At 36.8% G+C, this 81,368-nt stretch carries 81 protein-coding genes, 1 pseudogene and 1 riboswitch (1 of these 83 cut by a window edge); of the genes and pseudogenes, 14 read left to right on the top strand and 68 right to left on the bottom strand.

What is annotated here, in order from left to right; genetic code table 11:
• Positions 1 to 521 precede the first annotated feature (521 nt).
• A complete protein-coding gene (locus ACFSTA_RS04900; RefSeq protein ID WP_377555443.1) occupies positions 522 to 860 on the bottom strand; it encodes a DUF3889 domain-containing protein in 339 nt (112 codons plus the stop codon).
• Positions 861 to 1,130: 270 nt separating this feature from the next.
• Here ACFSTA_RS04900 and ACFSTA_RS04895 point away from each other — a divergent pair, with 270 nt between their 5' ends.
• Complete coding sequence (locus ACFSTA_RS04895; protein WP_377555442.1) at positions 1,131 to 1,433, top strand: hypothetical protein; 303 nt, start codon at positions 1,131 to 1,133, stop codon at positions 1,431 to 1,433.
• Positions 1,434 to 1,637 (top strand): helix-turn-helix transcriptional regulator, encoded by a 204-nt coding sequence (locus ACFSTA_RS04890; protein WP_377555441.1) that lies wholly within the window; start codon positions 1,434 to 1,436, stop codon positions 1,635 to 1,637.
• 27 nt (positions 1,638 to 1,664) lie between these two features.
• Here the strand turns inward: ACFSTA_RS04890 and ACFSTA_RS04885 are convergent.
• From ACFSTA_RS04885 to ACFSTA_RS04830, 12 genes and pseudogenes are all read right to left on the bottom strand, one after another.
• A pseudogene (locus ACFSTA_RS04885) lies at positions 1,665 to 1,820 on the bottom strand (IS1595 family transposase); the annotation flags it as partial.
• 70 nt (positions 1,821 to 1,890) lie between these two features.
• Positions 1,891 to 2,688 (bottom strand): RDD family protein, encoded by a 798-nt coding sequence (locus ACFSTA_RS04880; RefSeq protein WP_377555440.1) that lies wholly within the window; start codon positions 2,686 to 2,688, stop codon positions 1,891 to 1,893.
• 26 nt (positions 2,689 to 2,714) lie between these two features.
• On the bottom strand, positions 2,715 to 3,680 hold the full coding sequence (locus ACFSTA_RS04875; RefSeq protein WP_377555448.1) for a stage II sporulation protein M: 966 nt from the start codon (positions 3,678 to 3,680) through the stop codon (positions 2,715 to 2,717).
• A gap of 68 nt (positions 3,681 to 3,748) precedes the next feature.
• Positions 3,749 to 5,107, bottom strand: coding sequence for a DUF58 domain-containing protein (locus ACFSTA_RS04870; protein WP_377555439.1), 1,359 nt, complete (start codon positions 5,105 to 5,107; stop codon positions 3,749 to 3,751).
• On the bottom strand, positions 5,058 to 5,987 hold the full coding sequence (locus ACFSTA_RS04865) for an AAA family ATPase (protein ID WP_377555438.1): 930 nt from the start codon (positions 5,985 to 5,987) through the stop codon (positions 5,058 to 5,060). The genes ACFSTA_RS04870 and ACFSTA_RS04865 overlap by 50 nt, the downstream gene beginning before the upstream one ends.
• Positions 5,984 to 7,120 carry a DUF4350 domain-containing protein gene (locus ACFSTA_RS04860; RefSeq protein ID WP_377555437.1) on the bottom strand — a complete coding sequence of 379 codons (1,137 nt, stop codon included), beginning with the start codon at positions 7,118 to 7,120 and terminating at the stop codon, positions 5,984 to 5,986. Before ACFSTA_RS04860 ends, ACFSTA_RS04865 begins: the two co-directional genes overlap by 4 nt.
• Before the next feature lie 6 nt (positions 7,121 to 7,126).
• Complete coding sequence (locus tag ACFSTA_RS04855) at positions 7,127 to 7,789, bottom strand: DUF4129 domain-containing protein (protein WP_377555436.1); 663 nt, start codon at positions 7,787 to 7,789, stop codon at positions 7,127 to 7,129.
• A gap of 23 nt (positions 7,790 to 7,812) precedes the next feature.
• Positions 7,813 to 8,718: a hypothetical protein gene (locus tag ACFSTA_RS04850; RefSeq protein WP_377555435.1), complete on the bottom strand. Its 906-nt coding sequence runs from the start codon at positions 8,716 to 8,718 to the stop codon at positions 7,813 to 7,815.
• 185 nt (positions 8,719 to 8,903) lie between these two features.
• Positions 8,904 to 9,248 carry a hypothetical protein gene (locus ACFSTA_RS04845; RefSeq protein ID WP_377555434.1) on the bottom strand — a complete coding sequence of 115 codons (345 nt, stop codon included), beginning with the start codon at positions 9,246 to 9,248 and terminating at the stop codon, positions 8,904 to 8,906.
• A 48-nt stretch (positions 9,249 to 9,296) separates the two neighbouring features.
• Entirely contained in the window at positions 9,297 to 10,385 is a 1,089-nt protein-coding gene (gene eutH, locus ACFSTA_RS04840; protein WP_377555433.1) for an ethanolamine utilization protein EutH, read from the bottom strand.
• A 172-nt stretch (positions 10,386 to 10,557) separates the two neighbouring features.
• Complete coding sequence (locus tag ACFSTA_RS04835; RefSeq protein WP_377555432.1) at positions 10,558 to 11,115, bottom strand: DUF402 domain-containing protein; 558 nt, start codon at positions 11,113 to 11,115, stop codon at positions 10,558 to 10,560.
• Positions 11,116 to 11,138: 23 nt separating this feature from the next.
• On the bottom strand, positions 11,139 to 11,915 hold the full coding sequence (locus ACFSTA_RS04830) for a 3-hydroxybutyrate dehydrogenase (protein ID WP_377555430.1): 777 nt from the start codon (positions 11,913 to 11,915) through the stop codon (positions 11,139 to 11,141).
• Positions 11,916 to 12,094: 179 nt separating this feature from the next.
• Here ACFSTA_RS04830 and ACFSTA_RS04825 point away from each other — a divergent pair, with 179 nt between their 5' ends.
• Entirely contained in the window at positions 12,095 to 12,943 is an 849-nt protein-coding gene (locus tag ACFSTA_RS04825) for an N-acetylmuramoyl-L-alanine amidase (RefSeq protein WP_377555429.1), read from the top strand.
• 31 nt (positions 12,944 to 12,974) lie between these two features.
• Here ACFSTA_RS04825 and ACFSTA_RS04820 read toward each other — a convergent pair whose 3' ends face one another.
• Both ACFSTA_RS04820 and ACFSTA_RS04815 read right to left on the bottom strand, forming a co-directional pair.
• Positions 12,975 to 13,565 (bottom strand): GNAT family N-acetyltransferase, encoded by a 591-nt coding sequence (locus ACFSTA_RS04820; RefSeq protein WP_377555428.1) that lies wholly within the window; start codon positions 13,563 to 13,565, stop codon positions 12,975 to 12,977.
• Between the two features lie 200 nt (positions 13,566 to 13,765).
• On the bottom strand, positions 13,766 to 14,635 hold the full coding sequence (locus tag ACFSTA_RS04815; RefSeq protein ID WP_377555427.1) for a helix-turn-helix transcriptional regulator: 870 nt from the start codon (positions 14,633 to 14,635) through the stop codon (positions 13,766 to 13,768).
• 84 nt (positions 14,636 to 14,719) lie between these two features.
• Between ACFSTA_RS04815 and ACFSTA_RS04810 the strand changes: the two genes are divergently transcribed.
• The gene (locus ACFSTA_RS04810) at positions 14,720 to 15,418 is read left to right on the top strand and encodes a DUF4386 domain-containing protein (RefSeq protein WP_377555426.1); all 699 of its coding nucleotides are present in this window, start codon (positions 14,720 to 14,722) and stop codon (positions 15,416 to 15,418) included.
• Positions 15,419 to 15,783: 365 nt separating this feature from the next.
• On the opposite strand, the gene ACFSTA_RS04805 is transcribed toward ACFSTA_RS04810, so the two are convergent.
• The 4 genes from ACFSTA_RS04805 to ACFSTA_RS04790 all read right to left on the bottom strand — a co-directional run bounded on the left by ACFSTA_RS04805 (position 15,784) and on the right by ACFSTA_RS04790 (position 20,916).
• Positions 15,784 to 16,827 carry a ribonucleotide-diphosphate reductase subunit beta gene (locus ACFSTA_RS04805; RefSeq protein ID WP_377555425.1) on the bottom strand — a complete coding sequence of 348 codons (1,044 nt, stop codon included), beginning with the start codon at positions 16,825 to 16,827 and terminating at the stop codon, positions 15,784 to 15,786.
• Entirely contained in the window at positions 16,808 to 17,242 is a 435-nt protein-coding gene (locus tag ACFSTA_RS04800) for a flavodoxin (RefSeq protein ID WP_377555424.1), read from the bottom strand. The genes ACFSTA_RS04805 and ACFSTA_RS04800 overlap by 20 nt, the downstream gene beginning before the upstream one ends.
• Positions 17,239 to 19,473 (bottom strand): ribonucleoside-diphosphate reductase subunit alpha, encoded by a 2,235-nt coding sequence (locus tag ACFSTA_RS04795; protein WP_377555423.1) that lies wholly within the window; start codon positions 19,471 to 19,473, stop codon positions 17,239 to 17,241. The genes ACFSTA_RS04800 and ACFSTA_RS04795 overlap by 4 nt, the downstream gene beginning before the upstream one ends.
• A gap of 127 nt (positions 19,474 to 19,600) precedes the next feature.
• Positions 19,601 to 19,788, bottom strand: a riboswitch (cobalamin riboswitch).
• 87 nt (positions 19,789 to 19,875) lie between these two features.
• Complete coding sequence (locus ACFSTA_RS04790) at positions 19,876 to 20,916, bottom strand: MerR family transcriptional regulator (protein ID WP_377555422.1); 1,041 nt, start codon at positions 20,914 to 20,916, stop codon at positions 19,876 to 19,878.
• A 284-nt stretch (positions 20,917 to 21,200) separates the two neighbouring features.
• Between ACFSTA_RS04790 and gdhA the strand changes: the two genes are divergently transcribed.
• From gdhA to ACFSTA_RS04775, 3 genes are all read left to right on the top strand, one after another.
• Positions 21,201 to 22,577 carry an NADP-specific glutamate dehydrogenase gene (gene gdhA, locus ACFSTA_RS04785; RefSeq protein ID WP_377555421.1) on the top strand — a complete coding sequence of 459 codons (1,377 nt, stop codon included), beginning with the start codon at positions 21,201 to 21,203 and terminating at the stop codon, positions 22,575 to 22,577.
• A gap of 38 nt (positions 22,578 to 22,615) precedes the next feature.
• Complete coding sequence (locus ACFSTA_RS04780) at positions 22,616 to 23,344, top strand: NAD-dependent deacylase (protein WP_377555420.1); 729 nt, start codon at positions 22,616 to 22,618, stop codon at positions 23,342 to 23,344.
• A 120-nt stretch (positions 23,345 to 23,464) separates the two neighbouring features.
• Positions 23,465 to 23,827 carry a YybH family protein gene (locus ACFSTA_RS04775; protein WP_377555419.1) on the top strand — a complete coding sequence of 121 codons (363 nt, stop codon included), beginning with the start codon at positions 23,465 to 23,467 and terminating at the stop codon, positions 23,825 to 23,827.
• Between the two features lie 212 nt (positions 23,828 to 24,039).
• Here ACFSTA_RS04775 and ACFSTA_RS04770 read toward each other — a convergent pair whose 3' ends face one another.
• The 28 genes from ACFSTA_RS04770 to paaA all read right to left on the bottom strand — a co-directional run bounded on the left by ACFSTA_RS04770 (position 24,040) and on the right by paaA (position 47,295).
• A complete protein-coding gene (locus ACFSTA_RS04770; RefSeq protein ID WP_377555418.1) occupies positions 24,040 to 24,579 on the bottom strand; it encodes a GNAT family N-acetyltransferase in 540 nt (179 codons plus the stop codon).
• A 290-nt stretch (positions 24,580 to 24,869) separates the two neighbouring features.
• Positions 24,870 to 25,070 carry a hypothetical protein gene (locus tag ACFSTA_RS04765; RefSeq protein WP_377555417.1) on the bottom strand — a complete coding sequence of 67 codons (201 nt, stop codon included), beginning with the start codon at positions 25,068 to 25,070 and terminating at the stop codon, positions 24,870 to 24,872.
• 438 nt (positions 25,071 to 25,508) lie between these two features.
• Positions 25,509 to 26,033, bottom strand: coding sequence for a hypothetical protein (locus ACFSTA_RS04760; protein WP_377555416.1), 525 nt, complete (start codon positions 26,031 to 26,033; stop codon positions 25,509 to 25,511).
• 154 nt (positions 26,034 to 26,187) lie between these two features.
• The gene (locus tag ACFSTA_RS04755; protein WP_377555415.1) at positions 26,188 to 26,412 is read right to left on the bottom strand and encodes a hypothetical protein; all 225 of its coding nucleotides are present in this window, start codon (positions 26,410 to 26,412) and stop codon (positions 26,188 to 26,190) included.
• Positions 26,413 to 26,534: 122 nt separating this feature from the next.
• Positions 26,535 to 27,959, bottom strand: coding sequence for an ATP-binding cassette domain-containing protein (locus tag ACFSTA_RS04750; protein WP_377555414.1), 1,425 nt, complete (start codon positions 27,957 to 27,959; stop codon positions 26,535 to 26,537).
• Positions 27,960 to 28,189: 230 nt separating this feature from the next.
• Positions 28,190 to 28,378, bottom strand: coding sequence for a hypothetical protein (locus ACFSTA_RS04745; protein WP_377555413.1), 189 nt, complete (start codon positions 28,376 to 28,378; stop codon positions 28,190 to 28,192).
• 112 nt (positions 28,379 to 28,490) lie between these two features.
• On the bottom strand, positions 28,491 to 28,832 hold the full coding sequence (locus ACFSTA_RS04740; RefSeq protein ID WP_377555412.1) for a hypothetical protein: 342 nt from the start codon (positions 28,830 to 28,832) through the stop codon (positions 28,491 to 28,493).
• A gap of 66 nt (positions 28,833 to 28,898) precedes the next feature.
• Positions 28,899 to 29,522, bottom strand: coding sequence for a hypothetical protein (locus ACFSTA_RS04735; protein ID WP_377555411.1), 624 nt, complete (start codon positions 29,520 to 29,522; stop codon positions 28,899 to 28,901).
• A 132-nt stretch (positions 29,523 to 29,654) separates the two neighbouring features.
• Entirely contained in the window at positions 29,655 to 29,882 is a 228-nt protein-coding gene (locus tag ACFSTA_RS04730; protein ID WP_377555410.1) for a hypothetical protein, read from the bottom strand.
• Positions 29,883 to 30,109: 227 nt separating this feature from the next.
• Complete coding sequence (locus ACFSTA_RS04725; RefSeq protein ID WP_377555409.1) at positions 30,110 to 30,904, bottom strand: ABC transporter ATP-binding protein; 795 nt, start codon at positions 30,902 to 30,904, stop codon at positions 30,110 to 30,112.
• 1 nt (position 30,905) lies between these two features.
• Entirely contained in the window at positions 30,906 to 31,889 is a 984-nt protein-coding gene (locus ACFSTA_RS04720; RefSeq protein WP_377555408.1) for an ABC transporter permease, read from the bottom strand.
• Positions 31,890 to 31,995: 106 nt separating this feature from the next.
• Positions 31,996 to 32,982: an ABC transporter substrate-binding protein gene (locus tag ACFSTA_RS04715; protein WP_377555407.1), complete on the bottom strand. Its 987-nt coding sequence runs from the start codon at positions 32,980 to 32,982 to the stop codon at positions 31,996 to 31,998.
• A gap of 185 nt (positions 32,983 to 33,167) precedes the next feature.
• Positions 33,168 to 34,136: an alpha-ketoacid dehydrogenase subunit beta gene (locus tag ACFSTA_RS04710; protein ID WP_377555447.1), complete on the bottom strand. Its 969-nt coding sequence runs from the start codon at positions 34,134 to 34,136 to the stop codon at positions 33,168 to 33,170.
• Between the two features lie 52 nt (positions 34,137 to 34,188).
• Positions 34,189 to 35,244 (bottom strand): pyruvate dehydrogenase (acetyl-transferring) E1 component subunit alpha, encoded by a 1,056-nt coding sequence (gene pdhA, locus ACFSTA_RS04705; RefSeq protein ID WP_377555406.1) that lies wholly within the window; start codon positions 35,242 to 35,244, stop codon positions 34,189 to 34,191.
• 24 nt (positions 35,245 to 35,268) lie between these two features.
• Positions 35,269 to 36,414 carry a Glu/Leu/Phe/Val family dehydrogenase gene (locus ACFSTA_RS04700; RefSeq protein WP_377555405.1) on the bottom strand — a complete coding sequence of 382 codons (1,146 nt, stop codon included), beginning with the start codon at positions 36,412 to 36,414 and terminating at the stop codon, positions 35,269 to 35,271.
• 34 nt (positions 36,415 to 36,448) lie between these two features.
• Entirely contained in the window at positions 36,449 to 36,844 is a 396-nt protein-coding gene (locus tag ACFSTA_RS04695; protein WP_377555404.1) for a thioesterase family protein, read from the bottom strand.
• A gap of 196 nt (positions 36,845 to 37,040) precedes the next feature.
• On the bottom strand, positions 37,041 to 38,015 hold the full coding sequence (locus tag ACFSTA_RS04690; protein ID WP_377555403.1) for an NAD(P)H-dependent flavin oxidoreductase: 975 nt from the start codon (positions 38,013 to 38,015) through the stop codon (positions 37,041 to 37,043).
• Between the two features lie 90 nt (positions 38,016 to 38,105).
• Positions 38,106 to 38,885 carry an enoyl-CoA hydratase-related protein gene (locus tag ACFSTA_RS04685; protein WP_377555402.1) on the bottom strand — a complete coding sequence of 260 codons (780 nt, stop codon included), beginning with the start codon at positions 38,883 to 38,885 and terminating at the stop codon, positions 38,106 to 38,108.
• 144 nt (positions 38,886 to 39,029) lie between these two features.
• On the bottom strand, positions 39,030 to 40,235 hold the full coding sequence (locus ACFSTA_RS04680) for an acetyl-CoA C-acyltransferase (RefSeq protein WP_377555401.1): 1,206 nt from the start codon (positions 40,233 to 40,235) through the stop codon (positions 39,030 to 39,032).
• Positions 40,232 to 41,107 (bottom strand): 3-hydroxyacyl-CoA dehydrogenase, encoded by an 876-nt coding sequence (locus ACFSTA_RS04675; RefSeq protein ID WP_377555399.1) that lies wholly within the window; start codon positions 41,105 to 41,107, stop codon positions 40,232 to 40,234. Before ACFSTA_RS04675 ends, ACFSTA_RS04680 begins: the two co-directional genes overlap by 4 nt.
• Before the next feature lie 29 nt (positions 41,108 to 41,136).
• A complete protein-coding gene (locus tag ACFSTA_RS04670; protein ID WP_377555398.1) occupies positions 41,137 to 42,660 on the bottom strand; it encodes an aldehyde dehydrogenase family protein in 1,524 nt (507 codons plus the stop codon).
• Positions 42,661 to 42,725: 65 nt separating this feature from the next.
• Positions 42,726 to 43,502: an enoyl-CoA hydratase/isomerase family protein gene (locus tag ACFSTA_RS04665; RefSeq protein ID WP_377555396.1), complete on the bottom strand. Its 777-nt coding sequence runs from the start codon at positions 43,500 to 43,502 to the stop codon at positions 42,726 to 42,728.
• 2 nt (positions 43,503 to 43,504) lie between these two features.
• The gene (locus ACFSTA_RS04660; protein ID WP_377555394.1) at positions 43,505 to 44,278 is read right to left on the bottom strand and encodes an enoyl-CoA hydratase/isomerase family protein; all 774 of its coding nucleotides are present in this window, start codon (positions 44,276 to 44,278) and stop codon (positions 43,505 to 43,507) included.
• Positions 44,271 to 44,576, bottom strand: coding sequence for an EthD family reductase (locus tag ACFSTA_RS04655; RefSeq protein ID WP_377555393.1), 306 nt, complete (start codon positions 44,574 to 44,576; stop codon positions 44,271 to 44,273). Before ACFSTA_RS04655 ends, ACFSTA_RS04660 begins: the two co-directional genes overlap by 8 nt.
• A 20-nt stretch (positions 44,577 to 44,596) precedes the next feature.
• Positions 44,597 to 45,097 carry a 1,2-phenylacetyl-CoA epoxidase subunit PaaD gene (gene paaD, locus ACFSTA_RS04650; protein ID WP_377555392.1) on the bottom strand — a complete coding sequence of 167 codons (501 nt, stop codon included), beginning with the start codon at positions 45,095 to 45,097 and terminating at the stop codon, positions 44,597 to 44,599.
• A 21-nt stretch (positions 45,098 to 45,118) separates the two neighbouring features.
• Positions 45,119 to 45,934, bottom strand: a complete 816-nt coding sequence (gene paaC, locus ACFSTA_RS04645) for a 1,2-phenylacetyl-CoA epoxidase subunit PaaC (protein ID WP_377555391.1) — start codon at positions 45,932 to 45,934, stop codon at positions 45,119 to 45,121.
• Positions 45,931 to 46,284, bottom strand: a complete 354-nt coding sequence (gene paaB, locus ACFSTA_RS04640; RefSeq protein WP_377555390.1) for a 1,2-phenylacetyl-CoA epoxidase subunit PaaB — start codon at positions 46,282 to 46,284, stop codon at positions 45,931 to 45,933. Before paaB ends, paaC begins: the two co-directional genes overlap by 4 nt.
• Positions 46,285 to 46,305: 21 nt before the next feature.
• Positions 46,306 to 47,295 carry a 1,2-phenylacetyl-CoA epoxidase subunit PaaA gene (gene paaA, locus ACFSTA_RS04635; RefSeq protein ID WP_377555388.1) on the bottom strand — a complete coding sequence of 330 codons (990 nt, stop codon included), beginning with the start codon at positions 47,293 to 47,295 and terminating at the stop codon, positions 46,306 to 46,308.
• A gap of 231 nt (positions 47,296 to 47,526) precedes the next feature.
• Between paaA and paaX the strand changes: the two genes are divergently transcribed.
• On the top strand, positions 47,527 to 48,369 hold the full coding sequence (paaX, locus tag ACFSTA_RS04630) for a phenylacetic acid degradation operon negative regulatory protein PaaX (RefSeq protein ID WP_377555387.1): 843 nt from the start codon (positions 47,527 to 47,529) through the stop codon (positions 48,367 to 48,369).
• A gap of 50 nt (positions 48,370 to 48,419) precedes the next feature.
• Here the strand turns inward: paaX and ACFSTA_RS04625 are convergent, their stop codons facing one another.
• Positions 48,420 to 48,950 carry a gamma carbonic anhydrase family protein gene (locus ACFSTA_RS04625; protein ID WP_377555386.1) on the bottom strand — a complete coding sequence of 177 codons (531 nt, stop codon included), beginning with the start codon at positions 48,948 to 48,950 and terminating at the stop codon, positions 48,420 to 48,422.
• A gap of 198 nt (positions 48,951 to 49,148) precedes the next feature.
• Between ACFSTA_RS04625 and ACFSTA_RS04620 the strand changes: the two genes are divergently transcribed.
• Positions 49,149 to 50,135 carry an NAD(P)/FAD-dependent oxidoreductase gene (locus ACFSTA_RS04620; protein WP_377555385.1) on the top strand — a complete coding sequence of 329 codons (987 nt, stop codon included), beginning with the start codon at positions 49,149 to 49,151 and terminating at the stop codon, positions 50,133 to 50,135.
• A gap of 225 nt (positions 50,136 to 50,360) precedes the next feature.
• Here the strand turns inward: ACFSTA_RS04620 and ACFSTA_RS04615 are convergent, their stop codons facing one another.
• The 7 genes from ACFSTA_RS04615 to ACFSTA_RS04585 all read right to left on the bottom strand — a co-directional run bounded on the left by ACFSTA_RS04615 (position 50,361) and on the right by ACFSTA_RS04585 (position 57,697).
• The gene (locus ACFSTA_RS04615) at positions 50,361 to 50,768 is read right to left on the bottom strand and encodes a DUF3221 domain-containing protein (RefSeq protein ID WP_377555383.1); all 408 of its coding nucleotides are present in this window, start codon (positions 50,766 to 50,768) and stop codon (positions 50,361 to 50,363) included.
• Between the two features lie 255 nt (positions 50,769 to 51,023).
• The gene (locus ACFSTA_RS04610; protein ID WP_377555382.1) at positions 51,024 to 51,218 is read right to left on the bottom strand and encodes a hypothetical protein; all 195 of its coding nucleotides are present in this window, start codon (positions 51,216 to 51,218) and stop codon (positions 51,024 to 51,026) included.
• 500 nt (positions 51,219 to 51,718) lie between these two features.
• Complete coding sequence (locus tag ACFSTA_RS04605; RefSeq protein WP_377555381.1) at positions 51,719 to 51,922, bottom strand: hypothetical protein; 204 nt, start codon at positions 51,920 to 51,922, stop codon at positions 51,719 to 51,721.
• Positions 51,919 to 52,665, bottom strand: a complete 747-nt coding sequence (locus ACFSTA_RS04600; protein ID WP_377555380.1) for an aspartate/glutamate racemase family protein — start codon at positions 52,663 to 52,665, stop codon at positions 51,919 to 51,921. Before ACFSTA_RS04600 ends, ACFSTA_RS04605 begins: the two co-directional genes overlap by 4 nt.
• Positions 52,666 to 52,741: 76 nt before the next feature.
• Positions 52,742 to 54,235: a Mur ligase family protein gene (locus ACFSTA_RS04595; RefSeq protein ID WP_377555379.1), complete on the bottom strand. Its 1,494-nt coding sequence runs from the start codon at positions 54,233 to 54,235 to the stop codon at positions 52,742 to 52,744.
• Positions 54,236 to 54,249: 14 nt separating this feature from the next.
• The gene (locus ACFSTA_RS04590; protein WP_377555378.1) at positions 54,250 to 55,428 is read right to left on the bottom strand and encodes a carboxylate--amine ligase; all 1,179 of its coding nucleotides are present in this window, start codon (positions 55,426 to 55,428) and stop codon (positions 54,250 to 54,252) included.
• 220 nt (positions 55,429 to 55,648) lie between these two features.
• A complete protein-coding gene (locus tag ACFSTA_RS04585) occupies positions 55,649 to 57,697 on the bottom strand; it encodes a catalase (protein WP_377555377.1) in 2,049 nt (682 codons plus the stop codon).
• A 187-nt stretch (positions 57,698 to 57,884) separates the two neighbouring features.
• Between ACFSTA_RS04585 and ACFSTA_RS04580 the strand changes: the two genes are divergently transcribed.
• Positions 57,885 to 59,144: a GGDEF domain-containing protein gene (locus tag ACFSTA_RS04580; RefSeq protein WP_377555376.1), complete on the top strand. Its 1,260-nt coding sequence runs from the start codon at positions 57,885 to 57,887 to the stop codon at positions 59,142 to 59,144.
• Positions 59,145 to 59,309: 165 nt separating this feature from the next.
• Here ACFSTA_RS04580 and ACFSTA_RS04575 read toward each other — a convergent pair whose 3' ends face one another.
• Together ACFSTA_RS04575 and asnB are read right to left on the bottom strand one after the other, a co-directional pair.
• Positions 59,310 to 59,951, bottom strand: a complete 642-nt coding sequence (locus ACFSTA_RS04575; protein ID WP_377555375.1) for a DUF421 domain-containing protein — start codon at positions 59,949 to 59,951, stop codon at positions 59,310 to 59,312.
• 54 nt (positions 59,952 to 60,005) lie between these two features.
• Positions 60,006 to 61,877 (bottom strand): asparagine synthase (glutamine-hydrolyzing), encoded by a 1,872-nt coding sequence (asnB, locus tag ACFSTA_RS04570; RefSeq protein WP_377555374.1) that lies wholly within the window; start codon positions 61,875 to 61,877, stop codon positions 60,006 to 60,008.
• A 242-nt stretch (positions 61,878 to 62,119) separates the two neighbouring features.
• On the opposite strand from asnB, the gene ACFSTA_RS04565 reads away from it, so the two are divergent.
• Together ACFSTA_RS04565 and ACFSTA_RS04560 are read left to right on the top strand one after the other, a co-directional pair.
• A complete protein-coding gene (locus tag ACFSTA_RS04565; protein WP_377555373.1) occupies positions 62,120 to 62,539 on the top strand; it encodes a hypothetical protein in 420 nt (139 codons plus the stop codon).
• A 126-nt stretch (positions 62,540 to 62,665) separates the two neighbouring features.
• Positions 62,666 to 63,373 (top strand): hypothetical protein, encoded by a 708-nt coding sequence (locus ACFSTA_RS04560; RefSeq protein ID WP_377555372.1) that lies wholly within the window; start codon positions 62,666 to 62,668, stop codon positions 63,371 to 63,373.
• A gap of 280 nt (positions 63,374 to 63,653) precedes the next feature.
• Here ACFSTA_RS04560 and rlmN read toward each other — a convergent pair whose 3' ends face one another.
• From rlmN to gltB, 4 genes are all read right to left on the bottom strand, one after another.
• Positions 63,654 to 64,721, bottom strand: coding sequence for a 23S rRNA (adenine(2503)-C(2))-methyltransferase RlmN (gene rlmN / locus ACFSTA_RS04555; protein WP_377555371.1), 1,068 nt, complete (start codon positions 64,719 to 64,721; stop codon positions 63,654 to 63,656).
• A 418-nt stretch (positions 64,722 to 65,139) separates the two neighbouring features.
• Entirely contained in the window at positions 65,140 to 65,706 is a 567-nt protein-coding gene (locus ACFSTA_RS04550; RefSeq protein ID WP_377555370.1) for a hypothetical protein, read from the bottom strand.
• A 93-nt stretch (positions 65,707 to 65,799) separates the two neighbouring features.
• Positions 65,800 to 67,287, bottom strand: coding sequence for a glutamate synthase subunit beta (locus ACFSTA_RS04545; protein WP_377555369.1), 1,488 nt, complete (start codon positions 67,285 to 67,287; stop codon positions 65,800 to 65,802).
• A gap of 50 nt (positions 67,288 to 67,337) precedes the next feature.
• Entirely contained in the window at positions 67,338 to 71,972 is a 4,635-nt protein-coding gene (gene gltB, locus ACFSTA_RS04540) for a glutamate synthase large subunit (protein WP_377555368.1), read from the bottom strand.
• Between the two features lie 342 nt (positions 71,973 to 72,314).
• Between gltB and ACFSTA_RS04535 the strand changes: the two genes are divergently transcribed.
• On the top strand, positions 72,315 to 73,328 hold the full coding sequence (locus tag ACFSTA_RS04535; protein WP_377555366.1) for an LLM class flavin-dependent oxidoreductase: 1,014 nt from the start codon (positions 72,315 to 72,317) through the stop codon (positions 73,326 to 73,328).
• Between the two features lie 280 nt (positions 73,329 to 73,608).
• On the opposite strand, the gene ACFSTA_RS04530 is transcribed toward ACFSTA_RS04535, so the two are convergent.
• The 3 genes from ACFSTA_RS04530 to ACFSTA_RS04520 all read right to left on the bottom strand — a co-directional run bounded on the left by ACFSTA_RS04530 (position 73,609) and on the right by ACFSTA_RS04520 (position 75,801).
• Positions 73,609 to 74,391 carry an ion transporter gene (locus ACFSTA_RS04530; protein WP_377555365.1) on the bottom strand — a complete coding sequence of 261 codons (783 nt, stop codon included), beginning with the start codon at positions 74,389 to 74,391 and terminating at the stop codon, positions 73,609 to 73,611.
• A 143-nt stretch (positions 74,392 to 74,534) separates the two neighbouring features.
• Entirely contained in the window at positions 74,535 to 75,137 is a 603-nt protein-coding gene (wrbA, locus tag ACFSTA_RS04525) for an NAD(P)H:quinone oxidoreductase (RefSeq protein WP_377555364.1), read from the bottom strand.
• 154 nt (positions 75,138 to 75,291) lie between these two features.
• Positions 75,292 to 75,801 (bottom strand): DUF3231 family protein, encoded by a 510-nt coding sequence (locus ACFSTA_RS04520; protein ID WP_377555363.1) that lies wholly within the window; start codon positions 75,799 to 75,801, stop codon positions 75,292 to 75,294.
• A 168-nt stretch (positions 75,802 to 75,969) separates the two neighbouring features.
• Here ACFSTA_RS04520 and ACFSTA_RS04515 point away from each other — a divergent pair, with 168 nt between their 5' ends.
• Complete coding sequence (locus ACFSTA_RS04515; protein WP_377555362.1) at positions 75,970 to 76,596, top strand: NUDIX hydrolase; 627 nt, start codon at positions 75,970 to 75,972, stop codon at positions 76,594 to 76,596.
• Between the two features lie 86 nt (positions 76,597 to 76,682).
• Here the strand turns inward: ACFSTA_RS04515 and ACFSTA_RS04510 are convergent, their stop codons facing one another.
• The 4 genes from ACFSTA_RS04510 to ptsG form a co-directional block, all read right to left on the bottom strand.
• Positions 76,683 to 77,282, bottom strand: coding sequence for a response regulator (locus tag ACFSTA_RS04510; protein WP_377555361.1), 600 nt, complete (start codon positions 77,280 to 77,282; stop codon positions 76,683 to 76,685).
• Positions 77,279 to 78,412 (bottom strand): sensor histidine kinase, encoded by a 1,134-nt coding sequence (locus ACFSTA_RS04505; protein ID WP_377555360.1) that lies wholly within the window; start codon positions 78,410 to 78,412, stop codon positions 77,279 to 77,281. The genes ACFSTA_RS04510 and ACFSTA_RS04505 overlap by 4 nt, the downstream gene beginning before the upstream one ends.
• Before the next feature lie 105 nt (positions 78,413 to 78,517).
• Positions 78,518 to 79,570 carry a fatty acid desaturase gene (locus tag ACFSTA_RS04500; protein WP_377555359.1) on the bottom strand — a complete coding sequence of 351 codons (1,053 nt, stop codon included), beginning with the start codon at positions 79,568 to 79,570 and terminating at the stop codon, positions 78,518 to 78,520.
• A gap of 183 nt (positions 79,571 to 79,753) precedes the next feature.
• A protein-coding gene (gene ptsG, locus ACFSTA_RS04495; protein ID WP_377555358.1) for a glucose-specific PTS transporter subunit IIBC crosses the window boundary here: on the bottom strand, positions 79,754 to 81,368 show its 3' portion. It continues 326 nt past the right edge of the window; only the last 1,615 of its 1,941 coding nucleotides appear in the window; its start codon lies off the right edge, out of view — the gene reads right to left on this strand; it ends in the stop codon at positions 79,754 to 79,756.

The following is an 81,368-nucleotide window of genomic DNA, read 5'->3' as shown; positions in this document are numbered from 1 at the left end:
ACCACGCCACAGTGGTAAATATCATAGGTGATTCTTACAGAATCAAAGATCATTTAGATAAAGAAAATGATTAAAATTGTACATTCTTAAACAGTCAAAACTGTACATAATTAACTTGACATTTATAATAACTATATGATAGCCGTTTTGGGCACTTTCCTTTCATTATGGTTTGTTAAGTATATTTTTAAAGAATATTCGAATGAACAAATTAGAAGCTTAATGTTGATTTCATTAATAAATATCATTACTTTCATTGTTAGTTCTTGGGTTATAGTACATCTATTTTTGAATAACAATTTAGATATGATTGACATTTTCCCAGCAAAAGAGCGTTATAATCTAAAAGGTTATAACCCTGAATTTTTTAAATTTTTTTTATTTGGTGTTTATCTTTACATAATTCAAGTGGTTACAAGTGTCGTTATAATACAGAACAAAAATAAAAAATAAAAATTAATATTAAACCAAACGGGTTTGTCCAAAGTAAGTAGATACGCTTTTTTCTATGGAGGAGTAAGTTATCTTGTTGTTTTCCGATATTTAATATCAATTATCTGTTCTGTTTCATTATTGAATTTAATATCAACAAATACACCGAATTCTCCACTATCCTTTTTTAGCCAAAGTTTAAATTTTTCTATTGAGTATTCTGTTCCCTTTTCCCTACCGATGTGAAGATAATCAATAATTTCAGCTTGGGGATACTGTTCTTTTGTCTTTTTCATAGCTATCTGTCCCCACTTTGCATAGGGAGGGGTTTCTTTTTCAGCTATTATAATTTTGTTAATGTCGAGGATAGAAGAGTTTCCGAACAATAATATTCCGAAAACTAAGAGAATGGATATAAGTAATTTCATACATTTTAAACCTTCTTTTTTTACAATAGTCTTTTCATGCTAAGTAAAATTATTCAAGTATTCTTCTTCAACTATTGTCCGCAAACGGTGGCTCAAAACTCCGCACAACTGGCTCAATCTGTCCGCAATACTCATAAATTCCCACAATTTTAGTTATACTTTAGCACGGTATTTCCGATTAATGTAAAAAGTATTTGACATTTCCAAAGCTAATGCTACAATAATAAATGTCAAATACTTTTTACATATTTATCAGGGAGGAAACAAAAAATGGATTGGGTTAAAATTGTGTATTCAGTTATATTGTTAGTTTGCGGAATTTTGATTCTTGTTGCGGCAAGTTCTCGAAAGGGTGATGAAAGAAGGGAATTTATCAAAGCGAAAGCTCAATCATATTCATTTATCGTAGTTATAGGTGTGCTTATTTTAGAAGTTGCACAATCAATTTATCTAACTTTTCAAGAGAATGCTTCATATAATGGTTTTGGAATTTCGCCAATAATGTTTCTGACGGTGATTTTAATTATATACCTGGTAACATTACTAATTTACAGAAAAAAATATGGTGATTAAATGAAAAATCACATTAAGAAATTAAGAAAATCAGCTAAATTATCGCAAGAAGAACTAGCTAAGTACTGTAAGGTATCCAGGCAAACAATAAATGCAATTGAAAATGATAAATACGACCCTACTTTACAATTAGCGTTTGATATAGCCTCTGTATTGGATACCACAGTTGATGAGCTTTTCATCAGTGGTTCTATTAAAGAGTGATACATTGACCTCATATCGAGGTCTTTTTTATGCACTCTTCAACATTTGAACAGTCCTATGACACGATGAAATAAGCATTCGCTCTACTCGTTTATCAAATGCTAAATTCTTCCCTAATTCAAGTCAACGAACCCAAGGTATTCCTACCCCTTGGAAACGCTCTAACCATTTTTTAATTCTGTTGCGATTTTCTCCTAAATTCGTTTTTGCACTCCAAAACAGAACTACTTAGGAAATTTTCCAAGCCTTTTTGTTATAACTCAAATTCCCATTCCTCTTTTAGCATAAGATATAAAACAAGTAACATATTTTCTAATTCCTCTTCCGTTTGATTACCAACCGCTAACCCCACTTTTGGTAAAAGAATGGAAGCCACCTCTGTTGTTAGCTCTCTTTTTGGATAATCTCTTAAATCTAAAATCTTTTGACTATATGTTTTTAATAGATTCCACTCTTTTTCTCCAAGGTTATGTACTGCCCAACCCTCTATTTTAAAGCTATCTACGGTAAGTCCTCTTCGCTCAATCACTTTTTCAATTTTGCTTTTCCTTTGCTTTTTTGCCTTTCGTTCATGAACAACAATCGTACCTGCAGCCATATCTCCTAACCTTTTATGCTTGGAATGAAAGAAAATTAATACAATCCCTAAGAAATAACTGGTTGGCAACATATCAATAATCCGTAATAGATTTCGAATAATTGCAGATAATAGTGTAAGGCTATGTCCATTCTCTTGAATCACTCGAATTCCAATCATGTTTTTTCCGATTGTTTTTCCGCCAAAAAAATACTCGCTTACAAAAAAATACCCCCAATTCACTACGAACAGTCCAATAATGGTAATCGCAACAAGCCAGCCTGACTCCATTACATAGAACATTTCTGAGCTTGTTATAAAAATAGCGAGTAATATTGCTACTATATTTAGCACCGTTAAAATAAATTGATCGACAATCATTGCTGTCGCCCTTGAACCAAGACCAGCAAGCTTAAATTGTAAGGAAACGTATTCTGGTGTTTTAATATCAACCTGCTCTTGTATCATCTTCATCCCTCTATCCCCCACATTTGTTTACATTATATTCGTTTTTTTCGATCGAGCAATATTTTCCCACAAATGATGTAACCAATTAAGCCAACTACTGTTAAGAATGCAACTAGGTATTTCACTTCCAATGATAAGGATGATGGTGTAATAAACCCTTCAATAATACCCGCAATAATAAATAATGGAATTGTTCCTAGGAATAGTTGTACAGATCGTTTGGACTGTCTCTTTAATTGAAATCCCCGCGAATAAGGACCTGGGACAAATAATTTATATCCCATTAACAACCCCGCCCCTCCAGCAATAAAGATCGCTGTTAATTCAATCATACCGTGCGGAACAATGTATGCCCAAAATTCATAAGACATACCAGAATGCCAAAAAACCGCTGCTAGTGCCCCAACCAATATGCCGTTATAAATTAATAAATATATCGTTAATAATCCAAATGTAATCCCACTTGCAAAGGCAAGTATAGCGACTTGAATGTTATTGGTCATAATTTCTGCTGACATGAGTGATGAATCAATCGCATCATGCCCTTCTCCTAATCTTTCTGGGTCCACGCTATGTGCCATCTCACTAGGAATGATCGAATAAAGATGCAGCGGATCATCTACAACAGATAGAAAACTTGCTAATCCACCCACAGTAAATAAAATCATTGCAAGGACAATAAATCTCCATTGCTCTAAAAACAAACCAATAAATTTCGTACTAAAAAAATACCGAACCTGCTGAAAACTAGATAACTGATCTTTGTACAATATATTATGAGATGTTGATACCAACTCATTTAAATATGCTGTCACATCTTCATTCGGAAAATAGGTTTGGCAAAAGGACAGGTGCTGAGCGGTCTTTTGGTACAAACGATTAAATTCTTCAACATCACTTCCAGTCACTTTTCTCCCTTTCTTATGAAAAAGGGTAATATAGCCTTCTAGCTGTTTCCATTCCTCTCGATGCTGCTTGACAAATTGTTTCATATTCACGTAGACACCTACTTTATCCCGCATGAAAGAACCTCCTACAGATTGAAGTCCCATTTTTTTTAGGTCTTTCACAGTAAACCTTGATTCATGATATGAATATATCGCGATACCGCTTCGGTAGCTAATCCTTCTTCTTTTGCTTCAATCATCAGCAGTCCTTGAGCCTCCCATTTGGCTTTCTCCCGTTTTTTAACGAGTAGTTGCTGCTGTGCTATACTCTTTAACATTGTTAGTTGTACGTTTCCTGGATATAATTCCGATGTGGCTAATAATGTTTCATCTTCTATTCCAATCATATAAAATAAATGCTTCTGTCTGATACGTTTTAAATAAAGCAGTGTACTTTCTTCATGTAAAAAAGTGTGCACATCACTGAATAATAAAATTAAACTCCGCTTCTTCTGAACCGTTTGTAAGTAGTTCATAACTGCCGAATAATTCGATTCACTAGGATCAACTTCTAGGTGATATATCGCCTGGAGAATTTTTTGCAATTGATCCATTCCTTTTGCTGGTGGCACAAACACTTTAATATCCTTGGAAAAGGCTAGCACACTAACATATTCACCGTTTTTAAGAGCAGCTGCAGCAACAGTAAGGGAAGCCTCCAACGCTCTTTCTAAGCGATTACCATTTTTCAATTCTGCTCCCATCATTCTGCCACAATCAACTAAAATAGTAATATATTTACCATGCTCTGGTTCATATTCATTGGTCATGACCTCTTGCAGTTTCGCAGTTTGACGCCAATTGATTTTACGGGGATCATCACCAACTACATAGTTTCGAATTCTAGTGAACTCCCCTGATCCGCTCTTTTGTCTACGGATTTTAGTTCCTTCATACATGAGAAACTTTTGGGCATTTTCTAAGTATTTTTTTGTATCGGTTAAGTCCGGTATTACTTTTACTTCATCATGCTGTTCAACAGCCATCTGCTTCTCCCATAACCCTAGCAAACTAGTATATCTAACATATATTCGAGTCAATCCATATTTCCCTCTGACAGGAGCATTAGTTTCATAAGTTATTTGGCCAGACTCCCCTTTACCTACCTTCCCGAGAATTGGAAATGGGTCATAAAATGATTGTGGCAGCCCGTCCATAAGGCGAAACTCACAAGGATAGGAAGAATTGTTTTCTAGTTGGATAGAAACGGTATAGGACTGTCCTCGTTCTATTTCTTTTGGAAAATCTCGAATAACGTTTAGCTGCTTTCTTTGTGGTGAAAACAACAAATCTAGGAAGGATGCAATTATCAAAAAAATATTTAAAACAATGATAATTGCCCATGATAAACCAGCAAAGGATAGCGATACAATACCTATTGAACAAACGAGATATAACGCTATAAACCTTTTCGTTGGCAATATTCCTCTATCTCGGAACAGGAACCGCTCCCACAAGCTCTTCAATGATTTGGTCAAGGCTTACACCCTCCAATTCCATATGCGGAGATATTTGAATACGGTGTCGCAACGCCGGTTTTGCAACCATTTTAATATCATCCGGAGTTACATAGTCTCTCTCAGCTAAATAAGCCCACGCTTGGGCAGCCTTACCAATCGAAATAGCCGCTCTCGTACTGGCTCCAAATCGAATGGCTTCCGTTTCCCTTGTTCTTCTAACTATTTGCATGATATAAGCTAAAACATCCTCACTTACTGTGATATGTTCAATCTCTTTTCGAATCATAAGGAAGGTTTCCATATCTAGTACCGTTTCAACCTCTTGATCCGTATACATTTTCGCCAACACGTTTTTTAATACCTTTGTTTCTTCTTCTAAACTAGGAAAATCAATTCGTAATTTAAACAGGAAACGATCTTGTTGTGCTTCTGGAAGCGGATACGTTCCTTCAAATTCAATAGGGTTTTGCGTGGCAACTACGAAAAACACTTCTGGTAATTCGTACGTTTTTCCTTGTATTGTCACCTGTTTTTCCTCCATTGCTTCCAATAAGGCAGCTTGCGTTTTCGCAGGTGTACGATTGATTTCATCTGCCAGCAATATATTTGAAAAGATGGGTCCTTTTAATGTTTGAAATGAATTATCCTTTAAGTTGAATATTGTACTACCAGTAATATCACTAGGTAGCAAGTCTGGCGTAAATTGAATACGATTAAATTTACCGCCTAATAAATTGGATAATGTACATACCATTTGTGTTTTCCCTGTACCTGGTACACCTTCAATTAATACATGTCCACCTGCTAAAACGGCTGAAAGTACTAATCGCAAATTGTTCTTTTGACCTAATATTCGTGCCTCATATGTTTGTAATAAGGATGCAAGTTGACTATTCACCCTTTTTCCACCTCTTTCCGTAGCTTATCAATTTTTTTCGACCACCCTACGTATTCTTGTTTATTTATTGATCTTTTTTGAATTAGATCCCTTATCCCATTGACGAACGTGTGAATTTCTTCCTCCGTCATATTTGTCCTTTTTCTAATAAGTTGGTCGGTACGATCCGCCCATGCTTTACGATATGGAATTCCCCAGCGTTCCTGCATAAGTAATTTCACGTAATCTACTTGAATCATAAGGGAATCATGATGCCTGCGTCCACGTTGATACCACGCGGAAAGAGCTTTAAGACGCTCATCGCTAAACCGAACTGTTTCCTCCCGCGGTATTCGAATCGGACCAAATCGCTTACCTTGATGCCACAGCCAAAGGACGGTTAAAAGGATACTTTGTACTACTCCAACTAACAGCCATTTCGGATATAAGGTTAAAAGAGTAGGAGATTGCCCTGCCCTATGAAGATATTCATCAACTAAAAGCGTATCCCAACTTTCCCCATATAACAGTGAGAATACGATTTCTACATGATCCTTTTCAAGAATAAATTCATTTGTAACCCAATCCGGCGAACTACCTACTATTAAACTACCTTCGCCAAAAGACCGTTTTAATGCCATTACACCTGCATCATCAGATAATAATACGTCATCATCTCTATCACTTTTAAGACGTACAGGAGAATACGTGTTAGAGATATATTCCTCACCTTGTTCATCTGTGATGGTGACCGATTCTTCCGGATCTATCGCAATTGGCTCCGTCTTCAGCCCGAACATTCCATCGGGATTATTCTTTAATAATAAGATCGTATTTCCCGCATTCATAAATTCTATGTATACATTCATTTCTTCTTGCTTTGGAATGAAAAATGGCTCTATCATGAGAAGGATTTGTTGCTTATTTTCCTTTGATAATAAATGTGGTTCATGTCTCCATGTAACGACAGAACTCGTTTCATTTTGCAAATAGGTGTATAAAGCTTTACTTCCTGTTGGTGATGGCGAGTCGGAAACATAGCTAGGAAACTCTTGAGGTTGCTTAGAACTTATAAAATAACTAATCATAATAAATATACATACCAAAATGAGTAGTAACAGCCATACTCTTTTGCTAGATGATGATTTTTGCAACAGCTTCTATCCCTCCTTCATGCTAGTCCCCAACTTTGCTTCCTCCGAACTTCTATTCAGCCATGTTAATGCCTCTTTCCGGTACTCTGTATACTCATGACCTTTAATTGTACGCTCCCCATATACAACTTCATCAAACATGTTAGCTAGCTTATAAAATGCCTTTGCACGGGTTGGGTCAGTCTGCTGTAATTCATCATAATATTCCCAATTCGTTTTCCATACTCTAGCAATTAACCAATTATTTTCATGAAAATGAAGTAGTAGAGCTAAAAATATATGGCGGGTAGCTGCAGCATAATTATCCGCTTTTTCTTGCTTATCCGCTTCCAGTAAATGTTTCGTTACAGACCATTCCAATTCATTCATAGATTGCAATGGACGGTGGTTTTGAAATGCCCGCTTTCTTTTCATTGATCGAAGGAAGAGAATACTACCTACTGCCGTGAGTAAGATTACTGTCCCTATAATAATAATCAATACCAATTCAGCGAAACCATTAGATGGATTGAGGGAGGAGAACCAGTTAGATAATAGTTCTCTAAACCATTCAATTAGTTTATCCCACCATATTTCTATGAAACTTCGATTATCTTCATAATATATCTGATACTCCCGATCGTGTAAGATATCTTGTAAATCATCTCTTGCCTTGTCTTTATTCTCCATCCACCATCACCTAACTTAGCAAGTTATATATTGCTACTGCTTGAATATTCATCAATCATCTCTTTAAGATCGTCACCATCATTCCGTACCTTTAAATCAAAATATATTACAGCATAGGCAACAGCCAAAATAATGGACGTCAATATCGCAACTAAATCTACGATGATTGTAACCAGCACACTACTTCCGAGAAAGAGTGAAAATACCCCCTCAATTGCAGCTCCGATAATTGTCGTTATGAGGATAATCACAACATATAGACCAAGTATTCGCCATAAATTTTGACGTGTTAACTGCCAGCTTCTAGAGATTCCAGGTGCATCTTCTTCAAGTACGGTTGCACATAGATAGAAGCTCCATCGTGTTAAGAAGATAGCAATTACAAGCCCTAAACCTAAGAATAATAAAACTCCCCAGGCAATACCCATAAATGGATTAATAAACGAACCGATCGTACTTGGAATTACAACAATCATAATTAGGGCAAAAACGAGAACAAACAAAATCAAGCCAAATAATAGGCTACTCCAAAATATCGGCCAAAATTTAGAAAATGCTTTCTTTATTACCATTTTTGCAGTGAATTCCACATTGTTCCTCATTAAACTGACAGCAAACAAGATAGCAGCATATGCCACTGGTGTCAGGATGAGTATTAAGAGACCGAGAAAAATATCAGATCCTGTAGTTGTGTTATTTAAGGTCTCATCGTAACCAGAAATAATTTGTTCAAACCAATTAGTTCCACTACCTACCTGTCTAAAAAAGCTAGTTCCAGAGGCTAATGATAACAACGCCTCTAATAGATATATTGGTCCTAATATAATAAGAAAAATAAGAAAAAAGTTCGAAAAATTTTTTTTACATAGACGAAAGGTTTGGTCTAATATTTCTCCAAATCCTTTTACTTTGTTAAATTGATCATCCAAAAGCGCTTCCTCCTCTTATGTTATCCATTCAAATGTATATATTTACTATTTTATCATTATTCCGATTATTTTTGTGTTGATTATTGAAAATATTAACTTATCCATTTATAAATCTCTGTCATTTTTATAATCCCTGATTATTCCCATTTTTTTCTAATTACTAAGCTTCACACTTTACCTCCTCTTTAAGTTTCTGGGTGATCTCCCACATAATCAAATTCCGTATGTACATAATATTCATCAAACGAAACACCACCATCTTCATATACATCCATTGAAAGTGTTTCAGATTCATTTATAAAAATAATTTCCCCGTCTGGAGTGGGAAGTTCCAATTCATGGGTTGTATCTCTGCGACTAGTATTAATCTCTTTGATAATATCATCAATTACCGATTGATCTGTCGTTTCAAATACTATTTCTTCCTGAACAAACACTTGCATTTCATGGAAATCGTCCTCTACTAAAGGTGAATCCGAACAAGCTGCTAGCATCAAAATAATCATAAAAACGGAAAGGAGTATCTTCATTTCTAAATCTTCCTTTCTTGTAGAGAATAAAAGTGCAGTAATGTTTTTTTATTTCATATTTCTGTTAATATTTAATGTCAGTAATAATGCTAATCCAATAGCACTAAGCCCTCCAACTAACTTTCCTACCAGTAAAGCAAAAGTCATTTCCTTCTCAATCCCAGCTACAAAACCAAGGTGACTACCTAAAACAAAAGCGCCACTCACAGCGAAGGCAATGTTAATAACTTTCCCTTTAGGATCCATTTCTTTAAGAAGGGTTAGCATAGGAATAACATGCGCAAGGGATACCAATAAACCAGTTGTTTCCGTTTTTCCAATTCCTAACAAAGACCCAAGTTTTCCTAATGGTTTCTGGAAGGTCCTTTGGATAACCATAACCATCGGAAATGCCCCCGCTAGAAATACCGCAATTGTTCCGACGATCGTGATCCCTTCATCCAATGGTGTCATGTTCGGAATAACAATGAACCCGGTAAGTGTTTCTATAATAATAGCAACTAACCCTATGATGGCAATTGCTTCAATAAGCTTTGCAAAAATGGAAAAACCAACAATCATCTTATCCGGCTTTTTCCACAATCCAACCGTTATCAAAACAGAAATTAGTATTGTTGGTAATAGATTTTTTAGTATCATCAGGATATCCAGCTTCGCTACTAGTCCTCCTGTAAAACATCCGATTGGAACGGTGATTAAACCTATTAATATGCCTTTTGCGAAGTAGCTTTGGTCTTCTTTGTTAATGATTCCAAGTGCAACTGGAATGGTAAACACAATTGTCGGTCCCATCATGGTTCCTATGAACACCCAAGCGAACACTTCTGATTCCGCACTTATGGACATTTCTTGCGCTAGCGCGTAGCCCCCCATATCTATCGCCAAAATAGTATTAGCAAAAGCCGCCGGATCTGCGCCTATGAATTTATATACAGGGGCAATCAGTGGTGTCATTAGATTTGCCATAACTGGAGCAAGTGAAATAATGCCAACCATAGCTAGAGCTAATGGCCCCATCGCTTTAAACCCATCAGCAAATCGATCTCCAAGCCCAAATCTATTACCTATTAATTTATCAAATGCTCCAAAGCACAGGAAAATCACTACAATTACGATAATGACATCATTTATTTCCATCATCAATCTCCATTCTTAGATGAATCTGTAACAAACTCACTATTCTTTAGTTTCGCTACTGAAGTATTCAAATAGTACCCTGGCTTATCATGAGCCTCTCTAATATCAATATGTATTTTAAATCGAATATACATATTTCGGTATTTATATCAATTACGAATAAGCATACATACTACTTCTTTTCGGTAGAACTACATTTTTCTAACAGTATGTTTTTATGTATCGGAGTTAAATCTAGTATTTTAAACGTTCCTTTTTCAATAGAAGCTAGTATGTTATTTGCTTCTTGCCAAGCTAAGTCATAGAGGCTATCATCAATGATCCCCTCTAATAACGCCTCTTCCAGTTCTTCTTCATCTAGCAACAGGACCTCTCCAGTCGATAACACGACAATATCTAAATACAAGTCATCCATCCACGGCACATTATTTTCTACTCCAATTTCTCGACAAATATCAATATACCACTGGACTACCTCCCCATTTTGATTAAACGTTGTTGTTATTGAATAATGTTTACCATCTGGAAAGTGCTGCAGCCAACTATAACCTGCCTCAACAATACAAACTTCTTTATCACCATAGGATATAGATAGGGGTTCTGTTACCTTATTCATTTTTAATAATGTAACGAACCCTTTGTAATCCCGTAAATGAATATAGTCTTGTATGTATTCTCTATCTACTATCCTCTTCCAGTTTGAACGGTCTCCATATTTTCTTTTAAGCATTCGTATTGTCTCCCTTAATATGATTACTGTACAGTATAGCCACCATCTAACACTACCGCTTGCCCCGTTATCCCCTTCGCTTTATCGCTTGCTAAAAACATGGCATAATCGGCTATTTCTTGCACATCTAATAAGCGTTTTTGGGGTACTAACGGGTAAATAACATCTTGTAATACCTTTTCTAAAGTTACCTTCCGAATGTTGGCCAAGTCCTCCAGTTGGTTTCTTACAAGTGGTGTGTCAACATAACCTGGGCATATTGCATTAACCGTTATACCATGTTCTGCTCCCTCAAGAGCAGCTACTTTTGTTAATCCGATCAATCCATGTTTGGCACTATTATAGGCTGACTTACCAGCAAAACCAATTAATCCGTTTATCGATGCCATATTAAGAATTCTACCTTTACCTTGTTTTTTCATGATTGGAAATATATGCTTTATCGCGGTAAAAGGGGCAACAAGCATGAGCTTTATCATTGCTTCAAACTTCTCTGTTGGAAAGTCTTCTATTGCATCGATGTGCTGTAGACCTGCATTATTAATTAGTACATCAATTTTCCCGAACCGTTCCAACGTCTGATTAATAGCATGAACAATTTCTTCTTCCTTCGTTACATCGCATCGAAGAGCTAAAACTTCAAGTCCCTCCTCTTTTAATTCCGAAGTAACTAATTCCAACCTCGATTGGTCGAGATCAGTAAAAACTACTTTCGCACCATTATTAGCCATTTCCACACCGATTGCGTGACCAATTCCACTCGCAGCACCGGTAATAAGCACAACATGATCATGTACCATCATTTCTCCTCCTCATCAATAACCTTTCCTGGCTAATCAGTCTTAACTACTATCCGTATCTACTTCGACAAATTATCCAAATTTTCCTGCAAAACTTGTTTTTAAGAACGGAGTTTAAAATTACGAATTAAGGAAAACCTTTATTATTGGCATCGATTTTTTACTACAAGGAGATTTTTATGAATGTCTTACAAAAATTAATAGCAATGCTAAGTTTTTTTATTCTATTACACGTACTTGCCATCACGACACACGCAAAAAACGGAGAAACTTATGAAGTGACTGCTCATTCCCTACACGTAAGAAATACGCCTTCTTTAAATGGGGAGATACTAGGAATACTGGAGAAAGGGGAAATTCTAACCGTTTACGAAGAGAGAACTGATTGGTTACAAATTGATTTCCAAGGGATAAAAGCTTGGGTAGCTTCTAATTATTTGTCCCTCATTGACCCTATAGAAGAGGAAATATTCTTTCCTAACAAAAAATTAATTAACTACACCATCGTTCTCGATCCTGGTCATGGTGGCAAAGATCCTGGAGCAATTGGACATAATGGTGTTTTGGAGAAAGATATTATTCTATCTACTACACGTAAAATTGCAGAACACTTACGCTCGACTGGGGCAAATGTTATTTTAACAAGAACTGATGATTATTTCGTCTCTTTAGATGAACGAATTGAAGTAAGTAACATAAACGAAGCTGATGCGTTTTTAAGCATCCATTACAATTCTTTCTCTATGCAAAGCGTGGGAGGATTTAATACGTATTATTACTCCAATGAAACGGACCTTGGGTTAGCACAGGCTATACATACATCACTAGCCGGTGAAATTAAATTACGTAATAGGGGAATCATTCGTGATGATTACCGTGTCTTGCGTAAAAACAATAGCCCTGCTGTATTAATAGAATTAGGGTTTATAACAAATTCAAATGATTTAGTTGTTATTCAAACAGAAGACTACCAAAATAGGGTAGCAAAAGCGATTACTACCGGTATTAAAGAATATCTTTCCGACTAAACATGAAGGTTAACCATTTCTTGGTTAACCTTCATGTTTTTATATACTTCTCAAAACACATGCACTCATGTGTACGTAGGAATGTTTCATTCACCTTATCCACATCATTTCCTGTATAATGAGCAAATGCTTGAACAGGATGCAAATATGGTATTTGGCTTTTCATGGCTTTGTTTAATTCTTTTTCCCCTTCCATAAACACGTGATAATACGAGTCCACTTTCACAAATCCATTTTTCTCGTACCAGTTATTCACCCACTTATCATCTCGCGTCCATGCCTCTAACCTATTTAGACCTTTTTCGATAGCCAATTTTTCAGCTTCATGCAATAGTTGTGATCCAATTCCGCTTCTCCCGTAATCTGGATGAACAGCAATATGCCAAATCATACCTCCAAGACCATTTCCGCGAGAGCAGACTGCCCTTTCTAGTTGTTCATATTCAACATCAATCAACCCTACAATTTGACCATCAGCTTCCGCTACCAGTTCGATTGCAGGGTTTTCATACGATTCCTTTTCTTTCAATACGTTGTCATAATAAGCTGTCTCTAAAAAAGATAAAACCCTACAACGAACCCAGCCAGTTTCATCTGTTGGAATGTATCTCCTAATCTGCAAATCTACTCACCCCTTTATCAAATTTTATCATGTAATTAAAATATATTCAGAAGAAACGGCGTCTTCAAAGATCAATAGGTTCCTTGATTATTCGTTAACAATTACAGCAAGATTTGGAAAGTCTAATTTACACTTCTTTGTTATTTTATTATTAAAAATAACCTTATGAAAAGAAAGGAGTAATAACAAGAGTGTGAATACTACAAAACGGAATCAATGTGTAGTTTTTTGACAGGTGTATATATGCTGTAGGTTGAATCAAGATTGTGAATGTTATCAAAAACTTGAATGAGTTCGATGTGTGAATTCTCAGATTCTTGTTTTGAGATTTTTAAAAATCGCGCAAAATCAGTTTTTAAGATATCTCCAATATCAAGAAGATCTCCAAAATATTTAAACTTGGCACAAAAGAGTTGCGGTATATTAACAGTATAAAAATAGGGGTTATCTAACTGTATTTCATGTGGAATCCCGACAAGAACCTTGAAACGGGTTGAATTTGGTTGACAATCTGAATAGATGACATAACATGATCCATTTATTGTTTCATCAATGCTATGTAATAGCATTTTTGAATGAGAACGAATCCTTGACTTGTAATCATCAGTTGCTAGGTCAACTTCAAAGGCTATGCCATTCACCTTAATTGTTTGAAATTCGGTTAGAGTAAAATCGGTGACGATATCACCATTAATGTTTTTAATGGATCTTCTTACTACTGGAGGTATTGGCACTAGAGGTATTGACTCATCTTTTACTTTTAGAGAGCTTGGCGCTTGACCGTATTGACGTTTAAAAGCACGGGTGAATGATGCTTGAGTTCCAAAGTTTAGCTCATAAGCAATATCTGTAAGAGATAAGTTATCGTCCCGAATTAATTTTAGTGATTCATTCAATCTTCTAGATAGTATGTAATTATTTAATGAACAACCCATCATGGCAGAAAAAAGTCTATGAAAATAGTATTTGGACATATTGAAGGTATTAGCAACAGACTCCAATGTTAAAGGTCGGTATATATTATTTTCAATATATATCAAAGCACGTTCTATTTCTTCATAATGGTCCATAATAACCCCTCTTTTCATTAGGTGTTTTCAGATATTTCTGTATCCAGTATACCATAGGTTAATTATCTCAAGGAGGTAAATATAATGACAAAAGACAGAATGAATGGAATTATATTAGGTGTTTTATATATTGCAGCTGCGGTCACTTCAATCATAGCTGTTATCTTTTATCAGCCTGTATTATCAGAACAATGGTATATGTCTGCGGCAAATGGATTTCAAACGAAGGTTTTGGTAGGAGTATTATTTGATTTTTCACTTGTAGTGTCGGCTGTTGGAACAGCAGTCATGCTGTTTCCTTATATTCGTTATTGGAATGAACATATTGCATTAGGGTATCTTTGTTTTCGATTTATGGAAGCTGTTTTTATTGCAATGGGTTTAGTTAGTATATTAGGTTTAGTACATCTAAGTATATCTTATGAAGCAGGCAGTTTAGCAAGTGCAGAAAATCTTCATGGTATTGGTCTAGTGTTGCAGGATGTTCATCGTTGGACATCTATATTAGGTCCAAATCTCATGTTAGGCTTAAATACATTCATGTATAGTTATTTACTTTTAAGAACAGGTCTAATCCCCAAACCGTTAGCACTATTTGGTATGGTCACAGCTGTTTTGGTATTCATAGCCGGTATATTAGAAATGTTTGGTGTAGTAGAACCTTTCTCTACAGCCAAAGGACTCATTGCATTACCTTTGGGCGTTTATGAGATGAGTTTGGCATTCTGGTTAATTGTGAAGGGGTTTAATAAGCAAAAGCTTGAAAAACTAAGAGTGAAGTAGTGTTTTCAAACGGAATCTTCGACTGTCTCTCTGGAGTCTTCGTAAATTTTTACCGACCTTCACTCGTTGAACTGTTGAATTGTTGCTTGTGAGCGAATATTTCGATTTATGAGCGAATCGTTGCTGGTTGTGCGCGAATATTTCATTTTATGAGCGAATTGTTGCTGGTTGTGCGCGAATATTTTATTTTATGAGCGAATCGCTACTGGTTGCTAGCGAATATTTCATTTTATGAGCGATCGCTACTGTAATAATAGCAATAGCCTAGCTAATAAATATCAACTAGGCTATTTCTATTTTGGTTAACAATCATTCATCATACATTTTCACTATCATTTTGATGTGTAAATGAATGTTCTGCGATTCTAAAGGTCGTCAAAACCATTTAAATCACTTGTTTTCGTATATTGGCGAGATTTTTGTTCAAAGAAATCTGTTTTCGTTTCATCAAAGCTATCGGTATAAGCGCGAATCCACTTCATCGGATTTTCCACATGATCCTGATAAATTTCACTTAACCCCATCATCCGTAACATTTTATTCGCACGATACTTAATGTAGCCTTTCATTTCATTAATATCAATTCCATTAACGTCTGCTAAAACGTAGGTTGACCACTCTATTTCCAACTCGACAGATTGTTCAAAGTGGGTATATACCCATTCCGTAAATTCCATCGTATTATACGTCGGGTTTTCTGCTAACGTTGCACGAAACAACTCAGCAATAAAGCGCCCATGTTCCAGCTCATCACGATTAATATAGCTAATCATCGTGGACGTACCGACCATTTTATTATGGCGGGCTAAATTATAAAAAAATGCAAATCCAGAATAAAAAAACATTCCCTCGAGTAATGCAGTGTACGTCATTGTTTTAAGGATATTTTCCATTGATGGTTCTTCAACAAATGCATTGTATTGTTCTGTCAATTTTTCATTTCTTTTTAATAGAATTGGATCAGTCCTTCCCAATTGGAATGATCTGTTTTGTTCATCTAAAGACACAATAGAGGATAATACATACGAATAGCTTTCATTATGTACTGCTTCCTGTTGAGCAATTACTGCCATTATGGATTGCACAGAAGCATCTGTCGCATATAAGGACAACAAAAGCGCTGTTCTCGTTTGCGGTGCATCCAATGTGGACAATAGTCCAATTATCTTTAAGTACGCATCTTGTTCTGATTGCGTCAAAGAGGAAAACTGTTTTACATCACTGGCCATATTCACTTCATCAGCTTGCCAATAATTTCCGATAAGCCGCTTATATATTTTATACCAATGTGGATAAGCAATATCATTCCAATTGAGGATTCCACTTGATTTACCCCCAAATATACCAGTCGATTTATTTGGATATAAAGGTTCTAATGTTTTCGCTCTATTAAGCAAAGACTTTGACATTGTTTGTTACTCCCTCCACCCATTGATCAATTAATTGTTCTTGATATCCTCTTGGGGATTGTTCAATTTTCAATCCTGTCCACCTACTATTGTAAAATTGCACGAGCTTGTCGACCGCTTTACAAAATAACTCGTCCCCCCCGAATTGGGTGTCTCCTGTACCAAAAACAGCAACATTATTAGGTTTATATCCTATTTCCCATACAAAATCTTTTACTTCACTTGGTGTCGCTCCCATTTCCCATGTAAAAGTTCCAATAAATAAAAAGTCGTAAGCCCCCGTATCAATGGGAGGATCAACCCCAATACGATGCAGGTCAACCTCCAGACCTTCCTTCTCTAATTTTGCAGCAATACGTTCCCCAACTTCCATCGTATTTCCACTATATGACAAATAAGCTACTACTGCTCTCAACTTGAACACCACTCACATTCTTCTATGTCGCTAGAAGTTGATCGAACATAATAAGTTGTTTTTAGCCCCTCTTTCCATGCCAATAAATGCAAGTCAAGAAGAACAGATGCCCGTATGGTATTCGGGACATAGAAATTGAATGATAGACTCTGATCGATATGTTTTTGCCGTGCTGCATTTTGCTTAACAGACCATCTTTGATCAACGATATACGCAGACCTTCGATACACATCATATGTTTGATGATTGATGTCTGGTGGTGTAGTAGGAATTTTAAAATCTTTTTTCTCTTCGTTGTAGAATACTTTAAAAATAGGATCGATACTAGCTGTCGAACCAGCTATCATTGCAGTTGTTGAATTTGGCGCAACTGCCATCAAATACCCATTACGTATCCCATACTTTCGTACATCTTGTTGGAGCGATGTCCACTTCTCATCTGTGTATCCCTTTTCTTCGAAGTAAGCACCAGTACTCCATTTACTGTCTTCAAATGCAGGATAAGCAGCTTTTTCTTTACTCAATTCCATACTATTTTTTATAGTTAAATATGCGATGTTTTCATATAATTCATCTGCGAATGTCACTGCTTCCTGAGACTCCCAACGAATGTTATTTAGCGCCAATAAATGATGCCATCCAAAGGTACCTAATCCTATCGCTCGATATTTTTGATTGGTTAGCTGTGTTTGCTTTATTGGTAATGTGTTAATATCGATTACATTATCAAGCATACGAACTTGAATTTTAATTAAACGATCTAACACTTGATCTGGGACAGCTTTTCCTAAATTAATCGAACTTAAATTACATACAACATAATCTCCAGTTTTATATTTCTTAACTATAGTGTTTTCATTTTCGATATATTCTTCGATAAATTCGGTAGGCGACTGATTTTGTGTAATTTCCGTACAAAGATTGGAGCAATATATCATACCATTTTGCGAGTTACTATTTTGACGATTTACTTCATCTCGGTAAAACATAAATGGTGTACCTGATTCGAGTTGAGACTTCATAATTCGTTTCATAATTTCAATAGCAGGTACTTTTTTCTTCGTTAATTCCTCCGATGCAATACATTCCTGATACCTCAGGCGCCATTCCCCGTCACTTTTCTCTTCATCATAAAAATCCTCCAACGAATACCCCATTACTTGTCGAACTTCGTGGGGGTCAAATAAATACCAATCACCACGGTTTTCTACTTGCTCCATAAAGTAATCTGGCAAGCAAACCCCGGTAAAAATATCGTGAGCCCGCATCCGTTCATCCCCATTATTTAGTTTTAAATCGAGGAAGGATTCAATATCCAAGTGCCATACATCCAAATAAATGGCTATGGCACCCTTTCTTGTCCCAAGCTGGTCGACATTAACGGCAGTATTATTTAACTGCTTAATCCATGGAACGACGCCACTAGACATGCCTTTAAATCCTTTAATAGAACTACCTCTTGCTCTAATTTTTCCCATGTAGACACCAATTCCGCCACCGTTTTTAGATAGCTTTGCTATGTCGGTATTACTGTCGTAAATAGATTGTAAGCTATCATCAACCGTATCAATAAAACAGCTTGATAATTGGCCATGCGTTTTGCCTGCATTCGTTAATGTCGGTGTTGCTACAGTCATATATAGATTACTTAGTGCCCAATATGCCTCTGTTACTAAATTCAGTCGCTTAGCACGGTCTTCATCCTGCATTAGATGCATGGCAATAATCATCCACCGTTCTTGCGGTAACTCATATGTATTTTTTTCGTGGTCTGTTGCTAAGTATCTGGTTGCTAAGGTATATAAGCCTAAATAATTAAATAGCAAGTCTCGATTTGAAACCATTTGCTTTTCTAAAAAATCTATATCACTCTTAGAGTATTTCAATAATAAATCCTTCGTATAAATACCTTTATGTGTTAATCGTTCTATTAATTGATAAAAATATCCATAACCCAATTTGGGATCGTTATTCCTGGTCATTCCTGCTTGACGATATAGCTCCTGTAAATATATTCGACTAGCAACGTAAGTCCAGTTTGGAGTTGCTTCATCAATGTTCTCTAATGCATTTTTCACTAAAATATCTGTTGCTCTTTCCCAGGACATTTCTGGACTAATCGCTTGTAAAGACTTTTCTTTATAAGCTTTCATATCTAAATTAAATTCTTGTGCTACTTGATCAACCAAACCGCAGACGTGTTCATGGATCATTGAAGTATCTGTAATCATCGTATTTCCTCCATTTTTCATTGATAATATATAAAAAGCCGTTCACTCTTGTTGGAGGAACGGCTTAAAACGACAGAAATGAAAACATAGAATCTCTATCGTTCCACCTTCTCTCACCCCGGAGAAATGAAACTACTAAGCTATGGCAGGTCTCCTGACTTGTGTTTCTCCCTACTAAAGACCTTCCCATATCATAATCGATGCTGATACAGTGGTTTCCTCGTTCGTCCACACTTACAGTTGCGGGGGCAGTTCTAGATTCTAACTAGATTCCCTTTTAAGACAACTCGTGTCACCTTAACTTGTTGATACTATATATAGTATGTTTTGTATTTTATTAACTCAATATGTTGTATATAATGCTATCATAGATTGATAGCGGATGCAATAAGGAATAGAAAATTATTTATGACGTCTTGCATAGATCATACCTAAAATCCTATTAAACTGGTAACTTTCAATTTGATAACCACAGTTAGAAAACCAATTTGTTAACAAGGATCGATCAGCATAATATTCATCTGCAATACATTCGATCGCGATTTGGTTGCCTACCGCTTGAAAGTCTGCAATCACCTTTTCACGATGTACTTTATCTGTAAACATGAGATCTGCGATACAAATTTGTCCATTTGGTTTTAATACTCTTGTCATTTCCTCTAGTGCTATGACTTTTTCCTCATCAGGTAAATGATGTAATGCATAGCTTGATACGACGGCATCTACGGAATGGTCCAAGATCGGAAGCGCAAGAAAATGTCCCTTTCGTGTTTCTATTTGTGGATGTTTCTCCTTACACTTTTCAAGCATTTTTTCAGATTGATCAACACCAATCACTTTGATACCATCTTGTAAAAACTTTGAACCAAGGTTACCTGTTCCAATTCCAATATCTAAACATGTATTCCCAGGCTGTAATGATGTTTTTTCGACTATTCTTGCGAGTGCTTGATCATAACCCTCATGTACATTGAAAGAGAATCCTTGTTTTTTTATATTTTCATCATAGTCTGATGCCTGTTGATCAAAATTCCAACGATCAGTCCAATTTTTACGGATCGATTTTAAATTCTTAAGATGTTGCGCCAAAGCATAAAAGTCTTTTGGTAAATAGGAATCTTCCGTTGTCCGATCAACCATTTCGTCAATTGTCTCAATCATATCTCTCATCTCAATCCATTTTTCATATAAAGCAGACCGCTGGATATTCAGATACTGTTGGATACTCATACTAGGATCTTCTAAAAGAACTTTGATCTCATTAACTGGAAAGCCTACTTCTCGCAATGCAAGTATCGTACTTAATCGGAGCAAGTCTTTTTCCGTAAAATATCGATAGTCATTTTCCTCATCTTTTTTTGGTGATATCAGCCCCTTTTCCTCATAAAAACGTATGGACCGTGCTGTTGTATTTAGCTTTTCAGCTACTTCTTTAATTAGCATGTCATGTTCAACTCCTTTCACTTACTATAAATGTTCACGTTACGTAAAGGTAAAGGGCAATATAAAAGAAAATTAGTTATCATGCATTATACATTAATAAACATGTTAAATACTGTTCAAAATAACAGGAGAAACTCTATCCATTTTATCGTAACCTGGAAATAGAGAAACAAATTTGTAACAAAATTTTCATGAGCGTTTCACTTCAATTTTGATTGTTGTTTGATATAATTTATACCTAGTCTTAATATCTAGTACTTATATTGCATATACAGGAGGACACCATGAGTTTACTTACAGAGACCAATACTTCCGTTGAAGTTCAAAATTATATCGATAGTGTGTTTAATAAAGTGAAGGAAAAAGATCCTAACCAGGAAGAATTTCACCAAGCAGTATATGTGATTTTCAAATCAATAAAACCGGTTCTGGTGAAGAATCCACATTATATACATCATAATATTTTAGAACGAATCGTTGAGCCAGAACGATTAATAACATTTCGTGTACCATGGGTAGACGATCAGGGCAATATTCAAGTTAACCGAGGGTACCGCGTACAATTCAACAGCGCTATTGGGCCCTATAAAGGTGGCTTACGTTTTCATCCATCTGTTAACACGAGTATAATCAAATTTCTCGGGTTTGAACAAATTTTTAAAAACGCTCTAACTGGACAGCCAATTGGTGGCGGAAAAGGTGGTGCTGACTTCGATCCAAAAGGAAAATCTGACGGAGAAATTATGCGATTTTGCCAAAGCTATATGATGGAGTTAGCGAATCATATTGGACCAGATACAGATGTACCAGCAGGTGATATTGGTGTTGGTGCTAGAGAGATTGGCTATATGTTTGGTCAATATAAAAAAATAAAGAGAAGTTTTGAGGCTGGTGTTTTAACAGGGAAAGGACTTCTTTATGGTGGTAGTTTAGCTCGTAAGGAAGCAACAGGTTATGGTGCCATTTATTTTGTAAAAGAAATGCTCAATGACCAAGGACAATCGATAGCTGGTAAAAATGTTGTTATATCAGGATCGGGTAATGTTTCTATTTATGCGATAGAAAAGGCCATGGAATTAGGCGCAAACGTTATCGCCTGCAGTGATTCCGGAGGTTATATTTATGATCCAGATGGCATTAATTTGGATACAGTCAAACAATTAAAAGAAGTACAGAGAAGAAGAATAAGTGAATATGCGCTCATCCATCCAAGTGCAACATATATGGAAGGAAGTTCAGGTATTTGGTCCATTCCATGTGATATCGCCTTACCATGTGCAACCCAAAATGAATTAGACGGAAAAGCCGCGAAAACGTTAGTTGAAAATGGTGTAAAAATAGTCGCTGAAGGGGCAAATATGCCTTCAACAGCTGATGCAATTGCACTGTTTCTAGAAAGCAACATCCTCTTCGGACCAGCCAAAGCAGTGAATGCTGGAGGTGTAGCCGTTTCAGCTCTAGAAATGGGACAAAATAGTTCTCGGATGGCCTGGACTTTTGAAGAGGTTGATAAGAAATTACAGCAAATTATGAAAGACATTTATCAAAACAGTGTTCAAGCTGCAGAAGCTTACCATAAACCAGGAAACTTAATATCTGGAGCAAGTATCGCTGGATTTACGAAAGTAGCAGACGCCATGATTGAGCAAGGTGTCATCTAGTTTTGTAGCAGAATAAAATATAAGGTGTGGTTTTCGTTATGGATGAAATTGTAAATCTTATGAAGGAATCTAATCATGTAATAGTTTTTACTGGAGCAGGTATGTCAACAGAAAGCGGACTTCCTGATTTCCGTTCCAAAAATCGTGGGCTATGGGAGAAGTTCAATCCAGATGAGCTTGCAAATGTACAGGCATTAGAGCAAAACCCACAGGAATTTATTGAGTTTTACCAATTCCGCTTAAATGAAATTCATGCTTACAAGCCACATGAAGGACATTTCATATTAGCTAATTGGGAAAAACAAAATAGGATTCAAGGAATCATCACACAAAATGTTGATGGATTTCACCACGATGCAGGAAGCAAGAATGTAATGGAACTTCATGGTACATTTCATAAGATTTACTGTCACATCTGTGGCAAGAACCATAATCGCCTGGCGTACTTAAAAGGAAATGGATATTGTGCTGCGTGTGGAGGTCCTATCCGGCCAGGTATCGTGTTATTTGGAGAAATGTTACCAGAAGATACGTTTCTACAAGCAGAAGAAAAAACCTTGCAGTCCGATTTGTTTATCGTATTAGGCTCATCGCTTTCGGTAACACCTGCAAATATGTTCCCCATGATTGCCAAAGAAAATGGTGCCAAACTTGTTATCGTAAATCGTGAAAGCACACCATTAGATCCCTACGCTGATTATTTGATTCAAAAGAGATCAGTAAAGGATTTTTTGATTGAAGTTAATAAGCAATTAAAAATGGTCTAGTATTTTTTAGGATACAAAATACTCCGATTAAACTCCAACGAGTATGCAATAATTTTGAAAAAGAACACTTTAATAGTATATTAAGTATAAGAATATTTAGTGTGAAAAGGAGTATCGTTGATGACATATCATAATGCTTTAGAACGTTATATTGATGCAACCAACTCTCATGACTTTAACAATGTGAAAGAAGTATTACACCCCAATGCTATATATTGGTTTACTGATCAAAGTTGTACCTCAATCGAGGAAATCGGAAACTACTTCAAAAATGCTTGGAACATAATTAAAGAGGAAATGTATTCTGCTACAGACGTTCAATGGATTGCTGTTAGTGAAAAAATAGCTACATGTACTTATACATATAATTATACAGGTTACCATAATGGGAAATTAGTTTCTGGTAGTGGTAGAGCAACTAATGTATTCACTTTGTTCAATAATGAATGGAAATTAATCCATGAACATTTAAGTAGTTTGTGAAAACTATTAAACTTACTCTATGGCCTCTTTTATAACATAATACTGTTCCTATTTTTTTAGACAATAATGAATACATGTATTCTTATTGACGTAGTGCTTGTTTAGTTTAATTTCATCATATTCCAAGTTATTTTTACAAGTAGTGCACTCCGGTATTCCGATGACAAATAGCGATGACTATAAACTATGTAATATACAATCTATAATCTGTCTTAATTAATAATTCCATAATATACTAGATCTTCATATCGATTTTCTTTTCTAACATGGTCCATTAATATACCTTCTTTTTTCATGCCTAATTTTTGCAAAACTCTTCCTGAAGCTGGATTTGAATGAAAGTAACGAGCAAATACTTTATGGTATTTCTTTTCATCAAATGCAAATTGTAAAATAGCTTGCGCTGCCTCTGTTGCATATCCATTTCCCCAAAATTCTTCACCAATCCAATAAGCTATTTCACCATGATAAAACGTTTGGTTGTTTGATAGCGCTATAGCCCCATATAATTCTCCGCTTTCTCTATCCGTTATAGCAAATTCATATGATTTATTAGCATTAAAATTATCAAGGTGATGCTCTATCCACGATACAGCATCATCTATAGCGTATGGATATGGTAGGTACAGTGTATTTTTATAAATATTATAGTTATCACAAAGTTTTGTAACAGCTACTGCATCAGATTTTTGAAACAGTCTTAGTTCTAGCCTTTTCGTAGTAATTGTTTTATTTTGATTATCATATACCATAAAAAATCCTCCCTAGGTCATATGAGTAGTACACAATATTGAGTCAGGCGTAACCTTTATTAAACTCATGCTTTCATAGATTCCACCGCTTTTATTACTTCTTCCACTCTTGTACGAAGATAGCATAAACAACATCCATAATTATTCCTTCTTGTTCTTCCTGTGATCCTTTTGTTTTTTATAGAGAATCGGTTTAACTCAGTTGATGATTTTCTTCAAACGATTAAGAGATTTTGAGTTTAGCGAAAACGCTTATTTTCAGAGAGGCAATAACTTAGAGTCCCCCACTTTTATCTTTTTTCCGTTACAGTTCGCTTTATATCAAAAATTCCTATCGTTCCACAAATCAACACACCTATTCCTAAAATTCCTGTCAGAATCCAATTGTTTCCCCAGCTTATAATCACGCTACATAAGCAACTTAACGCAATAACTAATCCTCCATATTTCGATCGCCATTTTACTAATATTGAGGAATTTTCATTACTCATAATAAATCACACCTCCAATTCTGCACCGTCTATTGAATAAGATGCAATTCCTTCTTTTAGAAACGCCCCCATATATTTTAATAAGCTCATTGTTTGTAGGTTTCAATTGAAGAAACCCATTCCATAAACTGCTTATACGGATAATACGTTGTTCCTTTCAACTCTATTTTAGGAGCATTTGGATATTTACTAAATAATTTTTCAATCTCATTTTTATTTAAGTTAAGGTAAAATTCCAAATCACCTTTTGTTATAAAAAGATACCCGCCATGACATCGCCCTCTCATCTTTTCGTTATTTTTTTACCATTACTCCCATGTAAACAAGATTCAAGTTCCACTTTAGCGTCCAGCATCATTAGTTAAGCACAATCCGTTATAATATTAATTTTCTAAAAAACAAAAAGGGCTGATCCGCCTTTTTCTAATTAGGTTATTTTTATTTTAATTCATCAAAAGGGTAAAAAATTTCTTTTCCATCTTTCAATATCACGCTAAATTCCTTTGGTTTAAAACTACCTTTATAATTTAAAACGGGAATAAACCAATAATAAGATTCAACTTGGTATTCTATATCCAAATTATTGGATTGAAACCTAATTATATCTACTTTATTTGGATTTACATACCCAAAGAAATATGACCATCCATTAATATTTGGTGTAATGGCGTAATAGTCTATGCTAAACGGAATATCACTATTATGACCTCTTATAGCTCTACCATTTGTAGTAATCTTCCAGCCAAAAATTCCTCTTTCAAAAATACCACCTTCAATAAAATCATCCGTATCGAATATAACAAATGTTTGATCACCTATTTCAGCTTGTTCCAGGACAGTCCCCTCCATCTTTTTTACCACTTTTTCAATAGAATAGTTTTGATAGAAGATATATCCCCAAATTATTGCGAAGGTTACAATACAAATAAAAACAATTCCTATGAATACTCTTTGATTATTCATTATTTCCCCTTATCTATAAATTGATGAATATATTAAATTTTGACATTCAACTCCTATTGCTATAGTTAAATTGAATTCAATTCTTACTGATAATAATTGCCTCCTTAAAAATGTCAATCACTAATTCAATTCTTGTACCTGTTACTTAAATTGGCTATTTACTTTTTTCTACTAAATACTCTTTGAATGCTTTTTGAACTTTATCTTCTTTTGGTGATATATTCGAAATTCTTTTATGAATATCGTTTAATAAGTATAGTCCTCTAAAAATACAGCCTACTACAACTCCAAAAGCAACAATACCACCAACATATGGCCCCATCATCAAAAGAATGACCCCTAAAATAACACTTAATATTATTGATAAAAGCAAATACATATAACCCCTCCATGTTTTTAACAGTACGCTTATTCAATTTAAATGCACCGTTACTTTAACAACCGCTGGGATAACCCCCCAAAAAAAATATTCGTTTCAAACCTAACTGGCTTAACTTCTATTTAAAAAAAAGTTTTCAATTCTACTATTTTAGTGGCTATGGCATCTACAAAATATTCATTATGATCTACACTAATCATTGTTGGACGATATTTATTTATAGTATCTATCAACTGATTAATAACCATAATATCCAAGTAATTGGTCACTTCATCCCAAATAAACAGTTCATTATTTCCTAATAGTGCATTCGCTAAAAATACTTTTTTCTGTTCTCCAGAGCTCCAATTTATACTAGATTTATCCGAAAAACTGGATCGTTTGATACCTAATTGATGTAACAGATGCCAAAATTCTTCTTTTTCATCTTTAGAAGTTAATTGATCTATCAACGAAGAGTATCCTACCTCCTCCTGGTTTTTTTGACTCAAAATTGATAGATTTTCAGGTAGGCTTATTTTACATTCACCGATTGTTTCTAGCTGTTCTTCTCCAAGTATAAAATTTAATAAACTAGACTTACCGACACCATTTTTTCCTTCAATAAAGAATCGTTCAGTTGGATATACATCTATGTTGATGGGCTCAAAAAGAGGTATACCATCTCTCAAAACAGAAAATTCACGAAAGAACAGCACCTGTTTTCTAGGCTGCTCAACTTTCATTTTAAGATCAGAAACATTTTCGATATTATTTATAAGACCTTGCTTTTCTTCAATCATCTCTTCTGTTCTTTTTTTTACTGCTTTCGATCTTTTCATTTGTTTCGCAGCTATTCTTCTTTCAGCAGCATCTTTCGTACTATTTTCTTTTTTTATGCCCCAACTACTGACCTGTCTTGAGACATCATTAAGCCGTTGAATTTCAGCCTTTAGTTTGGAGTTCTTTTCCTCTGAAAGCATATCTGCATTTGCCTTTTCATATTTCCATGTATCAATATTTCCAGTAATTAGGTCTATAGATTCTTTATTTATTGCTAGAACATGGTCAACAAATTGATTTAAGAAAGATTCATCATGGCTGATTACAATAAAACCTTTTTTATTATTTAAATACCGACCAACGATTTGTCTGCCATGCAAATCTAAATTATTTGTCGGTTCATCAATTAAAGGAAATGAATTTTCATTCAAAAATAGCTCAATAAGTATTAGTTTTGTTTGTTCCCCGCCACTCAATACTTTAAATTTTTGATCTAAAATGTCTCTTGGTAAATCCATATGAGTTAACTCACGTTCAATTTGCCAGATATCTATAGTCGGATTATGTTTCAGTAACAAATCTAAAACAGTTAAATCTTCATGGCCTTTCGGATATAATGGAAAGTATTTGAAGTCTAGTGATGTCTGTATAGTACCTTCATACTCTAGCTGGTTTAAAAGAATCTTTAATAATGTTGTTTTTCCTCTACCATTTCTACCAACAAGTCCTAATTTCCAATTTTCATTAATGTTTAGGTTAACTTGTTTAAAGATAGGCTTGAGCATTGATAAATATCTAAATGTCATATTTTTTATAAGAATATTCCCCGAAATTTTTATCCTCTCCTATAATTAGATATGATAGTTTCTCAGGACTGAAGTTCATAATAGAAAGTCTGATCATTTCCTTGTTTATCAACTGCACACCTATTAATGCAATAAGGAATTAGTTTGTATTATCGGGCTTAGTTGAATTATATTCCCTCTTAATATTATAAAAACTTTTCTGGAAGAATTTAAAAAAAGTAAGATAATATAGGGAACAAAATAAGTAGTGCAACAAGACTTTGAATCAAAGTTAGTAATATATCTTTTTTCCAAGTGTTTTTTTGAGGATAACGATTATTCATTCTTTGAAAAAAGAGTAAGAATCCCCACCAAATCAATAAACTTAAAATAAATTGACTAAAGTCATCATAAAGCAATAAAACTCCTCCTCTTCCAAAACCTCATTAGCTAAATATTTTACACTTCAATACTAACATAATATTCCAAAAACATTATTTGGTTTTATTTATTTTGTGAATGTACTTACACTTATATTTCTTTTAAGTTTATACTTTCGGTTTGCCCATTCCATTCCATTATAATCTCAGCATCGTTTGGCTCTTCACTAAACGTCAAATTCATTTCATAAATACCTTCTTCAGAAAGATAAATATCTGCTGTCGCATTACTTACTCCTTCATCAATTTTAATCGTAAGTTGCTCTTCTGGTATCGGATCATCGCCATTGTATTTTATGACAAGTTTCTCATCCCTTCCATAGTTAATTCCCCAATTCTCACTTACTCCCATATAATTTTGGGGATTTGTCTCTGAACAAGCACTTATGAATAATATAGACAAAAGAAAAAGCACGAATATTCTTTTTAACATTTAGAGATCCACCTTTACACCCAATAGTATAAGTACATCTGTTCACAATTTGTTGAATACAGCCTTTTAATCATGATTTGCAGTTTTTTCTTCTACTTTTAGCTTTAGTAATAGTACCATATCATCTTTTTTAATCATTCTTTTTACTGATTCCTCATCTTGTAAATCAACCGTGTTGATTAAGTTACTTCCCGATTCTCTATAAGCTGCTAATATTGTTGTTTCACCAAATTCTAACTCTACTTCTTCATCACCAATGGCATAGTCCCAAGAACTTAGAAATTCAGCCTTATAGTCCTTTTCAATTATTGACGGTTGGGAGCTTACACCAGGTCCATAAAGAAATACTAAAGTATCTTCTGAGTTTGGATTTATCATCCCAAATCCCAAATGCCCTTCCTCCACTTCTTTTGGACTGTTACCGTAGTTTAATTGCGTTAATGGTTGAGAATCTTTTTTCCCATCAATGTATCTTTCCACCCAAAGATTTACCCAACTTTTATCCGCATTAGGTAATTTAAAATCAAAGTCATATAGTATCCCTAAATGTAAATCTTCAAAGGTATTCACATATTCAGAATCGGAGTTAACTGAAATAGTTGCTATCTTGTCACTTGAATTAGTGCAACCAGAGGTTATTATTAAGAAGAATAATATAATAACGCTGAATATGAAGTAATTTTTTATCAAAGAGTATCCCCCCTGTCTTAAATTGGTTTTACTAACTGTTTCGACACACTTTTAATAACACCTGCTTATTCCATTAACCTTCTTCTATGTGAAACAAGGGAGAGAAAATACTTGTATCTCTTCTAAAAACGATTACCTTTCATTTCCCCTTTTAAAATTACCTGTTACCTTGGCCATTATTAACTGTAATTCCTTGTCATTTCCAGCATTATTTATTTTACTTAAAAACCTCTCTGCATCTTTACCTTTTAAAATTTTCACTTGTTTCCCATAATATTCTATAAAGACGGTATTCTTTTTATTAACTCGATAACTAAAAGGTGTATCATCTAAACGATTTCTTTTATCGATATTATCCATAACTACCTCCCTATATTCTATTCCCTCTACTAAACAGCGCCATAAGCTTAAGAACAATCCTTCACAAATAATCACCTTCAGTATGTTAGAAATTGTTGATTACTGATATAAAGGGAAAAAATTAGACCAAATCAGTATGTGATTTGGTCTACTAATTGGTATGTTATGTCGGACGTTTCTCCATTCTATCGGAACTATTTCATTTCCTTATATTATTTCAACCTTCATTATCCTAATACCGCACGGTCACTTTCAAATTGCTCCCCACGAATACGTTGAAACTCTTTGAGTAAGTCTTCAATAGTAAGTTGTTTCTTTTTATCCCCTTTAATATCTAGAATGATTTGCCCCTTATCCATCATAATCAATCTATTCCCTAAATCTAATGCTTGCTGCATATTATGCGTTACCATCAATGTTGTCAATCCAAATTTATTTACAACATCTTTCGTGATCTTTGAAATTAATTGGGCACGAGAAGGATCTAACGCTGCCGTATGCTCATCCAACAGCAATATACTTGGTTCCGTAAAGGTTGCCATTAAAAGAGATAATGCTTGCCGCTCACCACCAGATAATAATCCAACTTTTGCATTTAATCGGTCTTCTAATCCTAAATTCAAGCTAGTCAAATAATCACGAAAATAATCTTTTCGTTTTTTGGTTACTCCTAGCTTTAGTTTTCGTTTTTTATCCCGTGAATAAGCCATCGCTAAGTTTTCTTCAATTGTCATTGATGGTGCTGTACCAGCCATTGGATCTTGGAAAACACGGCCAATCATGGTTGATCGCTTGTATTCCGGTAGAAAGGTGACTTTTTTATCATCAATAAATACATCGCCAACATCAGGTGTTAAATTACCTGAAATGACATTCATTAAGGTCGATTTCCCAGCCCCATTACTACCAATTACAGTTACAAATTCTCCTTGCTCTAACTCCAATTGCGTTTTTTGTAATGCCTTCTTTTCATCAGGAGTGTCTTCATTAAAAGTTATAGAAATATCTTTCAGTTTAAGCATGTTACGCCCCCTCCGCTTGCGATGTAAGTTCAGCACGTTTTCTTAGACGACGTTTTTTCTCTTTTCGAGCTTGGATAATTTTAGGTGTGACTAATGCTAAAATAACTAGTATTGCTGTAATTAATTTCATATCTCCTGATTCTAAAAAGTCAACACGTAATGCTAACGTAACGACAATTCGATAGATAATTGCTCCACCAATAACAGCTATAGTTGCAATAGCAATTGATCGCTTTCCAAATAAAGCTTCTCCAATTATAACGGAGGCAAGTCCAATAACAATCATTCCTATACCCATGTTTACGTTGGCAACCGATTGATGCTGAGTAATTAATGCTCCGGATAATGCAACGAGTCCATTGGAAACACCTACACCGACAATAATTAAAGAATCCGTGTTAGCTGAAAGACTTCGTATCATTTTTTGGTTATCGCCTGTTGCTCGTAATGCCAAGCCAACTTCCGTTTTTAAATAATAATCGGTTAAGAACTTAATAGCTAACGTGACAATGATCATGAAAAAGACAATAACCCAGGTAGAAGGTACTCTATCAGCTCCTAATGATTGTAATAATCCATTGAAAAAGGAATCCATTCCACTTTTAGCCCAAATAACTTCCAACTGCTTAAAAACGGTAGTTTCTTTGATCAAAGATAATGTTGGTTGCCCCATAATCCGTAAATTTATGGAATATAAAGCAATCATCATCAATATTCCAGAAAGAAGAGCATTGATTTTACCTTTTGTATGGATGATTCCCGTAATACAACCAACAATAAATCCTGCTAAAGCGCCTAATACCGTTGCCATAATAGGAGGGATTCCGTTAACAATGGATATGGCTGCCACCGCTCCGCCAGTGACAAAACTTCCATCTACCGTTAAATCAGGAAAATCCAACACGCGAAACGATAAGTAAACTCCTAAAGCCATAATCGCATAGATTAAACCTGATTCAACTGCTCCAAATAATGATAATAGCATGTTGTTTTCCTCCAGAATGGGGATATATACCCGCCGTTTAATTAATATTTAGAATACAGAAGCAGGCCTAGGCCTGCTTCTCCTTGTTATACGTAAAAGTCGCTTACTATTCTCCTGACTCAACAAATTGGGCATCTTCATCCCAATCATCTTGCCACTCAATATTCTGTTCCTCAGCCGCTTCCTTGTTAATGAACAATTGAATTTCTGGTGGATACTCAACAGGGATATCCTTTGGTGTTTTTTCTCCTGTAAGTATTTCTACTGCCATTTCACCTGTACGATATCCGATTGTGTAGTAGTCAATACCAAACGTTGCAAATCCACCTTTTGCTACTGAATCTGGTTCCCCTACAACAAGTGGGATATCTTGATCATTGGCAACTTGTATGACACTATCCAATGTTTCAACTACTGTGTTATCCGTAATGATAAAGAAAACATCAATATCTCCTGCTAATGTTTGAGCAGCCTGCTGAACATCTGCACCACTAGCTACAGAGCGCTCTTCCAGACTTAAACTCGTTCCATCTAACGCTTCTTTTAATGCTTCGATTTGTGTAACGGAATTAGGTTCTCCACTATTATAAATTGTTCCTACTGTTGCACCTTGGAAATACGTATCGATAAAATTAACTGTCTCCTTAATGGCATCTGGATGTAAATCAAGAACACCTGTAATATTATCGCCAGGTTCATCCATGGCACTTACTAAACCAGCATCTACAGCATCTGTAACGGACGTGAATAGGATCGGAATCTCATCAGTTGCTTCCAATGCCCCCATTGCACTAGGTGTTGAATTAGCAAAAATTAAATCGACTCCATCTGCAACAAAGCCATCTGAAATTGGTTTCACATTGTTTGTGTCATTTTGAGCACTTTCGAAATCAAATTCCACATCTAACCCTGCTTCATCCAACGCAGCTTTAAAGCCTTCATAAGCTTTATCTAGAGATGGATGTTCTACAATTTGAGTTGCACCGATTGTATAAGTATTTCCATCCCCATCTCCTCCTGTACTGTCTCCGCAAGCTGCTAATACTAGGCTGCTAAGTATTGCTAATACCAATAGTTGAAGCCACTTCTTCATTACGTATTCCCCCTTATTTTCATATAATATTCAAAATATATTTGACAAATTATAACACACTATTGTAAAGAGTCAAGCAATTCTAAGATGTTTTAATAGTTATGAAACCGCTTAACCGATGATGACCAAAAGGGTAAAAGTATAAATAAATTTTCCATAGATACAACGACCTACAAATGTAACCATTAAAAATGAGAAACTTTTTCAATAGCTTTTACTATTCGATGGGAAGTTGGGAGATAATGTTCTTCTAGTGCAAAGAATGGAACTGGAACATCAAATCCCGTGACTCTTTCCGCTGGTGCTTTTAAATAAAGAAATGATGTATCATTAATAACAGACACAATATCGTTCCCTAATCCGCCAGTAGCGTGAGCCTCATGTACAATAACTGCTCTGCCAGTCTTTTGTACGGATTCCGAAATGATATCACGATCTAACGGATACAACGTACGTAAATCTATCACTTCACAACTTAATCCTTTTTGTTCCGCTACCTGTACCGCTTTTTCTACAAGGGGTACCATAGCTCCCCAAGCAATAACCGTAACATCATCCCCCTTTTTCCGCAGCCTCCCCTTTCCTATTTCAACAGTATAGGGATCTACTGGAACCTCTTCACGAGATGTACGGTAGCTACGCATTGGCTCCAAATAGAGGACAGGATCAGGATCCTGAACAGCAGCAATTAATAATCCTTTTGCATCATACGGAGTAGCAGGGCAAACTACTTTCAAACCAGGCATATGAGTAAATAGTGCCTCCATAGAATCCGAGTGAACTTCTGGGGCACGTACGCCTGCACCATATGGTGCTCGAATTACCATGGGAACTGCATAATGTCCCATCGTCTTCATCCTAATGCGAGATACATGTGTCATGATCTGGTCATATGCTGGATAAATAAATCCCATAAATTGAATTTCAGCTATCGGCTTAAAGCCATTAATCGCAAGACCCACAGACGTACCAATAATACCCGATTCTGATAATGGTGTATCAACAACCCTTTCTTCTCCAAATTGCTCTTGGAGGCCATCTGTCGCACGAAAAACTCCACCATTCTTTCCAACATCTTCTCCCAGCACCATTACCGTTTCATCCTGTTCAAGCATCATTTTCATTCCATCATTAATAGCCTGAATTAACGTCATTTTTTGCGTAACAGCTTTCTGCTGAGGTGATTTTTTTATATCCGTAGTCACGTTATTTCCCCCTTAAAAGTTCCAAATAAGCATCTTTTTGTTCTAATAACTGTTTTGGAGGATTGGCAAACACATGATCAAATAAATCATCTACTTTGGCATTTGGATACTCTTCCATGCTTTTAACCGCTGCATCTACCTCATCTTCAACTTGCGTTTTTGTTTGTGTTATTTCTTCTTCATTCCAATATCCATAATTTTTCATAAAACGCTCTAAACGTATCATCGGTTCAATAATATCGACTCCTTGATCTTCTGGTCGATATTTTGTTGGATCATCTGCTGTCGTATGGGCGCCGGTACGCCATGTTACAGCTTCAATCAATGTTGGTCCCTCTCCATTTCTAGCTCGCTCAACTGCTTTTAACGTTTCAAAATAAACGACAAAACAATCATTTCCATCAATTCTAATACTTGGGATATCATAAGCTACTGCCTTTTGTGCAATTGTTTTGGAATTCATTTGCTTTTCAAATGGTACTGAGATGGCATAGCGGTTGTTTTGATTAAAGAATATTGTTGGCGTCTGAAATACACTAGCAAAGTTTAAGCCCTCATGGAAGTCTCCTTCAGAGGTCGCTCCATCTCCAAAATAAGCAATTGCAATATTATTGGTTCCTTTTCGTTTTTCCGCCCATGCAGCACCTGCAGCATGGGGAATTTGAGTTGCAATAGGAACAGCGGCAGGGAAAATATTTTTCCCATCTGGCGGAACGCACCCTTCCACTCTTCCATTCCAATAAAGAAATGTTCGAGTCATATCCGAACCAAATGTTAACATCGCCCCATGATCACGATAGGTTGGAAACATCCAATCATCCGGTCCTAAAGCAAGTGCACTTCCAACTTGAGCTGCTTCTTGTCCCTCAAATGGAGGATACGTCCCAATACGACCTTGACGCTGCAAATTTTTTGCTTTTCTATCAAATGTTCGGATTCGGGTCATGTGATAATAAAATCGTCTAATAAGCTGCTCATCTAATCGGTCTTTGTATGTTTCATCTAGTAAATTACCTTCATCATCTATTATTTTTTTGATAGGAAATCTATCTTCCATGCTGAAACCTCCAATTCTGGTAAACTATCGATTTGGTATATTCCATTTTGGCCTTACCGTTCGTGTGTAAAAACTATTCCTCAAGGCCTTATCAGCTATAATTTGTTCGCATATTCGATTTGCTGCTTCATTTGTTGTAATTTGGTGTATTTCAGCTTGTTGGTATACTTCGAGGATGATATGATAAATCTCTTTCGTTTTAGATAATACCCTTTCTTTGTTTGCACCATATAGTTCATCAGCAACCTGAATCAATCCACCTGCGTTCACGATATAATCTGGTGCATATAGGATTCCTTTTTGAGACAGTTTTCTCCCATGCTCTTCCGTTCCCAATTGGTTATTTGCAGATCCAATGATTGCTCTTACATGGAATTGATTGATGGTTTGATCATTTATCACACCGCCAATAGCACAGGGTACAAATAGATCAACTTCCTGACAATATATTTCGTCCTGATCTACTATTTTTAAGTTACCTTTCGTTTTACTTGCCTTTTCTTGTATGTGTTGTAATTTTTCTTCGCTAACGTCTGTGACAACAATACTAGCCCCTTCTTCCAAAAGGCGTTCAGCTACCTTATAACCAACTTTTCCAAGCCCTTGAATAGCATATGTAACGCCAGCAAGCTCTTCGGTTCCAAATAACGTTTTATTCGTTGCTTGAATGCCGTAAATGACTCCCATTGCTGTTGGAACTGATGAATCGCCACCACCTCCATAGGCTTCTGGTACTCCTACAATATGTTTTGTTTCTCTCATTGCATGTATGAAATCGTCCATGGTTGTTCCCATGTCTGTTCCTGTGTAGAATCGGCCACCTAGTGAGTCTACAAATTGGCCAAATGCGCGGAATAATTCTGGTGTTTTTTCTGTGAGGGGATCACCGATGATGACGGCCTTACCACCGCCAAAGTCAACATCTGCTGCAGCACATTTATAACTCATTCCTTTAGAAAGTCGAAGTACATCATCCATTGCCTCTTCTAAACTACGATAAGGATGCATTCGACAACCACCTAGTGCTGGTCCAAGTGTTGTGTTATGTATGGCAATAATTGCTTTCAAACCTGTAGTAGGATCATTACAAAATACAACTTGTTCATGCTCCGATATTTTATCTAAGAGAGCAAATTCATCACTTATTGATATACCTTCTATCAATCCCATAAAATCCTCCTATTTCATATGCATTTGGATTTTGTTAATTTGTAGGTATGGATAACTTTTGTTGGATCACTTTCTTTGGTAAAATTACTTGCTTTACTTCTCCTTTACCAATTAACCCTTGTTCATTATATGCTTCAACAGTTGTAATTACGTTTTGATTTTTATATTCGATTAGTGTTGCGGTCAATGTTACTTTTGAGTGGAGAGGAGATGCATTAATATGCTTCAATTGTACAGCAGCTCCCATCCCTTCTTCATGGTCCTCTAAAAATGGAAGAATAATTTTTCTGGAAACCCATTCCATGTGATATACCATGGCAACGGTTGAATAAACGGGATGTACCACATCCCCTTCAAAACTTGCAAACATATCTTCTGTTACTTTAATTTCAATCGTTTCCTGTCTACCAATCTCCATACCCGGCTTCAAGGTATCACTCCTCTTTTCCACCTGTGCAAACAATCTTTTTATTGTGCTAATAGGGATTAAAACAATTAGTTAAACGCTTACATTTGTATATTTATTAAAACCTTTCATAGTATAACGTTATTTTAACGTCATTTTATCACTACGTAATGGAATAGTCAATTTTATTTTTTGAAAAGTCAATATGTTCTTTCGACATTCATTTTTGTATGTTTGTATGGAAGGTACTTAAGACCGCACGCGCATTATTCATCTGTACATTTGCTTCTATGATCATGCCATTGATGAGTTCTTCTACACTAAGTACATCCTGTATTAGCCCCGCAACCTGCCCTCCATTTATAAAGCCATTTTCCATGTCCCCTTGTAATGCTCCAAGCATATGTTGATCCTCGGAGGTTAACTTATTGTATTCTTCTACCGTCATGCCTCTTCCTTCTATTTCATGTAGTTTATTAGCATATTCACTTTTAATAATGCGTCTTGCTCTTCCAACGGAACGTCCAACAATAATTGCATCTGTCCCATCAGCATTCAATAATTTTTGCTTGTACGATTCATGGAACGGCGCTTCCTTAGTTGCGATTAGCCTTGTACCTATTTGTACACCACTCGCCCCTAGCATCATTGCTGCTGCTAAGCCTTTTCCATCACCGATTCCTCCAGCAGCAACTATTGGCACTTGAACTTGTTGGACAATTTGTGGAATTAAGGTAAAGGTCGTTAACTCTAAATTAGAGTTAAGCCCTGCAGCTTCAAACCCTTCTGCTACGAGTATATCCGCTCCAGCAGCTTCTGCTTTTTGCGCATGTTTTACAGAAGCTACAATTGCAATCACCTTCATGTTGTGTTCGTGAAGTCTCGAAATATATGGGGTTGGATTTCCTGCAGAAAGTGATATGACTGGAATGTCATGCTTGATCACCATTGTGATTAATTCCTCCATAAACGGTGTAACATTTATAGCGATATTAATGGCAAATGGTTTATCAGTAAGCTGTTTTGTTGTTATGATAATGTTCTCCACTTCCTCTGGAGACATCGTTCCACAACCAATTGTCCCAAGTCCCCCTGCTTCTGAAACTGCTGCTGTTAATTGGGCATTGCTGATATTCCCCATTCCTCCTTGGATAATTGGGTAGGAAATGTGTAACAAATCACAGATGTTATGCATAGAAATCCTCCTTGAGCCTTTGTTTGAAGTTTGATTCGTCATCTTATAGTTCAAAATAATATTAGCACTGTTCTCTCTACCAAATTTTTATTATTTCCCTTTATAATTAGGCAGTCTCTTTTCACTAAATGCACGTAATGCTTCCTGCCGATCCTCTGTAGGAATTGTTATTTCATATGCTTTTGATTCAATTTCAAGTCCTGTTTGTAGGTCCGTATTCATTCCTTGATTAATAGCATATTTTGCCTGTTTGATTGCAATAGGACCATTTTTCATAATATCTAAAGCGAGCTGCTCACATGATTCGAGAAGCTGTTTCTGGTCTTCCACAACTTGGAGCAGAATCCCTAATTGTAATGCCTCTTCTGCTGTTAATTTTTTTGCGGTAAAAATTAACTCTTTTGCTTTCATTTCCCCAATTAATCTTGGCAAACGTTGGGTACCGCCTGCACCAGGAATTATTGCCCAACTTGTTTCTGTTAGCCCTAGCTTTGCATCACGTGTCGCAACCGAAAAATCACAGGCTAACATTAACTCAAATCCACCACCAAATGCATATCCATTTACTGCAGCAATTGTTGGCTGTGGCAGCTTAGATATAGCATGAAACACAACACGAATTGCTTTCACATTTCTTCGTACTTCTGTTTCCGTAAGCGTTCTTCTCTCTTTAAGATCTGCCCCTGCACTAAACGCTTTTTCACCAGCTCCGGTTATGATGACAACTTGAACCTCAGGATCTAGATGGATTTGCTCCGTGATTAGTTGAAGCTGCTGTAGTGTTTCATAGTTAAAACAGTTTAATGCTCTTTCTCGATTAATGGTTATATAGGCGATGTTGTTTTGTTTTTTGTATAGAATGTTTTCCAATGCAGTGCTCCTTTCCGCTTCGTTGTTGCGTTTGAATTGTCGGTTCTGCGCGAATATTTTAGTTTTTGAGCGAATTGATGCAGGTTCTGAGCGAATCGCATTTCATCGACTATTTATCTGGTTCGCATGTATACAAGGATCCACCTATTCCCCGACATTTTCCACAATAATCGATATTCCTTGCCCAACCCCAATACACATTGTCGCCAAACCAAATTGTGTATCTCGTTTTTTCATTTCATAAATAAGTGTCGTTAAGATTCTTGCACCACTTGCACCTAGTGGATGTCCAAATGCAATTGCACCACCGTTTACATTAACCTTTTCAGCATCTAATTCTAGCTGACGGATACATTCAATGGACTGAGAGGCGAATGCCTCGTTTAACTCTGTAAGTCCAATATCACCAACGGTTAAGCTAGCACGATGGAGCGCTTTTCTCGAGGCATAGATCGGTCCTAACCCCATAACAGAAGGATCTAATCCAGCAGTTGCACTCACGACATATTTCACTAATGGCTTTAACCCTAGTTCTTTGGCCTTGTCTGCACTCATCATAAGTAGTGCAGATGCTCCATCATTTACGCCTGATGCATTCCCTGCTGTAATGGTTCCCCCATCAAAAAGCGGTCTTAATCCAGCGAGCTTTTCTAGCGTCGTGTCAGGTCGTGGATGTTCATCCGTATCAACCACTACTTGATTGCCCTTTCGATCTTGGTAAACGACTGGCACTATCTCCTGTGCAAAACGATTTGCAGCGATAGCTTTTTTTGCACGTTGTTGACTTTCAAGAGCAAACCGGTCCTGAACCTCTCTCGAAACCCCAAAACGTTTTGCTACATTTTCTGCTGTTTGTGGCATGGAGTCTGTTCCATACTGCTGTTCTAGTTCTCTATTAACAAAACGCCAGCCGATAGTCGTATCAAAAACCTCCATATTTCCTCGAGGGAAGTCTTTTTCCGGTTTGGCCATCACAAAAGGAGCTCGCGTCATGCTTTCCGTACCACCTGCAATGAAAACATCACCTTCACCGACTGCTATGGCACGGGCTGCATACATTACAGCATCAAGTCCGGATCCACATAATCTATTAATTGTTGTTCCGCTTACCGATACGGGAAGACCAGCAAGAAGTGTTGACATTCGGGCTACATTACGGTTATCTTCACCAGCTTGATTGGCATTTCCTAACACGACTTCCTCTATTTGTGTCGGTGAAACACCTGGACTACGTTCTAGGAGAGCCTTAATGACAACAGCACCTAAATCATCAGGGCGGATGTTTTTTAATGCCCCTTTATATCTACCTATCGGTGTTCTTACCGCATCGACGATTACTACTTCTCTCATTTTTCCATCAGCTCACCTTTACTGGTATAGTCATATACACCTTTTCCCGTCTTTCTTCCCAATCGTCCTGCTTTTACATATTGTTCAAGCAACGGGGCGGGGCGGTATTTCTCACCTAAGGTTTCGTGTAAATATTTCAAGTTATTCAAGCGTGCATCTAGCCCGACTAAATCACCTAGCTCCAATGGTCCCATTGGGTAGTTCAAGCCCAATCGAATGGCTTTATCAATATCTTCTGCAGATGCAACCCCCTCCTGCAGCATATGAAAGGCTTCATTGCCAACTAGAGCACTAATTCTACTCGTTACAAATCCTGGAAATTCATTGACTTCCACTGTTTCCTTGCCCATTTTTTCGGAAACATCCTGAATGATATTCACCGTATCATTACTTGTTTCTAACCCTTTAACAATTTCAACCAGACGCATCTTGTGGACCGGATTAAAAAAGTGCATCACTGCTACCTGCTCTGCCCTTTTTGTATAGGATCCTAATTCTGTTGGACTAATCGTTGACGTATTAGAGGCGAGAACGGTGTGTGCAGGAGAATGCATATCAGCTATTTCTAGCACATGCTTTTTCAATTCTCGCTTTTCAGGTACCGCTTCTATTATTAAATCTGCGTCTACCGCAACCGTCTCCAAATCTATAGACGTATGTAAATGATTTAATAGATGAAGAGATTGTTCTACCGTTAACTTTCCTCGTTGCACACCCTTTTCCGATGTCATTTTGGCATGTTGATACACATCTTGCAGTTGGTTTTCAGATACATCTACAATTGTTGTTTGGAAACCAGCAAGGGCCGAGACATAGGCAATGCCCCGCCCCATCACACCGGCTCCCACGACTACAATATTCTTTATTGTCATGGTAAGCCCCTTTCTATTAAACTAGTAATCTATACTCCAAATGGGTTTAGCGGTTTGGATCCATAGTAGGACAGAACGCTCTTATCTTCCATATATAAATCAAGCGTTTCCACACTTAATTCTCTTCCAAACCCAGATTGCTTATAGCCACCAAATGGCGTTCCTGGAAAAGCCGAAAATGGACTATTCACCATTACAATTCCCGCTTCGATTTGATGTGCAACACGTGTCGCTCTTGCTTGGTTCGTCGTCCAGATTGCTGAACCTAAACCATATTCGGTATCATTCGCTCGTTTAATTACGTCTTTTTCATTAGTGAATTTTTCAACTACAACTACTGGACCAAAAATCTCTTCCTTTACAGCCTCCATATCTGGTGTTACATCCGTTATGACTGTTGGTTCGTACCAATGGCCGTTCTCAAAACCTTCCATCTTCATTTCTTTTCCACCCGTTAAGATTGTTGCTCCATCTTCCACAGCTGATTGCACATAAGCATCAATTTTTTCTAATTGATTACGACTAATAATGGATCCAACATGTGTTCCTTTATCAAACGGATCACCTAATTGAAGCTTTTTCGTTTTTGCAACAAATTGTTCCATGAACTCCTCATAGATTGATTCATGAACAAACATGCGTGAACGTGCTTCACAAGATTGACCTGTATTAAAGAAAATACCAAACAACGATCCTGGGACCGCCGCTTCAAGGTCAGCATCTTCAAACACAATATTTGGTGATTTTCCACCTAATTCAAGTGTAAGCCGCTTAAGTGTCCGAGAAGCTTTTTCCATAATATCTCTACCAGTAGGTGTGGAACCTGTGAACGCTACTTTGTTCACATCCTTATGTTGAACTAAGTAATCACCAACCACTTCACCTGATCCCGGTATGGTATTCACAACCCCTTCTGGCACACCAGCTTCATGGCAGATTTCGTTCAATATAATTGCGGTGATAGGAGTTAAGCTAGCCGGTTTGACAACCACAGAACATCCCGCTGCGATAGCAGGTGCGATTTTCCAAGCAGCCATCATCATTGGATAATTCCAAGGGATAATTTGGGCACAAACCCCAACCGGTTCTTTATGTGTATAATTGAAAAATCCATACGGCATATTATTGACTTCCCCACGGTGGCCAACAATTGCACCTGCGTAAAATTCAAAATCCTCAATTGATTGATTGATTTGTACTTGTGCAGCACCAACAGACTTCCCACTATTTAACACTTCTATTTCTACTAATTCTTTAAATCGTTGACGCATGATTGCTGCAATATTATTCAACACCCGTGCTCGTTTTCCAACTGGATATTTTCGCCATTTTCCATTGTCAAACGCATTTCTCGCTGCCTGTACTGCCATTTCTGCGTCTTCTGTATTTGCTTTAGCTATTGTGGCTAAAACCTCGCCTTTAGCTGGGTTAAACGTCTCGAATACTTCACCCTTACTATTTTCAACACGTTCCCCATTAATAATCATGGAATAATGCTCCCGCTTCATTGTCCCAACTACTGTTATGCCATCTTTTGCTATCGTTTCTGCCATATTTGTTTTACCTCCTCTTATTTTTCTAAAAAAAACTACTTATGCATAGCTCTGTTTAATTTATTTTATTTACCAGAAAAGTTTGGTTTCCGTCTCTCAACAAATGCCCTTAACCCCTCTTGGTGGTCTTTCGTTAGACCGGCAATGCGTTGAGCATGTGCTTCTTGCTCTAAAAACACATCTAATTCACTATGCATCCCATCGATCATATATCGTTTTATTAATGAAAACGAAGTTGTAGGGAGTTCTGCCAATTGTTTAGCAAAAGCCCAAACTTCTTCTTCCCACTCCGTAGGGTTAATCACTTTGGTCACAAGACCGATTCCTGATGCTTCCTCTCCAGTAATTGGTTTATCAATCGTAGAAATCTCCAGCGCATTCGCATAACCAACTAATCGAGGCAGCATATATAAAAAACCGGAGTCTGGTATTAAACCGACATTTAGGAAAGCACTGACAAACTTAGCATTCGGTTGCATTAGTCGATAATCAGCAGCTAATGCCAAACTCATACCCGCTCCCGCAGCCGTACCGTTAATCGCGGCAACAATTGGCTTATGTGTTTGCTTCATTGCTTTTAACATAGGATGGTAACGTTCTCGCAAAAAGGTTGCATGGTTCGTTTCCTCATCTACTCCTGCTAAATCTTGCCCGGAACAAAATGCTTTTCCATTCCCTGTGATAACAATGCATCGGACGGATTCATCTCTATTTCCCATTTTTAATGCCTTTGTTATTTCCATATTCATTTCAGCAGTTATTGCATTATAAGCGGAAGGTCGGTTTAAGGTAATCGTAGCGATACTCTCTTTCACTTCGTACACTATTGTCTTAAAATCCATCGTTACACTCCTTTAAAATGAGGAGGACGTTTTTCTTTAAATGCCCGCATACCCTCGTTTTGATCTTCGGATGCAAAGGCTACATAGAAGTTTTTTCGCTCAATTTTTTTCCCTTCCAATAAACTTTGATCTTCCGCTGCTTGCACTGCTTCCTTGATTAACCGTAAAGAGATTGGAGCTTGATTGGAAAGCTGTCTTGCTAGTCTTATCGCTTCTTCATCTACTAATTCAGGAGCTACTATTCTATTAATAACGCCATAATGTAATGCCTCTCGAGCTGACATTGGTTCCCCTAGCCAAATCCATTCAAGTGCTTTTCGACGTCCCATTGCCTTAGTTAAAAATTGTGTACCACCAGCTCCTGGCATTACACCGAGTTTTATTTCTGGAAAACCAAACGTTGCATCTTCTGCGGCAATAATTAAATCACAATGAAGTGCAAGTTCGAATCCACCACCTAAAGCAAAACCATTCACAGCAGCAATAGTCGGCTTTTTAATGAGACTAATCTTATCCCATACTGCAAATGGATCCAAAAGTTCAAGGGATAGTGGCGTTTCTTCCATCATTTCCTCTATATCTGCACCAGCAGCAAAGGCACGGTTATCACCTTTAATCAAAATGACCCGAATTTGATCCTCTTGGTCAAAGGCTTGCATTTGATCAACAATCTCATCTACCATCTTCCGATTAATTGCATTCAGCGCTTTGGGACGATTCAACTGAATAATACCAATTCGATCTTCTTCCCAAACGTTGATATGTTCTTTATTCATCGATTTCCTCACCGATCATAAGAGTTACAATATCCCCTGCAAACTGCATAACGTCTTTTCCAGAAGCTTTTCCCTCGTCGGTTCTCATTGCCTTTTGCAGGGATTCATGGTCGTCATAATACATTTCGCAAAGCAAGTAATAGTCGCTTTTTCCCATTGGCGACCCAACAATTTTTGTAACCTTCATATCTCTTAACCCAGGAATCTTTCTTGTAATAGGTGCGTGGGTGTTAAAATAGTGTTCATCAAACTTTTCTTGATCTTCTGGTTGCTTGTATAAAGCAATTAATTTAACCATTCTTCAAACTCCTTTTCTACTTAAGATTTTGTTAGACTAACAACTGGTTTCATCGCTTCAAACGGATTTCTGCAAGAACTACAATATAAAATACTACGACAAGCTGTTGGTCCAAATACATTTTCCATTGATGTATAATCGGATCCACAAAATGGACAATTTACCGTCCACACATCTCCGGGTTGATAATCTTCTGGTGGTGGTGAAATACCATGCTTCTTTAACTGTACTTTTCCACGTTCGGTAATGGCATCTGTTGACCAAGGATGGTCGAATGTGAAGTGCACAGCACAAGTTGCAACCCAACTCACTTTTTCAATTGCTTTTTTGACATTAATTTCTATGAAATCTAATGCAGGGCATCCTGCAAAAGTTGGTACCATTGTAATGAAAACATCACTTCCTTCTATCATGACATCATGAACCATTCCTAGGTCCAGGACACTAACGGAGGGTAGCTCAGGATCATCTACGGTTAGTAGAACGGAACGAATTTCTTCAATTCTTTGTAAGTCGTTCACGTTATCACCTCCTCTAAAGCTTTACCACACAGCAGATTTATCACTGTTATAGACCTCCGCAAAAATTTGTGACGCTTGTTCTAGGTCTGTGGTGTGATCACCGTTTCTTCCACTGCCATACTTCTTTCCTAGTGGTGTTGAAGGTGTATTTACTAGTACCACACTCACCTCTTTTAACCATGCCTCCTTCAAATATTCTTCGCTTGAAATCAGCTTATGCATTACCATGTCTGGACCAAACCTCCCAAGCTCCAGCACATCTTCAAATTCGCTCCAAGCTTCTTCTACTCGTTGTTGTATACGCTCACGAGCATCATCTGTTGCATGTTGTAATTGGTTCATCCACATTTTCCAGTGTGCTAAATGGTAGGTTTGTTCCATGAGTGCTTTTTTGGCAACATTTGCGAGCGGTTTATATGAGCCATCTGAAACCGCTTCCAATTTAACTTTTTTAAGCGCTTCATAGAAATAGTTACGAACAACTGCCAATGCCCAATCATAATACGGCTCCTCCAAATAGGAACCTTCCCCATTACGTTTTTCTAAATATATTCCATTTCTTCTTTGTTCAGGTCCACGCTCATGTGCTAATGCATCAGCCTTTCCTACTCCCAGCTCTTCTAAAAGGCCATAATACATTACTGCGTGACCCATCGTATTTTGCGTAATGGATGAGAAAGCAACATCCTCTTCAATATGTGGAGCCAGGCCTAACCATTCTGAACCACGAAATGATATGATGAAATCATCATCTGCTAACTGGTATAGCAATTCTGTTATCGCCTTTAGGTAGGATGCATCTTGTTTTGCTTGTTCTGCCGTTTCTATTACCGTCACTTTTTCCCCACCTCTTTCCAGGATAAAATCTCTTTCTCATCTAACATGCCTTGTTCTTTTTCCTTCCACTTCTGTCGCAAATAACCATACCCTTTTGTTGTCCGATAGTCTTTATTATCCAATCGTTTCGTCCATTGTTGGCGTTCCTCACTTGTCATTTTTCTTACTGCATCCTGTTTAACAACCCAGACGTCAATTACTTCCTCACGGCGCATAAAATTTTCTTGTGCCATACTTAGTGCCATTTCTTCATTTGGTGCAAGTAAACTAAATTGGTGCTGCATGGCCGCTTTTTTCCCGCGTCTACTGAAAACCTCATATACTTGGTAAAAATTCGATTCATTAGCCATCTCGTTACCCCCTTTACACCATTAAGATCCGATTGTTTCTGGTACTAAAGCTTGGCGTACCCAACGGTTATTTTCATACGCGATTTCCCGTAAACGCAATCTTTCCTTGGACCTAGGACCTTTATTGCGAATGATTTGTTTAAACTCATCCCAATCTGGTTGTTCGTATACCCACTCTTCTTTTTCTTCATCATAATGTACCGTTTCATCTGGTACGGTTAATCCTAATGAAAACACGCGTGGTAAATATTTATCTAGAAATGCTTGTCGTAGCTCTTCATTAGTACTTTTTCTGACGCGATATTTGATCATTAGATCCTGTTTCGATGAACCTGTAGTAGTTGCTGAACTAGGACCGAAAAACATTAATAATGCCGGCCACCATCGATTTAATGACTCTTGCAATATTAACCGTTGATGATCCGTACCTTCTGCCAATGCCATTATGATTGCTTCACCATGTTGCGCATGGAATACCTCTTCCTGACAAATGCGTTGCAGGGCCCGCTGATACGGTCCGTAAGAGGCATCCAACATATTCGTCTGTGACATAATTGCCGCCCCGTCAACCAACCAGCCAACCATACCAGCGTCCGCCCATGTTTTTGTCGGCATGTGAAAGACATTATGAAACTTTAAATCTCCTTGTAATAAATCCTCTATTAAATTCTCTCTCGTCTTCCCATATGGTTTCATCAAATCTTCTGCAACCCGAAGCAGTAACTGCCCATGCCCCATCTCGTCCTGTACTTTGGCCATAATTCCGAGTTTTCGTCGTAATGTTGGGGCTTTCGGAACCCATTCCTTTTCAGGTAATGCTCCCATAATTTCACTTATTCCATGCATGGAGATCAGTTTAATTAGTGCTTGCCGATATTCTGCAGGCATCCAATCATCCGCCTCAATTTTCTCACCCGCTTCAATGCGAGTTATAAATTGTTCATATTTATCCTGATCTTCCTCCATATATGCAGATGTCTTTGAATCCCCATCCTCCACATAGTTATACATCGCACTCTCCCCTTATCACGTTTATGTAACGTTATGGTATCAAAATGTTATATAATATTCAAGAAGAAATAAAATTTTCTAAAAAATATTTACATTATTGCTATGTCGTTCATGTTACAAATTTATTCATTCCGTATAAATTTTAGTATAAAAACCCATGAATCTAGTGAATATTTCTTTATTATGTAGTACACTATTCTTTATAGTATTTATACATAGAAAGGAAAGCGTATGGAAAAACAATTCAATACACGATCAATGATTTTTACATTATATGGAGATTATATTCGTCATTATGGAAATGTAATCTGGATTGGAAGTTTAATTCGATTGTTAAAGGAATTCGGTCACAATGAACAATCAGTACGAGCAGCTATCTCACGTATGAGTAAACAAGGATGGGTGGAATCTGAAAAAAGAGGAAACAAAAGCTATTACTCTCTAACCGAACGTGGCAAATTACGAATGGAGGAAGCTTCTAAACGTATTTATAAATCAGAAACTCCTTCTTGGGATGGCGAGTGGAGAATGCTCGTTTATACGATTCCAGAAGAAAAGCGTCACTTAAGGGATGAACTGCGAAAAGAATTAGTTTGGAGTGGCTTTGGATTACTTTCAAATAGTTGTTGGATTACACCAAATCCCTTGGAAGAACAGGTTCATAGTTTAATTGATAAGTATGATATTTCTTCTTATGTATCATTTTTCCGTTCAATAAACGAAGGGATGAACTCCAATAAAAGCTTAGTTGAAAAATGTTGGGATTTGGAAAATATAAATGAACGATATTCTCAATTTATTCAAGAGTATAGTCAAAAATATATTCTTGATAAAAATAAGCTTGAAAAAGGCGACATGACTGATGGATCCTGTTTTGTAGAATGTGCATTACTAGTCCATGAGTATCGGAAATTTTTGTTTGTTGATCCGAGCCTTCCACAGGAACTTCTACCGGAAAAATGGCTTGGAGATTCTGCTGCAACATTATTCAATGATTATTATCATATGCTAGCGAAACCAGCTAAGCAATTTTTTGAATCCGTTTTTGAGCAGGGTGCATCGATTCAAAAATAGCTTTCAAATGGGTACTCCTCCTGCAGAGTACCCATTTCTCATGAATTACGCTACTTCGAAACTCTCTCTAAGATCTCCAGTCGCTGAAACTCCTGCCCTTTATCTGCGTATGTTTCAATTGTTTCCTCAATCATTGCCATATCCTTATCTGTGAGTGTCCGAACTACCTTCCCAGGTGAACCAAGCACAAGTGACCTTGGCGGAATAATTTTACCCGATGGAACGAGACTGTTCGCTCCAATGATGGAGTATTCCCCAATGTCCGCACCGTCTAATACAGTTGCCCCCATACCGACTAAAACTCCTTTTCTTAACGTGCAGCCATGAATAATTGCATTATGCCCGATGGATACTTCATCTTCTAGGGTTAAGGGATACTCCTCATATAAATGACACATCGAATTGTCCTGTACATTACAACGTTCACCAATTCGAATTGGACCTTCATCTCCCCTTATGACAACATTAAACCAAACACTGGAATATGCACCGATTTCCACATCGCCAATTACCTTTGCCCCATCGGCAATATAGGCCGTTTCATGTACTTTCGGTGTGAAATTTTTGTATCGATATAACATTTACTTCCTCCCCTTCTCCACTTTTACTTAATATAACATATTTTTTACGTTATAAATATTTTAATAATACTTTTGGTTGGTTGACAAATTTGTATTATTTAAATATTCTATATATAACGTAATTAAATTATCCGTTAGTATAACGTCATGCCATTATTATGCTATTATTAGATGAAAAATGAGGGAGGAATATGGAAAATGAAGGAAGAAATATTTGATGTTACCATTATTGGTGCTGGTCCTGTTGGATTGTTTACAGCGTTCTATGCAGGAATGAGAGAGGCATCCGTTAAAATAATCGATAGTATGCCAGAAGTTGGTGGACAGTTAGCGGCTTTATATCCAGATAAGTATATTTATGATGTAGCAGGGTTCCCTAAAATAAAAGCAAAAGAATTAGTTGCCCAATTATTTAAGCAAGCTCAAACTTTTTCACCGTCTATATGCTTAAACGAATCTGTTAAACATGTAGAAAAACTAGAAAACGGGTTATTCCACCTAAAATCAACTACAGGATCTCATTACTCTAAAAGCATCATTATAACTGCTGGAGCAGGAGCCTTTCAGCCGCGGAAACTAAAGATTGATAATGCACCACAATTTGAGGATCTATCACTACATTATTTTGTCAAAGACCTCACACGATTCCAGGGGATACGTGTCTTCATTTGTGGTGGAGGGGATTCAGCTGTCGATTGGTCCCTAGCAATAGAACCATTAGCAAAGGAAGTTACCCTCATTCATCGTCGGAAAGATTTTCGCGCCCATGAGCATAGTTTAACTATGCTGCAACAATCATCTGTTCGGCTATACACTCCATATGAAATGGAAAATCTTATTGGAAGTAATGGAAAAATAGAGAAGATCGTACTCCAAGAGGTCAAAGGAGATCAAAGGCATATACTAGATGCTGACCATGTCATTGTTAATTTTGGCTTTATCACCAATATCGGTCCGATTAAATCATGGGGATTAGAGACAGTTAAAAACGCAGTACATGTAAATAGGCAAATGGAAACCAATATTCCGGGAATCTTTGCAGCAGGAGATATCTGTGCCTATGATGGGAAACCGAAACTCATAGCAACAGGATTTGGAGAAGCAACGGTTGCAGTAAATCATGCCAAAAAATACATGAACCCTAAAGCAAAGCTAAGTGTCCATAGTACACATTTATTTGCTTGATAAGGCTAATAGCATAAGCCGTTTCAGGAAATAAATGAACCTTTCATGTGGTATTTTAACACATGCCTGTAGGTTTGATTCTGTTTTGATTTCTTAAAATCTCTTTAATAAATCCGTATTCGTTTCTTCAACCTAGATAGCAGCAATGAAGCGCACATAAAAAAGAGAACAAAGACTTTTCTTTGTCCTCTTTTTGTACAAATTCATATAAACTTTCAACTAAATCTAGTCACTCTTCATTACTTCTACATGATAAGCAGAAATTTGACCTGGATTAGATTCCCTTAAGTGATCACCATAAACCAATACCTTTTGGTTGGTTTTTAGACCCCTAAATAATTCACTATTATCAACATCTTTATGCCTTGATACTATTGTAACCTCAGAACCATAGTTCGAAGTAAAAAATCCTATTATTCTTTCTCCAATACTTTGGGGTTCAGCTGCTATCCATATTGTGTTAATTCTTTTAGAGACAACATAACCCTCTATAGTAATATAATCTTTAGGAAGGTTGTTTTTTAAATCTCCAGATGCTTCCTTTTCGAGTAATATTTCTTTAAAAATGAAAGAAAACAATAAAGTTAGTAAACAAGCTACTAGTAACCTGTTATATGGTGGGGTCTTATCCAACTTAAACACCTTCCAACCATTTAGTTTATTACTATATTAACAAGATTATAATAACATATTTTTGAATTTTTAATAATATTTATAATTATTTTTTAAGAAAAATAAGCCTCTCATCATGTGGAATTTTAGCGTTAAAACTTATTGATAATATCTTTACTTTTGATTTCAAATAATCCCCCATTTCCCCAGTTCAACAAACATTAAAAAGCCTACACCCTAAATACTAGTGAGTAGGCTTTTTAGACGTACTATCTATCACTCGAATGAAGCACTTTCTAGTACATCTTGTAACATATTATCAATACTTATTTTACTCTCATCATCTTCACCTGCAACGGTCACTATATAAGCATACGTCCCCTCAACAACAGCTGACTGAGAATACTCCCGACCATGATAATACACTTCGATTCCTGCGGGCTCACGATAAGCTTCTCGCTTGCAAAACAAGTGCGCCTGCATCTCCTAGTAATGCTTCGCGCTAGGCTTCCACAACGCAAGGGAAAAAAGAAGTTTACGCAAGTAGTTCCCTCGCTCCTGTGGGGTCTTATCATCTTCGCTAGGAGTAAGGGGTTAACGGAGCGGACATGGCGTACGTTATTTCATAAAATAATCTCATTTGAAAACGTAATCGGACATCTAGTACGTTATTTGCTCTAATTCGTACCAGAATACCTGTCATTTCGGTTAATAACGGAACAGATGTCCTTTAAACCCTTTTATTACCCATTTTTGTCACAAATAAGGGAAGAAATGTCCGTTTCCATACTTCTCCTATCTATGTATCCTCTTCGCGTGCCCGTGGAAAGCGACTTCCCGGAGAGGAAATCACATTACAGTTACTTCGCATTTTCTATCAACTATGAATTATTTCCCTTTGAATAGCAACCAATGCCTCCATAATAAAACACCCCACCAATACATATGTATTGATGGGGAAATATACTTTGTCATTCCGTAGGTCGCGTATTTACTTCATACCAGTTTTTTGATGTCGTTTTTTCACAATCTCGTAATTTCTTGAACTCCGCTTTTGGGATCTTCCATTTCAGGTAATTCGCTTCATCATCTGTTAATCGCAACTCACGAATACGAACCCCATCTTTAAATGATTCTAACAAAAATTCATCAAACTCTTTCTGATTGGAAATCATTTAAGTCCCTCCTTTGTCAAGATTGGAGATCTGGGATTATACTTTAGTTCTTTCCCTGATAATAAAATTGATTCATTTACCAAGACTTGCATTGCATCCACACAGTAAGGCATTAACTCCTCCTCCACTTCAATACAAGACAATTCCGTGCAGCCAAGGATTACACAATCACACTGATCCACAAATACTAAGTCCTTAATAATTGATTCAAACTCATTTACATCAATTGGCTTGTCGGCTTTGAAATCATAAATTGTTCGCATCACCTTTTCTTGTACATGCACGTTTGGTGTATACGGATTAATATTATATTTATGACATCCATTTTGATATATGCCAGTATTTATCGTGCCGTCTGTAGCCAAAATCCCAACCTTTGCTCCCTCACCGTAGTGGTTTCGGATATAGCGTACGGTTTCATCGATCATGTTTATAATATTAATTGAGGTCATTGCCTGCATTTCATCATAAAAATAATGTGACGTATTACAAGGAATAGCGATATTATTAATTTCAACCTGTTCAAAAATGTGAAGGTCCTTCTTAACTTCAGCTAAAAATGGTTCCTTATTATTTTCTAATATCGCTTTGGTCCGATCTGGAATGGTGGCATGATTGAGTATGACCATATCAATATGCTCCTGATCCTTATTAGCTACGGTATTTTCGATTACTTTTTCGAAAAATAGTGAGGTAGCAGCAGGACCCATGCCTCCTAATACACCAAGTTTTTTCTCCTTCACGATAAACCCACCTGCTCTATAAGCCCTGTAAAGAGCTCAACCAAAATTTTTCCTATATCGTAATCATTCAATAGGCTTACTTTACTTCTACATTTTCTTTCTTCAACCTATCCAAAGCAATATCCGCACCGAAATCCATACCTTGACAACCAGCAAGAAGCACTAAATCATCTGTTCTTGCCTTCGTAATCCCTTCGATAATCGCATCAGATAATTCATCATATAGATGCACATGGATACCAGCTCCAGCCATCACATCTAGAAACGCTTGCACTTCATCATCGGTCACTTCATCTTTTGGTGTCGTATGGGAAGCGCTACGTGTAGCAATTACTTCTTTTAATCCAAGTCTTGATGCCCATTCGACAACAACATTAGCATTTTCCCGATTAATAACTGCCCCACGCTGTCCTCGTATTGCATACACAAGATGAAGATTATTATAATCCATAAAATCAAGTGTTTGCAGCGTTACGTTAATATTTCCAGGGTTCGCAAAATGGTCATCCACTACTTTAAATTCATCCTCATAAATAAATTCAAACCTTCGTGGTACTCCGGTAAATTCCTTTAATGTTTTCTGAATCGTTGTAATGGATACACCACTTAGTAATCCGATCGTAATAGCAACCATAGCATTATAAACCGAGTGTAAACCTGGAACAGCCAATTCAATATAAAACTCACTTGGTTTATAGTCGATACCATTCGCACGGAAAGGTTTTAATATTTCTACTGTGAATTTACCTCTACCAGTTGATAAATCAAGGTTTTTACAATAAATATGCCCATCTTTATTTTCTAAGCCAAATGAAATGACTTGTGCCTTTGTTTTATCAACAAGGGATGCAGAATATGGATCATCCAAATTTAGTACTGCATAACTATTCTCTGATGCATTTCGAATCAAACTAGACTTTGCTTCAAAATACTTTTCAAACGTGCCATGCATCTCCATATGCTCTCGACTCATGTTATTAAGTGTAACGATATTATAATCCACTTTTTCTACACGATGTAGCTCAAGAGCTGCAGATGAAACTTCCATCGTAACATGAGAAACATCGTTTTCAACCATATCATTTAAATACTTCTGCAAATCTAACGACTCAGGTGTAGTCAGTTCAGCAGGAATGGATTTATCACCATTTTTAATCGTTACCGTTCCAATTAAGCCTGTTATATGACCCTCATTTTCTAAAATTTCATTAGCCATATAAGAAGTAGTCGTTTTCCCGTTCGTTGCTGTAATTCCGATCATGTTCATTTTAGCTGAAGGATCGTTATAATATGCTGCACCTAATTGAGCAAGTGCCTTTCTACTATTTGATACGACAATTTGTGGAACATCGACATTCTGTTGAATTTCTTCAACAACCGCTACTTCGGCACCGCGTTTTACTGCGTCAGCGAGGTATTTGTGACCATCTGTTTTGTACCCACGAACACATACAAATAAATGTCCTTTCACTACCTTTTGGGAATGATAGGAGATACCTGTCACTTCAACCCCTTGTAGCTGTATGTTGTTTTCAACTTGAATTGCTTGTAATAATTTATCCAATTGCATTGTAACTACCTCCTTTACTTTCCTCTTCTAAATAATTTGCTAGTTCTCGTTTTCATGAAGGCAAAAGCTGGTTTAGGATCCTGCCAACTCCATATCGCATATGCTTTCGGTCTAAAAAGAGATTTGATTACTTGTCCAACCGATAATTGCCCTGTTTTAATATAATCTTTTACAGCAAGTAGGTCTTCATACCCGTACCAAAAAGCGCGATTTGTCGTTTCTTTTAATGCTTGTGGCTCTATAGGTTTGCCGATTAGTTCCATATACGTAATATAAGGGAAGTTCAGTCCTACTTTATATAATAAGTGATTAAAGTTAGTAATTCTGGCATTAATTTCGATTAAATAAAATTCCCCTGTTTCAGCATCTTTTTTAAATTCGATTTCTCCAAATCCCTTATACTTTATTGCTTCTAAAAAATTGGTTCCAATATCATATAATTCAGGGATATATTTATGAATTGTATATACAGAAGCACCGAAGTTTATGGGATACTGACGAAGCTTTTGAGCAGTCGTCCAATGGGTAACCTTGGAATCCTGATTTAAGTATGCATCAAATGTGTGCATATGGTCATCAAATCCAGGTATAATTCGTTGGATAAATACCTCTAGACCTGCTTTATCTGCTTTTGCTACAGCTTCTTCTAATTCGTCCATCGTATGAACTTTAAATATTTTCTTTCTAAACGTTGCCACAAAGCTTGGCGAGTCAAATGGCTTTACCAAGCATGGAAACTGAATTTCATTTGTAACTTTTTCACGAAAATTTGGTTCATTTACTCGAACACTTTCAGGGACTTTAACCCCTTTTTCCATTGCTAACGCATGTAGTGTGTCTTTATTCATGACTTCCGTCGCTAACCCTTTTTCCGTTTGTGGAAGTAAATAATATTTCTTCACTTCGTCTAAGTGGGCGTCTATTACTTCTAGATAAGAGTCATGACATGGTATGAGAACAGGCTTTACATCTTGTTTTTTGGCATAATCAATTAATGCCTCAATAAACTTACCAGACTCTTTTCGGTAATGTGGTACCAGTATTTTTTCCGAACAATACTTTGATTCTGCACCATACCGATCTTCTTCTGAGTAGTCAGCTGCAACCGTATGTATTCCCTTCTCTCCCAAGCAACGAATCGCACTTAATCCTATATAATAATTATTTCCTAAAATAACGGCTTTATTATTCATAATATACCCTTTAAGGTTCACCTACACTAACTGTTAAATTTATTAGTTCTACATTATAATTTTATTTAATAGTACTATAATCATTATACGCCTGTAGCCAGGTTTCATCAATAATAGTTACCAAACTGTAATCGATACGAAATATTAACATAGGAAAGCCCCCATCTTATGATGGAGGCTACTAAAATTCAGTATTTTTGCTGATTTCTCGAGGTATTCTCTACACAATTTCTCGATCCCAATGACGGTGTGCCGCAATTGCTAAAGTGAAGCTATTTATAAACTCTTGTACATTATCAGTCGCAACGACACCTTTACTTTTCTTTATATTATTTTCTTCCAGCCATTTCTTCCCGTCATGTGTTGCTCCGATCGGTTTATAATGCATAAAAGCTTCCATGACAAATTTATTGGCGTCCATGTGAAATTTCTTGTCTTCACCACTTCCACCGACAATATAAATGGCATCATATAATACAGAGTCTGTGGTCATAAACGTTTCGTCTACTGTCAGCTGTTCCCCATTTGCTCCTGTGACTTTCCCTTGCTTTGCACTGATAATTTCTACATGAATTCCTTCATTTTTTATCCCATCCAATATCGACTTAACATCCATAAAGTTGAAGCCATTGTTTAAAATGACACCAATTTTACGGGTAGCCGCTATCTTGGTAGTGTTTTCCTGACTTAATGCTGGAGAGCTTTTTGTAACATCTGATCCACCTTTTGCAGGTGGTTCTGCCCCGATGTCTTTCGCAAATGCTGTTGCCAATTCTAAATCTACATTTGCATACATATCCACTACCTGCTGTCTCACTGCCTTATTCTTCACCTTGCCAACTTCAAAAGCAAAAGCTTGTTTTATATGCATTTTTTCCGGTTCACTCATACTATTCCAAAATAATTTCACTTGGGAAAAATGATCTCGAAAACTTTCGCTTCTTGCCTGCACTTTTTTCCCTTCCACCTTTTCTTGATAATGTTCATACCCACCTTTTTCTTTGGAAGGTGGCGTAGGCGTGTTAGCTGCCAAAGAATTATTGTGATACGCTACCTTCCCTTGATTAATTGTCTGCCTATGAAACCCATCTCGTTGATTATTATGGAATGGACATACTGGACGATTGATCGGAATTTCATGAAAGTTGGGACCACCTAATCGAAGGAGCTGTGTATCTGTATAAGAAAACAATCTTCCTTGTAATAATGGATCGTTTGTAAAGTCAATTCCTGGTACAACATGGCCCGGATGGAAAGCTACTTGTTCTGTTTCCGCAAATACATTATCGACATTTTTATTTAACGTCAATTTTCCAATAATCTGGAGTGGGACATCTTCCTCTGGCCAAATCTTGGTTGGATCTAATATATCGAAATCAAATGCAAATTCATCCTTCTCTTCAATAACTTGCACTCCCAATTCATATTCTGGGTAGTCACCTTTTTCTATAGCTTCGTACAAGTCACGGCGGTTATAGTCCGGATCTTTTCCTGCAATCTTTTGTGCTTCATCCCAAACTAATGAATGTATCCCAAGCTTTGGTACCCAGTGAAATTTAACAAAGTGAGATTTTCCTTGATCATTTACAAAACGGAAAGTATGAATTCCAAACCCTTGCATCATCCGAAAGCTTCTCGGAATGGCTCGATCCGACATTAACCACATAACTTGATGTGCAGATTCTTGATTATTTGCAACAAAATCCCAAAATGTATCATGAGCACCGGATGCTTGTGGCATTTCATTATGTGGCTCCGGTTTAATTGCATGTACAATATCGGGAAATTTTATCGCGTCTTGAATAAAGAAAACGGGCATATTATTCGCCACAAGGTCATAGTTTCCCTCTTCCGTATAAAACTTGGTCGCAAATCCACGAACATCCCGTACCGTATCTGCTGAGCCACGAAAGCCAACGACCGTTGAAAAACGAACAAAAACTGGTGTTTTCTTTCCTGGTTCCTGAAGAAATTTCGCCTTTGTATATTTTTGCATCGATTCATATACTTCAAACTCACCATGAACACCAAATCCTCTTGCGTGTACCACGCGTTCTGGAATCCGTTCATGGTCAAAGTGAGTCATTTTTTCACGAAAATGAAAGTCTTCCATTAATGTCGGTCCACGTTCTCCTGCCGTTAGAGAAAATCGATCCTCCGAAACTCTTAATCCTTGATTTGTTGTCAAATCCTTCCCATCATCGTCCACGCGAAACTGATCTAATTGTTCATCCTTACTATTCTCGTTTACATTCTGTTTTTCTTTCATTGCTTTACCCCTTTCTTAATGTTGAACTCTCATAGTTTCTATTATTTCCACATGCTCTGATAATATGAAAAAATCGCAAACCTCACTTATTTTCTTTTCAAAAAATTATAAGAATAATAATCATTTTATGGTATGATATATTTTAGGAATATTTACCTATTATATGGATAAAAGGAGGACAACCTATATGCGAGTGAAACTATTTATCATTTCTTTATTCTCTATCTCATTTATTGTCGCTATTACTTCGAATCACTTATTAATAGAGAATAAAACTTATTTCATCGCATTAGGTTTGTATTGGTTGTTCTCCACGCTTTATTCCCACTTAGCCGTAATCGTCAAAAAAGGCAAAGTCTCTATGGACTATGGTGTAACATATAGTTTATCCATAGGATTATTTGCCGGTCCGCTTGGTATCTTCATTTTTGAGACTCTCTATCGAACTACTGTGTATTTCATTCGAAAGTTCACAAAAACAGCTGATCCAGATGAATTCTTACATATTTTTTATAATATTGGGTCGTTTGCATTAAATAGTTCCATTGCATTTTTCATCTTTCACAAAATATACCCGTTTTTCGATGCATTTCCACTTGGATATTGGTTCGTCATTATTATTCTCGTTATCATCATGTCACTTTTATCAGATTTCTATCTTATTGCTTTATTCTCTTTTATGGGTGATATTAAAAATATAAAAGATGCAATTGACTTTATTAAAAGTCGAAACGTACTTGATATGGGAAAAATTGCATTCTCCAATGGATTACTATTTATGTTTTTACTAAATCAACAATGGGAAATGTTAGTTGGCTTATTTCTATTAAATTATCTTGTCAGTCGGTCTTTTATGGAAAAAAATCAAAGCATTCAACACAAAGTAGAACGTGATAAATTTGAACAAATGGCATATACAGACTTTTTAACAGAGGTTTATAATCGCGCCTTCATGGATAAAACAATGAATGAATTAAATGAAACCGGAGAGAAAATTGGCATTATCGTGACTGATATTGATTCCTTTAAAAGGATAAATGATACATATAACCATGCTGTTGGAGACCACGTTATTCAACATTTCGCAGCAACGTTACAAGGCTATCTCAGGGAGGATGATTATCTTTTCCGAAGTGGCGGGGAGGAATTTACAATTTTTTTAAGGAATCGAAATTATAATGAATGTGTCGCACTAGCCGAAAGGATGAAAGATGGTGTTAGGGATAATCCAGCGGCAGCAGAATATAAGTCATACCCAATTCAGATTCAACATACTGCATCATTCGGATTATATTATTATATTACATGTGAAGCGGTTGAAATTAAAAAAGCGTATGTTTATGCGGATCAGCTACTACTAAAAGCTAAAGATATGGGGAAAAATCGTCTAATTTCCAAAAACGGTGTATCGGACCTACCATTATCAGAGAGATTCACAAATAATTAAAAGGGATGCTTTTTGCTTCCCTTTTCGTCTACCTATTCTATATAATCTATTACTTTCAATGACTGCTTCTAACCTTTCATTTCAAATGTAGCTTTATTGTTACACGACCTATTGTATCCTCATGTAAGGGCTGAAATCACAGTGTATATTCTGTATTAATATGACTTACCTTAAGTGTTTTGGCACTTGTTTATCATGTTCATTGTTAGCCACTTCCGTAAATATATCATCATGTTTGATTGGTTGTTTCATTTGATTGTTTTGATTATTCATTTGAGCAAATTTAGCGTTCGAAGGGGCTTGGCTTAGAGCTTGGTTTATTAACGTAATGAGCTGATCGAAATCTTTCTTAGTAACCGGTTGGGCTTCGGGCTTCAAGGAATAACCAAGCTGGCCATTTGGCTCTAGTGTCGCAAACTGTACATCTTCTATTTTTGTAACATTATTTTGTCGTAAAATTCCTTCCAATTGATCGACGGTTAGCCTCACCTTACGTAAATTGGCTTCATTAAATCTTCCATCTTCAATAAGAACTTTTGACTGACCAGTAATAAACTTTTCAAATGGATTTCCTTTTATTTGCGCGTATTCCATTATAATTAACGTGATTACTAGTATTGCACCTACTCCAACTGTCGTCCATATATTTTTACCAGCGACAGGTTGTACTAGCAAGGAACCAATACCAATCATAATAACTGTCTGAGGTAACGTCATTTGGGATATTGATTTTCGACCGGCGATTCGTAATAATATCGTACCTGCGATAACAACGACTATTGACTTCCAAATCCAATCCAATTCCATCTTAATCTACTCCTTCAACATGCTATAGGAATAGTTTTGCTTTCAAATAAATTATTATGCGCTAAAGTATGGACTATCTTTATGTTCAACAAATAATTGATGCCATAACATGAACATTAAAACTGTCCATATTTTCCGCGAATGATCGGCACGGTTCTGTACATGTTGATGCAATAAATCTTGAACATATGATTTATCAATTAAATAATCAGTTTCACTTTCCTTCATTAAATTTACTGCCCATTCATATAGTTCATTTCTTAACCATGACTTTATTGGTACGGGAAATCCCAATTTCCTTCGATCAACTACATGGTCTGGAACTATACCTTTTGCAGCTTTCCTTAAAATAGCTTTTGTTGTTCCGTTCGTATATTTACACGTTACCGGTATATTTCTAGCTACTTGAAAAACTTCCTTGTCTAAAAAAGGAGTTCTAAGCTCTAATGAATTAGCCATTGTCATTTTATCTGCCTTTAATAAAATATCTCCTGGAAGCCAGGTGTTTAAATCGATATATTGCATCTTTTGTGCAGGGTGATCCTCCGAACAATTACGGTATAACCCAGAAGTCCATGATTGATACGTCCGATTAGATTGATAATGTTTAAGAAACTGCTCTTTCTCAAATTCCTCAAACATTTTCGCATTCCCGATATACCGATGTTCCAATGGTGTGGTTCCTCGCTCTAGAAAGCTTTTTCCAACAATACCTTCTGGTAGTACTTTGGCTAATCTATTTATGAAAGCATGGAGACTCTTTGGTATATAATGAAAGAACTTCAATGACTCAAATTCACGATAGATATTGTAGCCACCAAACAGTTCATCTGCTCCTTCCCCAGAAAGAACAACCTTCATATACTTTCGCGCTTCACGTGCAGCAAAATAAAGTGGTACACAAGAGGGATCGGCTAACGGATCATCCATATGCCACAGAATCTTTGGCAATACTTCTACATATTCTTGAGGCGTAATGAGGTAGTGCATGTTGTCTACCCCTAATTCTTCAGCAGTTTGCTTTGCGATTGGAATTTCTGAAAATCCTTCCATTTCAAACCCCACAGAAATTGTTTTAATCGTCGGATCAAACCGTTTAGCAATTGCAACGATAAGCGTGGAATCAATTCCACCAGATAAAAACGCACCTACAGGAAAATCACTCTGTAAATGCATTTTTACTGAGTCGAATAAAACTTCTTGGATACGATTAATCATTTGATTTTCATTCCCATTGATTGGATGAAAAGACGCATGGAAATAGCGATACTTTTTCATTGGTTGATTTAGTCTTTTCATGAAGTAATGACCCGGCTCAAGTTTGGCACTCTCATTTGTTATCGTAAGAGGCTCAGGTACATATTGAAACGAAGTATAATGCTGTAAACTTTCCTCATTTACTGTTGGGTGATCGTGAAATGCTAGTATACTTTTATTTTCAGAAGCAAAAATAAATTCATCTTCTTTTTCCCTATAATAAAGTGGTTTGATACCAAATGGATCGCGTGCTCCATAAAGAATTTTTTCCTCTGTATCCCATATAACAATCGAATACATCCCTCTAAGCTCATTAAAAGATTGTACTCCTTTTTCCAGAAATAACGTCGACACTACTTCCGTATCTGAATTAGTTATAAATTGGTAGCCTTTATCTTTCAAACTGTTACGAAGGCTAACATAATTATATATTTCACCATTAAAAAGTAGAATATAGCGATTTTCACCAAAGAAAAACGGTTGGCTTCCACCTTGTTCATCAATAATACATAATCTGTGAAAAGCCGTAACAATATGAGGGTCCTGAAAAAAACCCTCTTCATCTGGTCCACGGTGTTTCAGTAAATTACTTGCATACTGAAAATCCTGCAAACGCTCCCGACTAAACGTACAACCTTCGTTTAAGAGTGCACCTAGAAAGCCACACATACCCCACACCCTCTTTTTCCAAGTTTAGATCGTTTCACACTTTCAACATTCATCTATATACATCATATACGGAAGTGCCATAATTGTTTCTGAATTCCCTGATTTAATGTTGACGGATTCTCTAATAAGCCTCACCCTGTTGAAGATGAGTCAGAATTTTATGTTAAAATAAAGGGAGATGATGTGAAGAATGCACATAAACTAATAAATTTTGTTGGTATTCAAACAAAGGGGAGTTACTTTTGATAAAAAGAAAAAAGAAGATTTTCTTAATAATTTCTACCGTATTCATATTGTTAGGTGGTATATATGCTACTACATATATACCTAAAAAGATTATTTCTATTGAACCGTCAAAGGTATCAAAAATAGAAATTTTTGATGGTAATCGTGGTGAACCTCTGACTGTAATTGATACAAAGCAAAAGGAACATATAATTTCAAACCTTAACAACATTACCTTCAAAAAGGAAAAACTTAGCATTGGATACTTAGGTTATAAATTCCGAGTGACAATTTACAATGACAAAGGAAAAGTATATAAAGAACTTATTATAAATAACACTGAAAAAATAAGATATAAAGGTTTCTTTTACACTGATAAATCCAAAAGCATTGCTTTCGATTATATCAACAACCTTTTCTTGACGATGAAACAATAATAGACTGTTTGTGAATAACTGAAATTATAGTAACGAATGCCTTCCTTTAATAAGTTGAATATAGCTTGTTCCGTTTAGAGGGAGGATTTCAGAAGAAAGTAGCAAGTAAATAAGGGGCGTAGTGAGTTGAAAAGGCTATATTTATTGATATTACTAGTGATGCTTGCGATTTTATCTGTGGGCTGTCTAAAAGAAGTAAACTATTATAATAATCCTAATATCGCTCAACTAATAGAAGATCGTGAAATTGTTCAAATGGAGGGGTATAATTTTTCAATAGAAGATGGAGTTTTAACTATCGATGAGAATGATACCCATTATGAAATTAAACTACCTGACAAAGGAAGAATTCTTAGTCTACATTTATCTTATGATAAACAATTTTTAGCGTACGATGTTAAAGGAGAAAACGGGGTAAAAATATATATTGTAAATTTAGATACAGGATCCGTTACCAATCTTTCCGACACCATAGGATATAATTATGATTACGATAACTATCATACACCATATGGAATTGCTTGGTCTCCAAATCAAAATATTATAGCTTTTATTGGAGGGCAAGATAAAGCCGCTCGAATAGATTTATACCATTTGGAAATGGACATCAATAAGCAGTTACATGCAGGTTCATTCATATTTGATGATATCTATGGGGTAAAGTGGAATGAAAATGGTAGTTCAATTTGTTATGTCGAGCCTCCAAAGGACGATGGCTCTATGTATCACGTTTATGAGACAGAGATAGAATTTGAGAGTTACCTACAGAGTGGTACAGTAACTATTATTGGAGAGTTAACCCATGAAGATTATATAGAATGGCTTGAAAAGTAGCGTATCTATTAAAACTATTAGGCTAAAAAACTTTATGATGAGCAGGAGTAACACTAAGAGTTAATTCACTTTAGGATGCATTTGTTCAAAAAGAATGTTTGTTAATACCTTTAAACTATAATTTGAGGGTAGGTAGTAAAAGTTGAATATCGTTAACCGATACAAGTTAACAAACGGGGCGTTATGAAAGAAAATATTCGATTCACACATAAAGGAACTTGAAAAAACCAAGCTCCTTTTCTTGTGAATCTTATCTGCTATTTGTTGTGAGTTCTCTTATTTAACCTACGTTTTTCTTTTTAATTTGTTTACTGCGCAATTGGCCACATGCTGCATCAATGTCTGCACCATTTTCCCAGCGCACTCCACAATTAATACCGTTTTCTTTTAACACTTCAAAGAATGATTGAATTGATTCTGAGTCACTTCGTTGATACTGGTTATGCTCTTCAACCGTATTATAAGGAATTAAATTCACATAGGATAAATGACGTTTTGCTCTTAGAAGTTTTGCTAATTCTAATGCTTCTTTCTTATGGTCATTAACATCCTTTAGCATAATATACTCATACGTAATTCGACGATTTGTTTTTTCTAAATAATAGTCAACAGATTGCATCAATTTTTCTATTGGGAATGCTTTGTTGATTTTCATAATGCTCGTACGAAGTTCATTGTTTGGCGCATGTAAAGAAATAGCGAGATTCACCTGAAGACCTGTATCAGCAAACTCATATATTTTATGAGCGAGACCACTAGTCGAAACAGTTATATGTCTTGCACCAATATTTAGTCCATGATCTTCATTTACCACTTTGATAAAATCAACCAAATTTGTGAAATTATCAAATGGCTCTCCAATACCCATCACCACGATGTGGCTAACACGTTCATCTTTCCCTTGGGTATCAAGGTGTTTTTGCACCTTCATGATTTGCTCTACAATTTCGCCACTTGATAGGTCACGAGTCTTTCGCAACAGTCCACTTGCACAGAAGGTACATCCAATATTACACCCTACTTGTGTAGTTACACAAACAGATAAACCATAATTAAAGCGCATCAATACTGTCTCAATTAAGTTCCCATCATCTAATTTAAATAGGAATTTAATTGTACCATCTGTTGATTCTTGCTTAATTTCCTCATCTAACGTTTCTAGAATGAAGTGGTCTTCTAATAAGGAAATTGTTTCTTTGTTTACATTTTGCATTTCTGAAAAATGGTTAATGCGTTTCTTATAAAGCCAATTCCAAACTTGATCTGCACGGAATCTTTTTTGCCCATGTTCTTTGAGCCAATCTGTTAATTGTTCATATGTTAATCCATAGATGGATGTTTTGCTCATTGTATACCCTCGTTTCCAGTAAATATACTACCTATCTATACTACATAAAAATCAGTCTCGTAGCAAACAGTTTTAGAAAAAAGCTATTTTCTAAATAGATTGTTGTTTTTTAAAGTTATAAATGTTAATTAGTATTTAATATTAACCACGAAGTAACATACTACTCTTAACACCACCTCGGAATCTTAGACTGTCTCTCAAGAGTCTTCGTGAAGTTCATCCAATCTTGACTCGTTGAATTGTTGCTTGTGAGCGAATATTTCATTTTTTGAGCGAATCGCCGCTGGTAAAGTAATCGATTTTTCTAAAGGAGCTGAAGCGTTGCCCAAGTCGAGCGAAATATTCTGCTGGAGCGATTTTGTAGCACTCGATTGACTAATAAAAATGATCGTAAAAAAACTCGCCGATAGACGAGTTTTTATTTATCTTTTTGTTGCAGATGTAAAAACAAACTAGCTGCTAGCTTTGATAAGAGAAATAATCCAACATAAAAAAGAAATAAATGAATATAGTTTACTCCTTCATACATTTTGAAATAATCCACGCTGACCATAATTGGCTTCATGATAAATGCAAGGATTCCCGAAAGGATTATCCCATAGATATAGACATTTTTCTGGTATTTTAATGTCCATTGGTATACGAGTATAAATAATATTGGAACAAGCGCCGCGTCTAAAGCGAAACTTGGTAAAAAAGGTAAGATTTGATATGGGTATTCCCACAAACCTAATTTAATTCCAACACTATTTATATAGTGAAACCATACATGATAGTTCAGCCCAAAGAAGCCGAGTAACAAGATGTTTCGCCTGTCGATTACAAAAAACAATACAATTAGGGGAATAATCACTAGCAATATAATCACCCAAAATTGCCAAGTTTCATAATCTGAATACATCTTCCAATACTCTATTTGCAATTCTGTAGATTCTTTTGTAATAGATTTAATTCGTTGCAATAGTTCCGATTGTTCTTGATGCATAGCCCTTCCACCCTAAGTTGTATTTACAACTATCTTTCCCAGGTTTATGTTGACTATTCAAGTACAAGGATACCTTTTCTCTTCCACAGGAGACTACGGCAAATCTGTCGCCCCCATTAAATAACGATCACATTCACGGGCAACTTCTCTTCCTTCGTTGATCGCCCAGACTATCAAGCTTTGCCCACGACGCATATCTCCGGCAGCAAATATGCCATCAATATTGGTTTTATAGTTACCATAATCTGCTTTAACTGTCGTGTTAGGATTACGGTCTATATTTAGTTGCTCTAGTAGTCCTTGCTCTGGTCCACTAAAGCCAATTGCGATTAAGACAAGATCTGCTGGCCAGACTTTTTCCGATCCAGGAATTTCCTCACGAATTTTATTTCCAGCTTCATCATAACGAAGTTTAACATTAACGGTGTGAACTTCCTTAATATGCCCATTCTGATCACCTACAAATTTTTTCGTCATGACAGCATATGCTCTTGGATCATCTCCAAGTTTGCTAGCCACTTCCTTATGTCCATATTCTACTCGATGAATAATAGGATATTGTGGCCATGGATTTGTTTTATCATCACGGACTAATCCTTTTTTATCGTAAATATCAAATTGCGTTAAACTTTTACAGTTATGTCTGATTGCTGTTGCAAGACAGTCTGTTCCCGTATCACCGCCGCCAATAACTATGACATGTTTATCGGCTGCAGAAATATAATCACTATCTCCGAGATCGGAATCAAGCAAACTTTTCGTATTTGCATGTAGAAAATCCATTGCCGGATAAACACCTGTTAAGTCGCTTCCCTCTACTTGCATGTCTCGATGAACCGTAGCCCCACCACAAAGGATGACAGCATCAAACGATTCCTCCAGTTTGGAGACGGAATAATCTTTCCCAATCTCAGTATTGGTCACAAATGAAATACCTTCTTTCTCTAAAATATCCACACGTCTTTTAACAACATCATAGGATAACTTCATTTCTGGTATTCCGTAAGTTAGCAATCCCCCAATACGATCGTTACGTTCAAATACGGTTACGGTGTGACCCGCCTTATTTAGTTGTGCTGCTGCCGCTAATCCCGCTGGGCCGGAACCGACAACTGCTATCTTTTTACCCGTTCTTTTCTGAGGTGGTTGTGGTATGACCCAACCTTCTTCAAAACCTTTTTCAATAATAGAACGCTCAATTGTACGTATGGCAACAGGCGGTTCATTTATCCCCAACACACAAGCGCCTTCACATGGTGCAGGACAAGCAATACCCGTAAATTCAGGAAAGTTATTTTTCTCTTGGGCACGTTCTAACGCTTCCTTCCACTTCCCTTCATAAACTAGTTGGTTCCACTCAGGGATTAGATGATATACCGGGCAACCAGTTGTTACCCCATTTATCTCCATTCCCGAATGACATGTTGGTACACCACAACTCATACAACGAGCCCCTTGAATTTGGATTTCTTGTTCTGAAAGTGGTGCTGTATAATCATCCCAGTCAGCAACCCGGACGCTAGGGTCGCGCTCTTTTCGTGTTTGTCTGTCATATTCCATAAATCCAGTTTGTTTCCCCATAAAAAGCCCCCTTCTTTATTCATTTTTGCCCTATGTCGCAACACCAAGAATTAAGATTTTAACTCCATGGTTTCTTTTTGTCTTGGCTGTAAACTTCTTGAATACCTATTTCCTTCGTTAAATCCTTGTTGACTCTCTTCAAATGCCATCATCTCAGCATCCATTTTGTTTAATCCACGATCCAATAGAATCTGTATACGTTCTTGGATTCTTGAATAAGTAATCGGAATGACACGAACAAATTTCGCTACATATGTCTCCCAGTAGGTTAAAATCCTCTCCGCATGCGCACTGTTTGTATACTCCACATGTTGTTTTATTAAATTGTAAACTTCATTAATTTCGCGATGATTTACTAATTGTTCTACACGAACAAGTTCCGGATTTACCTTCTCACGGAAGGTCTTATCCTCATCTAGAACATAAGCTACTCCTCCAGACATACCTGCTGCAAAGTTCCGACCAGTAGCACCTAAGACAACAACTTTTCCCCCGGTCATATATTCACATCCATGGTCACCGACACCTTCTACAACAATATGTGCACCACTATTTCGCACACAAAATCTTTCGCCAGCAATTCCTCTAATATATGCTTGACCCGAAGTTGCACCATAAAAAGCTACATTTCCAATAATAATATTTTTTTCTGGAGGGAAAGTGACAATTGGATCTGGGTACACGATGATCTTACCACCAGACAATCCTTTTCCAACAAAATCATTCGCATCTCCAATCAACCGCATCGTCATTCCACTAGGGATAAAAGCTCCAAAGCTTTGTCCGGCAGAACCATTGAAATTCAATTTAATTGTATCTTCAGGTAGACCATTCTCTCCGCACCTTTTGGTAACTTCACTTCCAAGTAAAGTACCTGTTGCTCGGTGAATATTTCGAATGGCCGTGGTAAATTCTACCGTTTCTTGTGTTTTAAATGCACGTCTACAATTAGGAATTAGTTCCTGATAATCTAACGTTTTGTCAATTCCATGGTCTTGCTTTTTTGTTGCATACCGCCCAACCTCTTGGTTTAAGGATGGTTGATAAAGAAGAGCAGACAAATCTAATCCCTTTGCTTTCCAATGATCAATAGCTTCATTTACTTCTAATACATCAGTTCTTCCAATCATTTCATTAATTGTATGAAAACCTAGTTCTGCCATTATTTCACGTGCCTCTTGCGCAATAAAACGCATGAAGTTGACAACATGATCTGCTTCCCCAGCAAATTTTTTCCTTAGCTCTGGGTTTTGGGTAGCGATACCTACCGGACACGTGTCCAAGTGACAAACTCGCATCATGACACAGCCTAAAACAGCTAACGGCGCAGTTGAAAAGCCATATTCTTCCGCCCCGAGCATTGCTGCAACGACTACATCCCGACCTGTCATCATTTTTCCATCTGTTTCGACAGCAATACGATCTCGAAGACCATTTAATAATAATGTTTGGTGTGTCTCCGCTAAACCAATTTCCCAAGGCAACCCTGTATACTTTAAGCTCGTGTTTGGCGCAGCACCTGTACCACCATCATAGCCACTTATCAACACATGATCTGCTCGACCTTTAGCAACACCGGCAGCAATTGTTCCTACACCGACGGCTGAAACTAACTTCACACTAATCCGTGCCTTCGGATTTGTATTCTTTAAGTTATAAATAAGCTCTGCCAAATCTTCAATGGAATATATATCGTGATGCGGTGGTGGTGAGATTAATTCCACTCCAGTAGTTGAACCTCGAACCTCAGCAACCCAAGGATATACTTTTTTCCCTGGTAAATGCCCACCTTCACCTGGTTTTGCTCCTTGAGCAACTTTAATCTGGATTTCATCAGCATTCACCAAATAATGGCTCGTAACCCCGAAACGACCAGAAGCCACTTGTTTTATTGCACTTCGACGCAGATCACCATTTTCATCTGGAGTAAACCTGTCTGGAGATTCGCCACCTTCACCTGAATTACTTTTACCGCCTATTCGATTCATCGCAATTGCGAGTGCTTCATGCGCTTCTTTACTTATCGCACCAAATGACATGGCCCCGGTTTTGAAGCGAGCACAGATCGCTTCAACGGATTCCACTTCTTCAATTGGTACCGGATTTCGTTTTTTAAATTTCAGTAAACCTCTTAGTGATTGCAGGTTCTGCTTTTCATCCGTCAACATTGTGGAATAGTCTTTGAAAAGTTCATAGTTTCCCGAACGGCATGCATGTTGCAATGTATATATTGTCCGCGGATTATATTGGTGATCTTCCCCATTTTCACGGTATTGGTATTCATCGCCTGCATCCAATACACGATTTTCTCCACGTTTCACCTTGAATGCGTTCTCATGACGCATTAACGTCTCTTTTTCAATCATGTCTAATCCAATGCCACCAAGACGGGATGCTGTCCCAGTGAAATATCTTTCAATGACATCATTTTTGATACCAATTGCTTCAAAAATTTGAGCGCCACGATAACTTTGAATTGTTGATATCCCCATTTTGGATAAAATTTTTACGATTCCATCTGTTACAGAGGATACATATTTCTGAATAGCTTGTTCCACATGTAGATTTTCCAATTCGTTATAATCAACTAACTGATCAATAGTTTCAAATGCCAGATAAGGATTTATCCCCTCTGCCCCGTAACCAATTAAGGTAGCGAAATGATGAACTTCTCTTGGCTCACCTGATTCTATTAAAATACTAACTTTGGTACGGATAGCTTTACGTATAAGATGATGGTGTAAACCGGACACAGCAAGTAATGCTGGTATAGCTGCTTTTTCACTGGATAAACCACGATCCGATAAAATGAGTAATGTTGCGCCATTTTGGATGGCTTGATTTGCTTGTTCAAATAATTGTTGCAAAGCTCCTTCGATTGAACCTTGTTTGGCATCAAAGAGAATGGAGAGCGTTGCTGATGGAAGCCCGTTCACATCTTCGTTACGCAATTTGGCAAGCTGTTTATTTGTTAATAACGGTGTATCTAACCGTATATGTCTACAACTATTAGCATTCGGATCTACTAAATTACCTTCCGCTCCTATAGTCGTACTTGTCATCGTAACCATCTGCTCTCGAATTGCATCTAACGGTGGATTCGTAACTTGAGCGAAAAGCTGCTTAAAATAGTTATACAAAAGCTGTGGCTTTTTAGATAGGACTGCTAAAGGAGAGTCATATCCCATCGAACCTATTGGATCCTTTCCACCCGTTACTAGCGGCTTAATAATCTTTTGGATTTCCTCACGTGTATATCCAAAAGCAAGCTGCTGTTCTAATAGTTTGCCTTCCGATTGTGAGATTTTTTCCGATTCTACTTCAGGAAGATTATCTATATCTATTAGGTTTTCTAACCATTCTTTGTATGGTTGTTCGGAAGCAACCTGTAATTTTATATCTTCATCTGGAATAATGATTCCCTTGTCTAAATCTACTAACAGCATTTTTCCAGGCTGCAGACGGTCCTTATATAAAATATCATCTGCAAATATATCTAATGCACCAACTTCAGAACCAAGCACAATCATGCCTTTTTTCGTCACATAATAACGGGCAGGCCGTAAACCATTACGATCTAGACAGGCTCCAATTTGTGATCCATCAGTAAATACGACAGCACTAGGTCCATCCCATGGTTCCATTAAAGTACTATGGTATTCATAAAAGTCCCGTTTCTCTGCTATGATGGATGGATCGTTTGCCCATGGTTCAGGAATCATCATCATTGCTGTATGTGCAAGCGATCTTCCTGATAAATGTAAAAACTCAAATGTATTATCAAATATAGAAGAATCACTTCCATCCGCATCCATGATAGGTAGGATTTTTTCTAAATCTTTTTCATCAAAATAATCGGATACGCAAAGTTGCTCCCTGGCCCGCATCCAATTTACATTACCCCGTAATGTGTTGAATTCCCCGTTGTGGATCGTATAACGATTCGGATGAGCTCTTTTCCAGCTCGGAAACGTATTTGTACTAAAACGTGAATGGACTAGCGCTAGTGCGGATTTAAAATCGGGATGGTTCAAATCGATGTAGAAGGAATCTAACTGTTCCGGAATAAGCATTCCTTTGTATACGATGGTACGGGTCGATAAACTACTAATGTAGACATCTTCATAGTTAGGATTTTTGGCAACTTCCTGTTCAATCTGTTTACGTATAACATATAATTTTCGTTCAAAATCCATCTGATCGACAAGATCCTCTGATTTTCGAATAAACACTTGGCGAATCGTTGGTTTGCTTTTTGCAGCAAGCTTCCCTATAAACGACTCATTCAACGGAACCGGACGCCATCCAAGACATGCTTGACCTTCTTCATGGATAATGGATTCTACCATTTCCTTACATTCCATTCGGAGATCTAAGTTATCGGGAAGAAAAAACATCCCAATCCCATATTCCCCTTTATTTGGAAGATGAATATCTTCTTTCAGGCATTGTTTTTGAAAGAAACGGTTTGGTATTTGCGTTAATATACCCGCACCATCACCAGTACTCGTATCTGCTGATTGTCCACCCCGGTGTTCCATATTGCAAAGTATGTTAATTGCATTTTGAACAATGTTATGTGTCTTCTTACCATTTATGTTTGCGATCATCCCAATCCCACACGCCTCATGCTCAAAGTCAGGATGATATAACCCCTGTTGTTCTGGGTATCCATTTCGTGTCATCACAACAACTCCTTCCCTGTGGTTATAGAAAGTGTGTTCATTTGGAAAAACGAACACACTAAATTAACTAAAAATTATCAATTTACCTTATTATAACACAAAACTAATCTTTACTCAAAATTCAGAAAGTTATTTTTATGCTAATCCCTTCATAATCGGCGTTTGGAAACGCTGTCATTATTTCGGTTTGCATCATTTTTATTGTATATAGTATACAGAACCTCTTCCTTTTCAACCTAATCGAACATAAAAAGGCAAACTTTACAATCCAATAATTGGACGAACAACTATAAAAGTCGTATCATTTTTTATTAAGAAATAATGCTACTAGGAGTGAAATACATGTCTTTCCATGCAAAAACATTTCATAATATACCATTATCTGTTTTAGATTTAGCACCAATTAACGAAGGGAGTAACCCAGCGGAATCCTTTCAAAATAGTGTCGATATCGCACAACAGGTGGAAAAGTGGGGGTTTAATCGTTACTGGTTAGCAGAGCATCACAATATGCCGGGAATCGCCAGTTCCGCAACATCTGTCATCATTGGCCATATTGCAGGAAAAACGAAACACATTCGTGTTGGTGCTGGTGGCGTAATGCTACCAAATCATGCAACACTTGTTATTGCCGAGCAATTTGGGACACTTGAATCACTTTATCCTGGTCGTATTGATCTTGGACTAGGTCGCGCTCCCGGAAGTGATCAAGCGACTGCATATGCACTTCGGCGTACATTAAATATGAGTGTAGAAGATTTTCCTATGCAAGTAAATGAGCTTCAAGACTACTTTTCTGATGAACCGGTATCAAGGGTAAAGGCAGTACCTGGGCAAGGACTAAACATCCCAATTTGGTTGTTAGGATCGAGTGGATTTAGTGCACAACTTGCTGCACAAAAAGGATTACCATTCTCATTTGCTAGTCATTTTGCACCTGGGTATCTATCTCAAGCCTTACACTTATATCGTGAACAATTCCAGCCATCTGAACAATTGCAGAAGCCATATGTCATGCTCGGTGTTAATGTTATTGCTGCTGATACAAATGAAGAAGCTAAACGCATTGCCACTTCACAACAACAGCAATTTATCAATATTCGCAAAGGTAAACCAACGAAATTACAACCGCCAGTAGATAATTTAGAAGAGCTATTTTCTCCACTGGAAATTGCAGCGATAGGGGAAGCATTGGATTCAAGAACAACGATTGTCGGGGACAAAGAAACTGTAAAACAGGGCCTAGAGAGTTTCATTAACGATACAAAAGCAGATGAGCTAATCATTAGTTCACAAATTTACAATCATGAAGACAGACTACGTTCATACGAGATCATAGCTGAATTGATGCTGTAAGTATAAAAGACCACGATCCAATATATTAGGATCGTGGTCTTTTATGGGTTCCATTCTTAAGTGCAAAACGGAGCGGACATGGAGTGCGCTATTTCTAAAAAATACGACATTTGAAAGTATCTGCGGACGTCAAGTACGTTAAATGCTTTTATTAGTGCAAGAATGCTTGTTTTTTCGATTAATAAAGGATCAGATGTCCTTTAGCCCTTTGAATAACCACAATGGGTTACAAATAAGGGAACAGTTGTCCGCTTCATTCCTTCGACACCTTCACCCTTCATCATTTATCTTTTAATAGTTGCTTAATTTCCTTCAATTCTTCTTGTAGTTCTTCAAGTTTAATGTCTGTCGGAGTTGGCGTTTCCTCTCGATTCGCTTCTTCCACATTCCCTACTACTACACCAACAAACAAGTTAACGATAACAAATGATCCCGCTAGAATAAAGGTTACAAAATACCACCATGAAGAAGGCTCTGACACCAAAATTGGTCGCATCACACCACTTGCCCATGACTCTAAAGTAATAACCTGAAAAAGTGTTAAAAGAGAATCGTGTAGTGACCCAAAGTGTTCAGGGGCAATGGACGAAAACATCATCGTACCGATTACTGCATAGATATAAAAGAATATCCCAAGCAATAACATAATCGTTCCCATGGAGGGAATCGTCTTGATTAGCGCATTTACCATTTTCCTTAATGATGGAATAACTGAAATCGCACGAAGGACACGAAGTACTCTTAAAATCCGAAGTACTGTCACATAATGTCCTCCCACTAGTAAATGGCCACTTGCAACAATTACAAAATCAAACAAGTTCCAAGGATCTTTGAAGAAGGATCCAATCGACTTACTACCTATCAACCTAATTAATATTTCAAAGGTAAAGATCCAAAGTAATATTTTGTCTGCAATAAGAAACCAGTGATGAAATCTATTAATAAAAAATGAATAGGTTTCTAAACCTACTAATATAGCATTAACCACGATCAAGCCGATAATCACATTGGTAAACAGAGGATTCTCGGAAAATTGAGCGCATTTTTTTCTAAAGGTAATCATAAATTTCGTTTCCTCCTTACCAATCTATTTTACTTACTTTTTGTTTTTCTGTCACCTGTGTGGTTGATTGTTAGTATAAAAAAAAGAGCTAATTGGATCTGGCACCAATTAACCCTTTTAGAAAAGGTATATATTCTTTTCATTTAAGTATTTATTTGACTTGCTATATCTACTGTACGCTTAGCTTGGTGTTTAACTGCCGCTTCTACATCCTCAACCATTTTTCCATCCTGCCCTTGAGTTACACTTGTTCCATATGGGTTACCACCAGCACCATATAAAATTTGATCGGTGTATCCCGGTGGTACGATGATTGCTCCCCAGTGCATCATTGATGTATATAGCGAAAGAATCGTTGCCTCTTGTCCCCCATGTGGATTTTGAGCAGAGGACATTGCACTTACTACTTTATTTATGGTTTTTCCTGATGCCCATAAGCCGCCTTGGGTATCAAGGAATTGTTTCATTTGTGATGCTACATTACCAAAACGAGTTGGTGTACTAAATATAAGTGCATCTGCCCATTCAATATCATCTGAAGTAGCTTCTGGCACATCTTTTGTCGCATCATGATGTGCTTTCCATTCTGGGTTCGATGCAATGGCGGATTCTGGGGCAAGCTCAGGTACCTTTACTACTTTTACTTCCGCACCTGCTTCTTTCGCACCTTCTTCCGCCCATTTTGCTAACTGATAATTAGTGCCTGAAGAGCTGTAGTAAATTACTGCTAATTTAACATTTACCATATTTAATTCTCCTTCTTTTATTAATTTAGGAAGGTTCATCTGAATTTCCATGTTTAAAGTTGTTCCCTAGGTTCGTTCATATTATTCTTTGACAGAATATCATCGTTAAAAACCTTGGCATTCACTATTTTCGCAAATTCCAAGGTTCTTATTTTTACTCTTCAGTTTCTTTATAATGTAGTGGTGGTGGAACTAGCCACCCTTTTTCTTTATTCAAACGAAGAACTTTTATACCAAGTGCTGCTTTTTGTGTATGGAACTGACCAAATAAAGTTGCCAGATCTTCTCTAATACATTGCGACATCATTGTACTGCAAGACACTAACCCTGCGCCAATATCCACCGCTAAAGTAGCCGCAATCTCTGGATCCATTGCCCGGGCACCTGTAGGAATATCTTCTAACTGTGCCTTTGGCCGTTCTGGAGGGGTAGGTGGTAGCCCAACACCGTTTTCTTTTAACAGTGTTTCCATTTCCTGAATTTGTTGATTCCCAAGATCAATTGCTTCATTAATTATCTTAAGTAAGTCTTGATCGCCTGCATGATTGCGAAATGTTTGATACCCAACAATCATACCCTTCATCGCTTGTACTGATGACCAGATTCCATAAACCTCACCATAATGCATTGGCTCTTCCTTTGGATTTCCACTTAAAATACCCATCTCTTACCTCCTATTCATAGATGTTTATAATTATTTTTTAATAGCACACATCTTATAATCCCTAATTATTGTTTTTTTATACTAGAAATTCTTCTATTTTATTATTGGTTTTTCCTTACCCTGTCCGTATAATAGGATTAAAGACTGTAGTCTGTTGGAGGTATCTGTATGGAGATAAAGAACATTCTATCCACACTAAAAAATCGAAAACGGTCTATACTTGGCTACGAGGAACTAAAAAAATCGGCAGTATTATTACCTCTAATTGAAATTCAAGGAGAAACACATATATTATTTGAAGTTCGGTCAATGGATTTACGTAACCAACCAGGTGATATTTGCTTTCCGGGTGGAAGAATAGATAAAAATGACTTAAGCCCCGAGGATTGTGCTATCCGAGAAACAACGGAAGAATTAGGAATTTCGAACAAGCTAATTAAAGACATTATTCCACTGGATTACATTGTCTCTGACTTTGGCAGAATCATTTATCCCTATGTAGGAAAAATCACCAAACCTGAGGAATTTTCACTAAATAAATCAGAGGTCGAGGAAGTATTTAGTGTCCCATTATCTTACTTTCTAAATACAACACCTGATTCATACAAAGTTCATTTTCAAGTTATTCCAGAAGAAAACTTCCCATTTGAATTGATTGTTGGTGGAAAAGACTATAACTGGCAGACTAGACATATCAATGAGCTATTTTACACATACGAGGATCGCGTTATTTGGGGATTAACAGCAAAAATTTTAAAGCATTTTTTGGAGCTACTAAATAAGGGCGAAAAGTAATCGAACACAAAAGAAAGGACAGGGTTCAACGTAGAACCTCTGTCCTCTTAATATCTATTTGTCGAATTTTGTCGGTGCCAGGCACCCTATTTAAACCAGCCTTTATCCTTAAATTTGGAGATTGCTTCGATGCGATTGCTTACTTGTAATTTATCTAAAATAACAGAAACATAATTACGAACTGTCCCATTGGTTAAAAATAATTGATTTGCGATTTCTTTTGTCGTTTTTCCATCGGCAATAAGTTTTATCACTTGTTCTTCCCTGTCTGTTAATGGGTTATCTTCACCATAGGCTAGATCAACTAATTCGGGGGCATATATTTTTCTACCTTCTACAATCACACGAATCGAGTGAGCCAACTCCTCACTCGGACTATCTTTTAATAAATATCCACTAACCTTCGCTTTTCGTGCTCGTTCAAAATATCCAGTTCGGGCAAACGTAGTTAAGATAATAATTTTACATGGGGTGTCTTTTAATTCTTCTGCAGCATCCAGTCCACTTTTCACTGGCATTTCGATATCCATGATACAAACATCTGGCTGAAGATGTTTAACTAAATTTATCGCCTCTTCACCATTCTTTGCTTTCCCTACGACTTCCATGTCTTCTTCTAAGTCAAGCAAGGAACCTAGTGCACCTAATAGCATTCCTTGATCTTCCGCTATGACAATTCGTATCACGACGACCCCTCCTCTGCATGTTGAATGATTGTTGGTACTTTTATTGTCAGACTTGTTCCATTTGCTAAGGAATCATAATGCAAACTACCGTTTACAAATTCCAATCTTTCTTTCATACCCTCAATCCCATGTCCATCCGTAACATCCATCTTCTCCATCCCAACACCATTATCTTCAACTTGTATCACTACACCACCTGGATCATGCTTCAAATGAACCTGACAAGAAGTAGCCTTACTATGCTTCACAACATTTGTTATGGCTTCCTTCAAGCACATGCTAAGAACATTTTCTACTAATAATGGCGTTTTTATTAACTTCAATTCCCCTGTTACATGAAATTCCATTTGAGCAGCTTCCATAACCTGCTCGACTCGTGTGATCTCATCATTCAGTTTAGTACCTTTCATATCTGATACTAACTCTCTTACTTCTTTCAATGCAGTTCTAGCAGTTTGGTGAATATCCGTTATTTCTTTTCTAGCTTTCTCCGCATCCAACTCCACTAATTTCTTAGCTAAATCACTTTTCAGTCCAATAAGAGAAAGTTTCTGTCCTAATGTATCATGTAGATCTCTTGCAATTCGTTGTCTTTCTTCTACAACCATTAGTTGGGATATCTTTTTATTTGCGTCCTCCAATTGACCTTCTAACTTTTCTTGTTTATTTTTACTATACAAATTAAACGGCAATAATATGACTCCAATTACCGCAATAATGATAAACGGTAGTTGTGTATAAAAACTTTGTGTTAGAAGAAAAAAACCGATAGTAACAGCTATTATCGTAGTCGTTAGATGCACAATGTATAACGTGATGAACCCTATTTTGTGTTGAATATTACCGATGAAAAAAGCTAAGAAAAGGGCAAAGTATACATACCCAAAATATAAGGTCATCCCAATACTGATCGCCATTTCAATTCCTACCGATACATATACCGTCCAACCTTTTTTGATAAATGAAAGTCGGTATGTTGTAAAAAACAATACGATCATAATCACACCAATGAAAATCTCCACTGCTACAGATGACCTGATTATGAAGTAGAATGGAAGCAGGCAAAAAATAATCCACGCATATAAACTTAACCCCGTGTTCTTCGGGAAAATATGATACCAATTCCGCATTCGCTTAGCTCCTTAACTAATCTATGTATAAACCTATTATAAAGTATAACAAAAAAATGAAATAAAGCCCTTCAACAGTATATTGAAGGGCCATGATCTTCACTTTTAATCCTCTTGAAAACTCGGTCTATTCGTCTTCACTTTGACTTCTTGCTTTTTATTACTTAAAAGCGACTTCACTTCTTTAAAACTAATAAACGTTTTGTTTTGTTCATCATATAATCGAAACCGAATTGATTTCAAGCTTGATGCTAATGTTATCGTAGTAGCTTTTTGTAATGGTGGAGTGGATTCATGTGCCTTTTCCAAATGATAATTGGGTACTCTCGGACTTAAATGATGGACATGGTGATAACCGATACTACCCGTTATCCATTCAAGTACTTTCGGGAGTTTATAATAGGAACTACCATCTACAGCAGCCTTCACATAATCCCACTCATCTTCATTTTCAAAGTAGGAATCTTCAAATTGATGTTGAACATAAAACAACCAGATTCCAAGAAATCCTGCTATAAATAGAATAGGTGCTTGGACAATTACAAATGCTTGCCAACCGATAGCCCATATCAAGAGGGCATAAATAGCAACAATTGAAATGTTGATCAAATATGTGTTCAAGCGTTCCTTCCGTCTTGCCCCTTTACGGTTTAAGCGATTAGATACTAGAAATAGAAAAAGTGGTCCTAGTCCAAACATAACAATGGGATTTCGATATAAACGATAGACTAACCTTCCCCAAAACGAAGCATCCACATATTCATCTACCGTCATCACCCAAACATCACCCGTACCACGTTTATCTAAATTACTGCTTGTCGCATGATGTATTGCATGGTCCCTTTTCCATTTCTCAAATGCAAAATGGGTAATAATCCCTGTAATCGTTCCGAGAATGCGATTTGCTTTTTTGTTCTTAAAAAAAGACATATGCGTACAATCGTGAAAAATAATAAAGATCCGTACGACAAATCCAGCTGCAATTACCGATATTGCCAATGATAACCAAAGAGAAATGGTTAAACTTTGGTAAGAAAGAAACCAAAGCAGAAAAAATGGTGGAATTGTATTAATTAGCTGAAGCACACTAACTTTTGAATCTGATTGTTCAAATGGTGAAACACTTTTTCGTAATTGTGCGGTTTTCTTTCTACTCATCATAGGTCCTCCTAGCTAGGAATTCTAATTTATTATCTCTATTCTAGAAGAATTTTAATCAAGTTTTAAGTCATAACCGTCAAGAACTGAGTATGACAAATGTCATGTAGTATAAAAACTCACCTTAAAAAATGGACTTATAGATGAAAAAACAACATTCGCTAGGAATGTTGTTTTTTTGTATTAGTTTTTAACAATCGAAACTATATTTTTTTCGCTTGGTGTTATTTCCCCTTCTTTGAGGAGCTTAATTTCTTCCCCTTCTTGAAGGTTGGTAAATACAATTGGCGTAATAATCGAAGGTACATTTTCCTTAATATAGCTTAAATCTACCTTCATTAGTTTTTGACCTACTGTTATTTCATCGCCTTCTTGAACAAAGGATTCAAAGCCTTCTCCTTTTAACTTCACGGTATCTATACCAAAATGAATAAGAATTTCACGTCCAGAATCAGATTGAATACCAATCGCATGCTTTGTAGGGAATACATTAATTACTTTTCCATCTACTGGGGATACAATCGTATCATCTGTTGGTTCGATGGCAAATCCATCTCCCATCATTTTACCAGAGAACACTTGATCAGGAACTTCTGTAATAGGAAGAAGTTTCCCTTTAAGTGGACTAGCTAAGTTAAACTCCGCATTTTCGTCTACTGATAACGCTGATTGCTTTGATTCCTCTTTATTTACTCGAGGCGCTTTACCACTAATAATATCTTGTATTTGACCTTTAATAGTATCAGATTTTGGCCCAAAAATAGCTTGAATATTATTTCCTACTTCCATTACACCAGATGCTCCAAGCTTTTTCAGACGGTTTTTATCTACGGTACCTTTATCATTTACCGAAACACGCAGGCGAGTAATACATGCATCTAAATGGGTAATGTTTTCTTTTCCACCAAGGCTCTCTAATACATCATATGGAAGGTCTCCTGCTACATGACCCTCTCCATTCTCTGTATCTTCCTCATCTTCTCGTCCAGGTGTTGCTAAGTTAAATTTGCGAATCGCAAAACGGAATCCAAAGTAGTAAAGGAAAGCAAATCCAATACCTACTGGGATAATGAGCCATGCATTCGTTGATAGTCCCCAATAGAGCACATAGTCAATAAATCCACCTGAGAAAGTAAATCCTGCTTTAACTTGTAACAGATCCATCACAACAAAAGAAAGACCTGCAAATACACAGTGAATTAAAAATAGTACAGGTGCAACAAAAAGAAAAGCAAATTCAATTGGTTCTGTAATACCTGTTAAGAAAGAAGTTAATGCTGCAGATGCCATGATCCCAGCGACTTTTTTCTTGTTTTCAGGTTTGGCTTCTTGATAAATGGCAAGAGCTGCTGCCGGTAAACCAAATAACATGAATGGAAATAACCCAGCCATAAATGTACCTGCTTCAGGGTCCCCAGCAAAATAACGTGTCATATCCCCTTTAATTACTTCGCCTGCTTCATTTACATAGCTTCCAAATTCATACCAGAATGGTTGATAGAAGATGTGATGTAGACCAAACGGTATTAGTGCACGTTGACCAAATCCGAAAATAAATGCTGCGATTGTTGAGCCCGTTTCCGTAGCAAGTACAGAGAACCAATCAATCACATTTTGAATTGGTGGCCAAATGAAAAAGAACAGAACACCTAATACTACGGCAGTTGCTGCAGTAATGATCGGTACAAACCTTTTCCCAGCAAAGAATCCCAAGAATTGAGGCAACTCAATCTTATAGAAGCGCTTATACAATATCGATGCCACGATACCGATGATTATACCACCGAACACTCCCATT

The sequence above is a fragment of the Ornithinibacillus salinisoli genome (assembly GCF_042684965.1).
GTDB lineage: Bacteria > Bacillota > Bacilli > Bacillales > Amphibacillaceae > Ornithinibacillus > Ornithinibacillus salinisoli.
This window is presented reverse-complemented; position numbering and strand designations above follow the sequence as displayed.

Coding starts and splice junctions, on each gene's coding strand:
- ACFSTA_RS04900 (WP_377555443.1), bottom strand. CDS start 860: ATGAAATTACTTATATCCATTCTCTTAGTTTTCGGAATATTATTGTTC.
- ACFSTA_RS04895 (WP_377555442.1), top strand. CDS start 1,131: ATGGATTGGGTTAAAATTGTGTATTCAGTTATATTGTTAGTTTGCGGA.
- ACFSTA_RS04890 (WP_377555441.1), top strand. CDS start 1,434: ATGAAAAATCACATTAAGAAATTAAGAAAATCAGCTAAATTATCGCAA.
- ACFSTA_RS04880 (WP_377555440.1), bottom strand. CDS start 2,688: ATGAAGATGATACAAGAGCAGGTTGATATTAAAACACCAGAATACGTT.
- ACFSTA_RS04855 (WP_377555436.1), bottom strand. CDS start 7,789: ATGGAGAATAAAGACAAGGCAAGAGATGATTTACAAGATATCTTACAC.
- ACFSTA_RS04845 (WP_377555434.1), bottom strand. CDS start 9,248: ATGAAGATACTCCTTTCCGTTTTTATGATTATTTTGATGCTAGCAGCT.
- eutH (WP_377555433.1), bottom strand. CDS start 10,385: ATGGAAATAAATGATGTCATTATCGTAATTGTAGTGATTTTCCTGTGC.
- ACFSTA_RS04835 (WP_377555432.1), bottom strand. CDS start 11,115: ATGCTTAAAAGAAAATATGGAGACCGTTCAAACTGGAAGAGGATAGTA.
- ACFSTA_RS04830 (WP_377555430.1), bottom strand. CDS start 11,915: ATGGTACATGATCATGTTGTGCTTATTACCGGTGCTGCGAGTGGAATT.
- ACFSTA_RS04825 (WP_377555429.1), top strand. CDS start 12,095: ATGAATGTCTTACAAAAATTAATAGCAATGCTAAGTTTTTTTATTCTA.
- ACFSTA_RS04815 (WP_377555427.1), bottom strand. CDS start 14,635: ATGGACCATTATGAAGAAATAGAACGTGCTTTGATATATATTGAAAAT.
- ACFSTA_RS04810 (WP_377555426.1), top strand. CDS start 14,720: ATGACAAAAGACAGAATGAATGGAATTATATTAGGTGTTTTATATATT.
- ACFSTA_RS04805 (WP_377555425.1), bottom strand. CDS start 16,827: ATGTCAAAGTCTTTGCTTAATAGAGCGAAAACATTAGAACCTTTATAT.
- ACFSTA_RS04795 (WP_377555423.1), bottom strand. CDS start 19,473: ATGATTACAGATACTTCAATGATCCATGAACACGTCTGCGGTTTGGTT.
- ACFSTA_RS04790 (WP_377555422.1), bottom strand. CDS start 20,916: ATGCTAATTAAAGAAGTAGCTGAAAAGCTAAATACAACAGCACGGTCC.
- gdhA (WP_377555421.1), top strand. CDS start 21,201: ATGAGTTTACTTACAGAGACCAATACTTCCGTTGAAGTTCAAAATTAT.
- ACFSTA_RS04780 (WP_377555420.1), top strand. CDS start 22,616: ATGGATGAAATTGTAAATCTTATGAAGGAATCTAATCATGTAATAGTT.
- ACFSTA_RS04775 (WP_377555419.1), top strand. CDS start 23,465: ATGACATATCATAATGCTTTAGAACGTTATATTGATGCAACCAACTCT.
- ACFSTA_RS04770 (WP_377555418.1), bottom strand. CDS start 24,579: ATGGTATATGATAATCAAAATAAAACAATTACTACGAAAAGGCTAGAA.
- ACFSTA_RS04765 (WP_377555417.1), bottom strand. CDS start 25,070: ATGAGTAATGAAAATTCCTCAATATTAGTAAAATGGCGATCGAAATAT.
- ACFSTA_RS04760 (WP_377555416.1), bottom strand. CDS start 26,033: ATGAATAATCAAAGAGTATTCATAGGAATTGTTTTTATTTGTATTGTA.
- ACFSTA_RS04755 (WP_377555415.1), bottom strand. CDS start 26,412: ATGTATTTGCTTTTATCAATAATATTAAGTGTTATTTTAGGGGTCATT.
- ACFSTA_RS04750 (WP_377555414.1), bottom strand. CDS start 27,959: ATGCTCAAGCCTATCTTTAAACAAGTTAACCTAAACATTAATGAAAAT.
- ACFSTA_RS04740 (WP_377555412.1), bottom strand. CDS start 28,832: ATGTTAAAAAGAATATTCGTGCTTTTTCTTTTGTCTATATTATTCATA.
- ACFSTA_RS04730 (WP_377555410.1), bottom strand. CDS start 29,882: ATGGATAATATCGATAAAAGAAATCGTTTAGATGATACACCTTTTAGT.
- ACFSTA_RS04725 (WP_377555409.1), bottom strand. CDS start 30,904: ATGCTTAAACTGAAAGATATTTCTATAACTTTTAATGAAGACACTCCT.
- ACFSTA_RS04720 (WP_377555408.1), bottom strand. CDS start 31,889: ATGCTATTATCATTATTTGGAGCAGTTGAATCAGGTTTAATCTATGCG.
- ACFSTA_RS04715 (WP_377555407.1), bottom strand. CDS start 32,982: ATGAAGAAGTGGCTTCAACTATTGGTATTAGCAATACTTAGCAGCCTA.
- ACFSTA_RS04710 (WP_377555447.1), bottom strand. CDS start 34,136: ATGACGTTAATTCAGGCTATTAATGATGGAATGAAAATGATGCTTGAA.
- pdhA (WP_377555406.1), bottom strand. CDS start 35,244: ATGGAAGATAGATTTCCTATCAAAAAAATAATAGATGATGAAGGTAAT.
- ACFSTA_RS04700 (WP_377555405.1), bottom strand. CDS start 36,414: ATGGGATTGATAGAAGGTATATCAATAAGTGATGAATTTGCTCTCTTA.
- ACFSTA_RS04690 (WP_377555403.1), bottom strand. CDS start 38,015: ATGCATAACATCTGTGATTTGTTACACATTTCCTACCCAATTATCCAA.
- ACFSTA_RS04680 (WP_377555401.1), bottom strand. CDS start 40,235: ATGAGAGAAGTAGTAATCGTCGATGCGGTAAGAACACCGATAGGTAGA.
- ACFSTA_RS04675 (WP_377555399.1), bottom strand. CDS start 41,107: ATGACAATAAAGAATATTGTAGTCGTGGGAGCCGGTGTGATGGGGCGG.
- ACFSTA_RS04670 (WP_377555398.1), bottom strand. CDS start 42,660: ATGGCAGAAACGATAGCAAAAGATGGCATAACAGTAGTTGGGACAATG.
- ACFSTA_RS04665 (WP_377555396.1), bottom strand. CDS start 43,502: ATGGATTTTAAGACAATAGTGTACGAAGTGAAAGAGAGTATCGCTACG.
- ACFSTA_RS04660 (WP_377555394.1), bottom strand. CDS start 44,278: ATGAATAAAGAACATATCAACGTTTGGGAAGAAGATCGAATTGGTATT.
- ACFSTA_RS04655 (WP_377555393.1), bottom strand. CDS start 44,576: ATGGTTAAATTAATTGCTTTATACAAGCAACCAGAAGATCAAGAAAAG.
- paaB (WP_377555390.1), bottom strand. CDS start 46,284: ATGGCTAATGAATCGAATTTTTACCAAGTATATGAGGTTTTCAGTAGA.
- paaA (WP_377555388.1), bottom strand. CDS start 47,295: ATGTATAACTATGTGGAGGATGGGGATTCAAAGACATCTGCATATATG.
- paaX (WP_377555387.1), top strand. CDS start 47,527: ATGGAAAAACAATTCAATACACGATCAATGATTTTTACATTATATGGA.
- ACFSTA_RS04625 (WP_377555386.1), bottom strand. CDS start 48,950: ATGTTATATCGATACAAAAATTTCACACCGAAAGTACATGAAACGGCC.
- ACFSTA_RS04620 (WP_377555385.1), top strand. CDS start 49,149: ATGAAGGAAGAAATATTTGATGTTACCATTATTGGTGCTGGTCCTGTT.
- ACFSTA_RS04605 (WP_377555381.1), bottom strand. CDS start 51,922: ATGATTTCCAATCAGAAAGAGTTTGATGAATTTTTGTTAGAATCATTT.
- ACFSTA_RS04595 (WP_377555379.1), bottom strand. CDS start 54,235: ATGCAATTGGATAAATTATTACAAGCAATTCAAGTTGAAAACAACATA.
- ACFSTA_RS04590 (WP_377555378.1), bottom strand. CDS start 55,428: ATGAATAATAAAGCCGTTATTTTAGGAAATAATTATTATATAGGATTA.
- ACFSTA_RS04585 (WP_377555377.1), bottom strand. CDS start 57,697: ATGAAAGAAAAACAGAATGTAAACGAGAATAGTAAGGATGAACAATTA.
- ACFSTA_RS04580 (WP_377555376.1), top strand. CDS start 57,885: ATGCGAGTGAAACTATTTATCATTTCTTTATTCTCTATCTCATTTATT.
- ACFSTA_RS04575 (WP_377555375.1), bottom strand. CDS start 59,951: ATGGAATTGGATTGGATTTGGAAGTCAATAGTCGTTGTTATCGCAGGT.
- asnB (WP_377555374.1), bottom strand. CDS start 61,877: ATGTGTGGCTTTCTAGGTGCACTCTTAAACGAAGGTTGTACGTTTAGT.
- rlmN (WP_377555371.1), bottom strand. CDS start 64,721: ATGAGCAAAACATCCATCTATGGATTAACATATGAACAATTAACAGAT.
- ACFSTA_RS04550 (WP_377555370.1), bottom strand. CDS start 65,706: ATGCATCAAGAACAATCGGAACTATTGCAACGAATTAAATCTATTACA.
- ACFSTA_RS04545 (WP_377555369.1), bottom strand. CDS start 67,287: ATGGGGAAACAAACTGGATTTATGGAATATGACAGACAAACACGAAAA.
- gltB (WP_377555368.1), bottom strand. CDS start 71,972: ATGACACGAAATGGATACCCAGAACAACAGGGGTTATATCATCCTGAC.
- ACFSTA_RS04535 (WP_377555366.1), top strand. CDS start 72,315: ATGTCTTTCCATGCAAAAACATTTCATAATATACCATTATCTGTTTTA.
- ACFSTA_RS04530 (WP_377555365.1), bottom strand. CDS start 74,391: ATGATTACCTTTAGAAAAAAATGCGCTCAATTTTCCGAGAATCCTCTG.
- wrbA (WP_377555364.1), bottom strand. CDS start 75,137: ATGGTAAATGTTAAATTAGCAGTAATTTACTACAGCTCTTCAGGCACT.
- ACFSTA_RS04520 (WP_377555363.1), bottom strand. CDS start 75,801: ATGGGTATTTTAAGTGGAAATCCAAAGGAAGAGCCAATGCATTATGGT.
- ACFSTA_RS04515 (WP_377555362.1), top strand. CDS start 75,970: ATGGAGATAAAGAACATTCTATCCACACTAAAAAATCGAAAACGGTCT.
- ACFSTA_RS04505 (WP_377555360.1), bottom strand. CDS start 78,412: ATGCGGAATTGGTATCATATTTTCCCGAAGAACACGGGGTTAAGTTTA.
- ACFSTA_RS04500 (WP_377555359.1), bottom strand. CDS start 79,570: ATGAGTAGAAAGAAAACCGCACAATTACGAAAAAGTGTTTCACCATTT.